The sequence below is a fragment of the Acetobacter estunensis genome (assembly GCF_019083805.1).
GTDB classification, from domain to species: domain Bacteria; phylum Pseudomonadota; class Alphaproteobacteria; order Acetobacterales; family Acetobacteraceae; genus Acetobacter; species Acetobacter estunensis_A.
The window spans coordinates 1-115,343 of record NZ_JAHRDV010000009.1 but is presented as its reverse complement, the minus strand read 5'-3'; the positions used below and the strand labels follow the sequence as shown (position 1 = coordinate 115,343).

The following is a 115,343-nucleotide window of genomic DNA, read 5'->3' as shown; positions in this document are numbered from 1 at the left end:
GTCTTGGTGGTTGTGTCGGCGGCGTGAGCGGCGGGCACGGCGGCGGCCAGTGTCAGGCAGCCGAGGGCGGCGAGGGCGACCTTGCGCACTGTGTTCATGGTTAACCTCCTGAAAATCCGAACAACGGGTGCAGTGTTCGTTTCTCGTTGGAGGGCGGCAAGGGTGCTACGTGCCGGTCTGTCATGCGTATGTCAGGTCTTTGCCTCGGTCGGAACGCATGGTGAGAAGAGAAAATAGCTTCAGAACTTGAAAGTGTACTGAATTTGTACGGTTATTTATCGCTCAAGCATCTGTGAATACGTGTGCGGTAGTGGGGTTGGCGTGCTGTCACCTGAAATGCAAAACGGGAAGCAAGGCACCAGCCCGGCTTCCCGTTTTTACATGATGTCAGTGGGGAAAGGTGGCTCAGACCAGCCCTTCGACCCATGCCTTGAGCTGGCTCTTGGGCTTCGCGCCAACCTGCGTTTCCACCGGCTTGCCGTCCTTGAACAGGATGAGCGTGGGAATGCCGCGCACGCCGAACTTGTTGGGCGTTTCCGGATTGTCGTCGATGTTGACCTTGGCGACCGTCAGCTTGCCCTTGAACTCAGCACCGATCTCATCGAGCGCTGGGGCGATCATCTTGCACGGACCGCACCACTCGGCCCAGAAATCGACCAGAACGGGGCCGGACGCCTTGAGGACGTCGTTTTCGAAAGAGGCGTCGGTGACGGCGACGGTGTTCTCGCTCATAGGTGTGTTCCCTTGATGGTGTGTCTGCACAGTTGGGGGTTGGCGGGACAGGGTCAAGTGTCGGCGCAGAGAAGAGTGGTCAAACGAAAATCTTACCCCGGCGCGTATTCATCCAGTAATGCATCGGGCAGCCACATGACGGAAGGCGTTTCCGTCCACACGAGAGCACACCGTATCTCCCGTGTTGGATGGAGCGCGTGCAGCAGGGCGCGGTAGGCCGCCATCTGGCGTAGATAGAGCACGGGCGTGCGGTCCACGGACACGGGCGGTTTGCGGTTGGTCTTGAAATCGCACAGCAGCACGGCGTCGTCCGTGACGACCATCCGGTCCACCTGACCCACGATCACGCTCTCTCCCACCACACCGGCCAGACGCTGCTCGGCACGACTTGCGGTGCCGAACAGGGGCGCGAGTTGCGGGTCGTCCATCACCTGAAGCACGCGGGCGACCAGACGCATCGCTTCCTGATCGTCCAGTCCGTTGCCTCGGCGACGCAGCCAGTCATAGGCGATGTTTGTGCGGTCGTTGGCGGGACGTTCCGGCAGGAACTGAAGCAGCGCATGTACGAGTGTGCCACGTCGGAAGGCCGCTTCACGTGCGGCATTGGGCGTAAGCGCCGCCAGATCGAGCGGGGAGCGCGAGGCGGGACGTTCTCCCAGCTTCACGTCGTCGGGACGGCTGGGAGAGAGCGGACGTGCCAGCGGCGGTTCGATGGGCGGCGGTTGGGGTGTCCAGTCCGGTGCCGTGCCGACCCATCTGGGCAATGGCGCGGGAAGTGGGCGTTCCGCAACATTGCGCGGTCTGCCCGCCGTGGTGCGGGCTTCCTCGATCACCAGTTTCTCACCGTCCCAACCCAGATCGAACGGTTCGCTTTTTGCGCCTGCGGAGGTGAAGCCGTCCACGCAGCGGGCATACCAGCTTTCGTCACCCAACGTGCGTGGTTCCCAACCGCAGATCACGAGCCGGTCGCTCGCACGGGTGAGGGCCACATAGAGCAGCCGGTTATACTCCTCGGCCGCCCGACGCTTCACGTTCTCAGAAAGACTTTTCGTAAGATCGGTGGCGACATCCGCACGGGGAAGGAACACGGGCAGGGGAGAGGTATCGCCTTGCCTCTCAAGCCAGAGAAGATTCGTGTCCGAGCGTGGTGCGCCGATGGTGTCGGGCAGAATGACCAGCCGCGCTTGCAACCCCTTGGAGCCGTGCGCCGTCATCACCCGCACGGCGTTCCCACCTGTGTCTGGCTCACGTTTTACGGATTCGTCCGAATTGCGCAGCCAGTGAAGAAAACCTTGCAGGGATTGGGCGTGGGCGTCCTCGTAACGCAGGGCGGCGGAGAGCAACTCGTCGATCGGCTCTGCTGCTTCCGGGCCGAGACGGGCGAGAATACGTGCTCGGCCGCCAAGATTTCCCAAAGCAGCCGTCAGCAGTGCGTAGGGCGAGATGTAGTCCACCTGCCGGAACAACGTGGAGAGGAAGCGCCACGCAGCGGCCCAGTCGGGACGTTCGGCATGGCGTTCGCGCAGGACCGTCCATAACGGCTCGCCTTCACGGTCCATGGCCAGCGCCATCAGGCTGTCGTCGCTCACGCCACCAAGGGGCGATGTCAGCACGCAGGCCAGCGTCAGATCATCCTGTGGCAGAAGCAGCGCATCGCACAGCGCCATCAGATCCTGCACCACGGTCTGATCGGCAAGTCCTGTGCGCACGAGGGTCGCCACCGGCACGTCCACCGATTTCAACGCCCGGATGAGCGCGCCGACGAAGGGAGAGCGTCGTGGCACCAGAACCAGCACATCGGCAGGTGTCAGCGGTGCTTCACCGGGTTCGGGTGGACGCAGAAGTTCGCCTGCGATCCAGCGCGCCAGCGTTTCAGCCAGCTTCTGACGAGGCGAGACCTGTGTTTCATTTTTTACAGCCGGCGCCCACGGATCCGGCGCGGTGTCCTCGTTGTTTTCACCGTTCTCGCGCGGCACGATCGGCCACAGCTCCACCCGCCCGCCCTCACCGGGGCGCGCACTTTCATGGCGTGGCATGTTCTCACCCGGTTCCGCTACGCCTCGGGCGGCGAGGGGATGGCTGAACACGGCGTCCACAAGCGTCAGCACGGGCGCTGTGGAGCGGAAGGAGACGGTCAGTTGCGGTTCACGCCAGATTTCTCCCGCACTCTTCACACGTTTTTCAAAACGCTTTCGCCATGTGTGGAAAGCGTCCGGGTCCGCGCCCTGAAAGCCGTAGATGGATTGCTTGTAGTCACCCACAGCAAAGATCGTGCGTGGTCCGAACGCGGGATCATGGCTGCCTTCACCGGAGAAGAAATCCGACGTCAGGCCACCTGCGATCCGCCATTGTTCGCGCGACGTGTCCTGTACCTCATCGAGCAGAAGATGATCGATGCCACCATCGAGTTTGTAGAGCACCCATGCCGCACCCGGATCGCGGAGCAGGTCGAGCGTGCGCAGGATCAGGTCGTCATATTCCACCTGTCCTCGCAGGCTTTTCCCGGTGCCATAGGTTGTGAGAATGGGCGCGGCCGTGCGCAGAAGTGCGAAAGTGAGATCGGCCACAATGGCCGCGCGGCGCAGGTCTTCCACATGCAGGATGCGGGTGGCTTCAGTGGAAAGACGCTCGGCGATGCGTTCATGAGAATCGGCAAATTTCTTGTTCAGACCGGCATTCTTGCGGGGTTCACCCTTGGCCGTAAGGAAAAGCCCGCGCCATGTGGACCAGTCTTTTGCACGTTCGGGTGGATGCTGCGAGAGCCAGTCCAGCATCGCGGTGGCCATACGGCGCACACTGTCGGAAGCCTCTTCGGCCACCACACGCAGATCAGCGCGCAGGGAGTCCTCGTCGGGAATGGCGGCACAGGCATTAAGAACAGGATCGTCCGTGCTGTCATTGGGAAGTTTCAGGCCTTGGCGCAGAAGTGCGCGCAGCCGATCCGGATCGGTCGTGGCCAGTGTCAGGGCTTCACGCGAGAGATCGGTGGTGCGCAGTGTGGCCAGCAGCTTCGTCAATTCGGACAGCGGCACACGCGCCGCCAGTGTGGCCAGTTGTTGTGCTGGCAGACGGGCCAGTTCGGTTTCTGTTGCGCTCTGTAAGGCAAGAGTCGCGTCCGTGTCTTCCAGCAGCGTAAAGTGCGGGTTGATTGCGGCTTCCAGCGGAAAGCGGCGCAACAGCGACTGACAGAACGCATGGATCGTGCCGATACGCATCCCGCCCGGCAGGTCCAGCACGCGGGCGAACAGGGCGCGCGCCTCCTCGCGGGCGGAGGTAGGAACGTGCAAGGCGCGCAGCGCGGCGTCGAGCTTTTCGTCCGATAGTGTCACCCACTGGCCCAATGTGCGCTGGAGCCGCACGGCCATCTCGGCCGCTGCCGCCTTGGTGAAGGTCAGGCACAGGATGCGGCCGGGATTGGTGCCGGGGATGAGCGGCCCAAGCGGGTCATGCGGGTTTTCGCGCGGCAGCATCAGCCGCAACAGTCGGTCGATGAGCAGCTTGGTCTTGCCGCTGCCGGCCGAGGCGGAGACGAAGACGGAGGCGTTCGGGTCGGACGCGGCGTCCTGCTGGGCGCAGGCCAGCGCGATGGTGGAGCGGAACGGAGACGTCATTCGCTGCCCTCCTCGCGGGCAGTGCTCCACTCGGCCACGCGGGCGAGCTGGGCGTAATCGGCAAAGCGGGGCTCATTGCCCGGATGGGGATGCGACAGATAGGGTTGGGCGAGGCTGTCATAGGCCACAACGCGGCGGCGCAGACTGTCCCATGCGTTTGCGGCCAGATCGGCCAGTGTCTGGTCTTTGTCGCGGATCGGGCTTTCCTCGCCTGCCGGTGTGCCGCCGGTCAGCCGCCAGTAAAGCAGGTCGGCCAGAGAGAGGTCCGCGCCTTCGGGAAAAGCCTTGTCTACATCAGGAAAGGCTCCAAGCGTGAGCATGGCCGCTTCAAGAGGAAGCTGCGGGTTCCATCCGCCGATGACGGCCTTGTTCGAGGGCACTGTGCCGGTCTTGTAGTCCAGCAAGGTCAGGGCTCCCTCAGGAGAAATATCGATCCGGTCCGCGCGGCCCGTCAGAGTGAAGGGACCGCCGGGCGCGTCCGCGATGGTGGCACGGCCTTTCGTTTCGGTGACGATGGCGTGCGGGGCATCATCTTTTCGTCGGGCGGTTTCTGTCTCGGCCACCCAGTCCGCGATGCGCAGCAGCCGTGGACGCCACCATGCGGCAAGGGCGGGGCGCAAATCGGCTTTTTCCAGTGTCGCAAGAAAGGTGCTGCGGAGCGAGGCGGCAGCGTTCTTTGGCCAATCCGTGCCATGTTTGCCGAACCATTCATCCAGCGCGTCATGAACGAGTGTGCCGTAATCGGACGCGTCCACGGATTGTTCCAACGGATCGAGCGGGCGCAGTTTCAGCACGTGCTTGGCGTAGATGGCGTAGGGGTCGCGCATCCATGTCTCGATTTCGGTCACGCTCATACGGCGGGGGCGGTCTTTTACGGGCGGGCGGGGTTCCGGTGGGGGAGCCGGTTGCGGTGGTCCTTCGGGCCGGTCGATGCCACCCAGCCAAGATTGCGCCGGATGGTCCACAAGCTTCTGTCCGCGTCCGGCAAGGAAAGCTTCCAGCCGCACGAGCCATCGCGCGGGAACGGCGGGGGCGCCGTCACGCCGCGCGGGGGTGGAGAGCACGATTTCACGTGCGGAGGCCACGCAGGCGGCGAAATCATGCGCGGCCTGTCCGATGGCCTGTTCCGGCACGGGCAGACCGACACGCGCGCGCATCGGGCGGCTGAGCCACGGACCGGGATCGGTGGCGGGGGGCCACACGCCTTCGACCAGTCCGCCCAGCACCATGACATCGGCGTTCTGGAGGCGGGCTTCGGTCAGTCCCCATATAAAGACGCGCGGATGCAATTCCAGCGTGGTGTCCCCCTGTCCGCGCAGGGCGCGCCGTCCCGGGATGCGGGCTTCGGTGAACACGGCGCAGAGCAGGCCGTCCACCACGGTCCATGGCTGGTCGGGCAGGATGTCGGTGGCCGTCAGCAGGTCCGACAGGCTGGTGGCGAGCGCATTGCCGTCTTCACCGCGCCAGAGCCGGTCCGCGCCAGTTGCGTCATCGGTGGCGGCCAGTGCCTCGGCGGTAGTGAGGAGTGCCGTGATGAAATCCGGCAAGGAGTGGTTTTCCCGTGCGGCGTCCATCGCGGGGGCGAGGCAGTCTTCCAGTCGTGTAAGAAAGTCGTTCAGTGGGCGTGGCGCATCGGGCTGGTCGGCGGAGGTGCCGTCCGGGGCGTCGGGCGTGCGGGAAGGGTGCTGGGCGATGTCGTGAGCCCGCGCGCGCAGCCCGTCCAAACCGGGAGCCGGGGCGGGGCCACGCAGAAGGCGGCGTTCCAGCAGGCGAGCGGAAGCGCGGCAGGCGCCGGGTGTCAGCCCGCAGGCGACGAGAGGATGCTTGAGCAGGGACAGGAGCGCCACGGGGGCGAGTTTCTCGTCCACGGCCTGTGCGATGAGCCGCAGCAGCACCGCGACGGGTGTGGAGATGAGCAACTCGCCCGCCGAATCGTCCGCCAGAATCCCCCAGCGGCCGAGTTCGGCGGCGACACGTCCAGCCAGAGCGCGGTCGGGCGTTACGAGGGCGGCCTGCTGCCCTTTTTTCTCGATGGCATCGCGCAGAATGAGCGCAATGGCGGCGGCTTCCTCTTGCTGGTCGGCAGCGTTCAGGCGGGTGAGACCGCCGCAATCCACGCGGGCCGGATCGGCGGCCCAGTCGGACAGGGCCTGTGCGGGCAGCAGGGCGCGGGCGATAGTGTGGCTGCGGGCGGCGAGCCGGGCGCGATGCGCCGCGTCATCGTCCACCACGGAGGTCCATTTCTTCACATCGTCGCGCCGGACATCGAGGGCCGCGAGCAGGTGGGATAGACCGGCCTGTGGGTGACCGTCCGGCAGGGAGGCGAAAATCTCCCCCTCCATTGCGAGATCCAGTCCCGGCAGGATAAGTTCGCCTTTTGGATGACGCAGGATGCCGCGCAGAGCTTCGACGGTGGCGGGAAAAGCATTGGTGAAGCCTGCGGCCCACAGCCGCCCGTCCGGATGAGCGGCGGCGTGTCCGGCCCAGTAACCGCCCTGCGCCTTGAGCAACGCGACCTGCCGGGCGATGGGGTTCATCAGCCCCTGTTCGCGCAGCCAGTCGGGCCAGACTTTCGTGACGATTTCGAGGAATCGCAGCGTGACCTGCCAATGTTGTGCGAAGCCGTCCGCCACCGCATCGGGCAGTCGTTCGGCCAGGTCCACGCCTGCCCATTCCGCTTCATCCATCAGATCGACCAGAGCGCGGGCCAAAGGCCATGCCTGATCGAGCATCGGACGGGTGCCGAAAGCCTCGCCGGCCTGAAGCACCAAACGCGTGAGCACCGCCAGACGGCGCATCGGCGGCACGGCGGGAGGCAGCAGCAGGCTGTCAGGATTGGCGAGAGCTGTTTCGGCCTCATCGAGACCGCCCACGGGCATGATGCGTGGCAGAAGAAGGGCGCGGCCGTCGGCCTGCCGCAGGAAGGCTTCCGTCAGGGCACGCGCGGCGCGGCGTCCGGGCAACACGATCGTGCCGTCGCCGATACGCTCGGGGTCGTGGTCCACGCCCGCGCTCCAGCGGGCGGCTATCTCATCGAGAAAGCGAAGATGGGCCGGGATGGTGACGATACGGGGAGCGGTCATGCCAGTGGGAAATCCTCGGACAGTGGGCGGTTCTCCCAGCCGCTCAGTGTAGCGGTGCGGGGCGTGTCTTCATCCTCGTTTCTGTCGGGAGCCGGGTGCGGCGTGAGCGTGAGATGCAGGGCCGGCGTGGGGGTGAGGTCTTCCAGCCGCTCGGGCCATTCCACCAGCACGATTCCGTCGCGCGCATCCTCCCATCCAAGTTCTTCCAGTGCTTCCGGTCCTTGAAGCCGCCACAGATCGAAGTGCCAGACGGCACCTTTGGGCGAGTCATAGGTCTGCACCAGTGTGAAGGTCGGGCTTGGCACGTCCAGCGAGGGATCTTCGCACAGTGTCTGGAGGAAAGCGCGGGCGAACACGCTCTTTCCTGCTCCCAAGGGGCCGGAGAGCAACAGCGCGTCGCCCGGTTGCGTGACATGGGCCAGGGAGCGGGCAAGGCGTTCGGTGTCGGCCCGGCTGTCCAGCCGGAAAGTGCGGGCGGTCATGGGCGCGTCATCCCGTCTGGGTGTGGGCGAAGGTGCGTGTCGTCGTGTGTTACCTGTCACGCATGGGCTTGTGCAGGGGGTGAAGCCTGATGCCATCCAATGTGATGGGTGTGTGCCTGAGACGACAAGATCAGAACGCTGCTCTTGAAAACCGATTATGTATTGAGAAAATCAGGGCGGCGGGATCAATGATCTCTTCCGGGTTCGGACAGCGCCCGGAAGGGCCATACATGCGTGTGTTGGCGTCAGTCCTGCGGAGAATGATGTTTTTGTGCGGACAAATCGTCCAGAGCCGCCTGCTCACGTTTTTCCGCCAGCACCTGTTGCTCTTTGGCACGTTTTTCCGCCAGCTTTTCCGCGACTTCCAGCGCGCTGCGGGCGAGATTGACGCGCATGCGGCAGGATTCCACCTCGGCTGTGGCGTCGCGTTCGCTCCGGCGTGCCCGATCGAGCGCTGCCCGACCAACGGGCAGCCAGCGGGAGTAGGCCTCCACGGCTTGATCGTTGGCGGCGAGATCAATAGCCGCGTTGCGTTCACGCACCATGTCCTGTTCCGCGTTCTTGACTGCGTCCGAGGCCGTGACGGAGCGGGCGAGAGCCTCCGAAAGAAGCTTTTTCGCTTCGTCGAGTTCCAGTCGTCTGATCTTGAGAAGCGAATCGAGCGGAGTGCGGGGCATGGAGGGGTTCCGGTTTTCAGAAGAAAAGAGTGTCAGGCCGCGTTAGTCGGCATGGCCGGTTCGGGAATCGGTGTCTCCGCCAGCGCATCCCGCAGGGCGGCGAAACTCTGTTCCAGCGTCGCGCGCTCATGGCGGTCCTGCGACAGAACGGCCTCGATCGCAGGCTGGAACCGGATGGCTTCGTCCACTGCGGGATCGGAACCGGGGCGATAGGCACCGAGGCGAATCATGTCGGCCATTTCGCTGTAGGTGGCGAGAATGGCGCGTGCCCGACGCGTCAGGGCATTTTCATCCGCCGAGTTGCAGCCGGGGACGGTTCGGGAAAGGGATCGCAGCACGTCGATGGCGGGATAACGCCCGCTTTCGGCAATGCGACGGTCCATCACGACGTGGCCGTCAAGAATGCCACGCACGGCGTCCGCCACGGGTTCGTTCTGGTCATCGCCTTCCACCAGAACGGAAAAGAGCGCTGAAATCTGTCCCGCCGAACCGTCGGGGCGCACAAGGCCGGGACCGGCGCGTTCCAGCAGGCGCGGGAGTTCCGCGAACACCGACGGCGGGTAACCGCGTGTGGCCGGCGGTTCGCCCACCGATAGGCCAATTTCGCGGAGTGCCTGACAAAAGCGGGTCACGCTGTCCATCAACAGCAATGCGGATTTGCCTTCGTCGCGGAAATATTCCGCGACGGTAAGCGCGGTGTAGGCCGCTTCCCGGCGCATGAGAGGTGGAGAATCGGAGGTGGCGATCACCACGACGGATTTCGCCAGTCCTTCCGGGCCGAGATCGTCTTCCACGAACTCCCGCACTTCGCGCCCGCGTTCGCCTACAAGAGAAATGACGGCCACGTCGCAGGCCGTGTTGCGGGCCAACATGGACATGAGAGTGGACTTGCCAACGCCCGAGCCTGCGAAAAGACCGAGTCTCTGGCCCTGACGACAGGTGGTGAAAAGATTCATCGCTCGGACACCCAGATCGATTCGAGGACCGAGACGGGCGCGCATCGTGGCATCCGGAGGAGACGCGCGGACGGGACAGGGACGGGGACCGGGAGGCAATGGTCCTTTTCCGTCCAGCGGACGTCCGAGCGGATCGATGATGCGACCCACCCACGCGTCCGAAATGCGCAGGCTGCCGCCGGGGCCATGCGCGCGGGGGCCGGTGAAGAACGGAAACCGCACTTCACTGCCATTGCCCAGCCCGTCGAGGCTGCCAAACGCCATGGCGCGTGCATGTTGTCCGGAGAAACCGATGATTTCGGCCGGGATTTCGCTGCCGTCGCGACGGATGAGGGTCACTCGGTCTCCCACCACGGCGAGTCCCCCAAGCCCCGCCACCGTGATGGCGAGTCCCGACAGCGCCGTCACCCGCGCGGAGACGAAAGCAGCGGGAATACGCGCCATAGTTGCATTGACGCGCTCGCATACATTCAGAGTCATTGGGCGAGGGTTCCTAAAATATGCTGGTTTTCTGCGGTCTTCAGATAGGTGTGTATAAAAAACAAGACGTTTTCCGTTTCATTAACGCGCTTCGAATTTCTTTATACACGCTTTACGTGAAATTTCCGTAGACGCACACAACCTGTGATGGTAACTAATGGTCAACAACGAACCGGGAGTTACAGGGATGCGTGTTCTGCTCGTTGAAGACGATACGGCAGCCGTCGGTGAAATCACTCAGGTCATGAAAGGGGCTGGTTTCACGGTCGATCATGTCGAGTCCGGAGAAGAAGCGGTCGAGATGCTGCGGCATTACGATTACGATCTGGCGGTGCTCGAACTGATGCTGCCCGACATCGAGGGATACGAAGTCGTGCGTCGGGCTCGCGCAGCCCGTGTGGCGACACCGATGATCGTGCTCTCGAGCCTCACGCGACCGCAGGCCAAGGTGAAGGCGTTCTCCATCGGCGCGGACGATTATCTGACCAAACCTTTCGATCCAGACGAACTGGTGGCCCGCATGCAGGCGATCCTGCGTCGTTCCAAGGGCTTCAGCGAGCCGACCCTGCGTGTGGGACCGCTGCATCTGAGCCTCGACAGCCGGGAGGTGAGCGTCAATGACGTGCCTGTGCATCTGACGGGCAAGGAATATGCCATTCTGGAGTTGCTGGTTCTGCGCAAGGGGATGGTTCTGACGAAGGATGCGTTCCTGAACCATCTCTACGGTGGCATGGATGAACCCGAGATGAAGATCATCGACGTTTTCATCTGCAAACTGCGCAAGAAGCTTCAGGCCGCAGGGGCTGGCAACGTCATCACCACAGTCTGGGGACGTGGTTACATGCTGCGCGAGCAGACGGCGGGGCGGGTGGAAAAGCCTGCGGAAACGGCGGCACCGGTGGCCGCGCACACCGAGACGGTCGCGGCCTGAGGAATGTTCAGGACGCGGAAGGCGCAGCCCCGGTGGACCACGCCGGACTGACCGTCACGCAGTGGTTGAGCGGTCCGGCACCCGCGCCATATCCGGGAGCCTGTTCGATGGTCATGCGCAGATACGCCCGCGCATTGATGACGGCATCGGACAGGGGCCATCCCTGAGCCAGTCGTGTGGCGATGGCGCTGGCGAGCGTACATCCCGTCCCATGGGTGTGGCGGGTCTCGATCCGCTCTGAGGAAAACGTCTCCACACCCTGTTCCGTGGCCAGCACATCCGTCAGAAGGTCACCGGACAGGTGGCCGCCCTTGAGAAGCACGGCGGGAGCGCCCTGTTCGCGGAGTTTTTTCGCGGCACTCACCATATCGTCCGGTGTTGCAATCGTCCGGTCCAGCAAGGCTTCGGCTTCTGGAATGTTGGGCGTCAGCACGGTGCAGAGAGGAAGCAGTTCCTCCGTCAGAGCTGCAACCGCTTCCTTCGCGAGCAGGGAGGCGCCACCTTTGGCCACCATCACGGGATCGAGCACGAAGGGAACATCGCGGTAGCGGCGGATCTCTTCGGCGACAACGCGAATGATGCCTGCGTTCGACAGCATGCCTGTCTTGAAAGTGTCCGCGCCCAGATCGTCGAGCACGCAGCGGATCTGTGTGCGCAGGAACTTGGGCGGGACATCCATTACGTCCATCACGCCCAGCGTGTTCTGGGCTGTCAGAGCCGTAATGGCCGTCATGGCGAATCCACCCAGCGCCGTTACGGCCTTGATGTCCGCCTGAATCCCGGCTCCACCGCCTGAATCGCTGCCTGCGATGCTGAGAACGCGCCCTTTCATGGCTCAGGCCACGACAGGCATTGTGGTGATGGCGGCGCACATGTCGTCCACCGCGCGCTCCACGTCGCGGGCGTCTTCCGCTTCCACCATGACTCGCACCAGCGGTTCCGTGCCGCTTTCGCGCAGAACGAGACGACCGCGTGCGCCGAGGCGTTCCTCGATCTGCCGTCGCGCGGCCTGCACTTCAGGCAGATGAAGCGGGCTGCGGCCCTCGAAGCGGATGTTCTTCAGCAGTTGCGGAAAAGGTTCGAACACGCGGCAGACTTCACTGGCAGGTCGCCCTTCCTCGATGAGAACGGCCAGAACCTGCAACGCGGCCACCAATCCGTCGCCGGTGGTGGCGAAATCGGACAGCACCACGTGACCCGACTGCTCTCCGCCCACATTGGCGCCGTTCTCACGCATGCGCTCGACCACATAACGATCGCCCACTGCCGTGCGTTCCAGCGCCATGCCCTGCTCGTGAAGGAAGCGTTCGAGTCCCATGTTGGACATCACGGTCGCCACGATTGAGGAGGTGGCCAGACGACCCGACCGCGCCCATGAGCGGGCAATTAGGCCAAGAATCTGATCGCCATCCACCAGACGGCCGGTTTCGTCGGCCAGCAGCATCCGGTCCGCATCGCCGTCGAGCGCGATTCCGAGATCGGCCTTGTGCTCGATCACGGCGCGGCACAGCGCTTCGGGGTGCGTGGAGCCACATTTTTCGTTGATGTTCACGCCGTCCGGCTCACAACCCAGACGCACCACTTCCGCACCCAGTTCCCACAGGGCAGTGGGAGCCACGCGGTATCCCGCGCCGTTGGCGCAGTCGATGACGATCTTGAGACCGTCCAGACGACAGCCGCGCGGAAAGGAGGCCTTGGCGTGCTCGATGTAACGCCCAGCCGCATCGTTCAGGCGCGAGGCGCGGCCAATCTCTCCCGGTGCGGCAAGCTGTCCCGTCAGGTCGGAGAGCATCATCGCCTCGATGGTCTGCTCCTCCTGATCGGAGAGCTTGAAACCATCGGGGCCGAACAGCTTGATGCCGTTGTCGCTGAACGGATTGTGGGACGCTGAGATCATGACGCCCAGATCGGCGCGCAGTGAGCGGGTGAGCATGGCGATGGCGGGGGTGGGCATGGGGCCGACGAGGATCACGTCCATGCCGGCCGACAGGAAGCCCGCCACCAGCGCGCACTCGATCATGTAGCCGGACAGGCGGGTGTCCTTGCCCACCACGACGCTGTGACGGTGATGACCACGCCGGAAATGCAGGCCCGCCGCCTGTCCGAGTTTCTGCGCCACGTCCACGGTCATGGGAGGGGTGTTGGCTTTCCCGCGAATGCCGTCCGTGCCGAAGAACCTGCGTGTATTGCTCATGCCGTGCCTGATGCTGTCGGTGAGGAACCGCTGTGGGCTCCACCCCTCATGTCTGGAAACCGGGACTGTTTACCGTCCCCATGCACAGGGGACCAGAGGCAAGCTCAGACAGAGTCCGGGACTTTTGCCACTCGTAACGTGTTGGTGGAGCCGCTGACGCCGAACGGCACGCCTGCGATGATGACCATCGTATCGCCCGCGCGAGCCAGTCCGCTGGTGCGCCCTGTCTCGACAGCCGTGGACACCATCGATTCCGTGTCATGGGCGTGATGCGCTGGGTCCGGCACGCAAGGGTGCACGCCCCACACAAGCGTCAGGCGGCGGGCGGTTGTCAGCGTGGGTGTCAGGCCGAGAATGGCGGCGATGGGCCGTTCGCGCGCGATGCGCAGCGCGGTCGGTCCCGCATGCGTGTAGGCGACAATGGTGCTGGCATCGAGCGTGTTGGCCACAAGCTGCGCGGCTCCGGCGATGGCGTCCGCTACATGATGTTCTGGCTCCAGGCGCGCGGCCTGCATGAGCGCGCGCCAGCCCGCATCGGCCTCCACGCGCTCCAGAATGCGGTTCATCACCGTCACAGCCTCGCGCGGGTAAGCCCCTGCCGCCGATTCCGCCGAGAGCATCACGGCGTCCGCGCCATCGAACACGGCCGTCGCCACGTCGGAGGCTTCCGCGCGGGTGGGCGTGGGCGCTGTGATCATGCTCTCGAGCATCTGTGTGGCCACGATGACGGGCTTGCCCAGTTTCCGCGCGGCGCGCGTGATGCGCTTCTGCGCCAGCGGCACCGCCTCGGGCGGCAGTTCCACGCCAAGGTCGCCTCGGGCGACCATCACGACGTCAGACGCTGCGAGGATGGCGTCGAGATTCTCCATGGCCTGAGGTTTTTCCAGCTTGGAGACGATCCAGGCCCGACCCTTCACCAGTTCGCGGGCTTCCAGCACGTCTTCGGCCCTCTGGATGAAGGAGAGGGCGATGAAATCCGCGCCAAGTTCCAGTGCGAAGGCGAGATTTTCCCGGTCGCGTGGCGTCAGGGCCGGAATGGGAAGCATCAGGTCGGGAACATTCACGCCCTTGTGGTCGCTCAGAGGTCCGCCGACCTGCACCTCGGTTTCAAGAAAATCACGACCGACAGTCGTCACTTGCAGACGTAGCTTGCCGTCATCGAGGAGCAGCACGCTGCCGGGATGGGCGGCGGCGATGATTTCGGGGTGTGGGAGCTGTACCCGCTTCGTCGTGCCGGGCGTTTCGTCCAGATCGAGGCGGAAAGGCGCGCCCGTCTCCAGCGTGATGTGCCCATCGGCAAAACGCCCGACCCGGAGTTTTGGACCCTGCATGTCGGCAAGAACACCGAGCGGACGCCCAACCTCTGCTTCCACCTGTCGCACGATGCGGTAGCGGGCGGCGTGCTCGGCTTGTGTGCCGTGGGAGAAATTGAAGCGGAACACGTCCGCGCCTGCCGTGGCCAGTGCGAGGATCGTCGCGTGATCGGAAGAGGACGGGCCGAGCGTGGCGACGATCTTGGTGCGGCACTGGGCAGCGATCATGGAAAATCCTCCTCCGACATGATGGATGTCAGCAGGATAACACCTGAGGCGGCCAGAGGTCGCATTGCGGGCCGCAACGCTGCCCGGAAAGGTTAGGCCGGAAAGGTCAGGAGGGCGGATAGGCCTCGTCGGGCAGCAGCCCCCAGATCTGATTGCGGTGCAGCCAGCCGTCACGACGCTGAATCGTGACCTGACACCACACCGATCCGGCCGCGCAACTGCGCAATGTGCCGACCGAGCCGGGCATCAGCACCGCCACGGGTGCTGCGCTGTCATCGCCCGATGACCGCAGAATCACGGCGTTGGGGATTTTCTCCGCTTCGGCCGCCGTGGCCACGTGGCCGATCACCTGCGACTCGGTATGACGGTTGCCGCTCTTTTCTTCCGGCTTGTCGGAAGAGGCGGCCTTCTGCTGCGGCGCGGCGTCGGGCGATGGTGCCTTTCCGGGCGGATAGGGGATGACGAAATCATGGGAGCCCACAAGCGTGGCCTGATGCACCCAGCCCTTCACGCCGTCCGGGTCTTCCACCAGTCGCCAGATGTCGAACTCGCGCTCGATTTTCACCGGCAGTCCCCGGCGGTGATAGATGAACTGGATGGGATAACGCTGGCCGGGGCCGGCACGCATGTTCACATCATCCGCGCGCAGGGCCGCAAAGCGCGGCAGCGGCAGACCGGTATTGCTGCCTTTTGTCAGATCCGGACCTGTGGGAGCGGGCGTCGCGGACGAGTCGGCGGCAGGAGCGGCATCGTCCGTATCGGAATGGACCGCGGCAGCACCCGCCGCCGCACCGGCAGCGGCGCCCGTCGCCAGATGGGCGGCGTGGTGATGGCTTGCGCTGGAATGCATGGCCTTGCTGTGGTGCGGCGTTTTTTCTTCGCTCGCATGCCGCGTGGGATGGGTGTGGTGCTCGCTGCTCTCCGTCGCCTTGTGCGTGGCGTGCTTGTGGTGAGCGGCTTTCTCTTCCGTGTGCCCCGAACTGTGGGCCACGGTTTTCCCCTCCGTGGTCGCCGCCTTCTTGTGATGGTGGTGCGGCGTGGCGCTGTTTTGCGTTGCGGCCACGGCAGGACCGGCGAACGTGGCGAGGGGCGTTGCCGCCAGCAGCGAGAGGACGGCGCGCAGGGAGCGGGATGCGATCATGGGCGCATCCGTGCCAAGCCCTGACGCGCTCGGCAAGTGGGTTCGTGCATTCGGATGCGCGGAACTGTCAGAATGAGACGATCTGTCGCCCCTGCGCCCGGTCGAGAAAGGTCGGGATCCCCACGACTTTCACGCCGTCGAGCAGGTCCGACTCTTCCCGCGCGATCCGTCGCAGGCCGGTCTCGCACACCATCAGTTCCGCTTCCATGAGCACCAGCGCGTCGCGCAGCGTGGCCAATGTGGCGACTCCACGTTCCGCCAATCGCTCTTCTTCATCCAGGTGAAAGACAGACGACGCATCGCGGCACAGGGCGGCCGCAGCCGGACCCGTGGCAAAGACCAGAACGGGGCGGTCGAGCGCCAGAGCGCCGGCGGCCAGCAGGAACGCTGCGTGAAGCCGGTCGGGATGGGCGTCGCACAGCAGAAGGGCCAGTCCGTTTGCGGGATCTGTCATGATGCGGCGTCTCTGTGCAGAGAGCCGCAGACCGGACAGGCTGGATCGGCGTCCATCGTGATGGTCGTGAAGCGCGTGGCCAGCGCGTCCCACAGCAGCAACCGCCCGGCCAGCGTTTCCCCGATATCGAGCAGTTCTTTCAGGGCTTCGGTGGCCTGCAATGTGCCGAGCACACCCGCGACGGCCCCGAAGATTCCCGCGTCTCCGCAGGAGAGAGCGTCCTGTGCCGCCTGTGTGCGGGGAAAGAGACATTCATAGCAGGGACCGCCCCGATGAGGCCGGAAGGTGGACAACTGGCCGTCAAACCGGGCGAGGGCGGCGGACACCAATGTGCGGCGTTGCGCCACGCAGGCGGCGTTGACGAGGTAGCGCGTCTCGAAATTGTCGCTGCCGTCGCACACGAGGTCATAGGCTGCGACCAGAGTCTCTGCGTTGTCGGGCGTCAGCCGTATCTCGTGTGTCTCGATGCGGATGTCCGGGTTCAGGGCCGAAAGAGTCCGGGCGGCGGACGCAACCTTGGGCTGGCCCACGCGCTCGGTGGTGTGAAGGATCTGCCGCTGAAGGTTGGAGAGTTCGACATGGTCGTGATCGACCAGTCCGATACGCCCTACCCCGGCGGCCGCAAGGTAGCAGGCCACGGGTGAGCCCAGCCCACCCGCTCCCACGATCAGCACCGAGGCGTTCTTGAGGCGCATCTGCCCCGTTCCGCCCACCTCCGGAAGGAGAATGTGGCGGGAATAGCGCCGGATTTCGGCTTCTGTGAGGTCAATGGGCGGGGGTGTTGTGGAAGGCGGCATCAGGAAATCACTTTTTCGTGATTGATGGGAGTGGGGACAACCGTTTGCTGCATGTCTGCTTTGCGTATGGTAGATATACTGACATGAACACAGGGAGTCCCGACATGCGCGCCGCTAAACTCACTTCTGTCTCCGAAGCATGGGCCTGTCCCGCACGGAAGCGGGCGCGGGTTCTGTGTGTCGTCTCGTTGGCGATGTCCCTCGCTCTCTATGCATTGTCGCCCTTCGTGACGCTGTGGACTATTGCCCGTTCGGTCGAGACGCATGACATGCTTGCCCTTGGGCAGACCATCAACTGGACGTCGCTAGATGCTTCGCTCAAGGAACAGGTTCTGGACGGGCTCAATCTCGGTCATGCGACGGAAGCGGCGGATGAACTGCCAGAGTTCGGTGCGTCCTTTGCCACCAATGTCGTGTCGAATGCCGTGGATCTGACCGTGACGCAGCAGAATCTGGGAATGGTGGTGGATCAGGCCATGGGAACGGCCGCACCTGGCAAGATGAGCGCGAGCACCATGTTGTCGGCTGTCGGTCATGCTGTGGTGCGTTTCACAGGCGGCAACACGTTCGAGGCGGCGATGGTGGTGCCGGGGCATGAGACGGAGACGCCCTTGCGGGTGCAGCTTCGCATCGAGCGCTGGCAGTGGAAGCTGACGCGGGTGGATCTGCCGGCTCCTGTGCCGCATCCGGTCATGGAAGCGTCGCTGTCATCGCGTCGCCCTGCCTGAAAACGACTTTAATCTTTCTGCTTTGTCAGGCCGGCGTCCTCATGGGAGCCGGCCTTTTTCATGCCGTTCTTCAGGCCTTGGGCGGCAGATCTTCTTCCAACACCACGATATTGAGAATGTAGGACACTTCGCCCTCGTCCTCATCACGGTGAACGGTGCCGATCACCTCGCCATCCACGGCCAGTTCAACGGACAGGCCACGGCGCGGCGGCGGGTTGACGCTCAGGCCCTTCGCGCCCAGCAGGCGGCGCAGGCAGGTCTGAAGGCGCTGGATTTCGTCGGAAGAAAAGTCGCTCATGATAGGAATCTCCGCAGCTGACGGCTGCCTGTGGCGGACGCGTCTGTCGTTCACGACGGAGCGCGGACATTCACATCGAAGGACAGCACAAAGGGAAAGGTCGTGCCGCTAATAGGCAACAGCGGCTGAGGCTGCAACATTTCTGGACGCAGGTGGTTGTCGGTGAGGTGAGGGAACCGTTACCGAAGACGGGGCGTTGGTCGAACCGGGATGAGAATGGTGTCGTTGAAGTTGCGTGTCGCGAGCCGTGCAGGGCTTGCGTGTCTGGTGCTGTGTCTGACGGGGTGTGGGTATTTTGACTCCAGAACGGTCCACAAGGCGCAGCTTGCCATGATCGGGATGACGGAGAATGACCTTCATTCCTGTGCAGGGATTCCCGACAAGACGCTCAAGATGAACGCAACCACGGTTCTTGAGCAGTATATCTACAAGCCTAACACGCCGGGCACCTTTTCCATCGCGCCGCTGAACATGGGCACCGTGACCTATAACGGCAGCGGCAGCGCCTGCGTCATGATGATCCGGATCGATCGGGGGCAGGTGAGCGAGGTGCATTTTGCCGGGGATAATGATCGTCTCATCGGTCACGAGGGCATTTGCGAACCTGTGATCCGTGGATGTGTACGCCAGCCGGAATCGACCATGCGCCATGTGAGCGGTGGCCTGTTCGGTCCGGTGTCGGCTTTCAGTTCGCCGCCCATTCCACCGCAGAGTCAGAGTGCGGTGTGGAACGGCCCGGCGGCGGACCTGCCCGCACTGCGCACGCCTGCGGACCAGATCGCGGGTGGTGCGGCGAAAGCAGCGGCCGCTTCCCGGGCGGCGGCGGCGCCATCGGCTCCTGTTGTGCCAGCGGGAGAGGCTGTCATTGAGCGGAGTGACGCGGCTTCCCAGAAGTGAGCGTGTGCCGTCAGCCGAGGATGCGGCCGATGATTTGTGCGGTGTAGTCGATGACGGGAATGATGCGGCCGTAGTTGATGCGTGTCGGCCCGATCACGCCGATGGCCCCCACAATCTTGTTGCTCTCATTGCGGGCCGGGGCCACGACCATGGACATGCCCGACAGTCCGAACAGGTCGCTCTCCGCCCCGATGAAAATCCGCACGCCGTCCGAGGCTTCGGCCAGTTCCAGCAGACGCAGCATGGCGTCCTGACGTTCCAGCCGCTCGAACAGGCGCTGAATGGTGGAGAGCCGTTCGATTTCGGTAATGTCCGTCAGGAGGTTGCCCTGTCCACGGATGATGAGGGTGCCGCCGCGTTCCTCATCGCTCCATGTGGCAAGGCCGCTTGCCACCACCTCGCTCGTAAGCTGGTCGAGCTGGGTGCGGTCAGCGGCCATGTCCTCATCCACCAGGCTCCGCAATTCACCAAGCGTGCGACCGGACAGGCGCGCGTTGAGATAGTTGGCGGCTTCCGTCAGCGCCGAGGGCGGCATGCCCGGCGGTGTCTGGATGACGCGGTTCTCCACCTGTCCGTCCGCGCCCACCAGCACCACCAGCGCCCGGTTTTCGCCTAGCGGCACGAACTCGATATGCCGGATCGTGCCCTCTCCCTTGGGCGCGATGACGAGACTGGCGGCGTGTGACAGGCCCGAAAGCATGGTGGAGGCTTCCGTGAGCGTGTCCTCAAGCGAGCGCCCCCGTGTTTCCAGCGAATTGGCGATCGATTCGCGTTCGTCTTCGCTCAAGCTGCCGAACTGGAGCAGGCCATCCACGAACAGCCGCAGCCCCCGTTCGGTGGGCAGGCGACCGGCGGAGGTGTGGGGGGAAAACAACAGGCCTGCTTCGGTCAGGGCGGCCATCACATTGCGGATGGAGGCTGTGGAAAGCCCGAGCGACAGGCGATCCGCCAAGGTACGGCTGCCTACCGGATCTCCGGTCTCCAGATAATGCTCCACCAGCTCGCGCAGAATGGTCGCCGAGCGGGCGTTCAGGCCCGAGGCGAGGGTGGAGAGATCCGGTGTGCGACCGGTCAGGTCCAGTGGACGAGGGCCGGTGGGGCGTGATCCGGGGGAACGGGCGATGGTCGTCTCTCCTTGGCCAAGCGAGGGGCTTTGAGTCGGATTCTGGGAAGAGTGGTGGAGAGAAGCAAGGGGCAGGGTGGTCAGTCTGCGGAGCGCGGGTTATGCAGCCGTACGTCCGACAGGTGGGCTCACGCCGCCTGTTTCTGCCTGTCTTCCTGAGGAGCCTGCCCATGCGCCCGTCCGGCCGTGCCGCTGACGCCATGCGTCCCGTTACCATCGAAACCGGTTTTTCCCATCACGCCGAAGGCTCCGCATTGATTCGCGTGGGGGGCACGGAAGTGCTCTGCACCGCCAGTGTGGAGCAGCGGGTGCCCCCGTTCCTGCGTGGCAAGGGCACGGGCTGGGTCACGGCCGAGTATGGCATGCTGCCCCGCGCCACGCACACGCGTGGCAACCGTGAAGCCGCCAAGGGCAAGCAGTCCGGTCGCACACAGGAAATCCAGCGTTTGATTGGCCGGTCCCTTCGCGCTGTGACCGACCTGAAGGCGCTGGGGGAGATGAGCATCACGCTCGACTGCGACGTGCTCAACGCCGATGGCGGCACGCGCTGCGCGTCCATCACCGGCGCATGGGTGGCACTCCGTCTGGCGCTGGGCAAGCTGCACGCGCAGCGGGTTCTTTCCTCCATTCCGCTCACCGGACAGGTTGCCGCCGTGTCCTGCGGCCTGACCACCGAGGGCGCGGTGCTCGATCTCGACTACGTGGAAGACAGCAGTGCTGTGGCCGACACCAACTTCGTGCTGACGGCTGCGGGCGGCATTGTGGAAATTCAGGGCACAGCGGAAGAGAAGCCGTTTTCGGAGGAAGAATTCTTCAAGCTGCTCGCGCTGGCCAAAAAGGGCACGCAGGAACTGTTCGCGGCGCAGGATGCGGTGGTGCGGGCCACGGAAGGCGCATGAGTGCCGCCCTTCCGCTGAAGGCGGGGAGCCGTCTGGTCCTCGCCAGTCATAACAAGGGCAAGCTCGTGGAGTTCACTGCTCTGCTGGCGCCCTATGACATCGAGGTTATCTCGGCCGGGGAGTTGAACCTTTCCGAGCCGGAGGAGACGGCCACCACGTTCGAGGGCAACGCGCAGTTGAAGGCGCTCGCGGCGGCGAAGGCGACCGGGCTTCCGGCGCTGGCCGATGACTCGGGTCTGTGTGTGTCCGCCCTCGGAGGGGCTCCCGGTATTTATTCCGCGCGCTGGGCCGGTCCAGAGAAAGACTTTCCCGCCGCCATGAAGCGGATTGAGGACGGCATCGGCGGAGACGAGCGCGACGCATGGTTTATCTGCGTGCTGGCGCTGGCTTTCCCCGACGGGTCGGGGAAATGTTTCGAGGGACGTATCGACGGCACCATAGCGCCCGAGCCGCGGGGCGCTGCGGGACATGGTTACGACCCGATCTTCGTGCCGGTGGGCGAAAGCCGCACCTTCGCGGAGATGACGGACGCCGAGAAGAACGCCATCAGTCACCGCGCGCGGGCGTTTGAGGCGTTTCGTAAGGGCTGTCTCAGCTAAAGGCCAGATATAAGGGAGGGCAATACAAAAGCCCTCCCGTCGTCAGGTGGTCGCGGGGATTTCGTTACGACGGGCGTCCACGTCCGCCTTCATCTGGGCTTGCACTTTCTCGAAAGCGCGGCTTTCGATCTGGCGCACGCGCTCGCGGGAGATGCCGTATTGCTGGGCGAGTTCCTCCAGCGTCACGGGATCGTCCTTGAGGCGACGCTCGGTGAAGATGTGTCGCTCACGGTCGTTGAGGGATTTCATGGCGGAGGTAAGCAGGGCGTGGCGATCCGAGAACTCCTCGTGCTCGCCCAGCATATCCTCCTGATTCTCCCCCTCATCCACCAGCCAGTCCTGCCATTCCCCATCGCCTTCCGCGCGCAGGGGGGCATTCAGACTGTGGTCGGCGGCGGCCAGACGGCGGTTCATGGATACGACGTCCTGCTCCGGCACACCCAGCGTTTTGGCGATATGGTTCACCTGCTCGGGAGCGAGATCGCCCTCATCGATGGCCTTCATCTGCCCCTTGAGGCGACGCAGATTGAAGAACAATTTCTTCTGAGCCGAAGTCGTACCGATTTTCACCAGCGACCAGCTGTGCAGGATGTATTCCTGAATGGCGGCGCGGATCCACCACATGGCGTATGTGGCAAGGCGGAAGCCACGCTCGGGATCGAAGCGACGCACGGCCTGCATCATCCCCACATTGCCTTCGCTGATGAGTTCGTTCAGCGGCAGGCCATAACCGCGATATCCCATCGCGATCTTGGCGACGAGACGCAGATGGGAAGTGACGAGCTTGTGCGCGGCCTTCACATCCCCCTTGTCACGCCAGCGGCGAGCAAGGGCGGATTCGTCCTCAGGAGAAAGAAGGGGGTATTTACGGATGTCCTGAAGATAGCGCGAGAGGCTGGCGTCAGGACCGATTGCGAGAGAGGGTGTTGAGGATGCCATGGAGACTGCTCCTTCATCCCGGCACCGGCGCTGTGCGTGATCCGACTTCAGTCAGCGAACATCGGATCGGCCTGTGCTTTCGGGCAACGCTGGGAGTGGACCTGTTCGTCCCCGAAGGCCCTCCCTCAATGAGGCAAAAGACTTCGGGACATCCATTCCGGCGGCCGCATCGGCGCGTCGAAAAGACCTTGACTTCGTAGAATATGAGCCCGGAAAAGTCAAGATTAACAAAAGTTATTTTATAAGGGCATTCGTCAGCGTGGTTTCAAGAGCGACGAAATCCGCAGGGGGCGGCGTTTCAAAAAGCAGGGCTTCCCCTGTGCGTGGATGGACGAAACCGAGCCTACGCGCGTGCAGGGCCTGTCGGGGGAAATCCAGCGCGGCGTCCTTGGCCTCCACCGGGCAGCCTTTCGCGGCGGCAGGGATGCGGCGCAGATAGAGAGGGTCGCCAAGCAGCGGATGACCGTTCGCAGCGAAATGCACGCGGATCTGATGGGTACGACCCGTTGCAAGGCGACATTCCACCAGCGCCATGTGGGAGCCGAAAGCGCGCAGCACCGTATAGCGCGTGAGCGCCGTCTTGCCGCCGCGCGTAAGCAGCGCCATGCGTTTGCGGTCACGGGGGTCGCGGCCGATATTGCCTTCGTATTCTCCCTTGGTGGGAGACGGCACACCCCAGCACAGGGCGAGATAGGCACGGTCGATGCGACGAGCTGCGAAATCTGCCGAAAGGGCGAGATGTGTGGCCTCGGTCTTGGCCACGACCATGATGCCGGATGTGTCCTTGTCCAGCCTGTGGACGATCCCCGGGCGCCGCTCCCCTCCGATACCTTTAAGGCTTTCCCCGCAATGAGCGATCAGGGCGTTGACCAGTGTGCCGGTTTCATGTCCGGGCGCCGGATGAACCACCATGCCTGCCGGCTTGTCGAGCACAAGCAGATCTTCATCTTCGTAGAGAATGGTGAAGGGGATGTCCTCGCCCTGCGGCGTGGCGGGAGCGGGTGGGGGGATGTCCAGCACCAGCGCCATGCCGGTTCGCGTGGTGTGCGAGACGTCGTGCAGGACAACCCCGTTGCAGGTCAGGCAGCCGCTTTCAATGAGAGATTTTATCCGCGAGCGTGAGAGTTCAGGGAGCGCCAGCGTCAACACGCGGTCAAGACGCTGTCCGGCCTGATCCTCGGTGAGGGTGAGGGAGCGGGGACCGTGGGTTGAATCAGTCATGGGTGTCATCTACAGGCCGGGCGACAGAACGCAGGAAAGGCGGCACCGTGATGGAAGAGGGCAGTACGGCGCGACGGGTGCTGATGGCGGCTGTCATCGGCATGGGCGTCCTGATCGTTGCGGGAGCGGGGCTGCTGGTTGCGGTGATCCTGCATCGGGTCTCGCATCCACATGCGGCTGTAACACCGCCGTCTGTTCTCGAAAAGCCGATACGCACGGAGACGCTTCTGCTGCATGAGCCCGAGGGCAGCCATGTTGCAACGATGGCGTGGCGCGATGGCAATGTGCTGGCCCTGAGTCTGACGGGCGGTGGCCCCGATCGCATCGTGCTGTGGGATGTGACGCAAGGGCGGGTCATCGGGCGGCTGGAGGTCGGGCGTTAAGCGCTGGGTGATTATTTTTCGTTTCCCTTCTTGCGCCGTTTCGCCGTTTTCCGTATGAACCCGCCACGGCCAATGTCCCATTCGTCTAGAGGCCTAGGACACCGCCCTCTCACGGCGGCAACAGGGGTTCGAATCCCCTATGGGACGCCAATTTTATTTGGCAATGCTATCAGCAGCTTACAGGCAAAGCGCTCTATCCCACCCAAAAATTAAGTGGCGATTCTGGACCAATGGCGATTCCGTCCTCCTTCGGAGTTCGTCTCATGGCCCGTACAAAATCCGCCGAGAATGTCAACGATCCTGCGACAGGACGTCCGCGGCCCGATGGCGTGAGTTGCCGGGGGCCAAAGCAGTATCGGGCACGCAAACTGGTCAATGGCCAGCGGATCGTCAGAACATTCGATACAGCCCGTTTCGCCCGTGCATGGCTTGAAGAGACCTCGGTCAAGGTTCGCGAGGGCCGCAATATCGACGTTCGGGCTCTGGACGGTGTCGTGCTGTGAACGCTGATCGAGCGATATTGAGATGAGTGCAGAGCTCATCGCGATTGCGATCGCACTGATCATATCCCTTCGCTGCTCCGCGACACGATCGCTGGCCTGAAACTCTCCCGTCTGACGATCGCGGCTGTCAGAGGTTTCCGGGACAGGCAGGCGAAAGATCTGCCCCTCGCGACCGTTGTGAAACGCCTCAACCTTCTCGCATCTATTCTGCAACATGCAATGTCTGAGTGGGACGTGCCGCTGCCGTAAAATCCAGCTTCAGGACGTCTGATCAAACGACCGGCCGGAGCCGACCGGAAGCGCAATCGCCGGCTGGAAGAAGCAGCCTGTCCCGCAGGGAGTGTCTCGCCAGGAGAGCGCGAGCCTGCCGGAGAGTATGAGCGTCTGCTGGACGCTGTGAGATCAGACACCCATCCTGATGATGTGTGGCTCGTCAGGTGGTCCGTCGAGCAGGCCACCCGCCTGAGTGAAGCGACTTCCTTGCGTTGGTGTGACGTCGACCTCACAGCAAGAACCATCAGTCTGGCTCACACCAAGACCATCCATCTCGCGGAAGAGCGAGGATCCGAAATCCGGCGCCTGATGCCCGGCGCACGGGCCCTGCTTCGTGAGAAAAATGATCGATGCGATATACCTCAAGGCGCACAGAACCGCGGTGTCCCTGCTCAAAAAGAGGCTTTCCCCCGCTATATCGGACGCACAAAAGGCGGACTGAACTCAAAGCTGCATGCCGTGTGTGATGGTCAAGGCCGGCCTGTCCGCTTGCATCTGACTGCTGGGCAGTTTTCAGTGACTTCAAAGGGGCTGATGTGTTGCTTGCAGACCTTCCCGACGGGACAGAAGAAGTCATCGGTGACCGGGGTTATGACAGCAACCTGATCAGGCGGGCTCTTGTCGAACGAAATATCACCGCCTGCATTCCACCGAAGAAGAACCGGAAATCAAAACCATCTTACAACTGGCATCTGTATCAACAGCGCCATCTGATCGAAAACATGTTCGCAAGGCTGAAGGACTGGCGACGTGTTGCGACCAGATACGACCGCTGCGCTCATACATTCATGTCTGCCATCAAGATCGCCGCAAGCTTCATTTTCTATCTCAAAGAATGAGGTCTGAGCCAAGGCGAGGCTCACCATGGAAGACTGAAGCACCTCCACCAAAATCGATCCGGCGGAGAGATGAGCCACCAGACATTCTCCTCGACCAAATTAGTCCGACGCTGGTTGGATACGACATCCGCCAAACTGGAGCCTGGCCAGTTTCAGGACACGCGGTCGCTGGAACGTCAGACCGTTCATGAACTGGTCGACCTGACCCCAACGTCAGTCCATGGTTTCCGGAGGCGACAGGCAGAGAAATACAGCGGCACCGCGGTCGTCAAATGGCTCAACCTGTTCGCCGCGATCTGTCAGCATGTGATCACGGAATGGGATATTCTCTTCCCGAAGAACCCGCCGGCCATCCACGCGCGGAGAATCCCACGCGCCAGAGAGAAAAACAGCTTGACCCGCTCCATCTGGCTCTCAGGCAGTAAAAATTCGTTACTTGCAGGTTCATCCTCCACGAGGATCTTTGAATTATAGAACACCACTCAATTCAATAAATCAATAGATCCTGATATTAGTTTTCCAAATATTATTACGATGGGAGAATCATAATATTAGATGGATTAATTGAAATGGCGGTGATATCGCCTTCCGATACTCTACTGTCTCGGATATCGACGACAAAGTCCGGACAAAAGGGAGTTTCCACATGCAATCGTGACATATTACCCAAGAATACGCTCTTTTTTACTCTCGCTGTGAAGGTGAGACTGTCAGCTTCCGCCAGAATACGATCACCTAAAAAACATTTTTCTGGTCGGATGCCCATCTTCAGGGAGGAACCAACTGGCTGTTCAACCTTGGTGAGAAGACTGAATATCTGCCCGCTACAATCGATCAGACTACCATGCTCAGTTTTTTCCTTTACCTCACCAACAAACATATTGGTGATACCAAGAAAGCTGGCGACAAATTCGGTCGATGGACGATTATATAACTCATGTGGGGTTCCGACTTGAGCCAGTCTCCCTGCATTCATGACAGCTATCCGATCAGACAGCATGAGTGCTTCCTCTTGATCGTGCGTGACCATAATAAACGTGATGCCAAGTTGTGTCTGAAGATTCTTCAGTTCCATCTGCATCTGTTCACGCATATTGGCGTCAAGTGCTCCGAGAGGCTCATCAAGCAAGAGTAGCCGGGGCTTCTGAATCAGGGCTCGTGCTAATGCCACACGCTGTCGTTGGCCGCCCGAAAGTTGTCCGGGATAAAGATTGGCCTTGTCGTTCAAGCCAACTGTGCTCAGAAGTTCCGACACTTCATGACGAACTTCTTCGCGCTTGCGGCCAGAAATGGTCGGGCCAAACGCGATATTTTCTGCGATCGTCATATGAGGGAATAATGCGTAATCCTGAAACACCGTGTTCACGGGACGCCGATTAGGTGGCTGTGTGGTGACATCATGATCATTTAACAAAATCACTCCGCTACTGGGCAGTTCGAAGCCGCCGATCATACGGAGGGTGGAGGTTTTGCCGCAGCCTGATGGACCTAGTAGTGTCAGAAACTCCCCTTGTCCAATCGACAGATTAAGCTCGTGGACGGCATGAAAACCATTAGGGTAAATCTTTTCAATGGACTGAAGCGCAAGGAGAGGTGACTGGGGAACGGAGCTCATCATGGGATACCTACAATAGTAAAAACCGAGAGAGTGTTTGGCGTGCTTTTGGTGTTCATCTTTCTTGCCCTCTGCGTGCTGCAAGACGATTCTGGATGATCTCGCTGCCACCGACGAGCAACGCTGAAGCGAAGAAAATCAACGTGCCCAACGCAAGTATTTTTGGCAGTTGCTCTGCATATCGAAGGTTAGACCAAATAAAAACAGGAAGTGTCTGACGGCTGCCGGTCAGGAAGTAGCTTACGATGAACTCGTCGAATGACGTGGTGAAGGAAAGTATCAAGCACGAGACAATGCCGGGCATGACGATAGGCAGAGCAACACGCCATAAAACTACCCATGGTGATGCTCCTAGATCCCGGGCAGCCTCTTCAATTGTTCGGCTGTAGGTTTGAAAACGACCGCGCATAATGACAAGCGTGAGCGGAAAACAGACGCATATATGACCCAGCATGACAGCTGGTAGCGATGGCCCGATCCCCACGAGATTCACAATAACCAGCAAACCAATACCCAACATGACGCCCGGCACAACAAGGGGAAGAAATCCTATATTGCTGATGAATCGTGCAAGGCGGCTATTACGACGCACGAGCGTGTAAGCCGTCAATGTTCCAGAAAATGTAGCGATACACGAAGCTATAATCGCAACAAACAGGCTGTTAAAAAAGGATTCACGGATGCGTGGATCAGCGAACATGGCATGATACCATGAAAAGGTAAAACCTTTGAGGGGAAATGTTACGTATAGTGAATCATTAAAGGAAAAAACAGGAAGAACTAAAATCGGCGCATACAAAAATGCGACATAAAACCAGAAATAATTACGCAGCATTCCCTTCTGTTTCGGTCCTGTTTCAGGCTGCATGACGCATTTTCCTTTTTGCAACCATAAATACGATGAATGCGATACCTGCTGTGATTACCATCGAAGAAATTGAGATAGCTGCCCCGTAAGGCCAGTTATTGGCCTTACCGAATTGTGCCTGAATCATATTGCCAATCATTGAACTATTGGTGCCTCCAACGAGGGTAGGTGTGGCGTAATCTCCCATTGTGGGAATGAAGACGAGAACGGCGGCAGAAAGAATTCCCGGAAGAGAAAGCGGAAGTACGACACGACGAAAAGCCGTGGCTGTACCAGCACCAAGGTCATTAGCTGCTTCAATCAGCTTCGGTTCAATCGCAGAAAGTGAGACATAGAGTGGGAGAATGGCAAATGCCGCATAAGCATGCGTCAGGGTCAGCACCATAGCCTGCGGAGTGTAAAGAAGAGCCTGAAATGGAGCCCCCGGGGCTTGTGCTAACACGAGCGCCGAGTTGATGACGCCGTTGTATCCTAGAAGTACTTTCCAGGCGAACACACGTAAGAGATAGCTCGTCCAGAATGGTAATGTGACGATCAGCAGGAGCAGGTTTTTCTTTGCTCCTCCTTTGAATGCAATAAAATACGCGACTGGGTACGCCATCAAGATTGTAAAAACTGTGACGAATCCAGCCAGAAAAACCGAGCGTTCAAGGATCAGCCAATAAAGATGCGATGTCGCCAGCTTGGTAAAGTTTGCCAACGTAAAGTGTAACGAAAAGACGGCATCATGACGTCCTTTCAGACTTAGGAGCCCCAGGAAAAGAATAGGAAAGACGATGACGGACAGCACTATGAAAAGAGAGGGTGCGTTGAGAGTCACGTCGAACAGGCGTCTATCTCGTTTCATGTTTTTTCTGCCCAAGATTCGAACCGGTACCGCAATTAAATTTTAACCACAACGTTCATGTCAACCAAAAAATTTCAGTGGAGAAATAAAAATGGTCATGTTATTTCATTTTCAGCGCGGGGTTTGTGACCGCCTAATGTTACGATGGAGCAATTAAATATGGACGTCATGCGCACGGCGAAAGACCTCTCAAATCATCTTTTCCTCGACGGAAAAATGACTTCTGCGAAAGGCTCCACCTTTTACGACGTGATGAATCCAGCCACAGAAGAGGTATTTGGCCAAATAGCAGAGGCAACGGATACCGAGATTGAGGAGGCGATCGAAGTCGCCAATCGAGCACGTAAAGAATGGTTCGCTCTCAGCGCGCTTGAGCGTGCTGAACGATTGCATGAAGTGGCCATTGCGTTCCGTGCCGCAAGCCATCCTGTGGGTGAAATGATGACCCGCGAAATGGGCAAGGCGTTCAAGGAGTCATCGGATGAGGTCATCTGGGGCGCGACCGTCACTGATTATTATGCCGAAATTGGACGGCACGAAGGGGGAAAGGTATTTGGTCCGGCAGTAGCTGGACAATTGCATTATACGGTCAAAGAGCCGATGGGTGTTGTCGTTTGTGTGATGCCGTTCAACTATCCTGTTGCACTATTGATGTGGGAGGCGGCGGCGGCACTGGCAGCGGGAAACGCGGTTATTGTAAAACCGTCCGAGTTGACCAGTTTGACGACACTCATGCTGATGGAGTGTTTCAGTTCGCTGCCTGCCGGCCTGATCCAGGTGGTGACGGGTGGTGCGAAAGTCGGAGCAAAGTTGGTTGCCAGCAATCGCACTCATATGGTGGCATTTACCGGCAGTGTTCCTGCGGGCAAAGCAATTGCCAGTGCTTGCGCGGAGCAGTTCAAGCCGGCCCTGATTGAAGCGTCAGGCAATGATGCTTTTATTGTAATGCCATCTGCTCCGATCGATATCGCAGCCCGTGGCGCAGTATTCGCAGCTTTCGTGAACTGCGGTCAGGTGTGCACCTCTGCCGAGCGCATTTATGTTCATGAAGATATCTACGATCAGTTTATGGAACGCTTCATTTTCCATACAAAAGCGTTGCGAGTTGGTAATGGACTCGGTGCGACCGATGTCGGCCCCATGGCGTCCAAACGCGAGCTGGATCGTTTCACAGCACTCGTGAACCGTGCCGTTGAGGCGGGCGCCACTGTAGCGTGTGGAGGAAAACGTCCAGACGGAATGGAAAAAGGGTGGTTCTTCGAGCCCACAATTCTGACTGACGTGACTTCGGACATGGAAATTGTCAACGGGGAGAGCTTTGGGCCGGTGGCGCCCGTAGTAAAAATCTCCAGCCTTGATGAGGCGATTGCACTGGCCAACAAATCAGCCTTTGGGTTGGGATTTAATATCTACACTCTCAGCCTACCTGAGGCGATCAAGGCCAGCAACGAGGTCGAAGTCGGCATTGTGTGGGTCAATGCTCCCTTGCTCGATAATGACGCGGGTGCCTTCGGCGGCCGTAAACTGAGCGGGCTTGGCAAGGAGCTGGGGACGGAAGGTCTCGATACCTTCCAGCATACCAAGCTTGTAATGATCGATCCGGAAGCCAGTGATCAGGATTTCTGGTGGTTTCCTTACAAGTCGGCAGAGTGTTTCCCTGAAATCTCGTCACGCTGATCTCTATTCTCCAAGCGGCTCTACGGGCCGTTTGGAGATCTGTTCAGGATAGGAAGGAATTTCCCAATGTTTCTTGCGAAAACCTTACAGAGCCACTTGATGGGAGGCGTTGCTGCCCTGTCGGTGGCCCTATCGTTTGTAAGTGCGGCGTACGCTCAGAAATTGTCCGTCCTTACTTGGGCAGGATACGAACTACCCGAGTTCTTTCCCGATTATACGAAGGAGCATCCGGAAGGCGCGGACATCACGACCTTTGCCGATGACAATGATGCGCTTTCACGCGTACGCAGTGGATTTCACCCCGATATCGTTCATCCATGTACTTTCAAGCTCGCTGAGTGGAAGTCAGAAGGACTGATTCAACCGCTCGATCCTACCCGTGTAAAGAACTGGAACGACATCTATCCTGCTTTGCGCAAAATCCCCGGCGTTGTGGATCCGGACGGCAAGGTATGGATGATTCCGTGGGACTGGGGCAACACGTCAATCGTGTATCGTCCCGATCTCGTTAAAGAAGATACCGATACATGGAATCTGCTGTGGAACAAGAAATATGCTGGCCGTATGGCTGGTCTTGATTCCACGGAAGAAGTGGTGGTGGCCGGAATCTTGCAGCATATTGATCCTTTCAACGCATCTTCGGACGACATTGAGAAGATTGCCGACAAGTTGCGTCAACAGCGCCCTCTTATGCGTTTCTACAGTGCTGATCCGGCGACTGTTCAAAATGCCATGGCTTCTGGAGAGATCGTCGCGGCAATGGGCTGGAATGTTGTAGCGAACAAACTTAAGGAAGCTGGGGTTCCCGTCGCTTTCATGACGCCCAAGGAAGGAAAACTTACCTGGTCCTGTGGCACGGTCCTGATGAAAGACAGTAAAAATGTCGACAAGGCCTATGATTTTATTAACGACCAGCTTCAGGCTGAGCCTAGCAGTCATCTGATCGCGGAATATGGTTATGGCAGCGCGTTAAAGTCCGCTTTCGCGATGTTCACATCACAGCAGCTCAAAGACAAATTCCTGCCTGAGCATCCCGAAGAGACACTTGAAAAAACTCTGATGCTGCGTCCGATGAAAAATAGCAATGAATTGATGAGTACTTTTGAGGAAGTTAAGGAAGGCGGCTGATCCCCGTCATCGGCACTTCACTCTGTGCTCCAGCGTATACAAGAAAATTAGGGGTGAATATGAGCCTGCCCGATCGGAATGGTTATCCGGCCTCATTGTGGCGTGACACGGCTGATGAGCCTGCTAGCCGACCAACATTGTCAGATAAAAAGCGGCACTACGATGTTGCCATTGTGGGTGGTGGTTACACAGGACTCTCTGCCGCGCTTCATCTCGCACAGGAAGGTGTAGGATGTGTGGTCCTTGAAGGGCAGCGAGTAGGCTGGGGAGCATCCGGGCGTAACGGCGGGCAGGTTATTGCCGGTCTAAAGCAAAACCCATCTGAACTGGTTGCACACTTCGGCACCAAGATGGGGGAGCGTATGACGCAAACCGTCGGCGGCTCGGCAGACGTAGTGTTCGACTTGGTCGATCGCTACGGGCTGCGATGTGACGCTGTGCGCAAGGGCTGGATTCAGGCGGCGCATTGCGAACGCGCTCTGGAACGCCAGAAAGAGCGAGCTAATGAGTGGAACGCTCTTGGAGCAGATACGCATTTGCTTGATGCGAGCAAGGTAGCGGTGATGACCGGTGCGCGCGGCTATGTCGGTGGCTGGTGGGATCCGCGGGGTGGCAAGGTCCAGCCTCTGGCTTATGCGCTGGAACTTGCGCGCGCGGCGGGGGAAATGGGAGCCGACATCTTCGAACACAGTCCCGTCGTATCTCTTGAAAAGCACGGAGATCGCTGGCACCTCACCACTCAACAAGGATCTTTGACAGCCACACAGGTCATTCTCGGTACAAACGGTTATACTTCTCCTCTGTGGCCATCTCTCGAGCAAAGCGTCGTGCCCGCGTGGTCGATCCAGTTATCAACGGTACCGTTGCCTTCTGACGTGCGGTCAACGTTGTTGCCAAGTGGTCAGAGCCTCTCTGAAACACGTCGTATCCTGCGCTATAGCCATGTAGACGCTCATGGACGCCTTGTGATCGGAACGCAGGGCCCGATGCGTGACAAGGTGACATGGCGAGACGCGCGTGCTTTAGCCCACGACATGGAACGACTCTTTCCGCAACTCGAAGGTGTCAAGTTCGATCACGTCTGGACTGGCCGTGTGGCGATGACGCTGGATCATATGCCACATCTGTACCATCTGGCAGACGGCCTCCATGCAGGCCTCGGCTATAATGGGCGAGGGGTGGCAATGGCGACACTGATGGGACGGCTTTTGGCCATGCGTGCAAAAAATGCGTCGGAAGAAGACGTGGGCTATCCCATCCAGCCTCTCAAAGCTATACCCATGCACCGTTTCTCGGGCCTTGGAGCCGAAGCGTATAGCTACTGGTATGATCTTATGGACAAGCTGAAGCTGTGAAAGCCAATCTCACGAAAGAAGCGCGGGCTAGCCAGCTTAACGAAGCCAAAGGCTTGGACGGCAGTCTGCTCCCCGGAACTGCTGATGAAATCGGAGAGAAGATCCGGCTGCGTCGTAAAGTGCGCGGTCTTTCACTCCGGGAAGTGGCCACGATGGCGCAGATTTCCATAGGACAACTCAGTCAAGTGGAGCGAGGCCGCTCGGCCCCCTCCCTCCGGGCGTTACAGCAGATTTGTAAAGCCTTGAATATGCCAATGGGATGGCTGTTCGATGATGGCAATGGGGATAATGCCGGGTTCGACAATGGAATCGTAATCCGTACCAATCAGTGGCGTGTTCTGGATTTTGGTCCAAAGCGAATGATCAAGCATCTGCTGACGGAAGATACGTGTCGTGATCTGCAGATGATGCGCGTGATCGTGCACCCGGAAGGAGATTCGGATGTGTATGTGACGAAAGGCGATGTTGAGTGCGGCACAGTCATCGAAGGCACGCTGGGTCTACAGATCGACGATAATGAAATGTCGGTTGCTGTTGGCGAGACCTTCACGATTGAAGGGCATAGGAACGTCCGCTTTTGGTGTATTGGTAAGAAGAAGGTCGTGGTCATTTGGGTTTCAACACCAGCAATCTATTAATTCTTTGTCGTGATATATAAATGGAATTCTATTGTTGTGGGATGAATGATTTTTACTTATTAAAAGGAAATGCAATCACAGTGAAGGCGATGATGTGCATTGCTGTGAGAATTGAGACGTAATGCTCGTAATCTCTTATGCGTGCCTTCCGCAGCGCGTTGTCAATGCAAACGATCTCTCCATGATCCATCGTCCGGGTAGTAATACAAAACTCCGTTGCGCCTGAGGTAGCCTGACAATTTCGAGCGTGATATGCGCCGCTTTTGACCCGGTATGGCTGTGACCAGTCCACGCTTTCATCCGTTGCTTGTTGAATGGTTGTGGCCGTTGACTGACTTTTGCCCGATTATCCCTGCGGGCCGGAAGGGACGTACAGAGCCAGAAGATGTCCCAAGGTATTGATCGGTCATATGCAGCTTCTGATGTCCGGGCGGAATCTTTCAGGCTCCCGTTAATGTGCGGTATTGATGAGATAATGGTGGAGAGCGATACAGCCTGTTGGGCATGTCTTTGCCAATTAAAAATCACAGATGGGGTTGTTTGTCTGCTCGGTTGAGATCACGCGGATCACTATGAGGATTAGAATGGCCACTATCGTATAATATGCGCCGCTTGCTGTTGCTTGCAAGGAACTGGGCCCGCTGCATAGCGAGATTGGGCGCAATGAGCATTGCCCTGCCCATAAGTCAGGACAGACAATACCGAACAGTACCATCAATCAAGGCTTCCTTGATCCCCCCAACTGACAGGTAGAATGTACCATGGCATTTTCCTTATGTGCGCCGAACAGTAGGATCAGGCGCTTGGCTATTTTCTTTGAAACGTGCGCAATGCGGTAGGATTGCGCTTCAAAACGGTATATCGAGTTTTCGATGCTGGGATAGAACACGGAAACAGTGAGTTATGGCTGAGCTTTCACCGCAGTTTGTACACAACGCAACCGAATGTTTTAACAATCTTCGGAGTAGCGATGAGTGGCAGATTAACGATCATGTCCATTTACCCGAGTTGGAAAACGCTGCGTTTATTATGTTGGTTAAAAACTCGGATGACACGATACGTTTGAGTCTGGAGCATCATTATAATCTCGGCTTTCGGCATTTCTTTATTCTAGACAACAACAGTACGGACAAAACGGCCGAACAGATATTCACGTTCCGAACGAATTTTTCTGCAGCAAAAGTTTGTTATATTACTGATTACGAACCTGGCTATGTGCAAGCGGTGAAAATGAAGGCTGTTATGGACTTCATACGTACTTACACGACCATTCAAGAGCATCCGATTGATTGGGTATTCTTTCTGGACGCGGATGAGTTCATTACTTGCTGCGTAAAGCATGGAGAGGCAGCTGCAGCTTCAATGGGAGCTATGTTGCGGGACCCCGACGTGCAGATACTGGTTTTCAATTGGGCTCAGTCGGCGCTCTTTGATCAGCAGACACAGCAGATTACGCGATTTGGAGAAAAACTGTCGACAACGACGATGGCCGTGTCGCGTGCGATGCAGGTGCATGTCACGAAGGTTGCATTGCGATTGAGTGCAAATTTTCTACCGCAGGTAGGGAATCATTATGTAGAGGGAGAAGGGCCTTCAGAAGACCATGTGCGCAGTATGATCGCGGCAGGTTTTGTGATGCTTCACTTTCCCATGCGGACAGTGGAGCAATTGCGGCAGAAACTTGATGATGGGGTAAAGGCGTTGGATGCTGGGCGTCTGGATCCTGCGCTCGGCGCGCATTGGCGTCATTATCATAATCTGGTTGAAAAACATGGCCCCGATATTCTGCGACAAATCCTTGTGGAGCACATTCAAGGGAGCGTGGGGTAAGGGCAAGTCTACGTTCTTAGTTCACGTCCAGCCAAAGATTTGCACTTGTCGTAGATGAAGAATTCTTTCCTTGCCCGGAAGGCGAATGCGTAAAAAACGACCGGGTAAGGGAGCGAATGCCGTGGCATGCAAGATCTGTTCTCCACGGTTTTGTATAGAGAAAAGGTCTGTAACATCTTTAAAAGAGTCTTTTTCTTTAATGTCTATTTTGAAAGGAAAAAGTCTCTCAGGAATGATGGGATCTTCATGTACGCGATTATAAATAAAAATTTCTTTGATCTGACAGATACTCCCTAAATCTATTGTCCAAGATGGGCTTTCTTCGGCCATTGTATGGTTGAAAATGGGCTGTGACACTTGGCCATTCACGAGAATGGCGGAGTCTTTTTCAATGCTCTGAACATAAGACCAAGGTGAAATTGAACTCTGCGTAGTGGGGCAATGAAGCGATAGTAATTTTACTTGATCATCTTCAGGAGCATTGCGATAGGGCTTGTAACCACGTGATTTGCCAATTTGAATGAAATGATGCGTGGGTGAGTTGTAATATCCCATGGCAATTTCATTTGCTGCGATAGAATAGGTGTTAACATACCACCTATTATCCACACCAACCGTATCTGTAAGGTTTTGTGCTGGTTCTAATATGAAAGGTGCCCGTTTTAGAACATTAACCATTTCAGCGGAGGTTAGCCGAAGATCGTGCGCAATTCGTTTATTTATTGAATGTGTTGCTTCTAAGGGTTCACCATAGAAGAGAGGCATATAATAGTAGCGAAATCTCGGCTCATCTGTACAGGTCAGGTTGGTAGGAGCAATTGGAACTTCGTAGCATTTTTGTAATGCGGGACTGAGAAAACCGACAAGTGGATAATAAATTGTCTCTGAATTTGAAAGCCAAGCCGCAAGCCATGAAAACGTGCTGACGGAAATGCAGATATGTTTGGCGTTACGGAGAGTCTGAAAATCTTTCAATGCGCCTTGAGAGGGAACATAAAGAGCTTCGGGGAAATGAGCTTTAAGTTGAGCGACGTAATCAGGGTAATCCAGTTGCCCTAAAAAGATAGGTGATAAACCGCTTTCTTTAATAATGAAATCGTAGAAATCTATTGGTAGGAGTGGATACCAGGAGACAGCTCCTGTTACGAGTTCTCCACAGCGAATATTGATAATCAAACTGTTATCTGGGAAGGACAAACCTTCGGAAGGGATGTCAGGAAATATTTTTCGTGCAGATTCTTTTTTTATAAAGAGATTAGTATTTTGAAAAAAACCTTTTATGTCTATTTGTGTATTTCCAAATGGAAGAATGGATTGACGTATATTTTCAATATTTCCATCGAAATCATCAGTGAGTGTAATGGTTTTGTCTATGGAAAGCTCCGATGATTTGGGAAGGTAAATATCCCATTCTGGAATTTCCAGATCATAGACTGAGGCACCAGGAATATGATCTTGTAAATGAAGGGCGAACAGGTATTGCATCATCCTGTTTCCCATATTTCCAAAATTTTCTACCGTAATGGCAACAGCCATGTTGGGTTTCCTGACGTTATTATCGTTTCAATCATCTTTTCGCTATAAAGTACACGAATATCTCAAAAATCCAGATTGGCATACCAGGCTGGAGGCGTAAGCCCCGGCACCCGATCATTCAGCAACGGGCGGAAGCACGGGCGCGACTTTACGCGGGCGTACCAGTCACGGGCCGTCGGTGATTTGCTCCAGTCGATATCGCCAATAAAATCGAGGCAGGAAAGATGAGCCGCGGCGGCGAAATCGGCCAGCGACAACGCGCCTCCCGCGAGCCACGTCCGTGATTCCGCCAGTTGTCCGATATAGTCCAGATGCGGATAAATGTTGGCATAGCCCTCGCGCAGAGCCGTTCCGTCCGGATTGCCGCGCGCACCGAGGCGTTTGAACACCTTTTCCCCGAGTAATTTGCGGGTCACGTCGCGGGCAAAACGGTTGTCGAACCATGCGACCAGTCGGCGGACTTCCACCCGTTCCGCCAGCGTGCGGCCAAGAAGGCACGGGTCAGGATAGGCTTCTTCCAGATACTCGCAGATCACCGAAGAGTCCGGCACGACAAGCCCATTGTCTTCCACAAGCACCGGCACTTCCTGCGCGGGATTCAGGCGGGCGAATTCGGGGCGCTGCTCCCACACCCGCTCTGTCAGCGGCTCAAAGGGAAGGCGCTTTTCACCCAGCATCAGCCGGACTTTCCGGCAATAGGGTGACAGGGGGAAATGATGTAGGATGCGCATGAAGCCCGATTTAGGCGATCCGCGCCGCGTGCGCCAGTATCGGGATGCTTGTGTGCGCGTGAATGTTCGTCAATGTTGCGGAAAATACGGCCTCCGCTCGCCTCGACAGTGAAGGGTCGGCAGTGTAGCTACCGTATAAACCTATCCGGCGAGCGCGTGGTGGCGTGCCATCCCGTCTTCAGATTCTAGAGAACGAGCTTTTCATCGTGACCCTTTCCACCGCTTCCGCAGAAACGACGGGGCTGCCTCGCATTCGTGCTGGCGGCCGTTCCTTTCTCGCTCTTGTGCTTACGCCGGAAGCGCCTTTGGAAACTTGGCTGGCGGCGCTGGATCATCAGATTGCCCGTTCAGCCGGTTTCTTTTCCGGCAAACCCATCATCCTTGATCTGACGCTTCTGCCGCTGGACACGCCCGGCCTCTCCGATCTGCTCCCGGCTCTGGGCGAACGCGCGATCCGTGTGATCGGAATTGAGGGTGCCGATCGCGATGAGGCTGTCTTCGCGGGATGGGACTGGCCGGAAGGACTGACGGGCGGTCGCTCGACACCGGAAGAAGACGTTCCTGATGACGAATTGGAGCCATCGTCTCTGCCGCCGGGCGCGCTGATCGTGGATGAGCCAGTGCGCTCAGGGCAGCATATTGTCTGGGCGGAAGGGGATGTGATCGTGCTCGGATCCGTCGCCTCGGGAGCGGAGGTCTCGGCAGGAGGCTCGATCCATGTCTATGGGGCGTTGAGAGGACGAGCTATTGCCGGGATTGTCGGTCGTCCGGACGCCCGCATTTTTGCGCGTGTGATGGAAGCGGAACTGCTGGCCATTGACGGTTTCTACGCGATTGCCGAGGAAATGCCCGCCGAGCTTCTGGGGAAACCGGCGCAGGCCGTGCTGGAAGACGAAGTTCTTACACTTCGACCGCTTTCCTGACACTTTTCTGGCATTTCTTCACTTTTGGTTTCCGGGTTTGTGAGCCCATACTGACCATATACCGCAGTGCCCATGAGGCGCCGTGGGACAGACAATAAGGACAAGGAATTCATGGCGCAGGTTCTCGTCGTCACATCCGGCAAGGGCGGCGTTGGCAAGACCACCACCACCGCGGCTCTCGGCGCGGCGCTTGCCAAGACCGGCAAGTCCGTCGTCGTCGTCGATTTCGACGTCGGGCTGCGGAATCTCGATCTGGTGATGGGAGCTGAACGTCGGGTCGTCTTCGATCTGGTCAATGTCATTCAGGGGGACGCCAAGCTTCCGCAGGCGCTCATCAAGGACAAGCGGCTGGACAATCTTTCGCTCCTGCCGGCTTCCCAGACACGCGACAAGGACGCGCTGACGGCGGAAGGTGTCGCCAAGGTGATGGCGGAACTGAGGGAGAAGTTCGACTGGGTGGTGTGCGACAGCCCGGCCGGCATCGAGCGCGGAGCTCAGTTGGCCATGTATCACGCCGATCAGGCCGTGATCGTGACCAACCCGGAAGTCTCCTCGGTGCGCGACAGTGACCGCATCATCGGTATGCTCGACAGTACGACCGAAAAGGCCAAAGCCGGTGAGAAGGTGAAGAAAAGCCTGCTTCTGACCCGCTACGATCCGGCGCGTGCCGCGCGGGGAGAGATGCTGAGCGTGGACGATGTGCTGGAAATCCTGTCCATTCCGCTGATCGGCATCATCCCGGAGAGTCAGGATGTTCTGCGGGCCTCCAATCTCGGTGCGCCCGTCACGCTTGCCGCGCCGGAAAGCGCACCGGCTCGCGCTTATTTCGAGGCCGCGCGCCGTTTGTCCGGCGAGAAAGTGGACATCACCATTCCGACCGAGAAGAAGGGTCTGTTTGACTGGCTCTTCAAGCGGGGGGCGGCATGAGCGGATTTTTCTCAAGCTTTTTCAGTCGCAAGTCTTCAGCTCCGGTCGCGCGCGATCGGTTGCAGATCCTTCTGGCCCATGAGCGGGCCAGTCTGGGGGAGGGAAAATCCGATCTTCTCGTTCAGCTCCAGAAAGAGATCATGGAAGTCATTCGCAAGCATGTGTCCGTCGATCAGGACAAAGTGCAGGTGAAACTGGACCGGGGTGCAAGCTGCTCAATGCTGGAAATCGACATTGAGGTGCCGGGTTTGGAAAATGGCGATAAAAACAAGCTGACCGATCATAAGAAAAGCGCCTGACGCACTTCTTGGCTTTGATCTCGGCATAAAAAGGGCATTCTCCAAGAGAACGCCCTTTTTGTATGAGAGCAGCGCAATGATGTGCCTTTGGCGGGCAAGGGAACCGTTGCCATGACCGCCTGAGGGCAAGTTTGTGTCAGTCTTCCAGTTGCAGAGCTTCCGTCGTGCTCTTGCGCAGCTGTTCGCACAGAGCCGGGTTGTCTGAGAGTTTCTGTCCGAATGACGGCACCATTTCCTTGAGCTTGGCCTCCCACGCGGGAAGTTGCGTTTTAAAGCAGCGCTGGATGATCGTCAGCATGATGGGGGCGGCCGTAGAAGCACCGGGGGAGGCGCCAAGCAGAGCCGCAACCGAGCCATCGGCCGAGTTGATGACTTCCGTGCCGAACTGAAGCACGCCACCCTTCTTGGCATCGGCCTTGATGACCTGCACGCGCTGACCGGCGACGATCAGTTCCCAATCCTCATCGCGCGCGTCAGGAACAAACTCGCGCAGAGCCTTCATGCGATCGCCCTGACTCTGAAGCACCTGCTGGATGAGGTATTTCGTCAGCGGCCAGTTGTCGCGGGCAACCGCGAGAATGGCACCGATATTGTTGCCTTTGATCGACCGAGGCAGGTCGAACAGCGAGCCTTTCTTGAGGAAACGCGTGGAGAACCCGGCATAAGGGCCGAACAGCAGCGAAGACTCGCCGTCAATCATGCGTGTATCGAGATGCGGCACGGACATCGGCGGAGCACCTACGGACGCTTTGCCGTAGACCTTGGCGCGGTGAGCGGCGATGACCTGAGGATTCTTGCAGCGCAGGAACTGGCCACTAACCGGGAAACCGCCCACGCCACGGGATTCAGGGATGCCGGTCTTCTGGAGCAGTGGCAGCGCCGCGCCGCCTGCGCCAATAAAGACGAATCGTGCGCTCACGGTCCGGCTCTGGCCTGTATGGAGTGCTTTCACGCGGACATTCCAGCGACCGTTCTCGCCGCGTTTGATGTCCTCGACCTCATGACCCGTGTGAAGAGCCACACCGGGCTTTGCGGACAGCGCCCTGAACAGCAGGCGCGAAAGGGCGCCGAAGTTCACATCCGTGCCGGACGCAATCCATGTCGCAGCCAGCTTCTCGCCGGGAGCGCGGTCTTTCATGACCAGCGGCATCCACTGGCGAAGTTGCTCGGGGTCTTCAGAGTAGCGCATGCCGGAAAACAGCGGATGGTCCTTGAGCGCTTCATAGCGACGGCGCAGGAAATCGACGTTCTTGTCGCCCCACACAAAACTCATATGCGGGATGGGCGTAATGAATTCGCGGGGGTTGGGGATCTGGTTGCTGCGCACGAGGAAAGACCAGAACTGTCGCGAAATCTGGAACTGTTCGTTGACGTTGAGCGCTTTGCTGATGTCGATCGTGCCATCCGCGCGCTCGGGCGTGTAGTTCAGTTCACACAGCGCGGAGTGACCGGTGCCGGCGTTGTTCCACGCATTCGAGCTTTCCAGCGCCACGTCGTCGAGCCGTTCGAAGATGTCGATCGTCCAGTCGGGCTGCAGGGTCTGGAGGAATGTTCCCAGAGTGGCGCTCATCACGCCACCACCAATCAGAAGGACATCCGTGGAACTGCGGATTTCAGTCGTTGCAGCACTCATGAAACTCTCCGGGCAGATGGGATCCGACACGACACAGGGGCGCTCTCCGCGCATCGGAAGGATGCGGGAAAACGCACACTGGAAAACAGGCGCGGCAGGAGCGCTGTCATGCTCTCGCCGCATGATGGGCCGGACCAATACATGACAGATGGTATGCACGCGATTTCGTTTCAGCGCGACATCATCTCTTTGCGACTGACATGGCTGGCGGCACGAAACCGCCTTCCCGTCCGCCGCGTTGCACGTGAAGGTTCCTGCCTCGTCCGAGAGGTGACACATCAGCGAAAGGACAGTCCATGACCATCCAGAAATTCGGCACGGCGCATTGGGAAGGCCCGATCAAGGAAGGCAAGGGCCTGATCTCGACTGAAAGCGGTGCGCTGAAAGATCAGCCCTACGGCTTCAACACCCGTTTTGAAGGCAAGCCCGGCTCAAACCCAGAGGAACTCCTCGGCGCGGCTCATGCGGCCTGTTTCACGATGGCGCTCTCCCTCATTCTTGGGGAGGCAGGCTTCACGCCCACGGCGCTCGATACGAAAGCGACGGTGTCGCTCGATAAACAGGAGGGAGGGTTTGCCATTACAGCCGTCCATCTGGTTCTCACCGGCACCGTACCGGGAGCCAGTCAGGAGCAGTTTGTGGAGCTGGCTGAAAAGGCGAAAGCTAATTGCCCGGTGTCGAAGCTGTTCAAAACCGAAATCACGCTGACGGCTGAGTTGAAGGGCTAAGAGCGCCTGTGCCCAGCATCGACCGGGAATAATTATCGGAAAGCCCTCGTTGCGAGAGGCTTTCCGGCCGTTGCGAGGTACTATTCCGCTGCCTGTGGAAGCGATTTTGCCTCTGTCAGAGCCTGCTGGGTCAACCGCTTCTCGTTTTTCTTGAGAAACATGCCGGTGCCAATCAGGCAGACGGCTGTCAGCACTCCGATCGCAATTCCAGTAGGGCCGGACACCTGCGAGATCTTGCGTCCCAGCAGATAGGTGCCGAGCGCCCAGCCACCCGCCCAGACCGTGCCGCCCATCGCGTTGAAGAGCATGAAGCGCTCCCAGCGCATGTCGCACGCACCCGCCAGAATGGCGACGAACACGCGGACAACCGAGACGAAACGTCCCAGAAAGACGATGGCGCTTCCATGATGACGGAACAGATATTGCCCGAGGATGAGACGTTCTGACGTGAGGCCAACGCGCGCGCCGTATTTTTCCAGCAGGGGAAGGCCGAAATGCCGCCCGATCAGATAGCCGAAATTATCGCCGATGATGGCGCCCGCAATGGCGGCCAGCGCTACGCCTTCGATCGCCAGATGATGGGTTTTGAGGCAGTAGAGCGAGGCCGTGATGATGCAGGTTTCGGCTGGTACGGGAATGCCCATGCTCTCCATGAGAACCAGCATGGTGACAATGCCATAGCCGTAATGATGAAGCAGGCTGTCCAGATGATGAAGCAGGGGGAAACATCCTTGCGGGGGAAAGAAATCCCCACATGCCGACAGATGCGCCTTTGGGGGAAGGGGGGCTGTCGCATGTCTGCCTTCCCTGTGATGTCAGGGAGTGGCGGAGTGGACGGCATCGGCTGATGGGGGAAAGCCGATGCCGTCCGTAGATCCCGAGGGTGACGAAGTGAAGTGGACGGTTGGACACGGACGACACCTGAGGGACAAGAATCATGGTATTGCGAACAATTATTATTTGCAAGAAAAAAGAGGCCATGTTTCGTCATTCAGATGACCCATGGGATGGGAATTGTCGAAAATTCATGACCGTCAGGCTTCTCAAGGGGTGGTGCTGTGCTCCAATCGAGGGTTTTCTGAAGCGCCGTCATGCCGGAATGGGACGTGGCGGTTTGAATGTTCACATGAGGAAAACCGACATGCGTGACATCACTGACTGCGAACTCGATCAGGTTTCTGGCGGCAAGAATTTCTTTGCCGATCTGTCCAGTGCGCTCACAAAGGCCAGCAATGCGGTGGCATCGGCCGACAGCAGCCTGCTCAAGACAGCCGCCACGGCACAGACCGATCTGGCGGCCCACCCGCAGGCCGCCAAAGCCGCAGCGACCCTGTTCGGGGATGCCTCCACGGTTCTGACATCCGTGGAAAAGGGGCTCTCCAGCCTCGCAACGCTTGCTGCGAACACCAGCGTTTCGGTGACGACGGGCTCCAACAGCGCCTCCGTAACCGTCACGGTCTGAGGATACGGGCTGGCCAAAAGCTCCTTGAAGGGGCCGTCTGGGCCAGTCCACCTCTCTTATTCGCGTACCGGTGTGCGTGGACCACGCTGTCACTCCATCGGTCGTTAACCCTCTTTTTTCATTACATTTCATATATCGCGCATGGCCTGCCGGTCAGGGGAGTTGACCGGGAGAAGATTGCTCCGCCAATATTGTTTCGATAATGAAACTGGCATGGTCCCATGCAGGACCGGGAAACGGAGTAAGATGTCCTCGTCCACCTTGATCGGCGCCTTCCTTCTTCTCTTCACAGGTGAACAGAGAACGACGTGTTGGGGCTGTGTGCAAGGAGCCGCCCGTGCAGGATAAGGCGCCTGAGATTGTCTCTGCCGTCAGCCTGCACAATCTGACGAAATCCTACGGACACGGAAAACCGGTTCTCAAAGGGATCGACCTTGAAATCTGGCCGGGCGAATTTTTCACCCTGCTGGGGCCATCGGGCTCGGGCAAGACGACCACGTTGCGTCTTATCGGAGGTTTCGAGTTTCCTGACGCGGGTGAGATCAGCCTGTGTGGGGAGGATGTGTCGCGTCTGCCGCCCTATCGGCGGGATGTGAACACGATGTTTCAGGACTACGCGCTGTTTCCCCATATGAGCCTGCGCGACAACGTGGCCTATGGCATGAAAATTCGCCGTGTACCCGAACCGAAACGACGCGAACGGGCCACGCAGGCGCTGGAGATGGTGCATCTGGAAGGGGTGGCCGATCGGCGTCCCTCGCAGCTCTCGGGTGGCCAGAGGCAGCGTGTGGCATTGGCGCGTGCGCTGGTGAACGAACCCTCTCTCATTCTGCTCGATGAACCTCTCGGCGCGCTCGACCTTAAGCTCCGCCGCGAAATGCAGGTCGAACTCAAGCGCATCCAGAAGCAGACAGGCATCACGTTTGTGTATGTCACGCACGATCAGGAAGAGGCGCTGAGCATGAGCGACCGGATCGCCGTGTTTTCGGAGGGGCGGCTTGAGCAGGTGGGAACGCCGCAGGAATTGTACGAACATCCGGCGAGCACCTTTGTTGCTCGCTTCATCGGTTCCTCGAACATCCTGACGGAGGCCGGTCAGGACATTCTGCTGCGTCCCGAGGATGTGCGTGTGGAGGCACAGGGCTATGTGCCGTCGCCCGATGAGGCGGTCATGCCGGGAACGGTCACGGAAATCGCCTATCTCGGGTCGGTCACGCGATGCCGGGTAAGGGGGGCCTCCGAGGACGGCAGCATTCTGGCCATCCTGCCGTCCCGTCTGGCGCGCGGGCTGCGTGAAGGTGAGCCGGTGGCGGCTGTGTGGTTTCGCACGGCGGCCTATCGTCTCCCGGCGTCGGCTGCATGAAAAACGTATTTTCTCTTCCTTTGAAAGGGACGATGACCATGAAGGCTTTCACCGCATTTCTTCTCGCGACCGGCTGTTCGGTCGTCTCGCTCGCGGCGCAGGCCGCCGATTTGCCGGGCGCCATCGGCAAAGGGGAAGGGGATCTGAACGTCGTGGCATGGGAAGGCTATGCCGATGACGTTTGGGTCAAGCCGTTCGAGCAGAGCACGGGCTGCAAGGTGCACCGCAAATATGTCGGGTCATCCGATGAGATGGTGGCTCTCACCCGAATGGGCGGTGGCAAGGGGTTCGATGTCGTCTCCGCGTCCGGTGACGCGGCGCTGCGCCTGATTTTCGGACACAATGTGCAGCCGGTGAACATGAGCCTGATCCCGGCCTATGCCGACCTGATGCCGGAACTCAAAGAACCGGGTTTCAACACCGTAAAGGGCGTGCATTACGGCGTTTCCTATGAATGGGGGCCGAATGTTCTCATGTGGAACACGAAGTTCCTCACACAGGCGCCCAAAAGCTGGGCGGTGATCTACGACAAGACATATGCTGGCATGATCACGGTGCCGGATAATCCGATCCAGATCGCGGATGCAGCGCTTTATCTTTCCCATGCCAAGCCGGAACTCGGCATTACCGATCCCTACGAGCTGACACAGGCGCAGATGGATGCGGCGGTGGCGCTGTTGAAGGAACAGCATTCGCTGGTGCGCAAATACTGGGCGCTGGCCTCCGACGAGATTGATCTGTTCAAGAGCGGGGACGCGCATGTCGGCGCCGCGTGGCCCTATCAGGCCAACACACTGCGGGCGGCCGGTGTGCCCGTGCAGGACAGCATTCCGGATGAAGGGGCGACGGGCTGGGCGGATAGCTGGATGATCAGCGCCCATGCCGAGCACCCGAACTGCGCCTATCTGTGGATCAATCACGTGCTGACGCCCAAAGTTCAGGCCCAGCAGGCGTTGTCCTTTGGCGAGACGCCCGCCAACACGAAAGCCTGTGCCGAGATGGACGCGCAGCAGGCGGGTTCGTGCAAGCAGTATCATGCCGATGCGTCTTCGGATTATTTCGCAAGCATCCATTTCTGGAAGACGCCTGTGAAAGACTGCGGAAACGGCAAGAAAGAGTGTCTGGACTACGGCGCGTGGCAGCGTGCATGGCAGCAGGTCAAACAGTGAGCATGGGCCTGCGCCGTTATGCGGGCAATCTGGCCCTTCTGATACCGCCGTTTGGCTGGCTGACGGTTTTCTATCTCGGCAGCCTGTTCATTCTGCTGCTGTCGGCTTTCTGGCAGGTCGATTCGATGACGGGCGAGATCGTCCATGATTGGACGCTGGACAATTTCCGCGTCCTGTTCTCGGATGTGACGTATCGCATCGTGGCGCAGCGGACGATTGGGATTGCCGTTCTGGTCACGTTGACCGACATCGTTCTGGCATGGCCGCTGGCGTGGGTGATCGCCCGCAAGGTCGGCCCGCGGCTGAAACTGTTTCTGCTGGTTCTGGTGGCGCTTCCTTTGTGGTCGAGCATGCTGGCCCGCATTTATGCGTGGCGTCTGATCCTTGGGCATGACGGCGTGCTCAACTGGTTTCTGCATGAGGCCGGTTTGCCCGGACAGTCCATCGCTTTCACAAACGTGGCTTTGTGGCTGGTGTTTTCCTATCTCTGGCTGCCGTTTATGGTCATGCCGCTGATCGCAGCGCTTGAGCATATTCCGGCTTCGCTGCTTGATGCGGCGGGCGATATGGGGGCCACGCCGACGCAGGTGTTGCGGACCGTCATCCTGCCTCTGGCCGTGCCGGGCATGGCGGCGGGGTCTGTCTTCACCTTTGCCGTGACGCTGGGGGATTATGTCACCCCCATGCTCGTGGGCGGTGCCGGATCGGATTTCGTGGGCAACGTGGTCTATTCCAATGTGGGGGTTTCGGGAAATGTGCCGTTTGCTGCGGCCTTTTCTCTCCTCCTCCTTGTGGTGGTCGCGGGTTACATGCTGGTGGCCCGACGGTTCGGAGCGTTTGACGGCACATGAACGGGTCTTTGCGAAACATCGCTGTGTGGACGGCGGCGCTGGCTGTTCTGGCCTTCCTGCTGCTCCCTCTGTGTGTGGTGCTGATCTATGCTTTCGATGCGGCGTCCGTGCAGGTGTGGCCCATTCGCGGTCTTTCACTGAAATGGTTTGCCTCCACCTGGGCGGATGAAGAAGTGCGCAGCGCACTGCTGATTTCGGTTGAGGTGGCGGGAGTGGCCACATTGCTGGCGTCCGTGCTCGGCACGCTGGCGGCTCTGGGCATGAACGGTCTGTCGTCGCGCATCGTGCAGGCCGGCTCGTTCTTTCTTACGTTGCCAATTGCGCTGCCGGGCGTCCTCACCGGCATTGCGATGAACAGTTTTTTTACAGCCTGCGGGTTGCCGTTCAATCTTGTGACATTGGTGATCGCTCACACCACGTTCTGCACGGTCGTGGTCTACAGCAACGTCATGGCCCGGCTCCGTCGTCTGTCGCCCACATTGCTCGAAGCCGCGCAGGACATGGGGGCCACGCCGTTTCAGGGGTTTCTCACCGTCACGCTCCCGCTTCTGGGTGGGGCGATCATGTCGGGAATGTTGCTGGCCTTTGCCCTGTCCTTTGACGAGGTGATCGTCTCCACCTTCACGGCGGGCAGTGAAACGACGCTGCCGCTGTGGATCTTTGGCGCGATCCGGCTGGGGCAGCATATGCCGGAGGTGAATGTGGTGGTCTTTGCCGTCATGGCGGTGACACTCGTACCTGTGGTGATGGGTCAGAAACTGGCGGCGTCGGCCTCTCGGGAATAGGCTCTATCGGGCCATTTTGGTGCCGATCCGTATCGGTTCATGTCGGAAATGTTCTTATTCACGTCGTGCGACTGGAAGCGGAACGCCGAACGGCTTATGGGGAAGCACGACGCGCACGGCATGTCCCGGTCGTGTCGAGGTGTGGTGTTCCGTTCGTCCGGTTCCTGCGCGGTGTTCCACCCGGCAGGGGCGGGCATGCGGTTTATGGGAATGGGAATAAGAACGTGAGTACAGGCAAGAGCAACGCAGCCCTCGCCGCCCGTCGTGCGGCAGCGGTTCCTGTGGGTGTCGGTTCGGCAACAAGTATCTATGCCGACCGTGCGCAGGGCGCGGAACTGTGGGACGTCGAAGGCCGTCGTATCGTGGATTTCGCCGCAGGTATCGCGGTGGTCAATGTCGGGCATCGTCACCCGCGCATTATCGCGGCCGTGGAGGCGCAGCTTGGCCGCTTCAGCCACACCGGTTTTCAGGTGGCGCCCTATGAGAGCTACATCGAACTGGCGGAGCGCCTGAACGCGCTTGCTCCCATCGATGGTCCTGCCAAGAGCATCTTCTTCACGACCGGCGCGGAAGCGACCGAGAACGCCGTGAAGATCGCACGTGCCGCCACCGGCCGTTCGGGTGTGATCGCCTTCACAGGCGGTTTCCATGGCCGTACGCTGCTGGCCTCCGCCATGACCGGCAAGGTGAATCCCTACAAGACGCAATTCGGCACCATGCCGGGCGATGTCTTCCATGCGCCGTTCCCCGCACGCGGCATTTCGGTGGCCGACAGCCTGCGCACGCTGGATCTGATGTTCGCCGCCGATGTCGATCCGTCCCGCGTGGCGGCCATCATCATTGAGCCGATTCAGGGTGAGGGCGGCTTCCGCGTGGTGCCTGAAGAACTGCTCAAGGGCCTGCGTGAGCGGTGCACCAAGCACGGCATCCTGCTGATCGCCGACGAAGTGCAGACGGGCTTTGCGCGTACGGGTAAGCTGTTCGGCATTCAGCATTCCAGCGTCAAGCCGGACCTTATCTCGGTGGCCAAGGCACTGGGCGGCGGTTTCCCGCTGTCGGGCGTGGTTGGACGTGCGGAGATCATGGACGCAGTGCGGCCGGGTGGTCTAGGCGGCACCTATGGCGGTTCGCCGTTGGCCTGTGCGGCCGGTCTGGCCGTGCTGGACGTCATTGAGTCCGAAAAGCTGTGTGAGCGCGCCGAGCATATCGGACGTATCATCAGTGAGCGTGTCGCAGGCTGGAGCGAGCGTTCCGATCTGATCCCGGTCGGCAAGGCGCATGGTCGTGGCGCGATGGTCGGTTTCGACGTGCTCAAGGCGCGTGGCACGGACGAGGTCGAGGCCGGTGGCGCGAGCAAGGTCTGCGCGGCGGCGGTCGAGGCGGGCGTGATCGTGCTGTCCTGTGGTGTGCTGGGCGAGACGGTGCGTCTGCTGCCGCCGCTGACCATCAGCGATGCGGTGCTCAACGAAGGCCTCGATCTGCTTGAGAAAGCCCTCAAGGCCTGAATGACGGACTAAACGGGCGGGGGCCAGTGCCCCGTCCGATTCAAAAAGGGCATCCTTTCCCAGTGGAAGGACGCCCTTTTTCATGCTTCAGTAAAACGTGCAGATGCGTTGGCGTCCGGATCCGAGAGCGGCGAGAATCGCGCCGCTGACGATGGAAGCGAAGACAGCGTGTCCTTCAGCCGTGAGCCGCTTTCCGTCCGTGGTCGTGTAAAGACCGGGATTGGCGCGTAGCAGGAGCGAAAGTCGCGCACCCACATCGATGGCGACCACTTTCTCATCGTCGGGGTAGGCCAGTTGGTAGGCGGATAGAGCGCCATTGAACACCTGCGCCCAGCTTGAGCCATAGGCGGATGCGTCATGGAAGGCGAACGGCATGATGGGAAAGAGCCATGCATCCGGGGCTGCGGCCCGGTGTGCGACAAGACTGTGCGTCATGGCGGCCGTGGCATCGGACGTGCTGGCGCTGGCGGCGGCGTCGTTGGCCAGAAGATTGAAGGCCACCCAACTCGGGGCGGTCCCGGCATCGCCGTAGGAACTGAGCATTCCATCGCTGTCGAGTGCCGAGATGCCGGCGTCGATCCGGTTCCAGCGGCTCAGACTGTCGTTGTAGGCGCCACCCATACCGTTGGATGAGTCGGCGACAACATGGAAAGCCGGGACGTCTTTCGTGCTGTCACCGGGCGTAAGATAGCCCGAATCGGCGCTTGCCGAGATGCAGGTGTCGTAACCCGCGTTGTCCATCGCCCGCAGGACGAGATAAGGCCACGCGCACAGCACATTGTCCGCGCCGTCATCGGCGGCGATGCCCTCAGCCAGATCATCGCCCACGATCTTGCCCCATGAGCGCGATATGGAGGCGCGGGCAAGCGATGAGGCCGCATCCAGTGTCATGCCGCTGACACTCAGACAGTTGGCGCCCCCGTTCCAGCGGCTGCTATCCGGTGTGCGGGTGAGAAACACTTCCAGCGTGTTGACCTGCCCGGCCGTGATTCCGCTCAGCGTGATATCGCCCTGTGCCGAAAGATTCGTCATGGCGGTGCCGTTGAGAAACATTGTGACATAGGCGCCCGTTCCGCTCGGGCCGAGGTGAAGCGTGGCCGTGGGGGTGGCGGAGGCGAGCCAGACGACCTTAAGCCATGCGCCGACATTCCACGTCCGTCGCCATCCTGAACCGCCGCGGCCCGCATCGCCCGACCAGTTGCCGGGAGAAAAAAGAAAGGACTCGCAATCGACCGGCAGCGATGTGGAAGCCGCGCCGCTCAGCGCCGTCAGGGTGAAAGACGCGGGATCGGTCAGGGTCGCGTTGTTGCTGACACTCATCAGTCCGTTCCCGGCGGCTGATGCTGTGAACGTGAAGGTTACGGGTGCTGTGGAACCGGCAGCGAAGGTGAGACTGCTGGGGGCAAACGTCCCGGCCAGTGTGCAATCGGGCGTGAGGGTGATGGCGCTGGCATGCGCTGCCCCGGTGCCGGGTGTGAGAGTGTAGGTCGCAGGCGTGCCCACCAGCACCGAGCGCGGACCGCTGATGCCATAGGCCGTGTAGGTGGGGGCGGAGGCGTTGGACGTTACGAACAGGTCGGATGGATTCGACAGACCGCCCGTGTTGGTCACACTCACTGTGCCCGCGCCGGACTCGGAGGGGACGAAGGTGAAGGTGGCCGCAGCGGTGGAACCGGCGGGAATGGTGACGCTTGTGGGGGAGAACGTGCCGGACAGCGTGCAATTGGGCGTGATGGTCACGGCCGAGGTCAGCGCCGTGCCGCTGCCGGGTGTCACGGTATAGGTGGCGGATGTTCCGACCACCAGGCTGGTAGGGCCGGTGAGTGTGAACGTGGTGAACGCTGTCGAGAGCGCAATGGCGAACACCGAGATGCCGTTGGGGTCGGTCAGGCCGCCGGAATTCGTCGTTGCAAGCGTGCCGCTTCCCGCAGCCGTGGGCGTGAAGGTGAAGGCGAAGGCGACACTGGAGGTCGAGCCCGCTGCCAGCACCACGGAAGACGGGGCGAATGTCCCCGCCAGGGTGCAGGCTAGCGTGACGGTCACGGCGGATGTCAGGGTGGTCCCGCTCGGAGGCGTGAGCGTGTAGGTCGCCTTGGCGCCCACCGAGAGCGAACTGGGTCCGGTGAGCTGATAAGGGGACAGGAGTGCCGCGCTCGTGCCTGCGGAGGTCTCGGTCATGTCGGTGCGCTCTGCGTTGGTGGTCAGGAACGGGAAGCCGATCGCGTCTGCCGGGAGCAGGGCACGAAGGATAAGGTGAAAAACCGCCTTTTCCCGTAGGGATGTAGCGACATGAGGCGAATTCGGGTCGAGAGGATGTTCACGGCTGTCTTTCGCGATCTGTCAGGCTGTGAACGTGCAATAACCGTCCCCGGAGACGGCCGCATCCTCTGGAAATCAAGGCCATGGTTCGGAAGGGAAACGTGGCGTTTAGAGGCTCTGTTGTGTCTTTTCGGGGGAAATAGTCATTGAAAAGGACGGATCGTCCTCAGAAGGCGTAAGCGATACCTGCATGCAGCGTCATGCCATTTGTCCAACTGCTGGGTTCGTAGAGGGAGTAGCCGCCATGCTGCGCGATGGACTGGCTGCGTCCGAACGAATAGTAGGAATACTGCACGCCGCTGATGAAATGGAGGGAACGGGAGAGCCTGTAATCGAAGTCCAGTGCGGCGATCCATTCCGGGCGCGGACGCAGGCGGAACGTGCCTTTGACGCCGGCGGCATCCATGTGCGAACCCAGTCGTTCATCCCAGCACAGCCGCCCGCGCACCACGAAGGCATCCGTTACGGCGTAATCGAGATGAACGACAATGCCGGCAACGAAACCGGCGTAATCTTCCGAACTGGACGACACGCCCTGGGAGCCTTTGACATTGCGCCCCCATGACCAATAGCCCCCCATGATCGCAGGGGTGATCATGAAACGGTCCGTCACCATCAGTCCCTTGCCGAGTTCGATGCGGGCGTCGATCGTCTCACGATTGGAGGAGTTGCGGTAAGGCCAAGTCTGCCATCCGTTGCTGGCGGAGCCGTGATAGCCCACGTTGCCGTCGCTGAAGGCTACATGACCGGCCAGAAGGATGTGCTGCACTTCATAGAGATCGAACATGGTCGAGGCGTCGAACTGAAATCCGGGCGCCCAGCCGGTTTCCCGGTCATAACCGGTCTCAGGCCCCTCCCATAGCGGCTTTTCCTTGTAATTGGTCCATGACCCCGTCGCAGACAGCCCAATCTCGCGATTGACCTGCACGACGGCCAGTTCGCCTCGGGTTTTCGAATGGTAAGGAGTCGGGTGCCACTCATCCGGCGCATGGCTCTTGCGACGGCGCGGGACACGGGACAGGGAATCGTCCTCCTCAAAGCGGCGGACGGGCATTTGCGGCAGCACGTCGTTGGACGTGTCCGTGGAAGATGTGGCGACCTCGTCTGGGTCCATGCCCAGTGTCATGAGCATGCGTGCAAGCGTGCGGTGGCGGATCTCCGCATCGCGGCGGGAATCGAGATAGGTGCCAGTGTGCGTGGGAGCGAACTGCGCGTGAGCCCGCCCGTTGGCGGTCAGGGCCGAGAGGAACAGTCCCGTACACAGGAGAAACTTGCGCAAGAACGCCTCATCCACAAGAGAAACGGTATGTCCGTTTCTCCTAAGGAGTGGCGGTTAATGCAGCCTTACCAATCCGGCTCAGAGCGCGGTCCATCCGTCTTTTTTCAATACGACGCCCGCCAGATAGAGGCTGCCGCAGATCAACACGCGCGCGGGAGTTCCGGCGCGGGGCAGGGCTGCCAGCGCCGTTGCGATATCGGGGCCGGGACGGGCGATATCGCCTGATGACGCCACAATGGCGTCCACGGAAAGCGCCAGATGCTGCTCCGGCTCCGCCACGGCCCACACGGAGGTGGCATGCGAGAGAATCGGACGCAGAAACCCCGAAGCGTCCTTTGTCTGCTTCATGCCCACCAGCACATGCAGCGGGCGGTCCGACCAGCGTTCCAGCACCGGCACCAGCGCCTCACCCGCGCCGGGATTGTGGCCACCGTCGAGCCACAGCTCCCACCCTTCGGGCAGTGTGTGCGCCAGCGCGCCATGCAGCTTCTGAAGACGTGCGGGCCATTGGGCATGAGCGATTCCTGCCCACGCTTTTGACGGCAGGGGCAGACCGCTGGCGCGCAGGGTAGCGATGGCCAGACCGGCATTGTCGTCCTGATGCGGGCCGGTCAGGGCAGGACGCGGGAGCGACAGTGTGCCTTGTGCGTCGGAGAAAGTTAGAGCGCTTCCATCTTCCGTGCGGGCTAGCTGCCAGTCACGGTCGCGCAGCCACAACGGAGCGTCTTTGGTGGCGGCTTCGGCTTCCAGAACGTCCCGCACTGCGTCAGGCTGGCGTCCGGTGACCACCGGAACGCCCGACTTGATGATCCCGGCTTTCTCACCCGTGATGGCGGCAAGGGTGGAGCCAAGGAACGCCTCGTGATCGAGCGAAATGGCGGTGATGGCGCAGGCGGCGGGATGGGGCAGGACGTTGGTGGCGTCGTGTCGTCCCCCAAGCCCAACCTCGATGATGGCAAGATCCGCCGGATGGCGCGAAAACAGCAGGAAGCCCGCGGCTGTCAGCACCTCGAACACCGTGATGGGTTCTCCGGCATTGATGCGCTCGATCTCTTCCAGAACGCTGACAAGTTCGTCCTCGCTCACGAGCTTTCCGGCCACGCGGAACCGTTCGGTCACATCCACCAGATGCGGGGATGTCATGACGTGAACGCGCCAGCCCGCTGCTTCTCCGATGGCGCGGAGATTGGCGCAGGTGCTGCCTTTACCGTTGGTGCCCGCGACGTGAATGATCGGTGGCAGCGCCAGTTCGGGATGGCCGAGCTTGGCCAGCAGAGCCTCAAGGCGCCCGAGTGAGAGATCGATCAGTGCGGGGTAGAGCCGATTCAGCCGTTCCAGAACGGAGCCGGTGCGGCCGGTGAACTCGGCACCCAGAGCGGGCGTGAAAGTAGGGGCGGGCGGTGTGTCGGTCATGCTCGGCTCTGTTGCAAGACTCCCGGTGTAAAGGCCGGGAGTGTGCCCGCGCGGGTGGGGTTGTCAGGTCGTGGGGAGAACCGTGTCGCCCGGTCCGGGTTCTTCAGGGTCCGGGAGTGTATTGGTGAACACATCGCCCGCTGGCGCATCCGTCAGCAGGCCGATCACACGGCCCAGCGTCTCACGCAGATTTTTGCGCTCCACCACCATGTCGAGCATGCCGTGCTCCAGCAGATACTCGGAGCGCTGGAAGCCCTCGGGGAGCTTTTCACGCACTGTGTCTTCGATCACGCGCGGCCCGGCAAAGCCGATCAGGGCTTTCGGCTCTGCGATCTGCACGTCGCCCAGCATGGCGAACGAGGCCGAGACGCCGCCCGTGGTGGGGTCCGTCAGCACCACGATATAAGGCAGGCCAGCGTCTTTCAGCATCTGCACGCCCACTGTCGTGCGCGGCATCTGCATCAGGCTGATGACGCCTTCCTGCATGCGCGCGCCGCCCGAGGCCGTGAAGATAACCAGCGGGGCGCGCTGAAGAATGGCCAGACGCACGGCGGCGATGAAGGCTTCGCCCAGACCGGAGCCCATCGTGCCCGCCATGAACTCATAGGCCATGACAGCCACGACGGCCGGATAGCCCGTGATCTTGCCGTGAGCGACGGCGAGCGAGTCGTCCAATCCGGTCTTGGCGCGGGCGTCGCGCAGGCGGTCGGTGTAGCGTTTCTGGTCGCGGAAGCCGAGCGGGTCGGCGGCCACTTTCGGCAGTTCGATGCGCGTGTAGCTGCCCGGATCGAACGTCCAGTCGAAACGCTGGGTGACGGGCACCTTCATGTGGAAGCCGCAATGCGGGCACACGTTGAGAGTGCGCTCCAGTTCCTTGACCAGCACCATCTGGTGGCAGGAAGGGCAGTTGGTCCACAGATTGTCGGGGACCTCGCGCTTGAGCAGTCCCCGGATCTTCGGCCGGACATATTCGGTCAGCCAGCTCATGCTGAACTCCGTCACACAAGAAACAGGAACGACCAGCCGCTCCGCACCACCGGCCGCAGGGCTGCCCATAAGGGGGCATTGCATAGCTTCCCTGTGGCGGGCTGCCAAGTAAGTGCGTTTTTTCCGACCCTTTCCGCTAGTGGGTAAGGCCAGCAAGACATGTCATTATTCTGATATGTATCCACGATAAACCGTGATCGCCACGGGAGAGACCAGCTTTTCCGTGGTGACATGGTGATCTGTCCGAAATGCAGGGTCACAGACAGCCACCGGTTGGAAAGGATCGCGACTGATCCGCAGACGCAGCTGTTGGACAGGACGGTTTGCCGGAGACTCTCCGCGCGGTAGGGTAAGTGACTGCGCCTCACGAAAAGCGATGGATGCCCCATGCAGGATTTTCATTCTCTCTACCGGCACGGCTTCGCCCGTGTGGCGGCCTGCACGCTGCCCGTGGGGCTGGCCGATCCGCGCCTGAACGCCGCGCGCACCATCGAGTGCGTCCGCGCCTGCTCCGAGAAAGGGGCGGTGCTGGCCGTATTCCCCGAACTGGGTCTGTCGGGCTACGCCATCGACGATCTGCGGCAGCAGGACGTGTTGCTCGACGCGGTGCAGGACGCCATCGCCGAAGTCATGGCCGCTACAACCACAATGCTGCCGATGGTGGTGACAGGCGCGCCGTTGCCGCACCGAGGACGGCTCTACAACTGCGCCGTCGTCGTGCATCGCGGCGAAGTGCTCGGCGTGGTACCGAAATCCTATCTCCCCAATTATCGCGAATTCTATGAGGCGCGGCAGTTTTCCCCCGGCGCGGGAATCACGGGCGAGACGATTCGTGTGGCGGGCGTGGAGGTGCCCTTCGGCACCGACCTTCTGTTCGAAGCCGACGACATTCCCGGTTTCTGTGTGGGTATCGAGATTTGCGAGGACATGTGGGTGCCCAGTCCTCCCAGCACGCAGGCGGCGCTGGCGGGAGCGACCGTGCTGGCCAATCTGTCCGCCAGCGACATCACCGTGGGCAAAGCCGACGAGCGCGACATGCTCTGCCGTTCCCAATCCGCGCGCTGCCACGCGGCCTATCTCTACGCTGCGGCAGGAGAGGGCGAATCCACGACCGATGTGGCGTGGGACGGGCAGGTGTCCATCTTCGAGAATGGTCGTCTGCTCGATGCGAGCGACCGCTTTCCCGCCGATCCCCAGCATGTCATCGCGGATGTGGATCTCGATCTGCTGCGTCAGGAACGAATGCGGATGACCTCGTTCGGACAGAACGGGGAGGCAATGCAGGACCAGTCGTGGCGGCGTATCGTCCGCAGCTTCGCGTCTCCCTCCGGCGATCTGGGGCTACTGCGTGCGCTCCAGCGCTTCCCCTTCGTTCCGGACGATCAGACGCGGCTCGCGCAGGACTGTTACGAAGCCTGCACCATTCAGGTCTCCGCCCTTCGCCAGCGCATGGCGGCGACGGGCGCGCGCAAAATGGTCATCGGCGTGTCAGGCGGCCTCGATTCGACGCATGCTTTGCTGATCTGTGCTCGTGTGGCCGATGAGTTGGGGCTTGGACGCGATGCCGTTCTGGCCTTCACCATGCCGGGATTCGGCACCAGCGAGGGCACGCGCGCCAATGCACACGCGCTGATGCAGGCGCTGGGCACCACGCCTGCTGAGATCGACATCCGCCCGGCTGCTGAACTGATGCTGCGCGAGATGGGCCATCCCTATGCCGATGGAGAGCCGGTCTATGACGTTACGTTCGAGAACGTGCAGGCGGGGTTGCGCACGGATTTCCTGTTCCGTCTGGCCAATCAGCGGGGCGGTCTGGTCATCGGCACGGGCGATCTTTCGGAACTGGCGCTGGGGTGGTGCACCTATGGTGTGGGCGACCAGATGGCGCACTACAACGTCAATTCCGGACTGCCTAAAACTCTGATCCAGCATCTGATCCGCTGGCTGATGGCGTCCGGTCAGTTCAGCCCGCAGACCACCGACATCCTGCGCGACATCCTTGCCACCGAAATCTCACCCGAACTGGTGCCGGCTGATGCGAGCGGTGCCGTGCAGAGCACGCAGGCCACCATAGGGCCGTATGCCTTGCATGACTTCACGCTCTTTCACGTGCTGCGCTATGGCTTCCGCCCCTCGAAAATAGCCTTTCTGGCCGAACATGCGTGGAGCGACGCTGGCATGGGGAATTGGCCGCCCAACTTCCCTGAGGATGAACGCGTGTCGTATTCTCTGCCCGAAATCCGGCATTGGCTGGGCGTGTTCCTGCAACGTTTTTTCACGGTCAGCCAGTTCAAGCGCTCTGCCATGCCCAATGGGCCGAAAGTGCTGGCGGGTGGTGCGCTGTCGCCGCGTGGTGACTGGCGCGCGCCATCGGATGGCAATGCGCGGGCATGGCTGGAGGAACTAGAGAAGAACGTGCCGCAGGAGACCTGATGATGGCGCCGCGCACGCGATTGGCCTGTCGCGTTTCGCCGCGTTGCGCTGTATGACGGCATCCGCCGGGCCGACCCGATCATGGCCTGAACGAAGAGGGGGAGCCCGCACGCATGTCCGACTGTCTGTTCCAGCGCTACCGCACGCACGTTCTCGACGCCTTGCGTCGCATCGTGCCGGACATGGGCGAGGAACTGCTCGCCCGCGTGGAACTGACGCCCACGCGTGAGGCTGCCCATGGCGACATGGCGACCAACGCGGCGCTGATCGCGGCCAAACCCGCCCGCCGCAAGCCTGCCGAGATCGCCGCCGAACTGGCCACAGCACTGGAATCCGTGGAAGGCGTGGCGAAAGCCGCTGCCGCCGGACCGGGGTTTGTGAACCTCACCCTCAAACCTGCCGTGCTTCAGAGCGTGGCACGCTCCGTGCTGGCGGCTGGCGAAGCCTATGGTGATTCGGGCGTGGGCGCGGGCGTGAAGGTCAATGTCGAGTACGTTTCGTGCAACCCGACCGGCCCGATTCATGTCGGGCATTGCCGCGGCGCCGTGGTGGGCGATGTGCTGGCTAATCTGATGGACAAGGCCGGTTTTGACGTCACGAAAGAGTTCTACATCAACGACGCAGGCGCACAGGTCGCGGCCCTCGCTTGGGCCACCTACTGGCGCTACCTTCAGGCCATCGGGTCCACCATCGACGCAGAAGCGTTCGATGCGCTGACACCCGGTGGGCTGCAATATCGCGGTGAATATCTGATTCCCATCGGGCAGGCGCTGGCGGAGACGCACGGCACGGCGCTGGCCGATGAGGGTGGTCGTCCGGCAAAACCCGAGAAGTGGTTCGCGTTGGTCAAGGATTTCGCGGTCGCGCGCATGATGGACGGCATCCGCGAAGACCTGAAGCTGCTCGGCGTGGAGCATGGCGTGTTCACATCAGAAGCCAAGGTGCTGGCGGACGGTGTGACGGACCGAGCCATCAAGGCGCTTGAGGACAAGGGGCTGCTGTATGTGGGCGTGCTGGAACCGCCCAAGGGCAAACTGCCCGATGACTGGGAGGCGCGCCCGCAGACACTGTTCCGCTCCACCGCGTTCGGGGACGACGTGGACCGCCCGCTGCGCAAGTCCGACGGGTCCAACACCTATTTCGCCAACGACATCGGCTATCACCTCGACAAGGTGGAGCGCGGGGCGCAGGTGCTGATCGACGTGCTGGGCGCGGATCACGGTGGCTATGTCAGCCGCATGAAGGCTGCGGTCAAAGCGCTGACCGACGCAAAAGTGCCGCTTGAGGTGCTGCTGTGCCAGATCGTGCACATCGTGCGTGACGGACAGCCGGTGCGTATGTCCAAACGCGCGGGCACGTTCGTCACCCTGCGCGATCTGCTCGACGAAGTGGGACGTGACGCCGTGCGCTTCACCATGCTCACGCGCAAGAGCGACGCGCAGATGGAGTTCGATCTGGACGCCGTGGTGGCGCAGACGCGCGACAATCCGGTGTTCTATGTGCAGTACGCTCATGCCCGCTGCCGTTCCGTTCTGCGTGCGGCCGAAGAGATGCTGGGCAAAAAGGCGATCACGTCGGAGGCTTTGCTGAGCGTGTCGCTCGACGGGCTTGAGGCGGATGCCGAACTGGCGCTGCTGCGTCGCGTGGCAAGCTGGCCGCGCACGGTCGAAGGCGCGGCGCTGGCACGTGAGCCGCACCGGATCGCGTTCTGGCTGGGCGATCTGGCGGCGGATTTTCATACGCTGTGGAATCGCGGGCGCGATGAGACCAGCCTGCGCTTCCTTCAGGAAAACGACCGGGCGGCGACGCTGGCCCGCGTGGCGCTTGTCGCTGCGACGGCAACGGCCATCCGGTCAGGTCTTGCGGTGATGGGCGTCGAGCCTGTCGAGGAGATGCGATGAGCCTGAACGACTCGTCCCCACCCGATCCCCACGCCGATCGGCTCAACCGCGCCCGCACGCGCGAGCGGCTGGTTGCGGATTACGATGACGAGATGGAGCCGCGTCGCCCCGCCCGTCCCAAGGGCGGCAAGGCGGCAGCACTGGCGGCCCTGCTGCCCACGGACCCCATGACGCGGCGGCTGACCTATGGAGCGGTCGGGCTGGGTGCTCTGCTTTTGGTGGGAATCGGCGGCTGGTCGCTGTTCGGCCATCATCAGGGCGGCATCCCGATTTATGGGCCGCCTCCCCAGCCGTTGCGCGAAAAACCCGCCGATCCGGGGGGCATGGAACTGGATGGCGCCATTCCGCCACCCGATGCGCCGGGCGGAGCCGCCCGTCTTGCGCCCGGACCGGAGCAGCCTAACCCGGAGGCTCTCGCCGCTCATTATGGCGAGACGGCCCGCAGCGATCCGCCCATGACCGATAGGGCCGATTCTTCACAGCCGCCCTCTTCCCCAGAGGCTCTGCCGGATACCGTGTCCACGCAGCCGCAGGATGCTGCGCCTCCACAGGAGGAGCCGTCTTCCGATACGGTCGCACCGCCATCACGTGACGACGCGCAGCCTCAGCCTGCCGGCGCGGAAGAAGACGCGGCACCTGCAAAGGCGCCGAGCCGGACGGAGGCCGCAGCCGCACCGAAGAAAGAGCCTCACAAGGTGGCGGAGGCATCAGACGTTCCGGCGGCGACCTCTTCCGGCCCCTATAGCGTGCAGCTTGCAGCGCTCGATTCCGAAGCCAACGCCTACAAGGAATGGGACCGAATGAAGGCGGTCTCACCGGAACTGTTTGCAGGCCACCGCCCGCAGATCGAGAAGGTGACGCATACCAACGCCATCTTCTACCGCCTGCGCACCCGTGGCTTCGACAGCATGGCTTCGGCCCGGGCGTTCTGCGACAAGCTGCGTGAACACGGGCATGCCTGTAATCCTCTGCGTCCCTGAGCTTTGTCGCGTGCCCGAGACGGGAACGGGCGGAGAAGGGGCAGGCGGGACGGAAGAAAGCGCCCGCTCACCCGTTCTGCATCTGGATGGGTTCGAGGGGCCGCTGGATCTGCTGCTGGATCTCGCACGGGCGCAGAAGGTCGATCTGGCGAAAATCTCGATCCTGCAACTCGTGGAACAGTATCTCGCCGTTGTGGAATCGGCCCGCTCCATCCGGCTGGAACTCGCGGCGGACTGGCTGGTCATGGCCGCGTGGCTTGCGTGGCTGAAATCGCGCCTGCTTTTGCCGCAGGAAGAGGGACCGGACGAGGAAGCGGAAGATGCCGCCGAACTTCTGGCCGCGCGGCTGGAAGAGTTGGCGCGTATCGGGGTTGCGGCGGAGTGGCTGTCCGCTCGTCCGCAGCTTGGCCGCGATGTGTTCGCGCGTGGCGAGAGTGAAACGCTGGTGGAGATCGACCGCTCCGCGCTGGCGCTGGATGTGCCGCAACTCATGCGGGCCTACATGGCGGTGATCCGCCGCAATGCGCGGCACCGGGTCTATACGCCGCGCACCATCCGTTTCTGGACCGTGCAGGACGCACTGAGCCGCCTGAAAAAGCTGCTTGGCAGCACGCCGCCCGGTTGGAACGATCTGGACGCTTTCCTGCCCGATCTGCCAGCGGGCACGGATGAGGTGGAGGGCGTTCGCATCCGTCGCGCTGCCATGGCGGGGACGTTGATCGCGGGGTTGGAACTGGCCAAAAGCGGCATGCTGGAACTTAAACAGGACGAAGCGTTCGGGCGCATCCAGTTGCGGCCGCATGAGGAGGGTGCGTGAGCGAGACGGAGGCAACATCTGACGCAGGGCTGCCGGAGCCTGATTCTGCCGCTTCCGTGGATGCGGTTGTGGAGAGCGGCGCGGCACATGAGGACGTGTCTGCGGAGCCTCAAGAAGGAGAGGCGACGGCCGAACAGCCCGCGCCTTCTGATGAGGTGATCCGTCTGACGGAGGCCATGATCTTCGCCAGCACTGAACCTGTCAGCGCCCGCGCGGTGCTGAACCTGCTGGATGGGCAGGGGCTGATCCCTGAGAGCGTGGAAGATGTGAGCGCATGGCTTCGCGCCGTGTTCGCAGCGCTTCTCGCTCGTTATGAAGGGCGCGGCGTGGCCCCCGTCATGGTTGCGGGTGGCTGGCAGTTCCGCACGGCACCCGATCTCGCGCCCCGTCTGACGCGGGTGATGCCCAAGCCCCGTCGTCTGGCCCGCGCCACGATGGAGACGCTGGCCATCATTGCTTATCACCAGCCCTGCACCCGCGCGGAGATCGAGGAAATTCGCGGCGTGAGCGTGAACCAGAACATTCTCGACACGCTGATCGAGGAATCTCTCGTCGCTCCGCGCGGACGCAAGGAAGTGCCGGGCCGCCCTGTATTGTGGGGCACGACGCCGGATTTCCTGCGCCATTTCGGTCTCAAGGCGCTGAGCGACCTGCCGCGCCGTGAAGAACTGATGGGCGACATGCCCACCTCGCCCAAACGTCCGCTTTCCGGCGGAGTGGATCTGTTGGCGCAGGCGGTGGAACCGGCGGAAGACAGCGAGGGCGTGATCGTGGAGGAAGAGGCAGCGGACGGGACGACGGAGAGCGACGTGTGAGGACGGGCCGTTTGCGAGGCGGATGGGTCGTGGTAGGGCTGTCACTCATCTGTGTGTGTCCGCGTGGTCATGCCCCGTCCGATGGTCGGATCGGACGGGACGGCGCGGCGTCTGCCGGCGGGAACGATGTTTGATTTTGCCTGGTCGGAATTCGCGCTCGTAGGCGTGGTGGCGCTGCTCGTCATCGGCCCCAAGGACATGCCGGCCGCCATCCGCTCCGTGGCCAAGGTTGTGCGCAAGGCCCGCAAGCTCGCGGGCGAGTTTCAGGGTCATGTGGACGAGATGGTGCGCGAGGCCGATCTGGGGGAGGTGCGCGATCATGTCCGCTCGCTTCGCAGCCTCGATGTGCGCAGCCAGATTCTCAAGACCATCGACAATGACGGCAGCCTGCGCCGCAGCCTCGACGATCCGGTGCTGAAAGGCCGTCCGTTCGAGGATCGACCAACGGCTCTTTCCGCGCCGGAAGCGCCGTCCTTCGTGCCGCCACCGCCTCGGGCAGAGATAGGCACGTCCCCGTTGGGCATTCCTTCACTTATGGACGAAAGGGCCGGCCTCGCTCCGGGTGAGGCACCGGCCATCATTCCGCCCACCATTGCGCGACGTGTGGCCAATGCGTGGCCGCGTCTGCACACGCCCGCCATCGTCCCGCCCGCGCGCGTGCTGCACGGCAACCGACGGGTCGCACCGTTTGTGCCGCCACAGGTGGGCGCCAAATCCGACAGGGAGAGCACGTCGTGAGTGACGCTCCGAGACAGGACGATCCGATTCACGACGAACCGATGCCGTTGCTCGATCACCTAATCGAACTGCGCCGCCGTCTTCTGTGGTCCCTCGTCACCTTCGGGGTGGCGTTTGCGGTCTGTTATCACTACGCCGCCGACATCTATCTCTTTCTGGCACGGCCTCTGGGCGACATTATGCGTCAGAAAGGTGAGCAGCCGCATCTGATCTACACAGCGCTGTATGAGGCGTTCTTCACCTACATCCGCGTCGCGGCCTTCGGGGCTGCGTTCATCTCGTTTCCCATGATCGCCATTCAGGCGTGGATGTTCATTGCGCCCGGCCTGTATCGTTCCGAGAAAAAGGTGTTCGCGCCTTTTCTTGTTGCAACACCCGTGCTGTTCCTGCTGGGCGCATCGCTGGCCTATTATTTCGTCTTTCCGATGGCGTGGAAGTTCTTCCTGTCCTTCCAGACCACGGGTGGGGCGGACAGCCTTCAAATCGAACTTCAGGCCAAGGTGTCGGAATACCTCAACCTCGTGATGAAGCTCATCATGGCGTTCGGGATCGCGTTCGAGCTGCCGGTGGTGCTCACGCTTCTGGCCGTGGCGGGGATCGTCACGTCCGCGCAACTCAAGAAGTTCCGGCGTTACGCCATCGTGGGCGCGTTCGTGGCGGCCGCCATTCTCACGCCGCCCGATGTCATCACCCAGACGGCGCTCGCGGTGCCGCTGATCATCCTTTACGAGATTTCCATTATCTCGGCGCGTTTTGTCGAGCCCAAACGTCCCATTGAGACCGAAGAGAAAGAGGCCAACTGATGCACGATCTCCGCGCCCTCCGCGCCGACCCCGCCGCTTTTGACGCCGATCTGGCCCGTCGCGGTATGGAGCCTGTGTCGGAGCGAGTGCTGGCGTTGGATGAGGAACGCCGCGCGGCGCAGACGGCCCTTCAGGAGAAGCAGACGCGCCGCAACGCGCTGGCCAAGGACATTGGCAAGATCAAGCGCGAGAAGGGCGACAGCGCGGCGCTGGAAGCCGAGGCGGTCACGTTGCGCAACGAAATGGAGGCGCTCGACACGCGCGCCCAGACACTCGATGGCGAGGTCAAGGCCCTGCTCGAAGTCCTGCCCAACCGGCTCGACGCTTCCGTGCCACCCGGCCCAGATGAGAACGCCAATGTCGTGGTGCATGAATGGGGCACGCGCAAGGAGTTTGCCTTCACGCCCAAGCAGCATTTCGAACTGGGTGAAGCCATTGTGACGGGCGGTCAGCCGCAGATGGATTTTTCCACGGCGGCCAAGTTGTCTGGTGCGCGGTTCGTGCTGCTGCGTGGTGGCATCGCGCGTCTGTCACGTGCCCTCGGCCAGTTCATGCTGGATTTGCACGTGACCGAGCATGGGTACACCGAAACGCAGGTGCCGGTTCTGGTGAACGAGGCCGCGATGTACGGCACCGACAAGCTGCCGAAATTCGCGGACCAGTCTTTCCTCACCACCGATGACCGCTGGCTGGTCCCCACTGCCGAAGTGCCGCTCACGGCCTCCGTTGCGGGCGATATTCTTGATGTCAGCCAGTTGCCGCGCCGCATGACCGCGCTGTCGCTGTGCTTCCGTTCCGAAGCGGGGTCGGCCGGGCGCGACGTGCGCGGGATGCTGCGCCAGCACCAGTTCGAGAAAGTGGAGATGGTGTCTGTCACCACGCCCGAGGAGAGTGCGGCTGAGCATGAGCGCATGACGCGCTGTGCCGAGCGCGTGCTGGAACGGCTGGAAATCCCATATCGCCGGATGCTGCTCTGCGCGGGAGATACGGGTTTCGGTGCGGCCAAGACGTTCGATCTTGAGGCATGGCTGCCGGGGCAGCAGGCATGGCGCGAGATTTCTTCTTGTTCCAACACGCGTGATTTTCAGGCGCGCCGCATGAACGCACGCTTCCGCCCGCAGGGCGGCAAGCCGGAACTGGTGCACACGCTCAATGGTTCGGGCCTTGCTGTGGGTCGCACACTAATCGCGGTGATGGAGAACTGGCAGAATGAGGATGGCAGCGTGACGGTGCCCCCTGTTCTGCGTCCTTATATGGGGGGTGTGGAAACGTTGGCCTGATCCTCTCTCACGCCCAGTGTTTTCATTTTTCGATGAAGAGTAGAGCGGCTGACGCCCAGCAGCCGTGCCGCCGGGGCGACCTTGCCTTTTGACATGGCAAGCGCCCCTTCGATGACACTTCGTTCTGCATCAGGGAAGTTTGGCACACCCTGCCCATGGGTGGCGAGGTCGAAACAGACCTGTGCTCCATCGTCCTTCAGGCCCAGCAATAGCCGCGCGGCATAGGTCGCGCCCACCACCACATGGGCTTCGTCCAGCGCCACCATGGGCAGCGAGATGTCGTCACTCGCACCCAGCAGGACGACGGTATAGCCTTTGAAAGCATCGAGAAAGCTGCGTCGTTCGATGCGACGGGCCGCATCCACCAGAACGGCTTCCATCATGGTGGCCACGCGCCCTTCCGGGTCAGGGCGTGTCGAGCTCACATCCAGAGCACCGGCCAACCGCCCATCGGGCCCATAAAACGGCACGGCAGAGCAGGTGAGGTAACGCAGCGCCAGTCGCCAGTGTTGGTCCATATGCACTGTGACCGGCCGTCCTTCCATCAGGCAGGTGCCGATTCCGTTGGTCCCTGCGATCGATTCCGCCCACATCGCACCGGGCCAGAGATGCCAGCGTTTGTGCCCGCGTTCCTGGGGCGCATCGCCCCGGCGCGTCAGGACGATGCCCTGCGGGTCAGCCAAAAGAACGCTGTAATTGAGCGTCGAGACGATGCCATGCAGACGTTCCAGTTCCGCCTCCGCCACTTTCAGCAATGGCCCCATCCGGGCGCAGGCCTGACGGATTTCCGCGCCGCACAGCAGATGAATCGGCCCTTCGGCGGCGGGAGGCAGAACGTATTGCGTGGCGCAGCGATACCATGAGGCCCGCAGCGGAGCAGGCAGGATGGCAAGGCGTTCGTCCGTAACCATAACAGGTTCAGCCATGGGAGATGTTCCTGCAGCGAGTGAATGTGTGGCGCAGGAACGCGACAGTGCGGCAGACGCTCCGTCACATACGCGTGACCGATAGCTTGTGTTTCTGTCAGAGGCAGTCGTCCATCCGCTTTCCTTGGCGCAGTTCGGGCCAGCATGGTCCGAAAGGCAGTCGAGGAACGATCTATGCAGATTGCACGCGATATTCTCACACGCTCCTACCGGTCGATGCGGACCATTCGTGATTTCGAGGAACGCCTGCATGTGGAATTCGCCACCGGCGATATTCCCGGCTTCGTGCATCTCTATTGCGGCGAAGAAGCTTCGGGTGTGGGCGTGTGTGCGCATCTGACCGACACGGACACCATCGCCAGCACCCATCGCGGTCACGGGCATTGTATTGCAAAAGGTGTTGGTGTGGACGGGATGATGGCGGAAATATACGGTCGCAGAAGCGGCGTGTGCCGGGGCAAGGGCGGCTCCATGCACATTGCCGACCTGTCGCTGGGAATGTTGGGTGCCAACGGCATTGTGGGTGGTGGTCCTCCTCTGATCTGTGGGGCTGCCCTGTCGCACAAGACCCTGAAAGATGGTGCTGTGGCTGTAGCTTTTTATGGCGATGGCGCGTCCAACGAAGGCAGCACGCTGGAAAGTCTCAATCTTGCTTCAGTGTGGAAGGTGCCGGCCGTATTCGTGGTGGAAGACAACGGATACGGGGAGGCCACGGGCGCGTCCTATGCTGTTGCGGGCAACCAGAAGGATCGCGCGGCCGGCTTCGGAATGCCGTATTTCGAGTGTGATGGTAACGACTTTTTCTCTGTCTATGAGACAGCGGGCGAGGCCATCGAGCATGCCCGCAAGGGCAATGGCCCTGCGATGCTGCACGTTCATCTGGCACGCTGGTATGGGCATTTTGAAGGGGATGCCATGACCTATCGCGCAGCGGACGAGGTTACGAAACTTCGTGCGGAACACGACTGCCTCGTCAATTTTCGGCGTAAGGTCGTGGGCGCCGGTCTGTTAGAAGATTCCGATCTCGACACCATCGACACCGCCGTAAAAGACGAGATCGAAGCCGCCGTGGTCGCGGCCCGCAAGGCGCCGCTTCCCGAGGACGCCGATCTCATGAAAGATGTTTACGTTTCCTATTGAAATCACCTTGCACGGAAAAGGATTGGATACATGACGAAGAAGAGTTTCCGTCAGGCGATCAACGAGGCCCTGCGGCAGGAGATGCAGCGTGATCCGCGCGTCATCCTCATGGGAGAGGACGTGGCGGGTGGCCGCGGCGGCACATCCGGCGTGAAAGATGCGTGGGGCGGTGTGCTCGGTGTGACAAAAGGACTGCTGACCGAATTCGGAGAAGATCGGGTTCTGGATACGCCCATCAGCGAGGCGTCCTATATCGGAGCGGCCGCAGGTGCGGCCGCGACGGGCCTACGGCCTGTGGCAGAACTGATGTTTGTTGATTTTGTCGGCTGTTGTCTCGATCAGATCATGAATCAGGCGGCCAAGTTCCGCTACATGTTCGGTGGCAAGGCCCGCACGCCGCTGGTCATTCGAGCCATGTATGGCGCGGGTTTCAACGCCGCTGCCCAGCACAGTCAGGCGCTCTATCCGCTGTTCACGCACATTCCCGGTCTGAAGGTGGTGGTGCCGTCCTCTCCCTATGAAGCCAAGGGTCTGCTGATCGAGGCCATCCGTGACGACGATCCTGTGATCTTCCTTGAAAACAAAGTCATGTATGACGATGAGGAAGACGTGCCCGACGATCCGTACACCATTCCGTTCGGGGAGGCGAACCTGACGCGCGAGGGTGATGACGTGACCATCGTTGCGTTCGGGCGGATGGTGAATTTCGCCAATCAGGCCGCGGATCGGCTTGAGAAAGACGGTATTTCCTGCACTGTCATCGATCCGCGCACCACATCGCCTCTGGATGCGGCGACGATCCTCGATTGCGTGAATGAAACCGGCCGTCTGGTGATCGTGGATGAGTCCAGTCCGCGCTGCAATATGGCGACCGATGTGGCGGCCTTAGTGGCCGAGGAAGCGTTTGACGCGCTCAAGGCCCCGATCCGCCGTGTGACGCCGCCTCACACACCTGTTCCGTTCGCGACGGTTCTGGAAAAACTCTATGTGCCGGACGTGGAAAAAATTGAGGCGGCTGTGCGCTCCGTTGCGGCCTATCGTGTGAAGGAGGAGGCTTGATCATGGGAAACATCACGCCGATCACCATGCCGAAATTCGGTCTGGCCATGACGGAAGGCAAACTGGCAAGCTGGAGCGTGCCGGTGGGAACCGATATCAGCGCCGGTCAGGAAATTGCCGATATTGAGACAAGCAAGATCACGAATGGATATGAAAGCCCGGCGGCGGGCGTGTTGCGCCGTCAGGTCGCGCCTGAGGGCGAAATGCTGCCTGTGGGAGCGTTGATCGGCGTGCTGGCCGATACGGACGTGCCGGATGCGGATATCGATGCGTTCATAACGAAATTCAACGAAAGTTTTGCACCGGAAGGCGGTGGGGCAGAGGCGTCTGACGAGCCGGTTCGTAAAGCGGTTACTGTGGGGGATCTGACGATTTCCGTTCAGGAAAGCGGAAGTTCTCACGAGGGTGTTCCCGTTCTTCTGATCCACGGTTTTGGCGGCGATCTGACAAACTGGCTGCTCACCCAGCCCGCGCTCTCGGACAAGCGGCATGTCATTTCCTTCGACTTGCCTGGCCATGGGGAGTCCACGAAGAAGGTGGGTGACGGAAGCCCCGTGACGTTTGCCGAAACGGTTGCCGGGCTTGCGCGGGAGTTGAAGATCCCGCGTGTGCATGTCGTGGGCCATTCATTAGGGGGCGCCATCGCGCTGGAACTGGCGAAAGCTCATCCCGATCTGGTGGCGTCACTCTCGCTGGTGGCGCCCGCCGGGCTGGGGAGCGACATCAACATGGCCTTCATCAACGGGTTTATCGAAGCGGACCGACGCAAGACGCTGGAACCGGTTGTGCAGTGTCTTGTGCATGACAAATCGCTCATCACGCGGCAGATGCTTGAGAATATCATCCGCACCAAGCGTCTTGACGGTGTAGTCGCGGGTCTGCGCACCATCGCCGACACCTGTTTTCATGACGGCAAGCAGGCATTTCCCCTGCGTTCCGTTCTGGAGACGTTTACCGGGCCCGTGCAGGTGCTTTGGGGAGAGGCAGACGAGATCCTGTCGGTCTCGGGTGCGGACGATTTGCCTGATGCGGTGACGGTGGTGCGTTACCCGGACACAGGGCATATGCCGCAACTGGAAAAGGCGGCGGATGTCAGCCGTGCCCTCGCGACGTTCCTCGACCGGGTCGAGGCGTAAATGAAGTCCGGCGTGGAGGTGTGAAACGTCCACGCCGTTTTCAGATGTGTTTCAGGACGGCAGCCAGTTGGCCTTGCCGCTTTCCTCGCATCCCTTGTCGCCCACGCTCAGACGCGCGGCCTTGAGTGTGTTACGCAGCAGGCAGGCAATGGTCATCGGCCCGACACCGCCCGGCACCGGGGTGATGCGTCCGGCCACATTCACCACCTGATCGAAATCCACATCCCCCACCAGCCTGGTCTTGCCGCTTTCGGTCTGGATGCGGGTGATGCCGACATCGATCACGGTCGCGCCCGGTTTCACCCAGTCGCGCTTGACGAGATGATACACACCTGTCGCCACCACGAGGATGTCCGCTGTGCGGGCTAGTTCGGCCGGGTTTTTTGTGTCGATATGCGCAATCGAGACCGTGCAGCCTTCGTTGAGAAGCAGCAGCGCCATGGGCTTGCCGACGAGGTTGGACGCGCCGACCACGACGGCGTTCATCCCGCGCAGATCGCCAAGCTCCGATTTCAGCAGCATCAGACAGCCCAGCGGCGTGCAGGGCACGATGCCTTTTAGGCCCACGCTCAGGCGGCCCGCGTTCACCTCGCCCAGACCGTCCACGTCTTTTTCCGGTGCAATGGCGTTGGTCACGCGGTGAGGGTTGATGCCCTTGGGCAAGGGAAGCTGCACGAGGATGCCGTGAATCTCGGGATCGGCGTTCAGGCGGTCGATCAGCGTCAGCAGCGCGTCTTCGGACGTGGTCTCGGGCAGCATGTGCATGAAGGAACGCATCCCCACGCGGTGCGTTTCCAGTGCTTTATTGCGGACATAGACCTCGCTTGCCGGGTCATTGCCCACGAGCACCACAGCCAGCCCGGGTGTGACGCCGTGCTTTTCGTGAAAGGCGACCACGTCACGCGCTGTCTGCTCACGCAGGTTTTTCGCGAAAGCCTTGCCGTCGATCAGCTTCGCTCGGCTGGAAGCGGCGGTTGCGGGCGAGGTCGGATCGGACATGGGCGGAGCCTTGTTCGGGTGCTAGAAGTGGTGGGTCCGCATCAGACGACAGGAAGCGACATGGAACAGAACACGGACGGCGCGCAGCCCCATGACAGGCAGTCCTCCCCTGATGGCGGGAGTGCGGAACCTATACGCACGAACTTCATGAGCGACAACGTCGGCACCGTGTCGCCTGAAATCCTCGCGGCGCTGGCGCAGGCCAATGTGGGTGAGGCTCCGGCGCATGGCGCGGACAGTTGGACACGGCGGCTGGAAGCCCGTGTGGCGGAAGTGTTCGAGGCGGAAGCAAGGGTTTTTCCGGTTGCCACCGGCACGGCCGCCAACGCGCTGGCGCTTTCAGCACTTTCTCCGCCGTGGGGCGCGATCCTGTGCGACGAGAGCGCGCATATCAACCGCCGGGAATGCGGTGCGCCGGAGTTCTTCACCGGCGGCGCCAAATTGTGGCCGATTCCCTCAGCGGATGGACGCATGGAGGCGGGACTTCTTGCATCCGCCGTGGCGGATCTTTCCGCCGGTGGGGCACGTCTGAGCCGTCCTGCCGCTCTGAGTCTGACGCAGGCCACCGAGTGGGGCACGGTTTATACGCTCGAACATCTCGTGGAGCTGACCGCTCTGGCGCATGAAGCTGGGTTGAGCGTTCACATGGACGGCGCGCGATTTGGCAACGCACTGGCGCATCTGGGGTGTTCGCCCGCCGATATGACCTGGCGTGCAGGTGTGGATGTGCTCTCGCTTGGTGCCACCAAGAGCGGCGCTCTCTCGGCTGATCTTATCGTGATGTTCGACCTTTCGCTGGCCGAAGATATGGAGCGGCGGATCAAGCGCTCGGGGCATCTGTGGGCCAAGCAGCGTTTTCTCTCGGCGCAGCTTCTGGCGTGGCTGGAAAACGACCTGTGGCTGCGCAATGCACGTCATGCCAACGAAATGGCCGGACGGCTGGCACGAGGATTGGCGCGGCATCCGGCGGCGACGTTGCCCTTCGACACGCAGGGCAACGAGGTGTTCGCCGTGCTGCCGGAACTGCTGGTGGAAGGGCTGGAAGCGGCGGGATTTGTATTTCTGCGTCGGACCGCGCCGCCGGGTGTGACCGGCACATTGGTGCGTTTCGTTACCGGACACGATACACGTCCGCAGGATGTAGACGCGCTGCTGGAAGCGTTGGCGGGCACGACGGAGTGAGAGGAGCCAAATCGTAAAGAAGTTTTTTCAAAAAGCTTCAGAGAACGTCGCTTTTTTAGAAAAAGGCGACACCCAAAACTTTGATATTGTTCAATAATAATACATTAAAAACAACAAGCTAGAGAAGTAAGGGAGCGCGCGATCAGCCCGGTGAGACGCGGGAGGAAGCCGCCCCCATAAGCCTGAGCATGTTGGCTGCATCTGGGTGAGCGGCCGTGCGGATTGGGTGGAACCCGTTGTGCTCAAGAACACGGGCAGTCGCGGCGGAGATGGCTATGGCCGGCATGTTCCGCATCACGCAGTTCGCGCCCCGCAGTGCTCGGCAGAGCGTACGGGCGCTTCCCGCGGAAAAGGACAGGACGAGGCTGATCTCGCGCTGTTGCCATGCTCGCAGGACAGAGGGCGGCAGAGCGCGCAGGGGGCGGGAGGCATAGGCCACACGCCGTCGGATCCGAAAGCCGTTTTTCCGCAATTCAGCCGCCAGTGTGGCGCCATGTCCTTTTCCTGAAAGCAGCAGCAATGTGCCGCTTTCAGGCGTCAGGCGTGCGCGGACAAGCGCCGCCAGATCGCTTGCATCGCCGCCTGCGCTTTCCACATGGGTGAAGCCACGCTCGCGTGCGCGGCGTGATGTAGCGTCTCCCACGGCGAAAATCGGCAGATCATGCGCCACGGCCTGTTCGAGCGCGGGAAGGGATTGGGAACTAGTGACGAGAGCAGCAGCGACACCGGGTTGCTGTGGTACGAATCGTGGTTCGATGTGCAGGGACGAGGCGGCGAAAGGCTCCCATCCCAACGTTCGCACGGCCTCCATCGTTTCCGAAAGCCCCGGCTCGGGACGGACGATCAGGACGCCGGGTTTGCGGTTGCGGGCAGCCCCGTTCTGTTCAGTCATTGTCCGTGAAGATGGAGGCGGGACTGTCACGACGCAGGCTGCGGCCAAGTTCACGGCCAATACGCTCGGCGTCGGCAGCGGCACCGGTAATTTCGCGGCGCAGCAGGAAGGTTCCGTCTTCTGAGGCGACAAGGCCCGTCAGATGCACCTGTCCCTTCGGTCCGGCGGCCGGATTGAGCAGGCGGGCATAGCCGCCGATGGGGGTGCGGCAGGAGCCGTCAAGCTCTGCCAGAAGGGCGCGTTCGGCAGTGGAGACGGCCCGGGCTTCATAATCCTCAATGGCGGCGAGGAGTTCGCGCAGTTCGATGTCGCTGGCGCGAACCGTCACGCCCACAATGCCCTGTCCGGCAGAAGGTACCATCACGGCGGGATCCAGCACGACAGAGGCGCGATCTTCCATGCCGAGACGGCGCAGACCCGCCAGCGCCAGTAGCGTGGCGTCGCACTGGCGGGCGGCGAGCTTGTCGAGTCGCGTCTGCACGTTGCCGCGCAGCAGTCCGAAGCGAAGGTCGGGGCGCACATGCAGCATCTGCGCCTGCCGCCGCACGGAGGCGCAGCCCACCAACGCGCCATGCGGCAGAGCGTCATAGGGACGCATGGGATCATCGGAGGGTTTCAGCCCGGGGCCGAGGATTAGGGCGTCGCGGGCGTCTTCGCGCTTCATGGTGCAGGCCAGCACCAGCCCGTCAGGTAGTGTGGTTTCGAGATCCTTGAGACTGTGGACAGCGAAGTCGATGCGTCCGTCCAGCAGCGCTTCATGAATTTCCTTGGCGAACAGTCCTTTGCCGCCAATTTCGGCCAGTGCGCGGTTCTGGACCTGATCGCCTGTGGTGTTGATCAGATGTTCCTGAAAGGCGTTCATGTCCCGCAGCACCGGGCAGAAGCGTGTCAGCCGGGTGAGAAAGGCGCGCGTCTGCCATAATGCGAGCGGAGAGCCGCGCGTGCCCACCCGCAGCGGCAATTGCCGGCGGTGCTGCGGCGTTGCGGTCTTCTGACGCGCGGCGGCCTGGGCCGCGATCTTCTGGAGCGCGGCGGAGGGAAGCGGACGGGACGGCTGTGCGGAAACCATTTGGCGTGTTTATTACCAGCACCGGATGAAGGAAAGGTGACGTGACGCCAGAGAACACCGACGGAAACGCTGCCTGTGGGGCGTGGTCATACCCCATGGGCCCCCTGCTTGCCATTGAATCGTCGTGCGACGAGACGGCGTGTGCCATTCTCTCCACGCAGGGCGACGTGCTGGCCGAGCGCCTTGTCTCGCAGTCCGATCACGCTGCTTTCGGGGGGGTGGTGCCCGAGATCGCGGCGCGTGCGCATCTCGCCCTTCTCCCTGATCTTGTTGAGGAAACTCTCAAAGCCTCCGGTCTTGCCCGCAGCGATCTGGGCGCGGTCGCGGCTAGCACGGGGCCGGGTCTGATCGGCGGCCTGATCGTGGGCGCGAACTTCGGCAAGGGGCTGGGGATCGCGCTGCAAAAGCCTTTCATTGCGGTCAACCACATTGAGGCCCATGCGCTTTCGGCAAGGCTCCCCGGCGTTTTCGAGGGAGGGCTGGCTTTCCCCTATCTGCTGCTGCTCGTCTCGGGCGGGCATTGCCAGTGTCTGGCCGTTGAGGGTGTGGGGCGCTACCGGCGGCTGGGTGGCACGATCGATGACGCGGCGGGTGAGGCCTTCGACAAGGTGGCCAAAATGCTCGGGCTGGGCTGGCCCGGCGGCCCTGCGCTGGAGGCATTGGCGCGGGAAGGGAACCCGACGGCCTTCGCGTTCCCCCGTCCGCTCAAGGGACGGGAGGGGTGTGATTTCTCGTTCTCTGGCCTCAAGACGGCCATGGCGCGTCAGCTTGAGCCTTACGGCATGGAGCCGTTGCCGCGGGAACTGGCCGCGGATCTGGCGGCCAGCTTCCAACAGGCCGTAGCGGATGTGATTGGGGACCGTGTGACACATGCGCTGGGCATGATGGAACGTCCCACCGCGCTGGTAGCCGCTGGCGGTGTCGCAGCCAATGGAGTGCTACGCTCGCGTCTGACAGCGCTCGCGCAGGCGCATGATCTGCCGTTCGTGGCGCCACCTTTGCGATTGTGCACCGACAACGCGGTGATGGTTGGGTGGGCGGCGCTCGAAGTATGTCGTGAAGCACAGAGTCTGGGTGTGCCGCTGCCCGATGACCGAAACACGCGCCCGCGTCCGCGCTGGCCTCTGGCCGAAATGGCGCAACGGTTCGCGGACGGATGAAATTCTTTGGAAAAACGGCGGTGACTTGACGCAGATCGCTTGTCGGCGCGGAGGCGTGTGGTATTGCCTGCGTCCTCGGAGGTTGCTGACACATCATGATACAAAACCGCTTTCTGACAGGCGCCGCTCTGGTGGCCCTTCTTGGTTCTCTTGGTCTCGCTCCGGCGCAGGCGCAGACCGATGCGCCAGCAGCCGCTCCCACGCCGGAGGCTGCCAGCAGCCGCGTCATGAGCATGGTGCAGACCATTCCGGGCATGCCGCCTGTGGTCGATCCGTCCAACATCTATTCGGAAGCGGCGGCGGGCAAAGTCCGTGCGGACGTAGCCAGCGATCCGGCGCGGATCTATGTGCCCAATCTGCGGTCGAACGATGTCTATGTGATCGATCCCGCCACCCTGAAGGTGGTTGACCGTTTCCCCGTGGGCAAAAGCCCGCAGCACATCGTGCCGTCATGGGACATGCGGACCCTGTGGGCGACCAATAACGCCGAGGGCACGACGCAGGGCAGCCTGACGCCGATCGACGCGCATACGGGCAAGCCCGGCGCGCCTGTGCCGGTGGACGATCCCTACAACATGTATTTCACGCCGGACGGCAAATCCGCCATCGTGGTGGCCGAAGCCCGCCGTCGTCTGGACTTCCGCGACCAGCACACGATGGAGCTTCAGGGATCGGTGGAAGCCCCGAAATGCCCGGGTATCAATCACGCCGGGTTCTCGATCGATGGTCGCTACGCGATCTTCACCTGTGAATTCGGCGGCATGATGGCCAAGGTGGACACGGTCAACCGCAAACTTCTGGGCTATCTGAAGCTGTCCAAGGGCGGCATGCCGCAGGACATCCTGACGGCGCCGAACGGCAAGACCTTCTATGTGGCCGACATGCACGCGGACGGTGTGTTCATCCTCGATGGCGACACCTTCACCGAGACGGGCTTCATTCCGACCGGCGTGGGCACTCACGGCCTGTATCCGAGCCGGGACGCGAAGTTCATGTATGTGGCGAATCGCGGTTCCCATAAGGTGCATGGGCCGCGCCACAGCAAGGCTGGCAGCGTGTCAGTGATCGAATTCGCGACCAATCAGGTGGTGAAGACGTGGCCGATTCCCGGTGGCGGCAGCCCCGACATGGGCAATGTCAGCGCGGACGGAAAGAAGCTGTGGCTTTCGGGCCGCTTCGATGACGTGACCTATGCAATCGATACTGACACGGGCGCGATGACGGCCATTCCCGTAGGGGCGGAGCCGCATGGCCTGACGGTCTGGCCGTTGCCGGGTCGCTACTCCGTGGGTCACACGGGCATCACGCGCTAAAACGGAACAGGGGGGTCTCTCGTCCGCTGCCTGAGAGGTGGACGAGAGCCCCCTTGAGCCGGCTGCGAAGGTGAGCGGTGCAATTATCACTGGTGCCGCTGCGGTCTTCCCACTAGAAACGCCACCCAATTCGTTTCTTCAACCTGCGGTCCGCCGCGGGAGGCTCCGTGTCGTACGGGTGCTTCCGCCTGATCCGCTTCCAGTTCATGGAGATATCCGGCCCATGTCCGACATCCTGCCTCGCGTTGCTCCCGATCAGGCGCCTTCTGGCCTGCTGCCGGTCGAAGGTCAGGAAGGAGTGTGGCATCTCGCGCCGCCGGAAAAGGAATATGGCCATCTCTTCCCGGCCAAGGTGCTGACGGTTCATCACTGGACGGACCGTCTGTTCAGCTTCACCACCACCCGCGATCCGGCTCTGCGTTTCGAGAACGGCCAGTTCACGATGATCGGCATGGAAGTGGACGGCAAGCCGCTGCTGCGTGCCTATTCCATCGCGTCCGCCAATTATGAAGACCACATGGAGTTCCTCTCCATCGCCGTGCCGGACGGTCCGCTGACCTCGCGCCTGCGTCATGTAAAGGTGGGTGACACGGTCCTGATCGGCCGCAAGCCAGTGGGCACGCTGCTGCTCGACAATCTCCGTCCGGGCCGCAACCTGTATTTCCTGTCCACGGGCACGGGCCTTGCGCCGTTCATGAGCCTGATCAAGGATCCGGAGTGCTACGAGCGCTACGATAACGTCATTCTCACCCACACGGTGCGCGTCTCCGGCGAACTGGCGTATTCCAACCATATCCGCCACGAACTGCCCGAGCATGAGTTCCTTGGCGAGTACGTCGCCTCCAAACTGCGTTATTACCCGGCTGTGACCCGTGAGGCGTTCGAGGTGACGGACCGCATCACGACCCTGATCGAGAACGGCAAGATCTTCCGCGATCTCAACATTCCCGAACTGGATCCCGAGCATGACCGCGTCATGATCTGCGGTTCACCGGAGATGCTCGCCGATACGGAGAAGCTGCTTCAGACGCGCGGCTTCGATGAGGGTAACAACTCCAAACCCGGTGCTTACGTCGTCGAAAAAGCTTTCGCCGAGCGTTAATCGTCCCCTTGTTCCGGCGCGTTTTTGCGCCGGATCTGGTGCCCCGCTTTCGGGTGGGGCACATTGCCGGTCGGGCGCAAAAGGCCGTTTCGGTTTGCCCGTCATCTCGGGTGAAAACGGAGCCTGACCATGTCTGCCGCTACTTCTTACGATGTCGATCTTCTGGTCATTGGCGCCGGATCGGGCGGTGTGCGCTGCGCGCGGATCGCTGCAGGCCATGGCGCCCGCGTGGCGGTGGTGGAAGGACGGCACTGGGGCGGCACCTGCGTCAATCTCGGGTGTGTTCCCAAGAAGCTGATGGTGCAGGCCAGCGAGTATGGCGACTATGTCGCGGACAGCCACGGATTCGGCTGGGACACGCCCGAAGGCACGCATGATTGGGGCAAGCTGATTGCCGCCAAGGATCGCGAGATTTCGCGCCTGAACGGCATCTATGTCTCCATGCTGGGAAAGGCCGGTGTGCGGCTGCTGACGGGGCACGCTGCCTTCGAAGACGCCCATACCATCGTCACCACGCCGACGGCGCTGGACGCGCAGGCAAAACCCGAGCGCATCACGGCAGAGCGGATCGTCATTGCCACCGGCTCCACGCCGAGCGTGCCAGATATTGAAGGGCACGAACTGGCCATTACCTCCGATCAGGTGTTTGCGCTGAAAGAAATGCCCAAGCGCGTGTGCATCGTGGGCAGTGGTTACATCGGGGTTGAGTTCGCGGGCATTTTCGCGGGCCTCGGCGGTAGTGTGGATCTGGTCTACCGGCAGGATCTACCGCTGCGTGGCTTCGATGAAGACCTGCGTACGGCGCTGCATGAGGCCATCGACCAGCGCGGCATCCGTCAGCATGTGGGCGCAAGCCCTGTGCGGATACGCAAGACGGGAGAAGATCTGGTCGTCACGCTCGACAATGGCGCCAGTCTGACGGTCGATTGCGTGTTGATGGCGACCGGGCGTCATCCCAAGATCAAGGGTCTGGGACTGGAGAACACGCGCGTTCGCACAGAAGACAATGGGCGCATCATGGCGGACCGGCATTTCGAGACGACCGAGCCGGGTGTGTTCGCTATCGGCGATGTGACGAATCACGAGAACCTTACGCCGGTGGCGATTGCCGAAGGTCATATCCTTGCCGACCGTCTCTTTGCCCATCACGCGCGGGACTGGTCGTTCGAGACGGTGCCCAAGGCCGTTTTCTTCACGCCACCAGTGGCAAGTGTGGGACTGACGGAGATGGAGGCTGCCGAGCGCGGGACGGTGGACGTGTATGTCAGCCGATTCCGTCCGATGCGACACACGCTTAGCGGACGCGAGCGCCGCACGCTGATGAAACTGGTTGTGGATCAGGCAACTCAGAAGGTGGTTGGCGTCCATATGATCGGTGAGGATGCGGCCGAGATCATGCAGGGTATGGCCATTGCGGTGACGGCGGGGCTGCGAAAGGTGGATTTCGATCGGACCGTGGGCATTCATCCGTCCTCGGCGGAAGAGTTTGTCACGATGCGCACCCGCACGCGCGTTAGTGGTGACTGAGGGCGTTCTCTCTATCCAGAGCGACCCGTCCACTGAAACGCGATGTTGAGAAGGGATATGGGCGCAAGGGGCGAAAGAACGGACGAATTCTAGCGAGTAAATTCCCTTGCTCTGTTCAGACAGTGTGATTCCCGCAACGCAGTCTGGGACATTTCGTCTAACATAGTGTGCGAACACGTCTTTCAGGCTTTGGAAGGCTTGAGTATTTCGTTTCGATTAAGCTACGTTATCAGACGAATAGCTAGTTCAGCGGTCTCTCGGCACGAATCGACCGCTGGACACAGACGCGAATGAGGCAGGGAGCAGCGGGCGTTCATGAAAAACAAGGTTTCCTCGTTCGTGAGGAGAGAGGCTGTGCCGGATCTGTGGCGTAACCGCCTGACACGCATGGCCATGGCAGGCACGGCCCTGCTGGCCGCCACTCCCGCCATGGCGGAGGACGCAGCACCTGCGCCTGCAATCGATACGGGCGATACGGCGTGGATGCTGACCAGCACCGCGCTGGTGTTGATGATGACCATTCCCGGTCTGGCGCTGTTCTACGCAGGCATGGTCCGCAAGAAGAACGTGCTGGCCACGCTGATGCAGAGCTTTTCGATCTGCTGCATCATCACCGTCGTATGGATGGTGCTGGGCTACTCGCTCGCCTTTTCCACCGGCACGCCCTATGTCGGCGGCCTGTCGAAGGCGTTCCTGTCCACGCTGGGTGAGCACATTGCCAAGGGCGCGGACGTGCCCTTCACCATTGGCGCGGACTCGCCCAATGCTACGACGATGACGATTCCCGAGAGCGTCTTCATGACGTTCCAGATGACCTTCGCCATTATCACTCCGGCACTGATCGCAGGTGCCTATGCCGAGCGTATGAAGTTCTCGGCCATGTGCATCTTCACCATCCTGTGGTCGCTGGTCGTCTATTCGCCCGTGGCGCACTGGGTCTGGAGCCCGATCGGCTGGCTGGCCGGTATGGGAACTCTGGATTTCGCGGGTGGCACGGTCGTGCATATCAACGCCGGTATCGCTGGTCTCGTGTGTGCGCTGGTGCTTGGCAAGCGCAAGGGGTTCGGTACGGATGATCTTGCACCGTTCAATCTGACCTACGCTGTTATTGGTGCCTCCCTTCTGTGGGTGGGCTGGTTCGGCTTCAATGCCGGGTCGGCTGCGGGCGCCAACGGCCGCGCGGGCATGGCGATGGCGACGACCCAGATCGCTGCTGCAGCGGCCGGCGTGTCGTGGATGGTGGCGGAATGGATCCGCACGGGGCGCCCAACGGTGTTGGGCATCATCTCGGGTGCGGTCGGTGGTCTGGTGGCCATCACGCCGGCAGCCGGCTTCGTGCTGCCCGGTGGCGCGCTGATCATCGGTCTGGTGACGGGCGTTGTCTGTTACTGGGGCGCGACCAGCCTCAAGCATATGATGGGTTATGACGACAGCCTCGATGCTTTTGGCGTGCATGGCATCGGCGGCATTGTGGGCGCATTGCTGACGGGTGTTCTGGCTTATGGACCACTGTCGGCCACTGATGCCTCGCCGGAAGGCACGTCCGGCTCGCTCCATCAGCTTTTGGTGCAGGCCGAAGCTGTGGGCGTGACCATCGTGTGGTGCGGCGCGATGACGTTCATTCTGCTCAAGATCGTGGACATGCTGGTGGGTCTGCGGGTTTCTCCCGATCAGGAACTCGAAGGTCTGGATGTTTCCCAGCATGGCGAGCGTATCGCCTGAGACCGTCGTTCGGTCCGGTTGTATGGAAGAAAGGGCAGGTCTGATGGGCCTGCCCTTTTTCTTTCATTCACATTGTCTTGCGTGTTGCCCGGCCATGAGGTCTTTCTACGGTTGGGCCTGTCATTCCTGCGGAGAAATGGTCCACCGCGTCCGGTCATGAGGCAGGGCGTGTTCCGCACTACAGTCATAAGGACAGCCGATGGGCTTCAATCGTTCAGCACGCGCCTCGCTCGCGTCTCTCGCTCTTCTTTCCGGTGTAGCGTTCGTGGGCGTACCGCAGGCGGCTCACGCCATGACTGCCAAGGAATGCCACGCGAAGTTCAAGACCGCGAAGGAAGACGGCACGCTGGCAGGCCAGACGTACAAGGCCTTCAAGGCGGCGCAGTGCGGTGGTGCGGAAGCCGAGCCCGAGGACAAGGCTGACGACAAGACCGCGGCAGCCGATGGCAAGGCCGCAGCCGAGACACCCGCAGCCACGAAGAAAGCCGAGGCACCCGTTGAGCCGGTCTCTTCGGGCAATGTGGTGTTCCCCGGTGCCGTGTCGTCGAAATATTCCTCGCTCAGTGCTGGTAAGGCCCGCATGAAGACCTGTCTGGATCAGTATCACGCCAACAAATCGACGGGCGGGAATGGTGGCCAGAAATGGATCATGAAGGGCGGCGGGTATTACAGCCTGTGCGTCAAGCACCTCAAGGGCGCGTAATAAAGTGTTTCTGACGAGGAAGGGCGGCTGCCCTTTCCTCGTCAGCTTTCTACTGCTGGCGTTTGAAACAGTTTCTTATCCAGTCCATCGGCGGGATGTTTTCGTTCTCTCCAATTGGCCGTTCATTTCTTGTAGGGCGCTTTTTGGCATTGGCGGCAGAGGCTGCGCCTTAACGGATCGGCAAGGTCTGTATCCGGAAAATTAGTAAACAGCACGAAGAATGAGACCCGGAACGTTTTTTAGTTCGCGCGATTCAAAAAGAGTCGCGCCAAAGCTCCGAGGGACTCATGAGCGACACGACGAATACGCCGTTGGATGTGAAATCCGGGACCGGGATTACGACACTCTCCTCGTCCGTTACCAGTGCAATCATCGAAAGCGGCGGTATTCTTTCGATGACCAGTGGCGGCGTTGTGTCGTCGGTAACCGTGGAAGACGGTGGTAAGCTTTTTGTCGGCAAGGCAGGCGACCACACCAGTGAGCCTGGTGTGCAGGGCACCGTCAGTGGCGGCACGGTGGCCGATGGCAGCTTCCTGACGATTTCAGGTGGCGGCCTTATCGAAAACACGACAGTCGCCACGAATGCTTTTGTCGTAGCCTCGGGAGCGGCGGCCAGCAACGTCACCCTTTCAGGATCCGATGCTCTGGAAAGCCTGTACGGCACTGACTCCGGCACGGTGATTCTTGCCGGGGCGAAGCAGGACATCAATGATGGGGTGTGGCCAGCGGGGCCATTGTGTCGGCGGGAGGCAATCAGGCGGTCCTCGCCGGTGGCAGCGCGTATGGCACCATTGCGTATGGTGTGGCGGGCCTTGAGCAGGAATCCATCACCAATGCGGGATACATATCAGGCGCGCAACTGATCGGTTCCGGCGCACTTTTGCATGCCGACGCCGGGTCGGCGGACGGGACACTGCTGATTTCCGGTGGTAGCGCCCTGATCGAGTCGGGCGCGACCATGAATGACACCACCGTTGAAAGCGGCGGCGTGTTGTTCGTGCATGCGGGAGGAAACGCTTCTGGTGTTGTCATTGAAAGTGGGGGCACTGTCAGCGGTGCGGGCGGCACTACGGCGGCCGATGCGACGGTAGCGAACATTGCCAATGCAACGATCGAGAGTGGTGGTGAACTCGATGCCGTCAATACGACGGTTTCGGGCGCCACGGTCGAAAGCAATGGGTATCTCGTTGCCTATCATGACAGTGGATATGCGCCGACGATTGACGCCGTCACGGTGCAGTCGGGCGGCACACTTGAACTCGTTCAGAGCGATATCACAGTCACCAACCTTACACTGGCTTCGGGCGGTATGCTGGAACTGGACGCGCTTAAAGGCGCGGACACTCCGAGCGTTTCCGTTTCGGGCGACACGGTGACGATTACGGCCACCAGCAACGGCACGACACTTACCCAGACCCTATCTTTCGCCGATACGCAGGGCACTCTTACGCCCGAGGAGTTCAGTTCGGCAGATTGGTCGGACGGCGTGCTAACCTATGTGGCCTGTTACCTGCTCGGCACACTGATCGCGGTCGAGAATGGAGAGGTTCCGGTCGAGACCCTGCGCATCGGGGATCGTGTGCGTACGGCTTCGGGCGCGTTACGGCCCATTCGCTGGATCGGTCGTCGTAGCTACGCCCCGGAGTTTGTCGCCAGTAATTCCAGCCTCTTTCCAGTTCTGTTCCGCGCGGGTTCGCTTGGCGAAGGTCTGCCGCGTCGGGATCTGCGTGTGTCCGCCCAGCACGCGATGTTCCTCGACGGCGTGCTGGTGCCCGCTGGCGCGCTGATCAATGGCCACAGCATCGTGCGTGATGAGTCCATCGGAGAAGTGAACTACTTCCACATCGAGCTGGACACGCATGATGTCCTGTTGGCCGAGGGAGCGGCTTCCGAGAGTTACGTCGAGGATGGCGCGCGGGGTATCTTCCAGAACTTTGCTGAATATTACAAGATCTATCCCGATGCGAGCCGGGAGTGGGCCGTGCGCTGTGCCCCTTATGTGGATGAAGGTGAGACGCTGCGGGCCATTCGCGCGAAGCTGGAAGAGTACGTATCTCTTCTGGAAACGGCCGAAATGGACGAGGAGTTTGAGGACGACAGCCGTTTCCAGGGATGGCTGGACAGCGTGATGCACAGCCGGATCGAAGGGTGGGCGTGGGATGCCCGGCATCCGTTCGACATGGCGTGCGTCGAGATTATTGTCGATGGCCGCTCCATCGCCACGTTATCGGCGGACCGCCAGCGCGGCGACATCGCGCGGGCCGGCATGGGTGCGGGCTGGGCTGGGTTCCGGCTGGATCTGGATGAGCCGCTGGACTGGCGCTGTGCGCATCGTGTCGAGGTGCGTCATGCCGTGTCCAAGGTGCCGTTGTCCGGATCGCCCAAAGTGCTGGAGCCGCTGGAGGTTCTGGATGAGGCGATGGAGCATGCCATCACCCGTGCGGTGAAGGGGCTGGCTTCCCGCCCTGAGCGTTTGCGGGCGTTGTCGTTCATGACGGAGCAGGTCGAACGTCTGCGTGCGCAGGAAGCGGAGTGCGACACACGCCGCGACGAAGTGGAGAAACTGGGTAAGGCGCGGAGGCGTGCGGGACGCGCGGCGGCGTCCATGCCCGAGATCAGGCGGGCGTTGGTGCTGGCCGAGACACTGCCCTGCGAAGGTCTGTCATCGGAGGCGACGGCGCTGCTTTCGCATATGCGCGGTCTTAAACGCCTTGGCTATGACGTAACCTTCGCGGCGGTGGGCCAGTGTGTTCCGGCTGCGATGGTGGCGGAGCTGGAAGCAGAAGGCGTGAGCGTGGCGCTGGCACCACTCTACACGTCGGTGGATGATCTGCTGCGGCGTCAGACCGATGCGTTTGAGGTGGTGTATCTGCGGGGGCAGTCCGTGGCCTTGGCTTATGCGGGGCTTGCGCGCCGTTATCTGCCGCGTGCCCGACTGCTGTTTGCTCTGCGTTCGTTGCGTCACCTGGCGCTGGCGCGGCGGGCCGATGTGCAGCAGGTTCCGGAACTCGGTCGAGCCGTTGCCCGACTGCGCACGCAGGAATTGACCACGGCCTTACTGTGCGATGCAGTCATCGTGCATTCCGAAGTGGAAGCGACCGGTTTGCGGGCTCTGGCCCCCATGCTGAACGTCCATGTCGCACCATGGAATGTGGCGGCCGTGTCGGTTTCGGTGGACGCTGTGCAGCGTTCTGGTGTCGCGTTCCTCGGACATTACGGACACATGGAAACGCTGGAAGCGGCTTCATGGCTGGTCCGAGACGTCATGCCGCGCGTGTGGGCGCAGGCTTCGCACATACGTTGTGTGTTGGCGGGTGAGGGGCCGCAGGATGTCGTGAGCGCTCTGGTCCGGACGGCTGGCGAGACATGCGGCGGTGTCGAGGTCGTGGGCGCCGTGGACAATCTATCGCGTGATTTGTTCAGTGCCGTACGTCTGGGCGTGGCGTCCCAGCGACTGGGAGCGGGTGTCGCCGCCAAGGTGGTGGACACGTTTGCGGCGGGGCTGCCCTGTGTGATGACACCTGTGGCTGCTGAAGGCCTTTCCCTTTCCAAGCGACTGGAAACGCTGATGTGCGGGGATGCCGACTCCATGGCGCGCCGGATCGTGCGGTTGCATGACGCCCCAGAAAAGGTCGAGTCACTTGGGCGGAGCGGTCAGCGTATGGTGCGGGCAATCTTCACCGCGACCGCTGTGGACAGTGGTCTGGCAGCGGCGCTGAATGTGTCGGTGCAGGCGGTTCGTCTCAGGGCCTGAGTGAGGGACCACGGGAGGTCCGCTCCTCCCGTGGTGTCGCCGGTTTATGGAAGCGGGTTGACGAAAAAAGAGGGGATATCGCTGTTGTCGCGGAGAGCCGCCAATGTGGTGTCCACTGCGTCCAGCGCCTCTCCGATCGAGACGTCCATGTCGAGATAACGATAGGTGCCGAGGCGCCCGAGAAAGGACACCCCTTTCGTCTTGCGTGCCATGTCCACGTAAGCCGCGAGCATGTCCTGCTCCTGCACAAGGCGGATCGGATAGTACGGGATGTCGTTCTCGTTTGCGAGGCGGCTGTATTCCCGGAAGCAGACCGTGCGCTCCAGCTTGTCGGCTTCCCATGGCGCGAAGTGCTTGTGTTCGGACACGCGCGTGTAGGGCACGGCTCGGTCGCAATAATTCATGACTGCCGTGCCCTGATAATCGCCCTCGGCGGTGAAGCGTTCGAAGTCGAGCGTGCGATAGCCCAAGCGGCCCAGTGGGAAGCCGAAGAAACGGTCGATCGGGCCGGTATAGAAGACGTGGTGAAACGTCTCCTTCACGTCTTCGAAGCGCGTCCCGAGAGCGCGTTCGATCTTTGGATGGTTGAGGATGTTTTCCACGATGGCGGTGTAACCGTCTTCGGGAATGCCCTGATGGGTGTGGTTGAAGTAGTTGTCGTCATAATTGAAGCGCACCGGCAGACGCTTGAGGATAGAGGCAGGCAGTTTCTTTGGGGAGAGGCCCCACTGCTTGAGCGTGTAGCCGTGAAAGAACGCCTCGTAGAGTTCGGGGCCGATCATAGACAGCGCCTGCTCCTCAAAGGAGCGTGGCTCGGTAATGGAGCGATCCGCCTTGGCGGCGATGAAGGCGCGGGCCTCATCGGGACGCAGGGTTGTGCCGAAGAACTGGTTGATGGTGAGCAGATTGATCGGCAGGGAGTAGACCCGGCCACCGGACTGGGCTTTCACCCGGTTGATATAGGGTCGAAACGATCCGAAGCGATTGATGTAATTCCACACGCGATCACTTGAAGTGTGAAAGATATGCGGGCCATAGTGATGGACCATGACGCCGGTTTCCGCGTCACGCGTCGTGTGACAGTTGCCCGCGACGTGCGAACGTTCGTCGATCAGCAGGATATCATGCCCATTTTCCGCGAGCGCACGCGCCATAATACTTCCGCTGAAACCAGCACCGACAATACAATAACGCATATTCAAATGTCTCCCGGGATCGTGACCCTATGATGTCGCAGGATAGGTCATTGGCCGTGAAGGCACCAGTAAAGCAGGACAGCACGATGGCAATTGGCAGTCTCTATGAAACCAGTAGTTCACCCCTTTCCGGAATCCCGCCTCTGACAGGGGATGTACAGGCCGATGTGGCCATTATCGGTGGTGGACTGACGGGGGTATCCACGGCTCTCCATCTGGCGCAGCAGGGCGCGCGTGTTGTCCTGCTGGAACGGCACGAGCCGGGATGGGGGGCTTCCGGTCGGAATGGTGGTCAGGTCAATCCGGGCCTGAAACCGCCGCCGGAGGAGGTGGAGAAGGATTTTGGGCCAGAGGTGGGAGGACGGCTGGCGCATCTGGCATGGAACGCGCCCGACCTAGTGTTCGAATTGATCGAGCGGCATGGCATTGCCTGTGATGCCATACGGGGCGGCACATTGCGGACGGCCACAGCGCCCTCCCAGATCCCGGCGTTGCGGGAACTGGCGGATCAGTGCCTTGCGCGCGGCTGGCCGGTGTCATGGTTGGATGAAGCAGCTGTGCAGACGCGCACGGGTTCGCCTTATCACAAGGCGGCGCTGCTGGACGCGCGGGGAGGGCAGGTCGATCCCTTGGCGTATACGCGCGGTCTGACACGAGCTGCGATGGAAGCGGGCGCACGCATCTGTTCGCAAAGTCCGGTCGTGTGTCTGCGGCGGTCCGCACGCGCATGGCAGGCGGTGACCCCTCAGGGCAGCGTGACCTGCGACAAGGTGGTGGTGGGAACGAACGGTTACAGTTCCTCGCTGATCAATCCGTTGCGACGGTCCGTTATCCCCGTTTACAGCGCCATCGTGTCCAGCACGCCACTGCCACAGGCTTTGCGTGAGCGCATTATGGCGCAGGGCGAGGTGTTGTATGAACTGGGCATCGTGACGGCTTATTATCGTGTAGACGCCCAGGGGCGGCTGCTGATGGGAGGACGCTCATTCTCCCATCCCGCACAGGGCGTGGCGAGTTTTCCCTTTCTGACGGCCCATGCCGAAAAGCTCTGGCCCGAACTGCGGGGAGCAGTCTCATGGACGCACGGCTGGAACGGACAACTGGCCATGACGCTGGATCATTACCCGCATTGGCATGAGCCGCAGCCGGGTCTGGTCGCGGCTCTCGGTTACAACGGGCGTGGCGTGGCTCTGGCCACGCTGACGGGACAGGAGATCGCCCGCTATCTGGCAGGCGAAGCCTCACCCCTGTTTCCGTTCACGCCCATCCGTCCGGTGCCGTTTCATCGCTTCTGGCGTGTGGGCGTGGCGGCTGGAATCGTGTGGGGGCGGCTGCGGGATCGTCTGGCGGGTGCCTGAACCAGTTACCGGTTTCCAAGATAGACATTACAGGATTTTGATGGCAGCCGGAGGGCGACAACGTCCTTCCGGTTTTCTCAAAGCGACATGGTGGAGGACGATCAGGAATTGACCGCTCCGTCTTTATGTCGTTACGGTTGGAGAATAATAATCCGCGATCCGGTTTTATGGCCCGATCTGCGGCTCCGAGATAACCTGCGCTCATGTCGTATGTGACAAGGGCGTGCCCCGGATAAGCCAAAAACGGCGTGTCCGATCGCAGGAGGAAACATGAGCGGACAGACCGTTTCCAGCCCCACGACCACAGGCGGCGCATTGCGCTCCCGTCATGTGACCATGATCGCCCTTGGAGGGGTGATGGGAGCCGGGTTCTTCGTCGGATCGTCGGGCGCCATTGCCACGGCCGGTCCGTCCGTCATCCTGTCTTACGCCTTTGCCGGACTTCTCGTTCTGTGTGTGAACATCATGGTGTGTCTGGTGGCGCTGCGGGCACCGGGGCGCGGCTCGTTCGTGGCGCAGATCGGCGGTGTGTTGGGGCATCGGTGCGGCTTCGTCATGGGGTGGACCTACTGGACCATCTGGATCACCACCATCGGTATCGAAGTCATGGCTGCGGCCACGCTCATGGCGCCATTTGTGCACCTGCCCTACTGGGTGATCGAGGCGCTGATTCTCGGGGTGATGACAGCGCTCAACCTTGCTTCCGTGCGCGGGTATGGCGAGGTCGAGAGTTGGCTGTCGGGGATCAAGATTCTGGCTGTGCTCGCGTTTCTGGGTGTGGGTTTGTACGCGCTGGCGGTCGGGCGGCATATCACCCAGCTTCCACTTCTTGAGGGTGGCTTCTTTCCTCATGGAGGCATTGCCGTGCTTTCGGCGGTCCCGGCGGCTGTGTTCTCCATGTCTGGCAGCGAAATCGGCACGATCGCGGCGCTGGAAACGGATTCGCCCGCGGCCAATATCGCACGGGTGGCGCGAACCATTGCGATCCGACTGGCGGCTTTCTTCATGACGTCCATCGGCATGTTGCTGTGCCTCGTGTCGTGGAAGGAATATGCGCCGGGCAATTCGCCTTTCCTGCTGGTGCTGGAACGCCTCAATGTGCCGTTCGCGCAGGATGCCATGACTCTGGTCATTCTGGCGGCCATCCTGTCCACGCTCAATTCTGGGCTGTTCGCCGCCTCACGCGTGCTGAACGAATTCGCATTATCCGGGTATGGGCCAAAGGCGTTTCATGACGCGACGAATGCCAGCGGTATCCCCCGTCGCGCCGTGCTGTGCGTGGCGGTCGCCTCGGGATTGGTTGCGCTTTCGGCTATTGCTTCCCCCAAGCTGGTTTTTGCTTTTCTTGTGAGTGTAATTGGTTCGTTCATCATCATCGATGATGTCCTGATCGTCATGGCGGGCATGAAGCTTGCGCCGGAACGTCGTGCTCTTGGCTGGTTCACGCTGGCCTGTCTGATGGCGGTTCCTGCCTCCATGGCGCTCTATCCGGCGACGCGTGGGGAATTGGCTCTGAGCGCGGGTGCCATTCTGGGCATTGTGGGGATCGGGAGTGTGGTGGGGTGGATGCGAGACCGGCAAGACGTGCGGCGTGCTTCATCCTTTCGTGGTGATGAGGGCATGAAAATAGGGGTGTCCGTGCCGGTGAGGAATGTGCCCCCGCAGCGATAGATCTGTCTGCGATGAGTGTAGATCGTTGTTCGAGAGCATCCACGTGTTGGATGATTACCCCAGTTTTGGAGTTTTCGTCTTGTTGAAGTGAGTTTTAATGTTTGTGGTATTACGAAACGTCATGCTCCCGCGTGATTTCAGTAAGACGGAAACATGCCAGAATGTTGGGCTGCTATCGGAACACCACACGATCACTGACAGTGTGTGTGTGCAAATTCTGAAGCTGTGTGTTGCCTTTAGGGGGAACCTCCCTTATCGGAGGTTCCCTGATCGCTTCGAGAAATGACACAATGCCACAGGTTGCGTGAGATGTTGCGATCAAACGCCGACCTTCTGAGAAATCCAGCGGGCGAACTCATAATTTGGCCGTTCGAGATGCGATAGTGTGCCGGGTACGGCAAAGCGGCTCTGTAATCCTTTCCAGACACGCTCCGTGCAGCCCTGATCTTCTCTGTTCACCTCATCAAGCAGAGTCTTGAGTGATGTAAAATGCTCTTGCGCCTGAGGATCTGCCATGAACTCGGGAGACAGGCCGCCGCCATAGAGAATGTTCACATGATCGACACCGTCCGGCGTAAGTGACAGATACCAGAAGTAACCGGGCGTCAGCGTGATGAGTAGAGATGGATAGATCGCCAGTAGCCATGTGCGACGGCGATCATCCCCTTGCAGCACTGTATTCCCCGGGTGAGCCAGAGCCAGCGGCACCGTGTCGTCCTTGAGAATGTGATGGTAATTGAACGCGGGAAAACCTTCGGGGCACACCATTTCGCGGAGTTTCGTGGTTCCCCCGATGGTTCCGGAGTGGCACATGGGCAAGTGATAGCTTTCCATGAAATTTTCCGCGAGGATCTTCCAATTCGTGTTCCAGCGGTGCTGCTCACTGAATGTCTGGACGTAATTCTCCATGTGCAGATAGCCCACAAGCCGATCCACATCCGCATAAAGTTCATGTGGTGGTGGAAGATCAGGGTCAAGCGTCACCATGATCCAGCCTTGCCAGTCCACACAGCGTATCTGCGGCAGACGGAATTTCTCTTTGCAGAACCCCTTGTTCTGATCCATGGCCGGAGCACCGCGAAGCGCTCCATCAAGTCCATAGCTCCATGCGTGATAGGGACAAGTGATGACCGACACATGCCCGTGCCCTTCCAGAAGAAGGGACATGCGATGTCGGCAGACATTCGACATCGCACGCAATTCTCCTTGCGCATCCCGCAGGACGATAATTGGCTCATCCGCGATTTTCATCGTCAGGTAGTCGCCGGGGGTAGGCAGCGAACTTGTACGTCCGGCGCATAGCCAACTCCCGGAAAAAATGTGCGATTGTTCCAGTTCGAGAAAATCAGGTGATGTATAGACCGCAACCGGCATCGCTTCTGCCTGTTCGAATGGAGCGGTCACATTTTCATTCAGTTCCGCAGATGCCGTGCACGTGCCCATTATAGTAATCCTCACGATATATTAAGCGTGAAACACGTTTTCCAAGAGCCCTACAGTCGGCGTGGGCTTGGAGGTGGTCCTCACCCCACCTTGATCCAACTCGTCTTGAGGGCCGAATACTTGTCGAACGAGTGCAAAGAGAGATCACGGCCAAAGCCTGACTGCTTCAATCCGCCAAATGGCGTCATCACTGAAAGAGCATCAACCGTGTTGATGGACACAGCTCCCGCTTCGAGTTTGTCCGATACGCGCAACGCCCTGCTCAAGTCGCGTGTCCACACTGAAGCGGCCAGTCCATAGACCGTATCATTGGCGAGAGAGAGCGCTTTTTCTTCCGTATCGAATGCCTGTACTGTCAACACAGGACCGAACACTTCCTCTCGCAGCAGTTCTGCCCCGGGCGGCAAATCTGTGAAGATCGTGGGAGTGACGAACGCATCCGATCCATTGATCACACGCCGCTCACCACCAGTAACAAGTCGGCCATCTTTCCTGGCCTGATCGATGAATTTCATGACCCGGTCAGCGTGGCGTCCATCAACCAGAGAGCCTGCGTGCGTCTGTGGATCCAGTGGATCACCCGGCTGGAAATCTGTGGCAAGAGCCGTAAGGCGTTCGAGCATTTCTTCCAGAACCGGTCGTTCGACCAAGAGTCGGGAGTTTGCGGAACAGACTTCGCCCTGATTGAAAAATATTCCAAAGGCCGCAGATGTCGCTGCCGCTTCAAGATCGGCATCGGCAAAGATCACGTTTGGACTTTTCCCTCCCGTCTCCGGCCACACCATCTTCATGTTGCTTTCGCCGGCATAGCGCATGAACATCTTGCCGATCGCGGTCGAGCCCGTGAACGCAATACAGTCCACCTCCATGTGTCGCCCCAGCGCCTGACCGGCATCTTCACCAAAGCCGGGTACCACATTTAGCACGCCGTCTGGAAGGCCCGCTTCACTGGCCAGTTCCGCAAGACGGAGCGCTGAGAGAGGAGATTGCTCGGCAGGCTTGAGGACGACCGAGTTCCCCACCGCCAAAGCCGGCGCGATCTTCCATATTGCCATCTCAAGCGGGTAGTTCCATGGAACGACGGCTCCCACGACCCCCAGCGGCACACGTCGGACCAGCGCCAGATCTGCCGTGCCCGTGGGGGCAATTTCTCCATAGAGCTTATCGATCGCTTCAGCGTGCCATTGCAGAATGGCGGCCGAACCGGGCGCGTCATACTGCAGGCTGTCACTGATCGGCTTGCCCATATCGAGCGTTTCAAGAAGAGCGAATTCTTCAAGGTGATCACGGATCAAGGCGGCCAGACGTAGCAGTACGTCCTTACGTTCGACAGGTTGCAGACCAGACCAGCGACGATCGGAAAATGCTCGTCGCGCGGCACCCACGGCCAGATCGATGTCTGCCACTCCGCCTCGCGCCACTTCGGTCAATACCGTACCTGTGGCCGGGTTCACGCAGGGAAATGTTGCGCCTGACACGGCATCGACCGCTCTGCCGTCAATCCAGCACCGATTGCGGAACCTGAGAGACTCTGCACGATTCTTCCATTCATCGTGTGTCATCATGATGGGATATATCCTTTTCAGGCTGCCTGTTTTTCAGGTGATGAGAATAGGAATGGCAGGATGTCGGTGGTCCCGATGACTCCAACCCGATGTCCGTCGGCTGTCTCGACTCCAAATGTGCCAGATGACGCAATGATCTGTGGTGCTGCGTCAACGATCCGTGCCTGTGCGGGCAGAACACCATTCAGAGTTTCATCCGCCGCTGGGCGCGCGATCGCTCCGATAGTGACGACATTGGCTTTTGGAATATTGCGCGTGAATGCTTCAATATACGCATTCTTCGGTCTCAGGACGATGTCTTCGGGTGTGCCGATCTGCACGATGCGCCCGGCTTCCATCACAATGATCCGCGTAGCCAGACGAACGGCTTCATCGAAGTCATGGGTCACGAAAAGGATCGTCTTGTTCACGATTTTCTGTAGACGCAGAAGCTCCTGTTGCAGTTCACGACGGATAAGCGGATCAAGGGCCGAAAAAGGCTCATCCAGAAACCATATGTCGGGATCTGTCACCAGAGATCGCGCAATCCCCACGCGTTGCTGTTGTCCACCGGATAACTGAGATGGATAGCGGCCGATGAGCTTTCCCAACCCCACCAGATCAATGGTCCTGCGTGCCTTTTCAATGCGTGAAGGGAGAGTTTCTCCTCGAACTTCAAGCGGGAGCGCCACGTTTTCTAGAACTGTACGGTGTGGCAACAGGGCGTAGTGCTGGAACACCATACCCAACCGATGACGACGGATATTGATGAGTTCCTGTGATGAAGCTCCCAGAAAGTCCTGTCCATCAATCAATAGCGTCCCATAAGAAGGCTCTATCAACCGACTGACGGCTCGCAGAAGGGTGGACTTTCCACTGCCCGATAGCCCCATGAGCGTGATCAGTTCGCCAGGCATCACATCAAAGCTCACGCCGCGCACAGCGCCGAAGAGACCGTGTTTTTCCAGAAAGGCATCATCCGGGGCACTGTTACGGTCGCCAATGAGCCTCTCTGCATTGGCTCCATAAATCTTCCACAGTTCCCCGACCTGCAATTTTGGCGTGGGAGCTGTAGACATGTCAGCTTCAGGTACATGCGACATCGTCTCAGCCTCTCTTGCGAATGAAGTCGGCACCGCGTTCCGCAATCATGATGGCCGGAGCATTAGTGTTGCCGTTAATGAGTCGTGGCATGACCGAGGCGTCAACGACACGCACGCCTTCCACGCCTTGTACCTTTAGATCGGGTGTGACGACCGCAGCAGAATCACTGCCCATGCGGCAACTTCCCACCGGATGATAGACCGTCTCGGCCTCTGCCCGAATGAAGGAATCGATTTCGGCGTCTGTGACATGCCCATCATGCAAGGTAATCGCACTACCACGCACACTATCGAATACTGAGCCAGAAAGAATATCACGGGTTTTTCTGACGGCATTGCGGAGAATGTCGATATCCCCCGGGGCGGAGAGGTAGTTCGCCGCGATTTTGGGATGCTTCAGCGGGTCATCGCTGGATATCGTGACGGTGCCACGGCTCTCGGGATACGCATGGTTGATATAGACGGTCATACCGTGTTCGCTCGGCCATCCGCTATCATGACTGGTGACCAGAGCCGGTGTAAGATGAAGCTGGATGTCGGGGTATTTCTGATCGTCCGCACTTCGGAAAAATGCACCGGTTGACAGAGGAGCCTCTGCCGCCACCCCCTTGCGCCCAAGCGCATAATGAAGCGTTGCTTTCATCGCGGCCATCGGCTGGAGCCATTTGTAATGGCTAATCGGTGCAGTAATTTGCGACATCAGACACACACACAGATGATCCTGCATGTTTTTTCCGACCTCGGGACTGTCCACCATGACGGGAATATCGAGACCACGAAGCACATCAGCTGGGCCAATGCCTGAAAGCTGTAGAATCTGTGGAGAATTGATGGTGCCGCCAGAGAGAATGATCTCTCCCTCACAGTAAGTTCTGACAATATCCTGTCCCCGCACATATTCCACACCCACGGCCCGATGTCCGGTCCACAGGATACGGTTCACTGTTGCCCCGGTGATAACCGTGAGATTGGGACGTTTACGTGCGCGTTTCAGAAAGGCCGTTGCCGTGCTCCAGCGGCGCCCCTTCCATACGGTGGCGTCAAAATCACCAAAACCGTTCTGATCGGCGGCATTGAAATCTTCGTTATAAGGATATCCTGCCTGCAGACCGGCTTCGATGAAAAGATCGCACAGTTCGGAGGTCCTCACACCCCGTGTGACATGCAGGGGCCCTTGGGCACCATGATATCGACTTGCCCCGCGCACGTTGCTCTCACTCTTGCGAAAATATGGGAGCACATCTTCGTAACTCCATCCTGTCGCACCGAGCTGTTCCCACGCGTCGTAATCACCGGCATTTCCTCGCGTGTATACCATGCCGTTGATGGCGCTGCTGCCACCGAGCACCTTGCCTCGTGGCCAGAACAGCCGCCGGCCGTTTAGTTCCGCTTCGGGCTCCGTATAATATCCCCAGTTCAAAGAGGCCCGTGGTGCCACGGCTGGAAGAGCTGCCGGTATGTGAATCAGCGGATGAGCGTCACGGGGGCCTGCCTCAAGAAGCAGTACGCTTATGGTCGGGTCCTCGCTCAGTCGCGCAGCCAGTACACATCCAGCCGATCCAGCTCCAACGACAATATATGTGTGAGTCATTCGTCCGTTCCATCTTCTGGATGCATGATTACTGTGACTGGCGGCCCGCAAATCCACCAATGATCTGGTTGGCGATCAGTGAAAGGCTGGCGACGGCAAGTCCTGCAGTCAGCCCCTGACCGGCATCAACCCGTGACAACGCATTGACGGTTTCACGACCGAGATCACGTGTGCCAATCAATGCCGTTACGACAAGCATTGCCAGCGCCATGTTCACGGCGAAATTGATACCCAGAAGGATATGCGAGCGTGCCATGGGCAGTTCGACCTTGCGCAACATCTGCCACTCCGTCATGCCAAGCTGACGTCCCGCTTCCTGCAATGAGAGTGGCACTTCACGGATGCCCAAAGCTGTGAAACGGATGACCGGACACATGGCAAACACCACGACCGCGACAAAGGCTGAAAAATCACCGGAGCCAAAGAACATGATCACCGGTATCAGATAGACAAAGGCAGGAAGCGTCTGCAGAAGATCGCAAAGAGTCAGGATGAAACGTCCCCACCGTGGGTGTCGCCCTGCCACGATGCCTACCGGGAGCCCGATGAGTGCTGCCATAATCACCGAAATCAGGCACAGATAAACCGTCATCATTGTGGGCTTCCACATCCCGACAGCCGCTGGGAATGTGGCCAGAGCCGCCACCAGCAGCATCCCGCGCCAGCCCCGCGCGCAGTAGCCCAGAAACGCAAGAAACAGCACCACGCCACTCCAAGTGAGCGTCTGCATTTCATCGCGCAGCGGCATGAGCATATGAATCAGAAGCCAAGCCTTGATGTCATCTGTGAGCCAGAACAGGTTGACGTTGATCCACTCAACAGCGTTATCGACCACATTGCCTGAGGAGAAACGCCAGCTATTGGGAAAATGCACGAGCGCAGCTTCATGAAAACTGACAAGAGTAGGGACAAGTAGGAGCAGAGCCGCCACTCCCAAATCGCGCCATCCCGTACCGCGAGTACTTGCCACTGGGTGTGATGCACAGAAGCGGTCGAGCAGAATGGCCAGAATGGTGACACCGAGACCAGCTTCCAGCCCACGCCCGATGTTGAGTTGCCGCAAAGCAATCAGGATATTGTATCCCAATCCCGCCGTTCCCACGAGCGATGCGAGCACCGTGCAAGAAAAGGACAACATGATGACCTGATTCACGCCGGTCAGCAGATCCTGGCGTGCGGAAGGCACAAGAATGAGGAACAGCCGCTGTCCGAAGCGACACCCCATTGAATCGGATACTTCGCCGAACTCGGTCTCTGCTCGTGTCAGTCCGGAAACCGTTGTGCGCGCCATGATGGGCACAGTGAAGATGACGGTCGCCAGAATGGCGGTGGCGGATCCAAGGCCAAAAAATCCAACAAGTGGGACGAGATAGGCAAAAATCGGGATTGTCTGTAGCTGGTCAAGCATCAGGAGAGTTGTGGCCTGCATGCGCTTTTGGCGCCACAAAAGCACACCAATGCCAAATCCAAGCACAATTCCGAATGGCACTGCGACACCTAGCAGGGCAAGTGTCTGCATGGCGCTTTGCCACAGCCCCAATCCCAGAAGATAAAGAACAGTCATTAGGCTGAGGGTGGCCAGCGCGCCTCCGCCACGCCGCCATCCGAGCCAGACGGTCGCCAGCGATACGCCCAGCCACGATAGCGGTGGCGCTACCACCACCTTCGTGGCCCCACCTCCGCGTGACACGCCATCAACAAGAATCTCTTCCAGAAGATTGGCTGGCCAAGCAATGAATGAGGCAAAAGCACGTGTCGCATCCTTGACGGTGACACCTGCAAAAACATGACATCGCGCCAGCCTGTCCAACCCGCTGCCGATGGCTGTTGCCAGAGGAATCACGGCTTCATGCGGCCATGCCACCAGCCAGTGCGGGAGCATATTCCCCGCATTCGCACACAACGCTACGATCAGCAGCAGAAGCGCCGGAAGGACCACAAGACCGCCATTCCACCGGCCAGTGGCGGCTGGTTCTATTGAAATCATAAATCCGGACATCGTGAATTCACTTCAGCCAGGTTGTCCACCTGTCCTTGTTGTGATCCATCCACTCGGTTACGACGGCATCGGACGTCTTGCCATCAAGGCTGATTTCCTCAAGCGCCTGCCCATACTCATGGTTATTCAGAGACATGGCCTTGAAAATTTTGTAGGCACCGGGCCATTTTGCACTCGCGCCGTTATAAGCCAGCTTGAGGATCGGGCCTTTGGGCTTCTCGCACGCGAAACTACCGCTTTCGATACACTCCTTGGTGTAGGGCGGAAGCTCCACATACTCTCCTTTGAACGCCACAGGTGCCCAGTGGGGTTCATATAGCCATGCCAGAATAGGCTGATGGCGCTGAACAGCCGCTTTCACCTCTGCCAGCAGTGCTGCTTCAGAACCCGCGTGTACGACTTCGAAATTCAGGCCGAGATTCTCGACACGCTTTTCATCGTTGCCGCCCCAATCCTCCGGATAAACCAGAAGACGTCCCTTGGAACCTGTTTCTGGGGTAGCAAACAGAGCGGCGCAGGCATTAAGTGCCTTATAGGATGGAAGGCCGGGACATTTTTCCTTGACGTAGAGCGGGTACCAGTAACGGTCCATGCCGACAAGACCGCTCTCACCTACTTCCGTTACCTTCTTTTCGGTCAGAAGTTTTTCGATTTCAGGATGACTGGTGGTCCACGCCTCAGGCTGGAAAGTGATATCTCCGTTTTCCAGCGCTGTATTTACAGAACTAGCGTCAATAGTAATAATCTTAGTGCTGTAACCGGCTGCCTGCAGCAATCGTGAAAGCAACAAAGCACTGAATTCGCTACCAGCCCAGTCATGTTGAGCAATTGTGATTGTATCGTTGGATTCCGCTGCCGCCATGGCGACTGAGGTCGTTACGGGTAGACAGGCTACGAGAGCGGCCTTCAGAAGACGCCCACCCCAGATACGTGAAGCCATGCCTCTCTCCTCCATCGCAATTAGATTCGGTATCGCAACGATATGAATATGCGCTCACTCCAAGCGCTCTGTGTATCTTATCATACAGAGAGCCCGATCATTCAGGTTAAGCATAATTGTTTTTTTTGACCTTTTGGTTTCGTTTATCTGAGCGTGTGGATGATCTTGCTACAAAAGAGACGGCAATTTGAATGTGAGTTTTTGCCAAAATGCATAATCTCGAATTATTTTCAGATTTTGGTATAAATAAGAAATATTGATCTGATGTTTTTGATAACTTGGGTATGGCGCTGTGGCATCATAATCTATGCGAACTATCCGCCTATATTTGGTATGCACCCCGTTATGACATTGCGTAGCGTAAGATAGTCAATGGCTTGCCACGGGGCAAAATGAATTTTGCGGCCACAACCTAAGCGGCGAGATACCGTAGCACGTTGATAATTTCACGGAAGTCTGTTGTTCGTTTCTGATTTCACCGTTTTCTGGACATGGCAGGAGACTATACGCCCCTTCTGACGATTCACTATGCGAATTCTCCAGAAGGGCTGCCACGTCAGACATTACACATGACTCTATGAAGACAAAGTGATTGGAAAAAACGATAATCTGACACCCTACGGAAAAATAAAAACATGATCCAAACGGTGTGGTGAGGATAATTGGCAACCTGATTGTTCGACGACTGATAAAATATTTTTCTTAAAAATATCCATTAATAAACAATATATTGTGATTTTTTGTGTAATAAATCACGTCGATTTTTGACGGCTTGGGATAAATTTTTCGGCTGCGAATCGCATTATTTTTCTTGACGGACTCGTGACGGTTCCGAACCAATCGTTTTGTCGGATGACAGTAACGGAGTTATTTGATTGCGCGATAAATCGGATCTGGATCTGCAACACCTCAGGTCGTTCCTTGCCGTCGCGGAAACATTGCATTTCACGTCCGCGGCACACCGGCGTGGCATAAGCCAGTCGACCATAAGTCAGCACATCAATCGTCTGGAAGAGACGCTGGATGTCAGTCTGCTGTCGCGCTCCACCAAGGTGGTTGAGCTGACTCAGGCGGGTCAGACGCTCATTTCTCTGGCCCGGGATATTCTTCAGCAGCAAGACCATATATTTGAACTCTCCACGACACTCGATCGACCACAACACATCCGTATCGGGTTGACGGAAGATCTTGTGCTTTCGGAATTTCCTCGTGTTCTACGTAATTTCCGCAAACAGAATCCAAAGACAAAAATCAGTCAAACGATCGCTCTAAGTCATCAACTGCGTAACGAACTCAACAAAGGTGAAATAGACCTGATGTTCGGGATGCAGGGCCCCAACGAAGGGCATGGTGTTCCGTTATGGCAGGAAAAATTGTCCTGGTATGCGTATCCAGAGGAAAAGCTTGTAGATGAAGCTTCCATTCCGTTGGTAGTTTTTCCTGAAGGAAGCGTGACGCGCCGCATCGCGATTGAAACCCTCAATCGGTATAAATTGCGTTGGCATATAGCATTTTGCAGTGAGAGTCTTGGAGCTCTGCTTGCGGCTGTAAAAGCTGGATATGGCTGCACACTGCAACCCGCATTTCTCAAACGAAGTGTCCTGACCGAACCGGTTTTTTTGCCCGCCTTGCCCGAAGCGCCGTCCGTCAACTTCGTGGCGTTTAACGACCGCCCAGAATTCAGTGCGCCTGAACAGCAACTGATCGATGGGGCGAAGGCCATCTTTCCCGCTTGATCTTCATTTCTCCTTCTGAAAACGGACAGACCTATGAACCCGATCGCATCTGAAAAACGCACGAATCGTTTCGGAACAGCAATGATACCGCTCGGTTTCATACTGGCTGCTTTTCCTGAAGTCGCGTCCGCGGCCTCTGCCGTGACCGATAATACTCTTGTTGTGCATGGCAAATCGGGGCAGGAAGCGCGGGCGCGATCCATGACCGATCCGTCCGTACCCGCCTACGTGCCCACAAACAGTACACCGGCCGGCATTCCGTCGCCACCTTCTGCAAACAGTGCGCACTCCATTGGAAAACAACCTTATCTGTTCTCGATGCAGGTCAAGCCGATCGTATCTGCCGGAAAGTTTCTGGGAGATCACGGCATCTATTTTACGGGCTGGAATGTCGCACAATATTCGGGCGTGCCGGCAGGCGGCATCGACCACGGGTCGTTTTTCAACAATTTCGCAGGTGTCGGAATTGATCTGGATATGCAGCGCATCGCCAGTATCCCGGGAGCCAAGATCCACTTTCTAGCCGATGAAGTGGCAGGAAACGGCAGAGCTGGTGGCGATACGGGATCGAGTTGGGGCTTCGTGTCCTATTATGGCAATCATAATGGATTTCAGGTGCGTGAATTCACATGGGATCAGGCCCTTTTCAATAATCATTTGTTTGTTCTCGCCGGTCGTTCCATGCCCAAAGGCGGCGAATTCGATGGTTCCGAACTTTACTGCATGTTTCCGAGCTTTTTGTGCTCGGTGCCAACCACACTGACCATCAATGGTTCGATGCCCTCTTTTGTCACATCGTCCTGGGGCACTCGCCTTCTCTACAAGCCAACGTCGAAAACCTACATCAAGACGGGTATTTGGGAAGCCGAACCGTGGCTGAAATCTTCCAATCATAACAGTTGGCCCGGTCCGGACTGGGGGTTCGACAAGGCTGAAGGCGAATACATCCCAACGGAAGTCGGGTATCGTACCAATTTTACCAATGACAAGTATCCGCGTGCCTATGATCTCGGTTTTGTCTATGACACGGCGGCGTATTCCGATCCATTATACAATACACTTGGACAATCACGCCCTCTTCACGGCGGCACAGCCATGACGCGGCGCGGGCGCACACAGCTGTATCTGCAAGCGCAGCAGATGATCTGGAAGCCGGAGGAAAATGGAACGCGCGGTCTGATCGTGTTTGCCGCAGCCAACCTCATGACATCCGGAGATGCCGCAGTAAAAGATGGGTTTGTTGCGGGTCTGTTCGATTGGGGACCGTTTGCCTCCCGGCCGCGCGACTATATCGGGTTCGTCAGCCAGACATTGATATGGGATCGGCGTCAGGTGCACGCCATGGACGACACGATGGCAGCGCATGGGCACCACAACCAATGGGCTGCGCAGGAAACGATGATGGAACTGAACTACGGCCTCAATGTTGCGCCGGGCGTCATGTTCGTTCCCTACATTGAATACATCTGGAACCCGGATCAGCTCGGTCGAAAGACCATCATTCCCAATGTAAACACCGCCATACAGGCCGGACTCAGTGTGAATGTGCAGTTCAGTCCCGCTTTCGGCATTCCTACACTTCAGCGTGTGCGGAACTGAACCACGCGCCAGTTGAAAATACCTCTTTCTGCAAGGACAGATTCATGAGCAACACCAGATGGCATCAGATGATGGCCGGACTGGCCTGTATGGCGGCCATATCGTCTCCTCAATATGTCTGGACCCTTTTCACACCGATGCTGAAAGCCGATTTTGGAGCCAGTGGAGCGGCGTTGCAGGTTACGTTCTCGTTGCTGATCGTCTTGCAGACATTGTTTTCGCCCATTCAGGGGTGGATCGGACGGTATGTGGCGGCACGTACGCTAATCATGGCCGGTGTGGTGCTGACGGGCTTGAGCTGGATTGTGACAGCTCATGTCTACAGCTTGAACATGCTTTACCTGAGCTACGGTGTATTGGGAGGTGTTGGAACCGGCACGGTCTATGTCGGTGTGGTGTCTTTGCTTATGCAGTGGTTTCCTCAGCGACGTGGCATGGCCGCCGGGGCTGCTGCGGCTGGTTATGGCATGGGGGCCATGCTGACCACTTTTCCCATTTCGCACACGCTCGCCGCGTCGGGGTGGCGCGATACAATGAGCCTGTTCGGTGCGGTTATCATTGTGATGGGGCTTCTCGCGGCCTGGTTTCTCAAGGTTCCATCTTCTGCCGTCTCGGTTGATAGGTCCGGACTGGGTGAAGCGGGGTATTCAACGTCGTTTGTCGTGAAAACGCCTCTCTTCTGGTTAATGTTTTTCATGATGGCGACAATGGCGACCTCAGGACTGATGGTGACCTCTCAACTCGCGCAGATCGCTCTCGATTTCAACGTCGCGCATCTGACCATTCTTGGAATGGCGGCGCTTCCACTCGCCATGACGCTTGATCGTGTCGCCAACGGTCTGACGCGTCCACTGTTCGGGTGGGTTTCGGATCACCTTGGGCGTGAACGGACAATGGCATTTGCTTTCACGCTTGAAGCCGTGGCGCTCACCTGTTGGCTCGCGCTGGCGCATCATCCCGTGGCGTTCGTGCTTTTATCTGGCGTTGTCTTTCTGGGTTGGGGAGAAATCTTCTCTCTTTTTCCTGCAACACTCACGGACACATTCGGCACAAAGGATGCATCGCGCAATTATGGACTTTTGTATATGGCGCAAGGTGTAGGCGCCGTGTTCGGCGGACCACTGGCGGCATGGATGCATCAGACGAGCAGCAGTTGGTATCCGGTCTTTGCCTGTGCGATCGGCGGTGATCTTCTGACGGCACTTCTGGCTATTGTGGTTCTGCGACCCATGCGGCGGCGCTTCATGACGAGCAGGGGATGATGCGAAGCCCCGATCCTTTTCTGACAGCACTCATTGGAGCTGTTCTTCTCGCAACGGCGTTTCCTGTCAAAGGGTCTGCAACCGAATTTCTTGGTCATGTCACAAACATTCTGATCATGGCCATGTTTTTCATGCAGGGTATAAGGCTTGAGAGACGAGCTGTTGTGGAGAACATTCGGAACTGGAAGCTCCAGGGATTGGTGCTGCTCTGTTCGTTCGTTCTGTTTCCTTTGATCGGCATGGGGCTACACGCATTCATGCCGGAAATTCTCGATGATGCGACGTGGCAGGGTGTCCTGTTCCTGTGTTGTCTACCCTCGACGGTACAGTCCTCGATCGCATTGACATCCATCGCGGGAGGTAATGTTGCGGCGTCGATCTGTGCTGCGACCCTTTCGAATATCGCCGGTATTTTTCTAACTCCTGTTCTGGTCGCACTGGTTTTGCATAAGCAGGGCGTTTGGTCCGCCAATTCAGTGATGGATATCGCCTCACAGTTGCTGCTGCCGTTTCTGGCAGGACAACTCTTGCAACCCATGCTTCATGCATGGGCACATCGGCGCAAGAAGATCATTTCCATCTTGGATCGTTCTTCCATTCTGTTGGTGGTCTACACTGCGTTCAGCCACGCTGTAGTGATGGGGATCTGGTCACGTTTTTCCGCTCGTGAACTGCTCCTGCTGGCTCTTGTCGATATGGGAATACTTCTGAGTGTGCTCGGGATCAGCTGGGGAGCAAGTCGCCTGTGCGGATTTTCTTCACGGGATGAAGTGGCGATTGTCCTGTGCGGATCGAAGAAGTCCCTCGCATCCGGGATTCCTATGGCCAATGTCATCTTTCCCGATGGGATCGCCGGTTTCGTTGTTCTTCCTCTGATTCTGTACCACCAGATTCAACTCTTTCTCTGCACACTGATTGCCCGCCGTTATCGCCGGAAACACGAGTCAGGTTCCTGATGTTGCATACATTTCGTTCATTGCGCGGCATGGTGACATCGCCGCATCATCTGGCGAGTCTGGCCGGGCTGGACATTCTCAAGGACGGTGGCACCGCAATTGAGGCGACGGTGGGTATGGCGGCGGCCTTGTCCGCAGTTTATCCGCACATGACCGGTTTGGGGGGCGATGCTTTCTGGCTGATCTCATGGCCCGATGGGCGAACGCAGGTGATCGATGCCTGCGGTGTCGCTGCTCAAGGTGCCACACGTGAACTGTATTTATTGCAAGGCCTTACCGATATTCCATGGCGGGGTGGTCTTGCCGCCAACAGTATGGCAGGCACGGTCTCGGGGTGGAAACTGGCACTCGAACAGAGTGCACGGTTGCAGCCCAATCTCTCTCTGGAACGTCTGCTTCGCGATGCTGAGCATTATGCCTCATCTGGTTATGCCGTGTCGGAGAGTGAGGGGAGTTTGCTCAACGAGAAACTGGAGGAACTTTCGGACGATGCCGCTTTTCTGAAAGCTTATTCGGATGAAAATAGGCAGGTTGCCGCAGGGGACATTCGTTACAACCCGGCGTTGGGACAGACATTGCGGAAACTTGCCCGAAATGGCTTGGAGTCTTTCTATACCGGAGACGTGTCGCGTGTGCTGGCGGCAGATCTGGAGCGTGCCGGGAGTCCTTTACGACCAGAGGATTTCTCCCGGCATCGGGCGCTTTTATGTCGGCCTCTGCATACTGCAATACGGGGAGCGCATCTCTACAATACACCGCCACCCACACAAGGCGTGGCATCGCTTGCCATTCTCAAACTCTTTGACCATCTGCGCGCAGATGAGGTTGATGGCTACGAGCATGTGCATGGTCTGGTGGAAGCGACCAAGAAAGCTTTCATATTTCGGAATCGCCATGTGGGCGATCCGGCCTGGATGACACAGTCGGCACAGAACTTTCTCGATAACAGTGCCGAAATCAGCCGTCTCGTGGCTGGGATCGACATGCATCGCGCCATGCCATGGAATGCCCGTTCCCAGATGGGCGATACGACATGGATGGGGGCCATCGATTCGTCAGGTATGGCCGTCAGTATGATCCAGAGTCTGTATTTCGAGTTCGGATCGGGGGTTTTCCTGCCGGAGACGGGAATCGTCTGGCAGAATCGTGGTTCATCGTTTCGTCTGGAAGAAGGCGGGTGGAATGCTCTGGAGCCGGGACGCCGACCCTTCCACACTTTGAACCCGGCACTGGCCCGCTTTAGTGACGGTCGAACCATGGTGTACGGAACGATGGGCGGGGAAGGACAGCCTCAGACTCAGGCGACAATTTTCACACGATATGCTCGTTATGGGGTTCCGCTGCAGCAGGCTGTAACGGCGCCGCGTTGGCTTTTGGGGCGGACATGGGGAGAAGAAAGCTCTTCACTCAAAATGGAAGAGGGCTTCAATCCTGTTGTGTTGGAGCGGTTAAGAGAAGCTGGCCACGATGTGGAAATCGTCCCGGCGTTTTCCTCCATGATGGGGCATGCCGGTGCCTTGGTCAGGCATCCGGACGGCCTCATTGAAGGCGCGTCCGATCCCCGTAGCGATGGCGTGGCCTCTGGTTTCTGATGCTTGCTTTTGTTCGGGGATATTCTCGCATTGGCGCCGGGTTGAGAATATTTCCGGTGCAGGCAGTCAAGCCATGCAGGCTTGCTTGAGTCTCGGCAGGGACGACGCCGTTTCCAGCGCGTCCCTGAAAACCTGTTCAGGAGGCTGGGAAGATTTTCCCCGGATTCATGATGTTCTTCGGGTCCACCGCGTTCTTGATGCGGTGCATCATGTCCAGTTCCGCGCCACCGCGCCATGACGGCATCATGTAGGTCTTGAGCTGGCCCACGCCGTGCTCGGCGGAGAAAGAGCCACCCAGTTCGCGCACGATGTTGGCGACCGTATCCATCATCTCATGATCGCGGGCGAGGAAGGCGTTGCCGTCCATGCCTTCGGGCTGAACCAGATTGAAGTGGATGTTGCCGTCACCGATATGACCGAACGGCGCGACACGGATGCCGGGAATGAGTTTCTCGCACGCAGCGGTCGCGCGGTCGAGGAAGGTCGGGATGGCCGACAGTGGCACGGAGACGTCATTCTTGACGGATGCACCGGCGCGTTTCTGCGCCTCCGCGTGTTCTTCACGCAGCTTCCACAGGGCAAGCCGCTGCGCCTCGCTCTCGGCCAGCACGGCGTCGCTCACCAGCCCGTCTTCGAATGCCTTGCCCAGCACCTCTTCCATCAATTCGCGTAGGGCATCGCCTCCGCGCGGGCTGGCCAGTTCCACCAGCACATAGGCCGGAGCAGGTTCGGAGAGTGGAAGGGCGGCCTCAGGAATGAGCGTGTTGACCAGATTCATGCTCAGCCCGGACATGAATTCGAACGCCTGAATGGCGCTTGGCTCGGTGTTGCGGAAGGCCGCGAACAGGGCGAGCGCGGTTTTGGCGTCGGCCACGGCGCACAGCGCGGCCTCAATGGATTTCGGCTTGGGCTGGAGTTGGAGAATGGCGGTCGTAATGAGACCGAGCGTGCCTTCGGAGCCAACAAAAAGCTGACGCAGCGCGTAGCCGGTGTTGTCCTTGCGCAGCCGGCGCATCAGGTTGAGCACCTGTCCATCGGGCAGGACCGCTTCCAGACCCAGCACCAGTTCGCGGGCATTGCCGTAGCGGACGGTGTTGTTGCCGCCCGCGTTGGTGGCCAGCACACCGCCGATCTCGGCCGAGCCTTCGGACGAGATGGACAGCGGCAGCATCAGCCCCGCATTGGTGGCGGCATCCTGCGCGGCTTTCAGCGTCACGCCCGCTTCCACGACCATGGTGTTATCGATGGGATCGATCTCGCGCACACGATTCATGCGGCTGGTGACAAGCACCAGCGCGTGCCCTGTCGCGTCCGGCGTGGCCCCGCCCACCATGCTTGTGTTGCCACCCTGTGGGACGACCGGCACGCCATGCTCGGCGCACAGGCGCACGACTTCGGCGCAGGTCTGCGTGTTGGCCGGGCGGGCAACGGCGCAGGCGCGCCCATGGAAAAGATTGCGCCAGTCCGTGAGGTAGGGCGCCATGTCGGATGAGGCCGTCAGCAGGCCGCCGGAACCGAGCACTTTTTCAAGAGCGTCATGCAACGAAGCGGGGAGGGAGCCTGTGGCGGTCATGGTGACGTTCCGGTCTGTCGGGAGAATGAAAAAGGCTCAGTGAGCCAGATAATGGGCATTGGAAGGTGCCGGAGGGGCGGGAAGGAGTGAGTGAAACAGCTCCGTTCCGGCCACGCCCGCGATGCAGCCCACTACGAAGGCCAGTCCGATGAGGCTGTAACGCGGTGTGCTTGCGGCTTGTGCCGCGATGAGATTGCTCTGTGTCTCAGCGCGCGCCTGCTGGGTCAGGAACAGTTCCGCTTTCAATGCCGCATTGGCGGCCCGGACGTTGCGCAGTTCCAGATCGAGCCGCGTCATGCCTTCCGTCAGTTCCCGCACGCGCTGGCGTTCCTGCTGCACATCGGCGCTGCTGGCGCGCGAGGTGCGGCTGCGGGTGGATGAGGACGAGGCGCGCGATTTCGGCGGATTGGGCGCGATGGCGGTGAACAGGTTCTTCAGCGCCCCGCCCGTCACCTTGTTACGCTGGGCGCGGGCACGCAGCGCGGTCAGGGCCGTCTCGGACTGTCCCGGCTGATCTTCGAGCACCAGCGCCAGAATGTCGGAGAGGATCTTGAGTTCCTTGGGATCGAGCGTGTCGCTCATGCGACGGGGCACTCCTGTGCGGAGGGTGGTGAGGTAACGGGACGCGGTGCTGCGGCACGGGTGAGACGGTCACGAATGGCAGCGCCCAGTCCCTGCTGAGGGATAGGCTGAACCGCGATACCGCGCAGGCCCAGACGCGTTCCTTCATGGTCCAGATGACGCAGACCTGCGAACAGCCGGGCCGCCGCCTCATCCAGAGCCTGCCGTTCACTCAGATTCCACACGAGAGGAGAGCCGGTCAGCGGTGCGCCGAACGCCAGCAATGCCTCTCCATCTTCCACGGATGTGGCGTTCAGTCGCACGGGAAGGGTCGGTGCGTAGTGGGAGGACAGCATGCCCGGTGCAACGGGTGTGGCGGAAGCGAGAGGAGCCGAGCGCTCCACGGGGCCGATCAACGCTTCGATGTCTTCCACCGTGACGCCACCGGGGCGAAGCAGGCGGGGTTTTTCGCCGGAAAGATCCAGCACCGTGCTCTCCACCCCTACCGGGCATGGGCCGCTGTCGAGCACTGCGTCGATGCGTCCGTCGAGCCCGTCGAGCACGTGAGCGGCGGTCGATGGGCTGACGGCCCCTGAAGGATTGGCTGAAGGGGCTGCAATGGGGCGTCCGACCGCACGCAGGAGCGCGAGTGCGCTCTGACATGCGGGCACGCGCACGGCGGCGGTGGGCAGACCTGCTGTCGCAAGGTCACAGATCTCGCCGCGCGGACTGCGGGGCAGAACAAGAGTGAGCGGGCCGGGCCAGAACCGCTCGGCCAGCTTCTGCGCGCGAGAGTCCGCCGTGACCTGCGTGAAAGCCGCCTCCGCATCGGGGAAATGGCTGATGAGTGGGTTGAAGCGGGGGCGACCTTTTGCCTCGAATATACGGGCGACGGCCAGTGAATCCGTGGCGTCCGCTCCAAGGCCGTACACTGTCTCTGTGCCGAACGCGACAAGACCGCCCGTGCGCAGGATTTGGGCTGCGCGGGCCAGTCCGTGGTCAGTAGGGGTGAGGCGTTCGGTCATGCGGCTCCTGTCACAGGATGCGCTTACCACGGATGAGCATCCGATCACAGATTCGATGAAAATCCGGTCATGTGGCGTCGCCGAGATCGCCGATGCACACGAAATGCGGGTTTTTCCATCCTACCTTACCATAGCGCAAGGGACCGCTGCCATCGAGACACAGTACCTCTCCCCCCGCGGCTTCCACGATGGCCTGCGGGGCGGCTGTGTCCCATTCCATCGTTGGGCCAAGGCGGGGATAGAAATCCGCCGCGCCTTCGGCCACGCGCACGAACTTCACGGCCGAGCCGATATTGCCCAGCGAGGCCACGCGGCGCTGTCCAAGGAAACGCGCCAGTTCCGGGGCGTCGCCATGGTGTCGCGATGCCAGCACACTCAGTCCTTCGGCGGGTGCCTTGCGGACGTGGATGTCGTGCGTGCCCTGCGCGTCATAGCGTTTGGCGCCCAGGCCCATGCCGCCCGTGTAGAACTGGTCATAGGCGGGGAGCGCCATTGCGCCCAGCACGGCGCGGTGATCGCGCACGAGTCCGATATTGACGGTGAAATCGTCGCGGTTGGCCGCGAACTCCCGTGTGCCATCCAGCGGGTCCACCAGCCAGTAGGTATGTCCGGCTTCCGTGACGATGCCTGCGGCCACTTCTTCCTCGGCAATCACGGGGATGTGCGGCGCGACCGCACGCAGGCCCGAGAGGATATGCCGTTCTGCCGCCTGATCGGCTTCGGTGACGGGAGAGCGGTCGGATTTCGTGGTGGTGACGAAGCCCTTGGCGCGGATGTCATTGATGATTACGGCGGCCTCGCGCGCAAGGCGCAGAGCGAGGGCGAGCAGATCGGTGTCGGAGGGGAGGGGCGTGTCGGACATCATGCGAGTATCTCTTACCCGACGGGGATGAAGGTGCAATTTAATATCGTGACCGGTCCGTGGAGGAGGTGCCCTGCGTGACATGCAGACGCGCCGGTTGCCAACGCTTCCGCCCGCCGTTACGCCTTGGGCATCATGGAGGAGGCGGCCTGTCCGTTCTCCGTTTTCCTGCCAGAAACGAGGCCTCATCGTGACCGAGATCAGCTTCTCCGACCTTGCACTTCCTTCCGACGGCGCTCTGGCCCTTCCCGAGTTCACCGATTCCGATCGTTCAACGTTTTTCAAAGCCGCGGACGACGCCACGAATGGCGCGCTGTCCCGCGCGGTGGAAGCGGCTTCCTTCACCTTCCGCAAAGGCACGACCTGTGTGGTGCTGGCGCCGGGTGCGGGATTGGACCGTGTGGTGCTCGTGGGTCTCGGTCCGAAAGCGGATGTGACAGAGACCGTCGCTGAGCAGGTGGGTGGTGTCGCGGCGCAGGCCATGACCATGCACACAAAAGCTGCGATTTCGACAGCGGCGCTGGACGGTGCGCTTGCGGCCCATCTGGCGCTCGGCGCGTCACTCGGCCTTTACCGTTTTGATCGCTATCGCACGACGGAAAAGAAGGAGGATTTGCCCAAGCTGAGCGCTCTTTCCGTTCTCGTGGCGGATGTTGCGGCCACGAAGACGGTCTGGGCCGGTCTGGAGCCGGTGGCCAAAGGCGTGACGCTCACACGCGATCTGGTGACCGAGCCAGCCAATGTGCTCACACCGGCGGAATTCGCCAATCGTGCCGAGAAGCTGCGTGATCTGGGCGTCGAGGTCGAGGTGTTCGATCGCGCTGCGATGGAAAAGCTCGGTTTCGGTGCGTTGCTGGGTGTGGCGCAGGGCAGCGTGAACGAGCCGCGTATGGTGGTGATGCGCTGGAACGGCGCGGGCGATGAGTCCGCGCCTCTGGCCTTCGTCGGCAAGGGCGTGACGTTCGATTCCGGTGGCATCTCCATCAAGCCGGCCGCTGGCATGGAAGACATGAAGTGGGACATGGCCGGTGCGGGCGTGGTGACCGGCCTGATGGCGGCTCTCGCGGGGCGTAAGGCAAAGGTCAACGCGGTCGGGCTGATCGGTGTGGTGGAGAACATGGTCTCCGGCACGGCGCAGCGTCCGGGCGATGTGGTGAAGAGCGCGTCGGGTCAGACCATCGAGGTATTGAATACGGACGCGGAGGGGCGTCTCGTACTGGCGGATGTGCTGTGGTATGCCCGTGATCGCTTCGCGCCCCGCCTGATGGTCGATCTGGCCACGCTGACGGGGGCAATCATCGTGGGGCTCGGCCATGAGAATGCGGGTCTGTTCTCCAACGACGACACGCTGGCTGCCGATCTGACGAAGGCTGGGGCTATCACAGGTGAGACCCTTTGGCGCATGCCGATGGGTGAGGCTTACGATAAGCTGCTCCGCTCCGATATTGCCGACATGAAAAACATCGGTGGCCGTCCGGGCGGCTCCATTACGGCGGCGCAGTTCCTCAAGCGCTTTGTGGGCGAGACGCCTTGGGCGCATCTCGATATTGCGGGTGTGGCGTGGGCAGCAAAGCCGAAGACCGGCGCACCGAAGGGCGCTACGGGTTTTGGCGTGCGTCTGCTCGACCGGTTCGTGCGTCAGCACGAGGGCTGATCGGGCAACGAGGCTGGCGACGTGGCCGATGTCGGTTTTTATCATCTGACTCGCACCGGCGCGGACGAGGCGCTGCCGGTGCTGTTGGGCCGCACGCTGGATGCGGGAAAACGCGCTGTCGTGCGGTGCGCGACGCCGGAAGACGCCGCGGCGCTTGATGACGCCCTATGGGCGGTGTCCGAGCCGGTGTGGCTGCCGCATGCGGCCACAGGCGGCGCATATCCCGAGCGCCAGCCCATTTGGGTCACGGCGGAGGGAGATGTGCCCAACGGAGCGACGTTCCTGTTTCTTGCTGGGATCACGGACATGCCCAAGGTCGAAGGGTTCGAGCGTGTGTTCGATCTATTCGATGGACGCGACGAAGAGGCCGTTGCGGCGGCACGGCTGCGTTGGACGGCGCTGAAAGAGGCTGGCCACACACTTACGTATTGGAAACAGGAACCCAAGGGTTGGGTGCGGGCGCGTTAGTTAACATGCCAATCGGGGCCTTTGGAAACCGATCTCTTCTTGCGGGCGACGACTGTGTTGGATCGCTTCCATTCTCATCTGCAACCCCGTCATGAACGGATGACGACGTCACTCCACGGAACCTTATGGGGTCATCGCGCTTGAAACCTTCGATAACAGGAGGACGAACAATGGCGGGGAACGTCAGGCTACGTAACGGCGTCGAAGTGCCGGCATTGGGAATGGGCACCTGGAACATGGGAGACGAGCCCGACCGTCGTGCCGCAGAGGTGGAAAGCCTGCGCATGGGGTTGGATCTCGGACTGAACGTGATCGACACAGCCGAAATGTATGGCAGTGGTCGTTCGGAAAGCGTGGTGGGGGAGGCGATCGCAGGCCGTCGAGACGAGGTGTTTCTTGTCACGAAAGTGTTGCCCTCGAATGCTTCGCGCAAAGACGTGCCCAAGAGCTGCCGTCGTTCGCTGGAGCGTCTGAAAACGGATCATATCGACCTCTATCTTCTGCACTGGCGTGGATCGGTGCCTTTGCAGGAAACGGTCGAAGCGTTTGAGAAGCTGCGCGACGAAGGGCTGATCGGAAACTGGGGTGTGTCCAACTTCGATGTCGATGATATGCAGGAACTGGAGGGTGTAACGGGCGGCGATGGCTGTCTTGCCAATCAGATCCTTTACAGTCTCGATCATCGGGGTGTGGAGTTCGATCTGCTCGAGGCGGACCGCAGGCAAGACATTGCCACCATGGCGTATTCGCCATTGGGACAGGGGGGTCTTTTGCTGCGCAACGATACGCTTGCGGCCATTGCCGAAGAACACAAGACGTCCCTCGGTCAGGCCACGCCCGCACAGGTGGCGCTGGCGTGGGTGCTGCGCCAACCCGGTCTGATCGCTATCCCCAAGGCGGGAAGTGTGGCGCATCTGCGCCAGAACGTGGCGGCACGCGAAATTGAGCTCACGGCGGACAATCTGGAGGCTCTCGATCGCGCGTTTCCGCCACCAACGCGGCATGTGGCGCTGGAAATGATCTGAAGGAATACCGGATGGCGCCGTCATGGGCCATCCGGCGTGCCTGCCAATGAGACGTTGTCAGGTGGTTTTGGCTTCTGCGTCTTGCCGCTCGCGCAGAGCGTTGCGATAGACGATGCCGGGGATGACTTCGGCCAGACCGTTGACTGTGGCCGTCTGCGAAAGTCCGGTTTCGCGTGCGAACTCCTCGATCTTGTCCGGCGAAATGAGAATGCGGACGACCCGCTCGGTGGTTGGGCCGCTTGGTATGGCGTCGCGCCAGCTTTGCAGAAGATCGTCCAGACCTTCCTCGTGCGCCCGTCGCCTTACTTCCGGAATGCCGGGGGCGCCCTGTTTGCCCATGTACTGGCTGACGGTTGTGGCCAGTCCTGAATTGTCACGATGCGCCCATGTAAAAAAGTCCGCAACGGTGTTCATGGGCTCGGGCAGATTGTCTTGAGTGCGGGTTCTGTTGGTCATGACACCCTCCTGTGCGACAGGCGGTGATGAAATCAGCGGGACTTCGGCTGTGTGTGAAATCTGCGCGATGCCCGTGATCGCGCCTGTCTTGTGAAAGGTCAACGTATCGAAACCGGTCCGGTTCGGTGCGTTCCCTACATGGAGAAAATTTCAGCTTACGCCATAAAATTTCAGGAACATGCCGGCGGTGGAGGTTGCAATCTTCTCGCGGTCCGCCGGTGTGGTGGAAACAGGAAGTTGCAGGCGTCGGCGTATGACGATGCGCGTCTGGCACAGGGCGAAAAACTGTTCCGCCGCGAAACGTGGATCGCTCACGTTCATCTCGCCCCGCTGCGTGCACTCTTCGAGCCATGTGGCGAAGGTGCTGATGCCCGGCTCCGGTCCGCTGTCCCACAAGGTCTGGGCAAGATGGGGAAAATGCTCCGCTTCCGAGACCACGATGCGGTAGAGCGCGAGGTTGGAGGGCGCAGTCAGCACGGAAATGATGGTGCGGGCGACGCCTTCGAGCGTTTCGCGTGGGGAGAGATTGTCCTGCACCGGTTGGAAGACCATGCGCAGATTCTGACAGGTCTTCTGCTTGACGTGCGCGGCGAAAAGGGCGGCCTTGCCATCGAAATGATTATAGAGCGTGCCTTTGGACACACCGGCGCGCCGCGCAATCTGCGACATGCTGGCGCCCTCATAGCCATGCTCGGTAAAGATCGCATCCGCTCCGGCAAGAATCTGGGCCTGCTTGGAGGAGGTGTCATCCGGGCCGATGGCGTCGGAAGAAGGGGTGGAAAGCGATCTGGTCATCTGTCCTGATTGACGGTGCGGGGAAAGCCGATAGGTTTGCATGCTGACCGAACGGGTCGGTCAGCGTCAAGATATGGAGTCTGCAAAGGGTCCATGCGCTGTGTGACGCTGCGCCCGTTATGTGGGGTCTGATTGTGGTGGGGAACGGGTCACGGTGTGTGCGGCAAAGTCTAAATGGGTTCTGACGGGGGTTCTCGTCGCGGTGTCCGGATGCGCGGTGGGGCCGAATTTCAAGCAGCCCGATACGCGGATGCCGTCCAACTGGAAGGCGGAGTCTTTCAAGACGGTCGCGGAGAGCCAGACCGTGCCGGACGCTCCGGATGTTGAGTGGTGGAACGTCTTTCATGATCCGGAACTGGTGTCGCTGGAAAAGCGGCTGGCGTCGCGTAACCTTGATGTCCAGAAAGCTGCCGCACAACTGGCGGAAAGCCGCGCACAGCTGAGAATGGCGGGCGCTGAGCGATTCCCGGCGCTGAGCGCGACCGGGTCTTACGCACGCTATCAGGCCAGTTCGCGGATGCTTCAGCGCATCGTTCACAACATTGGTCGCAGCACAGGTGGCCCCATCGGGGAGCAACTGGAAGCCGCCGGTTCGGATGCCACCATTCCTTTGCTCGATCGCTGGCGTGATGGTGTGGACGCGACGTGGGAACTGGATCTGTGGGGGCGTGTGCGCAGGCAATATGAAGCGGCGCAGGCTTACATGGACCAGAGCCGGGAAGAGGAACGCGGGCTGCTGATCGCGCGTGAGGGCGATCTGGCGCGCGATTACATGACCTTGCGTGGCTCGCAGGAAGATCTGCGGGTTCTGAAGGCGAACCGCGAGGATGCGGCGCGCATGCTGGAGCTGACTTCCGCGCGGTATCGCAGCGGACTGGTGAGCGAGACGGATGTGGAGGAGGCGCGGTCTCAGCTTGAGTCGATCGATGCGCAGATTCCTCAGCTCGAAAAGCAGATCACACTCCAGATCAACGCTATCAGTCTACTCATGGGAGAACCCCCGGGCAGTCTGACAGCGGAATTGACGACGCTGATGCGGATTCCCCCTGTCCCGCCGCGTGTTCCTGTCGGTGTGCCGTCAGAACTGGCCGAGCGACGCCCGGACATTCGTGCGGCCAGCGCCTCGCTTCATGCGGCTACGGCCGAGGTGGGGCAGGCGATTGCGGACTTTTATCCGCGTGTGACCATCGACGCATCGTTTGGGATGCAGTCCTTTTCCTTTCGTGATCTGGGCTTCTGGAACGCTCGGGCCTGGAATGTCGGACCGACCATTTCGATACCGATCTTTCAGGGCGGTCGCCTGACGGGGCAGCTTGAGTTGAAGAAGTCGTCTCAGAAGGCAGCGGCGATCGAATACCGCAAGACGGTGCTATCGGCGTGGAAGGACGTGGACGATGCGCTGACATCCTTCGGGGCGGACCAGACGCGCCGGGACGCGCTTGTTCAGCAGGTTGAGACGAACCGTCGGGCTTATGTGCTGGCTTCCGAGCGGTATCGGCATGGGATGACGGCTTTCCTGTCGGTTCTGGATGCAGAGCGGCGAGTCCTGCAGTCCGAACTGGATCTGGCGGACATGACGACGGGAGTCTCGTCGGATGTGGTGCGTCTTTATGGCGCGTTGGGCGGAGGCTGGGAGGTCTCTCTGTGACATTTCCTGTTTGAAATCAGTTGTTTGCATATTTTTTGTGGTTTTTGATTTTTTAGGTGTTGACGTTTTTTGAGGTATCGCCGTATAAGCCGCTCACCGAAGCGGACGGGGGGTTGCACTTCCCGGGGCGCTGAGGCAGAATGGTTGGCTCCGGTTTCTTCTGGGGCGTTGTTCTTTGACAACTGA

99 protein-coding genes, 1 tRNA gene and 1 pseudogene (1 of these 101 running past the window's edge) are annotated in these 115,343 nt (G+C 60.1%); 56 read left to right on the top strand and 45 right to left on the bottom strand.

The window, feature by feature from the left end:
- The 7 genes from KUA11_RS12080 to fliI form a co-directional block, all read right to left on the bottom strand.
- Window positions 1-98, bottom strand: the beginning of a protein-coding gene (locus KUA11_RS12080) for a hypothetical protein (RefSeq protein ID WP_166314758.1). 364 nt of this gene lie to the left of the window's left edge; only the first 98 of its 462 coding nucleotides appear in the window; it begins with the start codon at window positions 96-98; its stop codon lies beyond the left edge, outside the window.
- Window positions 99-405: 307 nt separating this feature from the next.
- Window positions 406-732 carry a thioredoxin TrxA gene (gene trxA, locus KUA11_RS12075; RefSeq protein ID WP_166314761.1) on the bottom strand — a complete coding sequence of 109 codons (327 nt, stop codon included), beginning with the start codon at window positions 730-732 and terminating at the stop codon, window positions 406-408.
- A gap of 92 nt (window positions 733-824) precedes the next feature.
- Window positions 825-4,343, bottom strand: a complete 3,519-nt coding sequence (addA, locus tag KUA11_RS12070; RefSeq protein WP_217410532.1) for a double-strand break repair helicase AddA — start codon at window positions 4,341-4,343, stop codon at window positions 825-827.
- Window positions 4,340-7,426, bottom strand: coding sequence for a double-strand break repair protein AddB (gene addB, locus KUA11_RS12065; RefSeq protein ID WP_217410531.1), 3,087 nt, complete (start codon window positions 7,424-7,426; stop codon window positions 4,340-4,342). The genes addA and addB overlap by 4 nt, the downstream gene beginning before the upstream one ends.
- Window positions 7,423-7,908 (bottom strand): tRNA (adenosine(37)-N6)-threonylcarbamoyltransferase complex ATPase subunit type 1 TsaE, encoded by a 486-nt coding sequence (tsaE, locus tag KUA11_RS12060; RefSeq protein ID WP_217410530.1) that lies wholly within the window; start codon window positions 7,906-7,908, stop codon window positions 7,423-7,425. Before tsaE ends, addB begins: the two co-directional genes overlap by 4 nt.
- Window positions 7,909-8,153: 245 nt before the next feature.
- Window positions 8,154-8,585 (bottom strand): flagellar export protein FliJ, encoded by a 432-nt coding sequence (fliJ, locus tag KUA11_RS12055; protein WP_217410529.1) that lies wholly within the window; start codon window positions 8,583-8,585, stop codon window positions 8,154-8,156.
- A gap of 32 nt (window positions 8,586-8,617) precedes the next feature.
- Window positions 8,618-10,021 carry a flagellar protein export ATPase FliI gene (fliI, locus tag KUA11_RS12050; RefSeq protein ID WP_217410528.1) on the bottom strand — a complete coding sequence of 468 codons (1,404 nt, stop codon included), beginning with the start codon at window positions 10,019-10,021 and terminating at the stop codon, window positions 8,618-8,620.
- Window positions 10,022-10,208: 187 nt separating this feature from the next.
- Here fliI and KUA11_RS12045 point away from each other — a divergent pair, with 187 nt between their 5' ends.
- Entirely contained in the window at window positions 10,209-10,952 is a 744-nt protein-coding gene (locus tag KUA11_RS12045) for a response regulator transcription factor (protein ID WP_166314779.1), read from the top strand.
- A gap of 7 nt (window positions 10,953-10,959) precedes the next feature.
- On the opposite strand, the gene thiD is transcribed toward KUA11_RS12045, so the two are convergent.
- The 6 genes from thiD to KUA11_RS12015 all read right to left on the bottom strand — a co-directional run bounded on the left by thiD (window position 10,960) and on the right by KUA11_RS12015 (window position 17,079).
- Entirely contained in the window at window positions 10,960-11,784 is an 825-nt protein-coding gene (thiD, locus tag KUA11_RS12040; protein ID WP_217410527.1) for a bifunctional hydroxymethylpyrimidine kinase/phosphomethylpyrimidine kinase, read from the bottom strand.
- A 3-nt stretch (window positions 11,785-11,787) separates the two neighbouring features.
- Window positions 11,788-13,146, bottom strand: a complete 1,359-nt coding sequence (gene glmM, locus KUA11_RS12035) for a phosphoglucosamine mutase (protein ID WP_217410526.1) — start codon at window positions 13,144-13,146, stop codon at window positions 11,788-11,790.
- A gap of 104 nt (window positions 13,147-13,250) precedes the next feature.
- A complete protein-coding gene (pyk, locus tag KUA11_RS12030; protein WP_217410525.1) occupies window positions 13,251-14,687 on the bottom strand; it encodes a pyruvate kinase in 1,437 nt (478 codons plus the stop codon).
- A 106-nt stretch (window positions 14,688-14,793) separates the two neighbouring features.
- Window positions 14,794-15,828 (bottom strand): SH3 domain-containing protein, encoded by a 1,035-nt coding sequence (locus KUA11_RS12025; protein ID WP_217410524.1) that lies wholly within the window; start codon window positions 15,826-15,828, stop codon window positions 14,794-14,796.
- Window positions 15,829-15,895: 67 nt separating this feature from the next.
- A complete protein-coding gene (locus KUA11_RS12020) occupies window positions 15,896-16,282 on the bottom strand; it encodes a DsrE family protein (protein WP_217410523.1) in 387 nt (128 codons plus the stop codon).
- On the bottom strand, window positions 16,279-17,079 hold the full coding sequence (locus KUA11_RS12015; RefSeq protein ID WP_254454891.1) for a HesA/MoeB/ThiF family protein: 801 nt from the start codon (window positions 17,077-17,079) through the stop codon (window positions 16,279-16,281). Before KUA11_RS12015 ends, KUA11_RS12020 begins: the two co-directional genes overlap by 4 nt.
- A gap of 104 nt (window positions 17,080-17,183) precedes the next feature.
- Here KUA11_RS12015 and KUA11_RS12010 point away from each other — a divergent pair, with 104 nt between their 5' ends.
- Window positions 17,184-17,807 (top strand): DUF2939 domain-containing protein, encoded by a 624-nt coding sequence (locus tag KUA11_RS12010; RefSeq protein WP_217410522.1) that lies wholly within the window; start codon window positions 17,184-17,186, stop codon window positions 17,805-17,807.
- Between the two features lie 70 nt (window positions 17,808-17,877).
- Here the strand turns inward: KUA11_RS12010 and KUA11_RS12005 are convergent, their stop codons facing one another.
- Complete coding sequence (locus KUA11_RS12005; protein ID WP_166314800.1) at window positions 17,878-18,105, bottom strand: DUF3126 family protein; 228 nt, start codon at window positions 18,103-18,105, stop codon at window positions 17,878-17,880.
- A 216-nt stretch (window positions 18,106-18,321) separates the two neighbouring features.
- Here KUA11_RS12005 and KUA11_RS12000 point away from each other — a divergent pair, with 216 nt between their 5' ends.
- Window positions 18,322-19,002, top strand: coding sequence for a hypothetical protein (locus KUA11_RS12000; protein WP_217410521.1), 681 nt, complete (start codon window positions 18,322-18,324; stop codon window positions 19,000-19,002).
- 10 nt (window positions 19,003-19,012) lie between these two features.
- On the opposite strand, the gene hrcA is transcribed toward KUA11_RS12000, so the two are convergent.
- A complete protein-coding gene (gene hrcA, locus KUA11_RS11995) occupies window positions 19,013-20,083 on the bottom strand; it encodes a heat-inducible transcriptional repressor HrcA (protein ID WP_408744200.1) in 1,071 nt (356 codons plus the stop codon).
- A gap of 212 nt (window positions 20,084-20,295) precedes the next feature.
- Here hrcA and rph point away from each other — a divergent pair, with 212 nt between their 5' ends.
- Complete coding sequence (rph, locus tag KUA11_RS11990; RefSeq protein ID WP_166314804.1) at window positions 20,296-21,024, top strand: ribonuclease PH; 729 nt, start codon at window positions 20,296-20,298, stop codon at window positions 21,022-21,024.
- The gene (gene rdgB, locus KUA11_RS11985; RefSeq protein WP_217410520.1) at window positions 21,021-21,623 is read left to right on the top strand and encodes an RdgB/HAM1 family non-canonical purine NTP pyrophosphatase; all 603 of its coding nucleotides are present in this window, start codon (window positions 21,021-21,023) and stop codon (window positions 21,621-21,623) included. The genes rph and rdgB overlap by 4 nt, the downstream gene beginning before the upstream one ends.
- 42 nt (window positions 21,624-21,665) lie before the next feature.
- On the opposite strand, the gene rpoH is transcribed toward rdgB, so the two are convergent.
- Together rpoH and KUA11_RS11975 are read right to left on the bottom strand one after the other, a co-directional pair.
- Window positions 21,666-22,562, bottom strand: coding sequence for an RNA polymerase sigma factor RpoH (gene rpoH, locus KUA11_RS11980; protein ID WP_217410519.1), 897 nt, complete (start codon window positions 22,560-22,562; stop codon window positions 21,666-21,668).
- Between the two features lie 234 nt (window positions 22,563-22,796).
- A complete protein-coding gene (locus KUA11_RS11975) occupies window positions 22,797-23,783 on the bottom strand; it encodes an RluA family pseudouridine synthase (protein ID WP_217410518.1) in 987 nt (328 codons plus the stop codon).
- Between the two features lie 50 nt (window positions 23,784-23,833).
- Here KUA11_RS11975 and KUA11_RS11970 point away from each other — a divergent pair, with 50 nt between their 5' ends.
- The 5 genes and pseudogenes from KUA11_RS11970 to KUA11_RS11950 all read left to right on the top strand — a co-directional run bounded on the left by KUA11_RS11970 (window position 23,834) and on the right by KUA11_RS11950 (window position 26,255).
- Window positions 23,834-24,166 (top strand): hypothetical protein, encoded by a 333-nt coding sequence (locus KUA11_RS11970; protein ID WP_217410544.1) that lies wholly within the window; start codon window positions 23,834-23,836, stop codon window positions 24,164-24,166.
- Window positions 24,167-24,240: 74 nt separating this feature from the next.
- Window positions 24,241-24,316: transfer RNA gene (locus KUA11_RS11965), tRNA-Glu, on the top strand.
- 113 nt (window positions 24,317-24,429) lie between these two features.
- Complete coding sequence (locus KUA11_RS17540; protein ID WP_254454890.1) at window positions 24,430-24,669, top strand: hypothetical protein; 240 nt, start codon at window positions 24,430-24,432, stop codon at window positions 24,667-24,669.
- Between the two features lie 800 nt (window positions 24,670-25,469).
- Window positions 25,470-25,781, top strand: a pseudogene (locus KUA11_RS11955) (transposase); the annotation flags it as partial.
- Between the two features lie 69 nt (window positions 25,782-25,850).
- Entirely contained in the window at window positions 25,851-26,255 is a 405-nt protein-coding gene (locus KUA11_RS11950) for a hypothetical protein (protein WP_217410516.1), read from the top strand.
- A 55-nt stretch (window positions 26,256-26,310) separates the two neighbouring features.
- Here KUA11_RS11950 and KUA11_RS11945 read toward each other — a convergent pair whose 3' ends face one another.
- From KUA11_RS11945 to KUA11_RS11935, 3 genes are read right to left on the bottom strand one after another with little or no spacing between them, the layout of a single operon-like run.
- Entirely contained in the window at window positions 26,311-27,399 is a 1,089-nt protein-coding gene (locus tag KUA11_RS11945) for an ABC transporter ATP-binding protein (RefSeq protein WP_217410515.1), read from the bottom strand.
- A gap of 52 nt (window positions 27,400-27,451) precedes the next feature.
- Window positions 27,452-28,264, bottom strand: a complete 813-nt coding sequence (locus KUA11_RS11940; RefSeq protein ID WP_217410514.1) for an ABC transporter permease — start codon at window positions 28,262-28,264, stop codon at window positions 27,452-27,454.
- On the bottom strand, window positions 28,254-29,111 hold the full coding sequence (locus tag KUA11_RS11935) for an ABC transporter permease (RefSeq protein WP_217410513.1): 858 nt from the start codon (window positions 29,109-29,111) through the stop codon (window positions 28,254-28,256). The genes KUA11_RS11940 and KUA11_RS11935 overlap by 11 nt, the downstream gene beginning before the upstream one ends.
- A gap of 159 nt (window positions 29,112-29,270) precedes the next feature.
- On the opposite strand from KUA11_RS11935, the gene KUA11_RS11930 reads away from it, so the two are divergent.
- The 5 genes from KUA11_RS11930 (at window position 29,271) to KUA11_RS11910 (ending at window position 35,739) form a co-directional block, all read left to right on the top strand.
- On the top strand, window positions 29,271-30,788 hold the full coding sequence (locus tag KUA11_RS11930) for an aldehyde dehydrogenase family protein (RefSeq protein ID WP_217410512.1): 1,518 nt from the start codon (window positions 29,271-29,273) through the stop codon (window positions 30,786-30,788).
- A 66-nt stretch (window positions 30,789-30,854) separates the two neighbouring features.
- Window positions 30,855-31,916 (top strand): ABC transporter substrate-binding protein, encoded by a 1,062-nt coding sequence (locus KUA11_RS11925; RefSeq protein WP_217410511.1) that lies wholly within the window; start codon window positions 30,855-30,857, stop codon window positions 31,914-31,916.
- A 59-nt stretch (window positions 31,917-31,975) separates the two neighbouring features.
- Entirely contained in the window at window positions 31,976-33,271 is a 1,296-nt protein-coding gene (locus tag KUA11_RS11920; RefSeq protein ID WP_217410510.1) for an NAD(P)/FAD-dependent oxidoreductase, read from the top strand.
- The gene (locus KUA11_RS11915; RefSeq protein ID WP_217410509.1) at window positions 33,268-33,909 is read left to right on the top strand and encodes a helix-turn-helix domain-containing protein; all 642 of its coding nucleotides are present in this window, start codon (window positions 33,268-33,270) and stop codon (window positions 33,907-33,909) included. The genes KUA11_RS11920 and KUA11_RS11915 overlap by 4 nt, the downstream gene beginning before the upstream one ends.
- A gap of 903 nt (window positions 33,910-34,812) precedes the next feature.
- Window positions 34,813-35,739: a glycosyltransferase family 2 protein gene (locus KUA11_RS11910; protein ID WP_217410508.1), complete on the top strand. Its 927-nt coding sequence runs from the start codon at window positions 34,813-34,815 to the stop codon at window positions 35,737-35,739.
- 21 nt (window positions 35,740-35,760) lie between these two features.
- On the opposite strand, the gene KUA11_RS11905 is transcribed toward KUA11_RS11910, so the two are convergent.
- Together KUA11_RS11905 and fzlA are read right to left on the bottom strand one after the other, a co-directional pair.
- Window positions 35,761-37,275, bottom strand: coding sequence for an O-fucosyltransferase family protein (locus tag KUA11_RS11905; protein WP_217410507.1), 1,515 nt, complete (start codon window positions 37,273-37,275; stop codon window positions 35,761-35,763).
- A 62-nt stretch (window positions 37,276-37,337) separates the two neighbouring features.
- Complete coding sequence (gene fzlA / locus KUA11_RS11900; protein WP_166315684.1) at window positions 37,338-38,006, bottom strand: FtsZ-binding protein FzlA; 669 nt, start codon at window positions 38,004-38,006, stop codon at window positions 37,338-37,340.
- Window positions 38,007-38,209: 203 nt separating this feature from the next.
- On the opposite strand from fzlA, the gene minC reads away from it, so the two are divergent.
- The 3 genes from minC (at window position 38,210) to minE (ending at window position 40,155) form a co-directional block, all read left to right on the top strand.
- A complete protein-coding gene (gene minC / locus KUA11_RS11895) occupies window positions 38,210-38,929 on the top strand; it encodes a septum site-determining protein MinC (RefSeq protein ID WP_408744199.1) in 720 nt (239 codons plus the stop codon).
- A 111-nt stretch (window positions 38,930-39,040) separates the two neighbouring features.
- Window positions 39,041-39,856, top strand: a complete 816-nt coding sequence (gene minD, locus KUA11_RS11890) for a septum site-determining protein MinD (protein WP_166315690.1) — start codon at window positions 39,041-39,043, stop codon at window positions 39,854-39,856.
- Window positions 39,853-40,155: a cell division topological specificity factor MinE gene (gene minE, locus KUA11_RS11885; RefSeq protein ID WP_217410506.1), complete on the top strand. Its 303-nt coding sequence runs from the start codon at window positions 39,853-39,855 to the stop codon at window positions 40,153-40,155. The genes minD and minE overlap by 4 nt, the downstream gene beginning before the upstream one ends.
- A 136-nt stretch (window positions 40,156-40,291) precedes the next feature.
- On the opposite strand, the gene KUA11_RS11880 is transcribed toward minE, so the two are convergent.
- Window positions 40,292-41,788 carry a malate:quinone oxidoreductase gene (locus KUA11_RS11880; RefSeq protein ID WP_217410505.1) on the bottom strand — a complete coding sequence of 499 codons (1,497 nt, stop codon included), beginning with the start codon at window positions 41,786-41,788 and terminating at the stop codon, window positions 40,292-40,294.
- Between the two features lie 108 nt (window positions 41,789-41,896).
- Between KUA11_RS11880 and KUA11_RS11875 the strand changes: the two genes are divergently transcribed.
- Together KUA11_RS11875 and KUA11_RS11870 are read left to right on the top strand one after the other, a co-directional pair.
- On the top strand, window positions 41,897-42,088 hold the full coding sequence (locus KUA11_RS11875) for a hypothetical protein (protein WP_217410504.1): 192 nt from the start codon (window positions 41,897-41,899) through the stop codon (window positions 42,086-42,088).
- Complete coding sequence (locus KUA11_RS11870; protein ID WP_217410503.1) at window positions 42,085-42,516, top strand: OsmC family protein; 432 nt, start codon at window positions 42,085-42,087, stop codon at window positions 42,514-42,516. Before KUA11_RS11875 ends, KUA11_RS11870 begins: the two co-directional genes overlap by 4 nt.
- Window positions 42,517-42,596: 80 nt before the next feature.
- On the opposite strand, the gene KUA11_RS11865 is transcribed toward KUA11_RS11870, so the two are convergent.
- Complete coding sequence (locus KUA11_RS11865; RefSeq protein WP_217410502.1) at window positions 42,597-43,181, bottom strand: DedA family protein; 585 nt, start codon at window positions 43,179-43,181, stop codon at window positions 42,597-42,599.
- A gap of 476 nt (window positions 43,182-43,657) precedes the next feature.
- Here KUA11_RS11865 and KUA11_RS11860 point away from each other — a divergent pair, with 476 nt between their 5' ends.
- The 6 genes from KUA11_RS11860 (at window position 43,658) to gabT (ending at window position 49,651) form a co-directional block, all read left to right on the top strand.
- On the top strand, window positions 43,658-43,978 hold the full coding sequence (locus KUA11_RS11860; RefSeq protein ID WP_217410501.1) for a hypothetical protein: 321 nt from the start codon (window positions 43,658-43,660) through the stop codon (window positions 43,976-43,978).
- Between the two features lie 337 nt (window positions 43,979-44,315).
- A complete protein-coding gene (locus KUA11_RS11855; RefSeq protein ID WP_217410500.1) occupies window positions 44,316-45,341 on the top strand; it encodes an ABC transporter ATP-binding protein in 1,026 nt (341 codons plus the stop codon).
- 38 nt (window positions 45,342-45,379) lie between these two features.
- The gene (locus KUA11_RS11850; RefSeq protein ID WP_217410499.1) at window positions 45,380-46,510 is read left to right on the top strand and encodes an ABC transporter substrate-binding protein; all 1,131 of its coding nucleotides are present in this window, start codon (window positions 45,380-45,382) and stop codon (window positions 46,508-46,510) included.
- A complete protein-coding gene (locus KUA11_RS11845; RefSeq protein WP_254454889.1) occupies window positions 46,489-47,361 on the top strand; it encodes an ABC transporter permease in 873 nt (290 codons plus the stop codon). Before KUA11_RS11850 ends, KUA11_RS11845 begins: the two co-directional genes overlap by 22 nt.
- Complete coding sequence (locus KUA11_RS11840) at window positions 47,358-48,146, top strand: ABC transporter permease (RefSeq protein ID WP_217410498.1); 789 nt, start codon at window positions 47,358-47,360, stop codon at window positions 48,144-48,146. The genes KUA11_RS11845 and KUA11_RS11840 overlap by 4 nt, the downstream gene beginning before the upstream one ends.
- 224 nt (window positions 48,147-48,370) lie before the next feature.
- Window positions 48,371-49,651, top strand: coding sequence for a 4-aminobutyrate--2-oxoglutarate transaminase (gene gabT, locus KUA11_RS11835; protein ID WP_217410497.1), 1,281 nt, complete (start codon window positions 48,371-48,373; stop codon window positions 49,649-49,651).
- An 87-nt stretch (window positions 49,652-49,738) separates the two neighbouring features.
- Here the strand turns inward: gabT and KUA11_RS11830 are convergent, their stop codons facing one another.
- The 4 genes from KUA11_RS11830 to accD form a co-directional block, all read right to left on the bottom strand.
- Window positions 49,739-51,829: a hypothetical protein gene (locus KUA11_RS11830; RefSeq protein ID WP_217410496.1), complete on the bottom strand. Its 2,091-nt coding sequence runs from the start codon at window positions 51,827-51,829 to the stop codon at window positions 49,739-49,741.
- A 307-nt stretch (window positions 51,830-52,136) separates the two neighbouring features.
- Window positions 52,137-53,249 (bottom strand): hypothetical protein, encoded by a 1,113-nt coding sequence (locus KUA11_RS11825; protein ID WP_217410495.1) that lies wholly within the window; start codon window positions 53,247-53,249, stop codon window positions 52,137-52,139.
- 78 nt (window positions 53,250-53,327) lie between these two features.
- Complete coding sequence (locus KUA11_RS11820) at window positions 53,328-54,662, bottom strand: bifunctional folylpolyglutamate synthase/dihydrofolate synthase (protein ID WP_217410494.1); 1,335 nt, start codon at window positions 54,660-54,662, stop codon at window positions 53,328-53,330.
- Window positions 54,663-54,725: 63 nt separating this feature from the next.
- Window positions 54,726-55,649 carry an acetyl-CoA carboxylase, carboxyltransferase subunit beta gene (gene accD, locus KUA11_RS11815; RefSeq protein ID WP_166315825.1) on the bottom strand — a complete coding sequence of 308 codons (924 nt, stop codon included), beginning with the start codon at window positions 55,647-55,649 and terminating at the stop codon, window positions 54,726-54,728.
- 387 nt (window positions 55,650-56,036) lie between these two features.
- On the opposite strand from accD, the gene KUA11_RS11810 reads away from it, so the two are divergent.
- The 8 genes from KUA11_RS11810 to serS all read left to right on the top strand — a co-directional run bounded on the left by KUA11_RS11810 (window position 56,037) and on the right by serS (window position 65,416).
- Window positions 56,037-58,082 carry an NAD(+) synthase gene (locus KUA11_RS11810; RefSeq protein ID WP_217410493.1) on the top strand — a complete coding sequence of 682 codons (2,046 nt, stop codon included), beginning with the start codon at window positions 56,037-56,039 and terminating at the stop codon, window positions 58,080-58,082.
- 113 nt (window positions 58,083-58,195) lie between these two features.
- Window positions 58,196-59,983, top strand: coding sequence for an arginine--tRNA ligase (gene argS / locus KUA11_RS11805; RefSeq protein WP_217410492.1), 1,788 nt, complete (start codon window positions 58,196-58,198; stop codon window positions 59,981-59,983).
- On the top strand, window positions 59,980-60,963 hold the full coding sequence (locus KUA11_RS11800; RefSeq protein ID WP_217410491.1) for an SPOR domain-containing protein: 984 nt from the start codon (window positions 59,980-59,982) through the stop codon (window positions 60,961-60,963). Before argS ends, KUA11_RS11800 begins: the two co-directional genes overlap by 4 nt.
- A gap of 10 nt (window positions 60,964-60,973) precedes the next feature.
- A complete protein-coding gene (locus KUA11_RS11795; RefSeq protein ID WP_217410490.1) occupies window positions 60,974-61,780 on the top strand; it encodes a segregation and condensation protein A in 807 nt (268 codons plus the stop codon).
- A gap of 155 nt (window positions 61,781-61,935) precedes the next feature.
- Complete coding sequence (scpB, locus tag KUA11_RS11790; protein WP_368041011.1) at window positions 61,936-62,595, top strand: SMC-Scp complex subunit ScpB; 660 nt, start codon at window positions 61,936-61,938, stop codon at window positions 62,593-62,595.
- Window positions 62,596-62,721: 126 nt separating this feature from the next.
- On the top strand, window positions 62,722-63,333 hold the full coding sequence (tatB, locus tag KUA11_RS11785; RefSeq protein ID WP_217410489.1) for a Sec-independent protein translocase protein TatB: 612 nt from the start codon (window positions 62,722-62,724) through the stop codon (window positions 63,331-63,333).
- A 41-nt stretch (window positions 63,334-63,374) separates the two neighbouring features.
- Window positions 63,375-64,136, top strand: coding sequence for a twin-arginine translocase subunit TatC (gene tatC / locus KUA11_RS11780; RefSeq protein ID WP_217410541.1), 762 nt, complete (start codon window positions 63,375-63,377; stop codon window positions 64,134-64,136).
- A complete protein-coding gene (gene serS, locus KUA11_RS11775; protein ID WP_217410488.1) occupies window positions 64,136-65,416 on the top strand; it encodes a serine--tRNA ligase in 1,281 nt (426 codons plus the stop codon). The genes tatC and serS overlap by 1 nt, the downstream gene beginning before the upstream one ends.
- On the opposite strand, the gene KUA11_RS11770 is transcribed toward serS, so the two are convergent.
- On the bottom strand, window positions 65,386-66,342 hold the full coding sequence (locus tag KUA11_RS11770) for a helix-turn-helix domain-containing protein (protein WP_217410487.1): 957 nt from the start codon (window positions 66,340-66,342) through the stop codon (window positions 65,386-65,388). The two genes, serS and KUA11_RS11770, sit on opposite strands and share 31 nt — an antisense overlap.
- 174 nt (window positions 66,343-66,516) lie before the next feature.
- Between KUA11_RS11770 and KUA11_RS11765 the strand changes: the two genes are divergently transcribed.
- From KUA11_RS11765 to KUA11_RS11755, 3 genes are read left to right on the top strand one after another with little or no spacing between them, the layout of a single operon-like run.
- Window positions 66,517-67,482, top strand: a complete 966-nt coding sequence (locus KUA11_RS11765; RefSeq protein ID WP_217410486.1) for a thiamine pyrophosphate-dependent dehydrogenase E1 component subunit alpha — start codon at window positions 66,517-66,519, stop codon at window positions 67,480-67,482.
- 30 nt (window positions 67,483-67,512) lie between these two features.
- The gene (locus tag KUA11_RS11760; protein ID WP_166315747.1) at window positions 67,513-68,541 is read left to right on the top strand and encodes an alpha-ketoacid dehydrogenase subunit beta; all 1,029 of its coding nucleotides are present in this window, start codon (window positions 67,513-67,515) and stop codon (window positions 68,539-68,541) included.
- Entirely contained in the window at window positions 68,541-69,677 is a 1,137-nt protein-coding gene (locus KUA11_RS11755; RefSeq protein WP_368041010.1) for an acetoin dehydrogenase dihydrolipoyllysine-residue acetyltransferase subunit, read from the top strand. The genes KUA11_RS11760 and KUA11_RS11755 overlap by 1 nt, the downstream gene beginning before the upstream one ends.
- 51 nt (window positions 69,678-69,728) lie before the next feature.
- Here the strand turns inward: KUA11_RS11755 and folD are convergent, their stop codons facing one another.
- Window positions 69,729-70,676: a bifunctional methylenetetrahydrofolate dehydrogenase/methenyltetrahydrofolate cyclohydrolase FolD gene (gene folD / locus KUA11_RS11750; RefSeq protein WP_217410484.1), complete on the bottom strand. Its 948-nt coding sequence runs from the start codon at window positions 70,674-70,676 to the stop codon at window positions 69,729-69,731.
- A gap of 60 nt (window positions 70,677-70,736) precedes the next feature.
- On the opposite strand from folD, the gene KUA11_RS11745 reads away from it, so the two are divergent.
- On the top strand, window positions 70,737-71,858 hold the full coding sequence (locus KUA11_RS11745; RefSeq protein WP_166315753.1) for a threonine aldolase family protein: 1,122 nt from the start codon (window positions 70,737-70,739) through the stop codon (window positions 71,856-71,858).
- A gap of 142 nt (window positions 71,859-72,000) precedes the next feature.
- Here KUA11_RS11745 and KUA11_RS11740 read toward each other — a convergent pair whose 3' ends face one another.
- Window positions 72,001-72,750 carry a uroporphyrinogen-III synthase gene (locus KUA11_RS11740; RefSeq protein ID WP_217410483.1) on the bottom strand — a complete coding sequence of 250 codons (750 nt, stop codon included), beginning with the start codon at window positions 72,748-72,750 and terminating at the stop codon, window positions 72,001-72,003.
- On the bottom strand, window positions 72,743-73,819 hold the full coding sequence (gene hemC / locus KUA11_RS11735; protein WP_217410482.1) for a hydroxymethylbilane synthase: 1,077 nt from the start codon (window positions 73,817-73,819) through the stop codon (window positions 72,743-72,745). Before hemC ends, KUA11_RS11740 begins: the two co-directional genes overlap by 8 nt.
- A 95-nt stretch (window positions 73,820-73,914) precedes the next feature.
- Here hemC and tsaD point away from each other — a divergent pair, with 95 nt between their 5' ends.
- The 7 genes from tsaD to KUA11_RS11700 all read left to right on the top strand — a co-directional run bounded on the left by tsaD (window position 73,915) and on the right by KUA11_RS11700 (window position 85,100).
- Entirely contained in the window at window positions 73,915-74,979 is a 1,065-nt protein-coding gene (gene tsaD, locus KUA11_RS11730) for a tRNA (adenosine(37)-N6)-threonylcarbamoyltransferase complex transferase subunit TsaD (protein WP_217410540.1), read from the top strand.
- A gap of 95 nt (window positions 74,980-75,074) precedes the next feature.
- Window positions 75,075-76,292, top strand: a complete 1,218-nt coding sequence (locus tag KUA11_RS11725) for a YncE family protein (RefSeq protein ID WP_217410481.1) — start codon at window positions 75,075-75,077, stop codon at window positions 76,290-76,292.
- Window positions 76,293-76,515: 223 nt separating this feature from the next.
- Window positions 76,516-77,394, top strand: a complete 879-nt coding sequence (locus tag KUA11_RS11720) for a ferredoxin--NADP reductase (RefSeq protein WP_217410480.1) — start codon at window positions 76,516-76,518, stop codon at window positions 77,392-77,394.
- Window positions 77,395-77,523: 129 nt separating this feature from the next.
- Window positions 77,524-78,921, top strand: coding sequence for a glutathione-disulfide reductase (gorA, locus tag KUA11_RS11715; protein ID WP_217410479.1), 1,398 nt, complete (start codon window positions 77,524-77,526; stop codon window positions 78,919-78,921).
- Between the two features lie 393 nt (window positions 78,922-79,314).
- Window positions 79,315-80,643: an ammonium transporter gene (locus tag KUA11_RS11710; RefSeq protein WP_302480893.1), complete on the top strand. Its 1,329-nt coding sequence runs from the start codon at window positions 79,315-79,317 to the stop codon at window positions 80,641-80,643.
- Window positions 80,644-80,842: 199 nt separating this feature from the next.
- Window positions 80,843-81,346, top strand: a complete 504-nt coding sequence (locus tag KUA11_RS11705) for a hypothetical protein (RefSeq protein ID WP_217410478.1) — start codon at window positions 80,843-80,845, stop codon at window positions 81,344-81,346.
- 718 nt (window positions 81,347-82,064) lie between these two features.
- Complete coding sequence (locus tag KUA11_RS11700) at window positions 82,065-85,100, top strand: Hint domain-containing protein (protein WP_217410477.1); 3,036 nt, start codon at window positions 82,065-82,067, stop codon at window positions 85,098-85,100.
- Window positions 85,101-85,144: 44 nt separating this feature from the next.
- On the opposite strand, the gene KUA11_RS11695 is transcribed toward KUA11_RS11700, so the two are convergent.
- On the bottom strand, window positions 85,145-86,296 hold the full coding sequence (locus tag KUA11_RS11695; RefSeq protein ID WP_217410476.1) for a UDP-galactopyranose/dTDP-fucopyranose mutase family protein: 1,152 nt from the start codon (window positions 86,294-86,296) through the stop codon (window positions 85,145-85,147).
- Between the two features lie 86 nt (window positions 86,297-86,382).
- Between KUA11_RS11695 and KUA11_RS11690 the strand changes: the two genes are divergently transcribed.
- On the top strand, window positions 86,383-87,654 hold the full coding sequence (locus KUA11_RS11690; RefSeq protein WP_217410475.1) for an NAD(P)/FAD-dependent oxidoreductase: 1,272 nt from the start codon (window positions 86,383-86,385) through the stop codon (window positions 87,652-87,654).
- A gap of 270 nt (window positions 87,655-87,924) precedes the next feature.
- Entirely contained in the window at window positions 87,925-89,325 is a 1,401-nt protein-coding gene (locus tag KUA11_RS11685) for an amino acid permease (RefSeq protein WP_217410474.1), read from the top strand.
- A gap of 318 nt (window positions 89,326-89,643) precedes the next feature.
- On the opposite strand, the gene KUA11_RS11680 is transcribed toward KUA11_RS11685, so the two are convergent.
- The 6 genes from KUA11_RS11680 to KUA11_RS11655 all read right to left on the bottom strand — a co-directional run bounded on the left by KUA11_RS11680 (window position 89,644) and on the right by KUA11_RS11655 (window position 97,945).
- Complete coding sequence (locus KUA11_RS11680) at window positions 89,644-90,768, bottom strand: aromatic ring-hydroxylating oxygenase subunit alpha (protein WP_217410473.1); 1,125 nt, start codon at window positions 90,766-90,768, stop codon at window positions 89,644-89,646.
- Window positions 90,769-90,848: 80 nt separating this feature from the next.
- On the bottom strand, window positions 90,849-92,333 hold the full coding sequence (locus KUA11_RS11675) for an aldehyde dehydrogenase (protein WP_217410472.1): 1,485 nt from the start codon (window positions 92,331-92,333) through the stop codon (window positions 90,849-90,851).
- 17 nt (window positions 92,334-92,350) lie between these two features.
- The gene (locus tag KUA11_RS11670) at window positions 92,351-93,391 is read right to left on the bottom strand and encodes an ATP-binding cassette domain-containing protein (RefSeq protein ID WP_217410471.1); all 1,041 of its coding nucleotides are present in this window, start codon (window positions 93,389-93,391) and stop codon (window positions 92,351-92,353) included.
- Between the two features lie 28 nt (window positions 93,392-93,419).
- Entirely contained in the window at window positions 93,420-95,006 is a 1,587-nt protein-coding gene (locus KUA11_RS11665; RefSeq protein WP_217410470.1) for a GMC family oxidoreductase, read from the bottom strand.
- Between the two features lie 28 nt (window positions 95,007-95,034).
- Complete coding sequence (locus KUA11_RS11660; protein WP_217410469.1) at window positions 95,035-97,005, bottom strand: ABC transporter permease; 1,971 nt, start codon at window positions 97,003-97,005, stop codon at window positions 95,035-95,037.
- Window positions 97,006-97,012: 7 nt separating this feature from the next.
- On the bottom strand, window positions 97,013-97,945 hold the full coding sequence (locus tag KUA11_RS11655) for an ABC transporter substrate-binding protein (protein WP_217410468.1): 933 nt from the start codon (window positions 97,943-97,945) through the stop codon (window positions 97,013-97,015).
- Between the two features lie 875 nt (window positions 97,946-98,820).
- Between KUA11_RS11655 and KUA11_RS11650 the strand changes: the two genes are divergently transcribed.
- From KUA11_RS11650 to KUA11_RS11630, 5 genes are all read left to right on the top strand, one after another.
- Window positions 98,821-99,681, top strand: a complete 861-nt coding sequence (locus KUA11_RS11650) for a LysR family transcriptional regulator (protein WP_217410467.1) — start codon at window positions 98,821-98,823, stop codon at window positions 99,679-99,681.
- 141 nt (window positions 99,682-99,822) lie between these two features.
- Window positions 99,823-101,280 (top strand): carbohydrate porin, encoded by a 1,458-nt coding sequence (locus tag KUA11_RS11645; RefSeq protein ID WP_368041008.1) that lies wholly within the window; start codon window positions 99,823-99,825, stop codon window positions 101,278-101,280.
- Window positions 101,281-101,324: 44 nt separating this feature from the next.
- Window positions 101,325-102,542 carry an oxalate/formate MFS antiporter gene (oxlT, locus tag KUA11_RS11640; RefSeq protein ID WP_217410465.1) on the top strand — a complete coding sequence of 406 codons (1,218 nt, stop codon included), beginning with the start codon at window positions 101,325-101,327 and terminating at the stop codon, window positions 102,540-102,542.
- A complete protein-coding gene (locus KUA11_RS11635; RefSeq protein ID WP_408744196.1) occupies window positions 102,539-103,498 on the top strand; it encodes a bile acid:sodium symporter family protein in 960 nt (319 codons plus the stop codon). The genes oxlT and KUA11_RS11635 overlap by 4 nt, the downstream gene beginning before the upstream one ends.
- Window positions 103,498-105,090 (top strand): gamma-glutamyltransferase family protein, encoded by a 1,593-nt coding sequence (locus tag KUA11_RS11630; protein ID WP_217410464.1) that lies wholly within the window; start codon window positions 103,498-103,500, stop codon window positions 105,088-105,090. Before KUA11_RS11635 ends, KUA11_RS11630 begins: the two co-directional genes overlap by 1 nt.
- Before the next feature lie 136 nt (window positions 105,091-105,226).
- Here KUA11_RS11630 and KUA11_RS11625 read toward each other — a convergent pair whose 3' ends face one another.
- The 4 genes from KUA11_RS11625 to cysQ all read right to left on the bottom strand — a co-directional run bounded on the left by KUA11_RS11625 (window position 105,227) and on the right by cysQ (window position 109,114).
- Window positions 105,227-106,663: an FAD-binding oxidoreductase gene (locus KUA11_RS11625; RefSeq protein WP_217410463.1), complete on the bottom strand. Its 1,437-nt coding sequence runs from the start codon at window positions 106,661-106,663 to the stop codon at window positions 105,227-105,229.
- A 36-nt stretch (window positions 106,664-106,699) separates the two neighbouring features.
- Window positions 106,700-107,245: a hypothetical protein gene (locus KUA11_RS11620; protein WP_166315792.1), complete on the bottom strand. Its 546-nt coding sequence runs from the start codon at window positions 107,243-107,245 to the stop codon at window positions 106,700-106,702.
- The gene (locus KUA11_RS11615; protein ID WP_217410462.1) at window positions 107,242-108,249 is read right to left on the bottom strand and encodes an L-threonylcarbamoyladenylate synthase; all 1,008 of its coding nucleotides are present in this window, start codon (window positions 108,247-108,249) and stop codon (window positions 107,242-107,244) included. Before KUA11_RS11615 ends, KUA11_RS11620 begins: the two co-directional genes overlap by 4 nt.
- 67 nt (window positions 108,250-108,316) lie before the next feature.
- The gene (gene cysQ, locus KUA11_RS11610) at window positions 108,317-109,114 is read right to left on the bottom strand and encodes a 3'(2'),5'-bisphosphate nucleotidase CysQ (RefSeq protein ID WP_408744195.1); all 798 of its coding nucleotides are present in this window, start codon (window positions 109,112-109,114) and stop codon (window positions 108,317-108,319) included.
- Window positions 109,115-109,301: 187 nt separating this feature from the next.
- Between cysQ and KUA11_RS11605 the strand changes: the two genes are divergently transcribed.
- From KUA11_RS11605 to KUA11_RS11595, 3 genes are all read left to right on the top strand, one after another.
- The gene (locus KUA11_RS11605; RefSeq protein WP_217410461.1) at window positions 109,302-110,765 is read left to right on the top strand and encodes a leucyl aminopeptidase; all 1,464 of its coding nucleotides are present in this window, start codon (window positions 109,302-109,304) and stop codon (window positions 110,763-110,765) included.
- A gap of 21 nt (window positions 110,766-110,786) precedes the next feature.
- Window positions 110,787-111,233: a DNA polymerase III subunit chi gene (locus KUA11_RS11600; protein ID WP_217410460.1), complete on the top strand. Its 447-nt coding sequence runs from the start codon at window positions 110,787-110,789 to the stop codon at window positions 111,231-111,233.
- A 170-nt stretch (window positions 111,234-111,403) separates the two neighbouring features.
- Window positions 111,404-112,258: an aldo/keto reductase gene (locus KUA11_RS11595; RefSeq protein ID WP_217410459.1), complete on the top strand. Its 855-nt coding sequence runs from the start codon at window positions 111,404-111,406 to the stop codon at window positions 112,256-112,258.
- 57 nt (window positions 112,259-112,315) lie between these two features.
- On the opposite strand, the gene KUA11_RS11590 is transcribed toward KUA11_RS11595, so the two are convergent.
- Window positions 112,316-112,714 (bottom strand): YidB family protein, encoded by a 399-nt coding sequence (locus KUA11_RS11590; RefSeq protein ID WP_217410458.1) that lies wholly within the window; start codon window positions 112,712-112,714, stop codon window positions 112,316-112,318.
- Window positions 112,715-112,864: 150 nt separating this feature from the next.
- A complete protein-coding gene (locus tag KUA11_RS11585; RefSeq protein ID WP_217410457.1) occupies window positions 112,865-113,509 on the bottom strand; it encodes a TetR/AcrR family transcriptional regulator in 645 nt (214 codons plus the stop codon).
- A gap of 154 nt (window positions 113,510-113,663) precedes the next feature.
- On the opposite strand from KUA11_RS11585, the gene KUA11_RS11580 reads away from it, so the two are divergent.
- Window positions 113,664-115,157, top strand: a complete 1,494-nt coding sequence (locus KUA11_RS11580) for an efflux transporter outer membrane subunit (RefSeq protein WP_368041007.1) — start codon at window positions 113,664-113,666, stop codon at window positions 115,155-115,157.
- The last annotated feature ends 186 nt before the right edge of the window (window positions 115,158-115,343 follow it).

Coding starts and splice junctions, on each gene's coding strand:
- tsaE (WP_217410530.1), bottom strand. CDS start 7,908: ATGACCGCCCGCACTTTCCGGCTGGACAGCCGGGCCGACACCGAACGC.
- KUA11_RS11850 (WP_217410499.1), top strand. CDS start 45,380: ATGAAGGCTTTCACCGCATTTCTTCTCGCGACCGGCTGTTCGGTCGTC.
- KUA11_RS11800 (WP_217410491.1), top strand. CDS start 59,980: ATGAGCCTGAACGACTCGTCCCCACCCGATCCCCACGCCGATCGGCTC.
- tatB (WP_217410489.1), top strand. CDS start 62,722: ATGTTTGATTTTGCCTGGTCGGAATTCGCGCTCGTAGGCGTGGTGGCG.
- tatC (WP_217410541.1), top strand. CDS start 63,375: ATGCCGTTGCTCGATCACCTAATCGAACTGCGCCGCCGTCTTCTGTGG.
- addA (WP_217410532.1), bottom strand. CDS start 4,343: ATGACGTCTCCGTTCCGCTCCACCATCGCGCTGGCCTGCGCCCAGCAG.
- KUA11_RS11695 (WP_217410476.1), bottom strand. CDS start 86,296: ATGCGTTATTGTATTGTCGGTGCTGGTTTCAGCGGAAGTATTATGGCG.
- rph (WP_166314804.1), top strand. CDS start 20,296: ATGCGCCCGTCCGGCCGTGCCGCTGACGCCATGCGTCCCGTTACCATC.
- cysQ (WP_408744195.1), bottom strand. CDS start 109,114: ATGATGTCCGACACGCCCCTCCCCTCCGACACCGATCTGCTCGCCCTC.
- KUA11_RS12015 (WP_254454891.1), bottom strand. CDS start 17,079: ATGCCGCCTTCCACAACACCCCCGCCCATTGACCTCACAGAAGCCGAA.
- argS (WP_217410492.1), top strand. CDS start 58,196: ATGTCCGACTGTCTGTTCCAGCGCTACCGCACGCACGTTCTCGACGCC.
- KUA11_RS11845 (WP_254454889.1), top strand. CDS start 46,489: ATGGCAGCAGGTCAAACAGTGAGCATGGGCCTGCGCCGTTATGCGGGC.
- KUA11_RS17540 (WP_254454890.1), top strand. CDS start 24,430: ATGGCCCGTACAAAATCCGCCGAGAATGTCAACGATCCTGCGACAGGA.
- KUA11_RS11880 (WP_217410505.1), bottom strand. CDS start 41,788: ATGAGTGCTGCAACGACTGAAATCCGCAGTTCCACGGATGTCCTTCTG.
- minE (WP_217410506.1), top strand. CDS start 39,853: ATGAGCGGATTTTTCTCAAGCTTTTTCAGTCGCAAGTCTTCAGCTCCG.
- KUA11_RS11860 (WP_217410501.1), top strand. CDS start 43,658: ATGCGTGACATCACTGACTGCGAACTCGATCAGGTTTCTGGCGGCAAG.
- KUA11_RS11770 (WP_217410487.1), bottom strand. CDS start 66,342: ATGGCTGAACCTGTTATGGTTACGGACGAACGCCTTGCCATCCTGCCT.
- KUA11_RS11910 (WP_217410508.1), top strand. CDS start 34,813: ATGGCTGAGCTTTCACCGCAGTTTGTACACAACGCAACCGAATGTTTT.
- KUA11_RS12010 (WP_217410522.1), top strand. CDS start 17,184: ATGCGCGCCGCTAAACTCACTTCTGTCTCCGAAGCATGGGCCTGTCCC.
- KUA11_RS11740 (WP_217410483.1), bottom strand. CDS start 72,750: ATGACTGAACAGAACGGGGCTGCCCGCAACCGCAAACCCGGCGTCCTG.
- KUA11_RS11950 (WP_217410516.1), top strand. CDS start 25,851: ATGAGCCACCAGACATTCTCCTCGACCAAATTAGTCCGACGCTGGTTG.
- fliJ (WP_217410529.1), bottom strand. CDS start 8,585: ATGCCCCGCACTCCGCTCGATTCGCTTCTCAAGATCAGACGACTGGAA.
- KUA11_RS11830 (WP_217410496.1), bottom strand. CDS start 51,829: ATGACCGAGACCTCCGCAGGCACGAGCGCGGCACTCCTGTCCCCTTAT.
- KUA11_RS11655 (WP_217410468.1), bottom strand. CDS start 97,945: ATGGCTTCACGTATCTGGGGTGGGCGTCTTCTGAAGGCCGCTCTCGTA.
- thiD (WP_217410527.1), bottom strand. CDS start 11,784: ATGAAAGGGCGCGTTCTCAGCATCGCAGGCAGCGATTCAGGCGGTGGA.
- serS (WP_217410488.1), top strand. CDS start 64,136: ATGCACGATCTCCGCGCCCTCCGCGCCGACCCCGCCGCTTTTGACGCC.
- KUA11_RS11585 (WP_217410457.1), bottom strand. CDS start 113,509: ATGACCAGATCGCTTTCCACCCCTTCTTCCGACGCCATCGGCCCGGAT.
- KUA11_RS11930 (WP_217410512.1), top strand. CDS start 29,271: ATGGACGTCATGCGCACGGCGAAAGACCTCTCAAATCATCTTTTCCTC.
- KUA11_RS12005 (WP_166314800.1), bottom strand. CDS start 18,105: ATGAGCGACTTTTCTTCCGACGAAATCCAGCGCCTTCAGACCTGCCTG.
- KUA11_RS11670 (WP_217410471.1), bottom strand. CDS start 93,391: ATGTCTACAGCTCCCACGCCAAAATTGCAGGTCGGGGAACTGTGGAAG.
- gorA (WP_217410479.1), top strand. CDS start 77,524: ATGTCTGCCGCTACTTCTTACGATGTCGATCTTCTGGTCATTGGCGCC.
- KUA11_RS12020 (WP_217410523.1), bottom strand. CDS start 16,282: ATGACAGATCCCGCAAACGGACTGGCCCTTCTGCTGTGCGACGCCCAT.
- folD (WP_217410484.1), bottom strand. CDS start 70,676: ATGTCCGATCCGACCTCGCCCGCAACCGCCGCTTCCAGCCGAGCGAAG.
- KUA11_RS11615 (WP_217410462.1), bottom strand. CDS start 108,249: ATGACCGAACGCCTCACCCCTACTGACCACGGACTGGCCCGCGCAGCC.
- KUA11_RS11635 (WP_408744196.1), top strand. CDS start 102,539: ATGATGCGAAGCCCCGATCCTTTTCTGACAGCACTCATTGGAGCTGTT.
- KUA11_RS11820 (WP_217410494.1), bottom strand. CDS start 54,662: ATGACCGACACACCGCCCGCCCCTACTTTCACGCCCGCTCTGGGTGCC.
- KUA11_RS11720 (WP_217410480.1), top strand. CDS start 76,516: ATGTCCGACATCCTGCCTCGCGTTGCTCCCGATCAGGCGCCTTCTGGC.
- KUA11_RS11595 (WP_217410459.1), top strand. CDS start 111,404: ATGGCGGGGAACGTCAGGCTACGTAACGGCGTCGAAGTGCCGGCATTG.
- KUA11_RS11685 (WP_217410474.1), top strand. CDS start 87,925: ATGAGCGGACAGACCGTTTCCAGCCCCACGACCACAGGCGGCGCATTG.
- rpoH (WP_217410519.1), bottom strand. CDS start 22,562: ATGGCATCCTCAACACCCTCTCTCGCAATCGGTCCTGACGCCAGCCTC.
- KUA11_RS11665 (WP_217410470.1), bottom strand. CDS start 95,006: ATGACTCACACATATATTGTCGTTGGAGCTGGATCGGCTGGATGTGTA.
- KUA11_RS11865 (WP_217410502.1), bottom strand. CDS start 43,181: ATGCTGGTTCTCATGGAGAGCATGGGCATTCCCGTACCAGCCGAAACC.
- oxlT (WP_217410465.1), top strand. CDS start 101,325: ATGAGCAACACCAGATGGCATCAGATGATGGCCGGACTGGCCTGTATG.
- trxA (WP_166314761.1), bottom strand. CDS start 732: ATGAGCGAGAACACCGTCGCCGTCACCGACGCCTCTTTCGAAAACGAC.
- accD (WP_166315825.1), bottom strand. CDS start 55,649: ATGAGCTGGCTGACCGAATATGTCCGGCCGAAGATCCGGGGACTGCTC.
- KUA11_RS12025 (WP_217410524.1), bottom strand. CDS start 15,828: ATGATCGCATCCCGCTCCCTGCGCGCCGTCCTCTCGCTGCTGGCGGCA.
- KUA11_RS11725 (WP_217410481.1), top strand. CDS start 75,075: ATGATACAAAACCGCTTTCTGACAGGCGCCGCTCTGGTGGCCCTTCTT.
- KUA11_RS11625 (WP_217410463.1), bottom strand. CDS start 106,663: ATGACCGCCACAGGCTCCCTCCCCGCTTCGTTGCATGACGCTCTTGAA.
- minD (WP_166315690.1), top strand. CDS start 39,041: ATGGCGCAGGTTCTCGTCGTCACATCCGGCAAGGGCGGCGTTGGCAAG.
- hemC (WP_217410482.1), bottom strand. CDS start 73,819: ATGGTTTCCGCACAGCCGTCCCGTCCGCTTCCCTCCGCCGCGCTCCAG.
- tsaD (WP_217410540.1), top strand. CDS start 73,915: ATGGGCCCCCTGCTTGCCATTGAATCGTCGTGCGACGAGACGGCGTGT.
- KUA11_RS11920 (WP_217410510.1), top strand. CDS start 31,976: ATGAGCCTGCCCGATCGGAATGGTTATCCGGCCTCATTGTGGCGTGAC.
- KUA11_RS11710 (WP_302480893.1), top strand. CDS start 79,315: ATGGCAGGCACGGCCCTGCTGGCCGCCACTCCCGCCATGGCGGAGGAC.
- KUA11_RS12045 (WP_166314779.1), top strand. CDS start 10,209: ATGCGTGTTCTGCTCGTTGAAGACGATACGGCAGCCGTCGGTGAAATC.
- KUA11_RS11840 (WP_217410498.1), top strand. CDS start 47,358: ATGAACGGGTCTTTGCGAAACATCGCTGTGTGGACGGCGGCGCTGGCT.
- KUA11_RS11905 (WP_217410507.1), bottom strand. CDS start 37,275: ATGGCTGTTGCCATTACGGTAGAAAATTTTGGAAATATGGGAAACAGG.
- KUA11_RS11935 (WP_217410513.1), bottom strand. CDS start 29,111: ATGAAACGAGATAGACGCCTGTTCGACGTGACTCTCAACGCACCCTCT.
- addB (WP_217410531.1), bottom strand. CDS start 7,426: ATGACCGCTCCCCGTATCGTCACCATCCCGGCCCATCTTCGCTTTCTC.
- KUA11_RS11875 (WP_217410504.1), top strand. CDS start 41,897: ATGCTCTCGCCGCATGATGGGCCGGACCAATACATGACAGATGGTATG.
- KUA11_RS11975 (WP_217410518.1), bottom strand. CDS start 23,783: ATGACTGATTCAACCCACGGTCCCCGCTCCCTCACCCTCACCGAGGAT.
- KUA11_RS11660 (WP_217410469.1), bottom strand. CDS start 97,005: ATGTCCGGATTTATGATTTCAATAGAACCAGCCGCCACTGGCCGGTGG.
- KUA11_RS11745 (WP_166315753.1), top strand. CDS start 70,737: ATGGAACAGAACACGGACGGCGCGCAGCCCCATGACAGGCAGTCCTCC.
- KUA11_RS11690 (WP_217410475.1), top strand. CDS start 86,383: ATGGCAATTGGCAGTCTCTATGAAACCAGTAGTTCACCCCTTTCCGGA.
- KUA11_RS11925 (WP_217410511.1), top strand. CDS start 30,855: ATGTTTCTTGCGAAAACCTTACAGAGCCACTTGATGGGAGGCGTTGCT.
- KUA11_RS11810 (WP_217410493.1), top strand. CDS start 56,037: ATGCAGGATTTTCATTCTCTCTACCGGCACGGCTTCGCCCGTGTGGCG.
- KUA11_RS11680 (WP_217410473.1), bottom strand. CDS start 90,768: ATGGGCACGTGCACGGCATCTGCGGAACTGAATGAAAATGTGACCGCT.
- KUA11_RS11705 (WP_217410478.1), top strand. CDS start 80,843: ATGGGCTTCAATCGTTCAGCACGCGCCTCGCTCGCGTCTCTCGCTCTT.
- KUA11_RS11970 (WP_217410544.1), top strand. CDS start 23,834: ATGGAAGAGGGCAGTACGGCGCGACGGGTGCTGATGGCGGCTGTCATC.
- KUA11_RS11945 (WP_217410515.1), bottom strand. CDS start 27,399: ATGATGAGCTCCGTTCCCCAGTCACCTCTCCTTGCGCTTCAGTCCATT.
- KUA11_RS11760 (WP_166315747.1), top strand. CDS start 67,513: ATGACGAAGAAGAGTTTCCGTCAGGCGATCAACGAGGCCCTGCGGCAG.
- KUA11_RS11620 (WP_166315792.1), bottom strand. CDS start 107,245: ATGAGCGACACGCTCGATCCCAAGGAACTCAAGATCCTCTCCGACATT.
- KUA11_RS11765 (WP_217410486.1), top strand. CDS start 66,517: ATGCAGATTGCACGCGATATTCTCACACGCTCCTACCGGTCGATGCGG.
- KUA11_RS12000 (WP_217410521.1), top strand. CDS start 18,322: ATGGTGTCGTTGAAGTTGCGTGTCGCGAGCCGTGCAGGGCTTGCGTGT.
- pyk (WP_217410525.1), bottom strand. CDS start 14,687: ATGATCGCTGCCCAGTGCCGCACCAAGATCGTCGCCACGCTCGGCCCG.
- glmM (WP_217410526.1), bottom strand. CDS start 13,146: ATGAGCAATACACGCAGGTTCTTCGGCACGGACGGCATTCGCGGGAAA.
- KUA11_RS11870 (WP_217410503.1), top strand. CDS start 42,085: ATGACCATCCAGAAATTCGGCACGGCGCATTGGGAAGGCCCGATCAAG.
- fzlA (WP_166315684.1), bottom strand. CDS start 38,006: ATGCGCATCCTACATCATTTCCCCCTGTCACCCTATTGCCGGAAAGTC.
- KUA11_RS11590 (WP_217410458.1), bottom strand. CDS start 112,714: ATGACCAACAGAACCCGCACTCAAGACAATCTGCCCGAGCCCATGAAC.
- KUA11_RS11630 (WP_217410464.1), top strand. CDS start 103,498: ATGTTGCATACATTTCGTTCATTGCGCGGCATGGTGACATCGCCGCAT.
- KUA11_RS11940 (WP_217410514.1), bottom strand. CDS start 28,264: ATGCAGCCTGAAACAGGACCGAAACAGAAGGGAATGCTGCGTAATTAT.
- KUA11_RS11675 (WP_217410472.1), bottom strand. CDS start 92,333: ATGATGACACACGATGAATGGAAGAATCGTGCAGAGTCTCTCAGGTTC.
- fliI (WP_217410528.1), bottom strand. CDS start 10,021: ATGACTCTGAATGTATGCGAGCGCGTCAATGCAACTATGGCGCGTATT.
- rdgB (WP_217410520.1), top strand. CDS start 21,021: ATGAGTGCCGCCCTTCCGCTGAAGGCGGGGAGCCGTCTGGTCCTCGCC.